This is a genomic window from Acinetobacter sp. TY1, from assembly GCF_048551395.1.
GTDB lineage: Bacteria > Pseudomonadota > Gammaproteobacteria > Pseudomonadales > Moraxellaceae > Acinetobacter.
In genome coordinates this window covers 57,672-143,260 of sequence record NZ_JBLYZK010000007.1, presented here as the reverse complement: position 1 = coordinate 143,260, position 85,589 = coordinate 57,672, and the positions used below count along the sequence as shown (strand labels likewise).

Here is an 85,589-nt window from a genome sequence, read left to right as displayed (position 1 = left end):
AACAAGCCAATCTAACATTAGAGCAGATGGATGTGATTGAACTGAATGAAGCATTTTCAGCTCAAGCTTTGGCGGTTGCTCGTGATCTAGGTCTTGAAGATGGTGCAGCACATGTCAATCCAAATGGTGGTGCTATTGCATTGGGTCATCCGTTGGGTGCTTCGGGTGCACGTCTAGTTACCACAGCACTCAATCAACTTGAAGCAACGGGTGGTACATATGCGCTTTGCTCAATGTGTATTGGGGTCGGTCAAGGTATCGCTTTGATTATTGAACGTGTCTAACCAAGTATCACTAATTTAAGATATTTCTCCTCCCTTTTTTAAAGGGAGGTTGGGAGGGATTTAATGCCAACATTCACATCAAACGACGCACAAATTAATTACCAAACTTTTGGTGAGGCAAACAAGCCTGCAATTATTTTCTCTAATTCTTTAGGGACAAATTTCAGCATGTGGCAAGCTCAAATTGATGCATTCAAAAATGATTTTTTTGTGATTTGCTATGACACTCGTGGTCATGGTCAATCATCTGCCCCACAAGGGCTGTATACTATTGATCAATTGGGTCAAGATGTCATCAATTTACTTGATCATCTCAATGTTGAAAAAACCACTTTCTGTGGTATTTCTATGGGTGGTTTAACAGGTCAATGGTTAGCTATCAACTACTCTGCACGTTTTAATCACGTAATTGTCTGCAACACAGCTGCAAAAATTGGACAAGAACAAGCATGGAAAGACCGTGCGACACTTGTCCGTGAACAAGGTTTACAACCGATTGCATCAACAGCAGCATCACGTTGGTTCACCGAGCACTTTATCCAACGCAACACAGCAATTGTGACTTCTCTGAGTAACGACCTCGGAGCTAGCAGCGCAGAAGGTTATGCAAGCTGTTGTGAAGCGTTGGCTAAAGCAGATTTACGTGAACAACTGAAAAAAATTCAAGTGCCTGTATTGATTATCGCAGGAGCTCAAGATCCTGTAACGACTGTAGCCGATGGTCAGTTTATGGCTGAACATATTGTCGGTAGTCAGTTATTTACAATTGATGCATCCCACATTTCCAATATCGAACAACCTGAAGTATTTAGTAAAGCCGTGCAAAAATTTATTGCTTCATCATGATAAATTAATCTTGATTCATTGATTTTTGCTTTACCCAACATCCTGAAAATGAAGATGATTCAAATCTAAACTTTTAGGGTGTTTTTTATTTTGTTGCTTTCTTATTTGAATGTGCCATATTTTTGCATAATAATTGTATTGTTTTAGCGATATGAATCTGTCTGATCCAAACCTGAAAACTACTCAATAAAACACGGTGAAAATGTGAAGTTATTTCTCGATTGTGAATTTAATGGCTTTGGTGGTGAACTTATTTCGATGGCATTAGTCGATGAAAATGAATGTTATTTCTATGAGGTTTTGCCCTGTGATGCACCTATTGCATGGGTCGCTGAACATGTCATTCCGATTTTGAATCAGCCCGCACTTTCTTTACAGCAATTTCAGTCACAACTGAGAAACTTTTTATTTCATTACGATTCAGTTCATATTATTGCCGATTGGCCCGAAGATCTATCTTTATTTCTAAATAGCTTAATTCTGGGTTTTGGTTCTAGCATGACCACACCGCCCATGACTTTAGAGCTCTATAATAAACAACATGAACTCAATGTCCCATCAGCTCAACCACACAATGCATTACAAGATGCGCTCGCTTTAAAAAGAACACTCTTTATTTAAACTTTCAATAAATCAGCGCATTCTTTTTAAATTAAAGGTCACAACCCCCCATATTTCAAGCTGTTGCCCTTCTTCGATATAAATATTTTGATAATCCGCATTTTCAGCTTTCAACCAAATTTTCGGTGGATTAAATTGCATATCAATCATCAGTCGTTTAACTGTAAAATCGTTATCAATCAGCGCTATAACAATATCACCTGACTTTGCTGAAATGCTTCGATCAACAATAAGCGGATCATCAATATCAATACCTGCATCATACATAGAAAGCGAGTTTGCTTTTACAATAAACGTTGAACCTTCATTACGTATCAAATACTCATTCATATCTAATGATTGTTCAATATGCTCATGTATAAACGCTGGTGATCCTGCGGCAACACGCTCTGTAGCCAAAGGAATTTGGTAAATTTTCTCATTTTTAGCTTCTACAGGTTGCATCTTTAACGAAGAAGACAAATCCGATAGATGCCCTGGATTAATATTATTTAGCAGCCAATTTTTGATAATATGAACTTGCGACTCAGGTACACGAATCACCTTTGTTGGTTCATTGAACTGTGCTTTTCGCCCCGCATTAACACGAGCACCACCATGTTCAAATTCTTGTTTTTTTGTCATTTGTTTTCGCTCTATTTGCAACCGTAGATGCCTTAAAAATAATATAACTTGAAAAAGTTACAAATTCAAGTTGACGTCCTTCTCATTTTCCATAACAATGGCTTCATTGATCAGATTTTAACTTATCTGTTTAACATGGATGTTTTAGATAAATTAAATAACACATTGAATTATAGATAAATTTATTTATTAAAATCTTAAATCACTGATTTTATTTAAATAAAAATGATCAAATATATCACTTATTTATATTGAATGATTTTCTATGCGGAGACATAAAAATGACAACTCAACGTGATGCTATCTTAGGTTATGCCGATGATCAACATGCATATTATATTCGTCTCATTGAAGACAATATTGTATTGGGAAGCCACTACGGATTGGTCTGCGAACAAAATACAGATGAGGCTGAAAGTATTATGACGACCTTATATTTGAAAAAATCTTTTTGGCTCAATGGTTCTGCATTTTCAGATATTGTGAAAGGTTTACAACCGTTATCGCTACAGTGCTGAATAAAATATTTTTCAGCTACTAACTCAATGATGAAATTCCTAACCTAAAAATAATTGAGCAAACAAAATAAAAGCAAGTCGAACATAAATATATACGTTATAAATCAAGGATGATCTACATTGACCGTCCTTGAAAACCACATAATATTTCATTTTCACGTACTAAAATGTACATTATTGAATAAAAATAGATCATTTCTTTTGATCCGAATGCTGTAATGAAGCATTATTCATGCCTGCATTGAGCTTGTTCAAGAAGTGTACAAAGGTTGCTTTATCATCAAACATAAAGCCTTCCATTGCTTGACGATAAAACTCATAAATTTTGAGTTGTAATTGCTCCCAAAATTCAAATCCTAATGGCGTTAATATCACTTTTTTTGCACGGCGATCTGCTTGGTCTGCAAAACGAATCACATAATCATCACGTTCTAAACGTTTAAGTACGCCATCTAAATTTTGTCGACTTACACCTAGATATTCCGTCAGATCGGAAAAAGACATTCCTTCACGTACTTTTTCACGTGATAAAGCACCCAAAACTGCCCAATGTACAGGTGAAACTCCAAGTTCTTTAGCACTTTGTCTGTCTAAAGTATTACCTAGTTGGAATACTCGAAAAAAAAGCCTGTTATGTATTGCATACAAATCTTCATCTTGGGAAGAGTTCTGTTCATTACTCATAGAACATCTGTCCTTTATCAAAAATGTTCAAGCCTACTTCATTCATATCATGTCCTCATGAAATTTCGTTATAGGCTTTAAAGCACTATTTTCATTCAATTTTAAAATAGCATTTAATCCTAAGTATAACAATTACAGCCTGCTCTTTATAAATAAGTTGTTTTGTTTGGTTGTATTTACACATATCCTCCACCGTATTCTCTTATTTTGATAATTACTATAGATTCTCAAAATTATATCAACATATTGTCATATATGTCAGAATATAGAATACTGATCTTTTTTAATTTTAAAAATGATAAAATCATCCTACTTTTCAACAAGTACTCGACTTTAGTATATATATTAAAATATTTATAATAAATATATTAAATAAATACATGTTTTATATTAATATTTTACAAAGATAAAAAATAATATATATCAATATATTGACATTTACTTCGATTCAAATATATTCAATTTGTATATTTAGCATTCGCTTCTAATGGACAAATAAGGAAATTTGTCTGCTTTAATGTCTAATATGTGTAATAACAAATGAAAATATATGTAAATTATTTGACATAAATTATGGTATGGAGATGCCAATGCAGTACATTGACGTACAAAAAACAATAGATGAGGCAAAACTGAATAAGTTTCACCTCCGCGTTCTATTTTGGTGCTTTTTAATTATTATTATTGACGGTTATGATATTGCTGTTGCAGGTGCTGCAATCCCCTCTATTATGGAGGAAATGAAGGTTTCAGCATCGACTGCGGGCTTCATGGCAAGCTCAACCTTGTTCGGTATGATGTTCGGGACCATTGTATTTGGTGGCTTGTCTGAAAAAATTGGACGTCGCTTAACGATTTCAATTTGTGTAGTTTTATTCAGTTTATTCACGGCGGCTGCGGGTCTATGCAAAGATCCCATCAGCTTTAGTATTTTACGCTTTATCGCTGGACTCGGTATTGGTGGTGTGTTGCCCAATATTGTTGCACACATGACTGAATACTCACCAAAAAAAATCCGTAGTCTCATGACCACAGGTATGTTTTCGGGCTATGCTGTTGGTGGGATTGTTGCAGCAGCGATTGGTAAATATTTCATTATGGAATTTGGTTGGCAAATCGTATTTTTTGCTGCGGGTTTTCCTGTATTTTTGGTGCCTTTTATTTACAAGTATTTGCCTGAGTCTTTGGTCTATTTAGAAAAGAAAAATAAAACTAACGAAATTAAAGCGATCATGCAAAAAATTGAGCCCTCTTTACAAATTAATGAACAGACTCAATTACAATTTCCTCCAATGGCACCTCATCAATCTGTACCTGTAACTCAATTGTTCAGTGATGGACGCTTTTTAAGTACTTTAATGCTTTGGGTTGCCTTCTTTACTGGGCTATTCATGATTTATTCGCTCAGTACTTGGCTTGCAAAACTGATGGCTTTGGCAGGTTATAACCTAGGTTCAGCACTTAGTTTTGTCATTGCTCTAAATTTTGGTGCAGTCATTGGCTGTATTGTTGGGGGATGGTTAGCAGATCGTTTTCACATCAAATGGGTCTTGGTCACCATGTATACATTGGGTGGTATTTTCTTATATGCCATGACATTTGATCATTCACAAAATATGCTTTATCTGATTATTGCAGCAGTAGGCGCATGCTCAACAGGCGGTCAGATTGTGGCTTATGCATACTGTGGACAATTCTATCCTGCCAACATTCGTTCAACAGGCATTGGTATGGCAGGTGGCGTTGGTCGTTTAGGTGCAATTCTAGCCCCGTTAATTATTGGTTATATCGTGGCATTGAATTTACCGTTAGAACAAAACTTTATGGTTATTGCAGCCGTTGCCATTTTGGGTGCAGTGGGGATTGCCTTTATTAACCATGAAAAAGCCGCAATTTAATTTTTTATCTGTCGTTCAACCGATTATTGTTAAACTGATGTTATTTTTTAAACTCATAATTTAAAGCTAAAAAAAGCCCTCTCGGGCTTTTTTTATTGGTCAAAATTTCGCAGTAAAATGCTTAACGAATTTCTGCTTTCCAACCATCTTCTTCCAATACGGCAAGTACGGCAGTTTGGTCGAGTGTAGTTTCAAGTTCAACTAATTTTGCAGCAACATCAATATTCACAATCGCTTGCTCATCAGCCGTTTTCAGACTTGCAGTTACACCTTTAGCACAACCGCCACACGTCATATTTTCTACAAATAGTTTCATTATAATCTCCAATTCTATCAATGGTATTGCTTTACTCTAAACCTTTCCATAATGGCAAGGTCAAGTCTTTCTTTACTTACTTTCTGCAATTTAAGTATCAGAAAATACAGCCTTTTAACTTAATGCCCTTTTTCAATATGCTCTAAAATACTGCAATCGGGGCTTTCATTTCCTGCACAACAAGACACGGATTGTTCAAGAGTATTGACCATCTCTTGTAAGGTTTTAATTTTTTGATTCAAATCATCAATATGCTTTAAAGCTAATTGTTTAACTTCAGCACTGCTTCGATCGGTATTTTTCCATAATGAAATCAAACCTTTCATCTGTTCAGCAGAAAAACCTAACTCTCGTGCATGCCGAATAAAATTGAGCGTTTTAACGTCTTGTTCGGTGTAGATCCGATAACCAGCATCGGTACGTTTTGCCGCATCAATCAGCCCAATATCTTCATAATAACGAATCATTTTTGCAGACAAACCTGATTGTTTCGCAGCCTGACCTATATTCATGACTCACCTCTATTTCTGATATATATGGTTAGATTTCAAATTGCCAACTCATATAAATGAGCAATCCTAAATTGAAGCATATTTCACCCTGTTACAGGCTTAAATGTTCTTAAACGTAATGCATTGCCTAAGACAAAGATTGAAGACAACGCCATCGCACCAGCAGCAAAAATAGGTGACATTAAAATACCAAATGTAGGATATAACACACCAGCAGCCACAGGAATGAGCGCAATATTATAAATAAATGCCCAAAATAGATTCTGATGAATATTGTCCATTGTTGCCTTACTCAGTGCAATCGCATTGGGAATACCCTGCAAACTGCCTGAAATTAAGACAACATCAGCCGCTTCAATTGCAACATCAGTTCCTGTGCCAATCGCTACACCAACATCAGCAGCAGCCAAAGCGGGTGCATCGTTAATGCCATCACCAACATAAGCAATATGCCCATAGCTTTGTTTGAGTTTTTGCACAGCTTCCACTTTTTGTGCAGGTAGAACTTCAGCAATAACTTCATCAATACCCAATTGTTTAGCAATCGCTTCAGCCGTATGACGGTTATCACCACTGATCATTGCTACTTTAAGACCTTGAGCATGTAAAGCTTTAATTGCAGGATAAGTACTCGCCTTAATCGGATCAGCCACGGCGATAATCGCAGCAAGTTTTTGATCAATGGCTACATATAAGGGCGTTTTGCCTTCTTGTCCTAAATTCTCAGCTGTCTGTGCAAATTGTTCAACAGATAAACCAAGTTTTTGCATAAGTCGATCTGCACCAATATGCAAATGTAAGCCATCTACACCTGCCTCAATACCATAACCCGTCAACGAGTTAAAGTTTTGAATCTCTCTTAAACTTAATCCTAAATCAAGCGCAGCTTTAACAATGGCTTGCGCAATCGGATGTTCCGACTTATTTTCAATACTTGCTACAGCTGCCAAGACTTGATTTTCATCAAAACCAGATAACACTTCAAAATTGGTTAAAACAGGTTTGCCTTCTGTGAGTGTCCCTGTTTTATCAACAGCGACCACACGTGCTTCTTTTAAAGACTGTAATGCCTCACCTTTACGAAATAACACACCAATTTCTGCACCACGTCCTGTTCCGACCATAATCGAAGTCGGTGTTGCAAGCCCCATGGCACATGGACAAGCAATAATCAGTACAGCAACGGCATTGACTAAGGCAAAACTTAATGCGGGTTCTGGACCAAAAATCACCCAAGCAATAAACGTAAGCAATGCCATTGCCATCACCATAGGGACAAACCACATGGTAATTTTATCGACAACTGCTTGAATAGGAAGTTTAGAACCTTGTGCCTGCTCAACCATTTGAATGATTTGGAACAGTACCGAATCTTGACCTACTGCAGTTGCCTGAATTTTAAGACTGCCTGTTTGATTGACTGTTCCGCCAATAACTTCAGCTCCGACAACTTTTTCGACAGGAATCGGTTCACCGCTCATCATCGATTCATCAATAAAACTTTGCCCTGAAATAATATGACCATCAACAGGCACTCGTTCACCCGGACGAATTTCAACAATCATGCCCGACTTAACATCTTGAATGGCAATTTCTACCATTTGCCCATCTTGCTCAACACGTGCCATTTTAGGTTGCATTCCTAAAAGCTGTTGAATAGCAAGAGAAGTACGCCCTCGTGCTTTAGACTCGAAGAAACGACCAAGTAAAATGAGTGCAACAATAACAGCAGCAGCTTCAAAATAGACATTCACCGTCCCTTTTGGTAATAACTGCGGGAAAAAAGTTGCAACAACAGAAAATACATAAGCCGAGAATGTACCCACAGCAACTAAAGAATTCATATCAGGGGCAAGGCGAAATAATGCAGGAATACCTTTTTGATAAAAACGACGCCCTGGAAAAACTAAAATAAGCGTGGTCAGAACAAATTGGAAATACCAACTGTTTTGAGTACCTATGCTATTTGCAATTAAATGATGAAATGCCGGAACAAGGTGTGAACCCATTTCAAGTAAGAAAACAGGTGTTGCTAAAATAGTGGCAAGAATTAAGTCATGTTTTAAATGATTTAATTCGTCTGCTTTTTTTTCTTGCTGAATTTCGATCTGATCAGCTTGAATGACATGGGCTTCATAACCCGCTTTTGCCACAGCTTGAATGAGTTGCTCAACCGTGGTTGGAGGGTTTGCTACAATCAAAGCTTTTTCAGTGGCTAAATTGACACTTACTGAAGTAACCCCTTCAACTTTTTTTAGGGCTTTCTCAACACGTCCAACACAAGAAGCACAGGTCATTCCATCAATGGCAAGTTCTATAGGTAGCGCCTTCGGTACTTCATAGCCTGCTTTTTCAATGGTTTGAATAATCGCATCATAGTCCAAAGGCTCATGACTTTGAATGGTGGCTTTTTCTGTAGCCAAATTCACGGAGACAGCATCAATATTAGGCAGTTTCTGTAAGGCTTTTTCGACTCTACCAACGCACGAAGCACAAGTCATTCCCTCAATATTGAGCGTTCCACTGTAGCTTTGTGTTACGTTCTTGCTTTGCTTCATTGGATCTGATGTTGTTGTCATTGCAGTATCCTCTTTTTGCTGATCTTTTGATTAGTATTAGCATAAAGATTCCCATCATGGGAAGGTCAAGAGTTAAGTTCCAATAATGCTGATTAAATTTATAGATCTTTAAGTTATATATTTAAATAAAAAGCCTGCTATAGCAGGCTTTAAGTCAATAAATACAGTAAATTTTTTATGTAATTTTAAATGCCAAAGAAATTTCTTGATGACCTTCAATTTGCTCGGGCCATTTTTGTGACATTGTTTTTAACTTAGTATAAAAACGTGCAGCATCTGGTCCATATAAATGGGATTCACCAAATTTTGAACGCCTTAAACCACCAAAATTAAAATAACTTACGGGCAAAGGAACAGGGACATTTATTCCAATCATACCAGACTCAATTTCAGTAAAAAAACGATGCGCTGTTTTGCCATCACGAGTAAATATGACTGAGCCGTTACCAAACTCATGACTATTTGTCACAGCAATGGCTTCATCTAAACTATTCACACGCAATATTCCTCGTGCTGGACCAAACACTTCTTGTTTATAAAAATCCATGTCTGTTGTTACATGGTCAAGTAATGTTGGACCTATATAATAGCCATTTTTATATTCTGGATGTTGATAAGAACGTCCATCCAATAATAGTTCAGCTCCATCTTCAATACACTGATCAATTGCCTTTAATACTGACTGTTTTGATTGCGATGAAATAACTGCACCAAAATCTGCAGATTCATCATTATAAGCCCCCATTTTAAGTGCTTTAGTTTTTGTAATAATTAACTCTCGCAATTTTTCAGCTGTTTCTACACCAACAGGGAGTAACAACGAAACAGCCATACAACGTTGACTCGCTGAACCAAATCCTGCGGAAACAAAAGCATTCGCTGCGGCTTCTAAGTCGGCATCTGGCATTACAACCATATGATTTTTCCCACCAGTAAATGCTGCAACACGCTTATTGTGGGAGGTTCCTTTTTGGTAAACGTACTCACCAATTTGAGTTGAGCCAACGAAACTGATTGCTGAAATTTCAGGATGTTCTAACATAGCGTCTACAACAACTTTGTCACCTTGTACAATATTAAAAATATCATCAGGTAAACCAGCTTCTTTCCATAAATTAGCAAAAAACAATGCTGCTGATGGTACTTTTTCAGAAGGCTTCCAAACAATCGAATTTCCAATTGAAACAGCCATTGCCATCATGACTGCTGGAATCATAATTGGAAAGTTAAAAGGCGTAATACATCCAATGACACCCACTGGAACTCTGACAGAAAAAACATCAATATCACCCGCAACATTTCGAGCATATTCTCCCTTAGTCACTTGTGGTGCATTACAAGCAAATTCAATCCCTTCAATTGCGCGTCCTATTTCACCTTTTGCATCAGCAATAGTTTTACCATGCTCTCTACCAATAATTTCAGCAAGCTCTTCTGTTTTAGCAATCATAAGCTCACGAAGTTTATAGATCACTTGTAAGCGCGATGCATGTGAAGCCTTCGACCATTTTTGAGCATTTAATGATGTTGCAGCCTGAACAGCTTGATTTACAGTGATTACATCGCCGTAAGCACATTGAGCTATCTCTTCCCCTGTGGAAGGATTAAATATAGGTCCGCTTCTTTGCGTCTCTACAATGTGTTTACCCGATATATAATGCCCGATCAATTGAGCCATCTTTAACCTCCATGTATAGTTTTAGATTTGCTACATTGCTAATTTTAGAAAAAAATAAATATTACAAAATTTAAAAACTTTGATTTTTAACAAATATGCATTGCCATATAGTTTTGATAGATAAAGATAAATATAGTTTTATCTTTATCTAAAATATTATTTAAAATAACCGTATTAACGCATTACACATGCATTTCTTTTTTGACAGTTTTGAGTTTTGCAGATTTTCCAAGCTCATCTTTTTTCATAAAGCATGTACAGAAAATTGCAAATATTGCCATTCCCATAATGTACATAATAATCAAATGTGGACTGCCATCACCAACGCTGAGTAACTTTGTCGCAATAAGCGGAGCGATACCACCACCGAGTACACCCGCAAACTGTACTGAAATAGAAATACCGCTATAGCGAATTTCTGCAGGAAATTGACGAGCAAATAACTGTGACTGTGGTGCATACATGATTGGAAAAACTACACCAATAGCCAAAACAATCGCAGTCCAAACGAGTACCGGATCTTTCGTATCAAGCATGCTAAAAAATGGATAACAATAAAGTGCAAGAACCACCAAACCGAACATAAACATATTACGCTGTCCGACCTTATCTGAAAGGTGACCACATAAGGGCGTCATCACCATAATGACGCCTGCTCCACAAATGGTGGCAAATAAAATATCTTGGCGTGGAATGCCTAATTTTGTTGTGGTGTACGCTAAAGCAAAGGTAGATGCAATATAGAACCAAGCATTTTCAGCAGCACGAGCAAAAATAATTGTCCACAATTCACGTGGATGGTTTTTGAAAACTTGTAGCGCAGGTACTTTAATTTCTTGTGCTTGTTCTTTCACTTTTTCAAAGTCTGGAGATTCAGGCACTTTCACACGAATATACCAACCTACACCTAAAAGTATAATGCTCGCGAGGAATGGAATACGCCATCCCCAACTAAATAGACTTGCCTCAGGAAGTAATGAAACCAATGCCAATGCAATCGATGCAAGCATTAAGCCACCACCCGCACTCGCTTGCGGTAAACTCCCCCAAAACCCCTTACCACCTTCAGGAGCATGTTCCACTGCCATTAAAACAGCACCGCCCCATTCTCCGCCCATCGCCATTCCTTGTATAAAACGTAAAACAACAAGGAAAAATGTCGCCCAATAACCAATACTTTCATACGTCGGTAAAAGTCCAATCAAAACTGTTGGAATACCCATCATGACAAGTGTCGTTAAGAGCATAGCTTTACGGCCAATTTTGTCTCCAAAATGTCCGAAAACTATTCCACCTAAGGGACGACCTATAAATCCTACTGCATACGTTGCAAAAGCGGCTAAGACTCCTGTTAAAGGATCAAGATTAGGAAAGAATAATTTATTGAAAATCAGTGCCGCTGCTGCACCGTAGATAAAAAAGTCATACCATTCAATGGTTGTACCGACCATACTAGAGATACCAGCCAAACGGTGAGATGACTTTTTAGGCTGAGCATTTGATCCTTGTATCTGTTCCATAGACACCTCTTGCACTTTTTAATATTTCATTTTGTATACACTTTATGAATAATCAATCCGGACTATTAGTGACATAAAGTATTTTTGATTTTTAAATATTGAATATGCATATTGATGATTCATATTCAATTTGAAAAGCTAAAGAATGAATCACTTTTCATCTTTTTCTAATTTGAATCAGATTAAATTAGAGGTCAACACCCTTAATTACTTAAGTAGTGAGTGTTTTTTCATTATATAGTTAAAATTCAAAAACTTAATAAAAAAAATATTGAAAATAAAACACTAAAAATGTTTTATCTAGTATCTAAAATCGAAACATTATTTATGTTTTTTCAACTATTACTGTATTTAAAAAATAAGTTATTTGGTTGTTTTTATACTTGTTATTTTAGTCTAAATCATATATTCCTTAATCTATTAAGTAAGGATGCTTATGATGAATTATAACAAATTGGCATTTGATTTTTGTCCTGCCCCTATCGTTGTACTCAGTAACAGATGCATGATGGAAATGAATGTTGCATTTACAAATTTATTTGGCTATACACGGGAAGAACTGATTGAGCAATCTATAGTCAAAATTTTTCCAAGTATTGAAGACTACGAAAAAGTTGGAGATGATGCTTTACAAAGTTTAATGCTCAAAAAAAGTCACTTCTATTCCGACCATCGTTTTATGCAGCATAAAAATGGCGAGCTTTTTTGGACACATACGCATGGGCAAACGCTTACACCAGAAGATCCATTTAAACTGATGGTTTGGCATTTTGAGCGTCAAGATCAAGTAGTAACATCAAAATATAAATTAACTAAACGTGAAGCTGAAATTACACAACTCATCGTCAATGGGTTTACTTGTAAAGAGATTGCGAGAAAGCTTGATTTATCACATCGGACAATTGAGGTGCATAAAGCTAATTTAATGAAAAAACTTGGTGTACGAACTAAAGCAGAACTCACTTCAAAGATTATTATTCAAGAAAAAAATTACGCTCATATCTGAATTAAAAATTTAGAGATATACTATTTTATTCATATTTATGAATAAAAAACCACGGAATGACACCGTGGTTTTTTATGACTTATTTTTATTCATTGATACAGCTTATTCGGCAGAAATATCTTCAAATAAAACTGAAGATAAATAACGCTCGCCTGCATCAGGGAAAATCACGACAATCGTTTTTCCTGCATTTTCAGGACGAGCAGCCAACTGTGCGGCTGCGGCAAGTGCTGCACCACTTGAAATCCCAACAAAAATACCTTCTTGGGTTGCAATCTTACGTGCAAAATCAATTGCTTCAGGACTCGTAATTGCAATCACTTCATCGACTAAATCTAAATCCAAATTACCCGGAATGAAGTTTGCGCCTATACCCTGAATTTTATGTGGCGCTGGCGTTAATGTTTCACCACGTTTAGCCTGACCAATAATTGGCGATTCCGCTGGTTCAACAGCGACAGAGTAAATGGGTTGATTTTGTACTTGTTCAAAATAGCGTGAAATACCAGAGATCGTTCCACCTGTACCCACACCTGCAACTAAAATATCTACTTTACCACCTGTTGCAGCCCAAATTTCAGGACCTGTCGTAGTTTCATGAATTTTAGGATTGGCTGGATTTTCAAATTGTTGTGGCAAATAATAAGTTTCAGGCTGTTCTGTGGCTAAACGTACCGCCTCATCGACCGCACCTTTCATGCCTTTCGCAGGTTCAGTCAATACAAGGTTTGCACCCAACGCTTTTAATACTTTGCGGCGCTCAATACTCATACTTGCAGGCATTGTTAATGTAATGTCATAACCTTTTGCTGCTGCAACAAAAGCTAAACCGATACCTGTATTACCACTTGTTGGCTCAACAATTTTCATGCCTTTTTTAAGTAGACCTTTTTCTTCAGCATCTGCAATGAGTGCTGCGCCAATACGATCTTTCACTGAAAAGGCAGGATTACGGCTTTCAATTTTTGCTAAAACTGTTGCTTGACTCTGAATCAATCGATTAATGCGCACTAAAGGCGTATTACCAATCGCTTCAGCGTTGTTGTTATAAACGGCAATCCCTGCATTTTCAATTTTCGGGAAATTTGTTTCTGTAGACATGTGCTTTCCTCAAATTTAGATATAAATGATTCATGTTATCTGCTTTTATCATATCGCTTTTTACATAGAATGTTATATGCATAAAAGAGATTTAATTATTCTATTTTCGAATTTGTTTGCTTTTATAAATCATTTACTTAGAAAAATTAGACAAAATTCAAACGTGAACGGTCAAAATTCGATTGCCATCATCTCATTGTTTTCAAGCATAATAGTCACATTGGAAAAAAATCGGGAAGATTATGGCGAATAACGCTTATCAAAAATTTTATCGTCAATTTACAAAAAAAGTGTTAGATAAAATTGTTAGCCCTCAAGTGCTCGGAAAGCATCAAACACTTGAGCAAATATCGACAAGCCAAGAAGCGACACCATTCCCCGTGTGCTATGTCATTCAAGATGACTCTGTATCGAATAAAGTCTTGATTGATAATGAAACTGAAAAACAAAAATTACAATCTGCATTTATGCCATTACAGCTCAATGAACTCTCTGAGGATGATTCATTTTTAACTTTACACGACAATCACAAAGGCAATGTTTCAGCGTATTACCCTGACAAACTTATTCGGATGATTGAATTTTTGTTACGTCATCCCGAACAAGATATTTTGTTGGTGCCTGTTTCTATTTTATGGGGACGTGCACCTGAAACTGAAGACACATGGTACAAAGCGTTATTTGCTGATGCTTGGACAAAGCCAACGGGCATAAAACAAGCGCTGAATATTGCCCTCTATGGTCGTGAAAATTATATCGAGTTTCATCAAGCCACATCATTGCAAGAGATGATTCGGGTTGCTCAAGAACGTAGTCCAAACTTTTCACCTGCACATTATGTAACAACAACATTAAACCAAGAATTTAATCAGTATAAAGAGGCTGTTTTAGGACCTGACCTTTCTGACCGCCGTAATGTGATCAATACTTTAATGACCACTGAAGCGGTTAGAGATGCTGTCCGCCAAGAAAGCATTCATAAAAAAATTAGTTTAAATGAAGCTGATAAATTGGCACGTAGTTATCTTAATGAAATTGTTTCTGATTTTTCATACTCAACTTTACGTTTTGCCGAAATTGCACTTACGAAATTATGGACACAGCTATATGATGGTATTGAAGTCCATCATTTCGACATGGTTCGTGAACTAGCAAAAGATTATGAGATTGTGTATACGCCGTGTCACCGCAGTCATATCGACTATTTGTTATTGTCTTATGTGATTTATAAACGTGGGTTGATGGTACCACATATTGCTGCAGGGATTAACCTGAACATGCCTGTGGTAGGTCAACTCATGCGTGGCGCAGGTGCATACTTTATTCGTCGTAGTTTCAATGGTAATGCGCTATATACAGCGGTATTTAAAGAATATTTGCACAGTTTACTCAGTCGAAATACCCCACTTGAGTATTTTATTGAAGGTGGCCGTTCTCGCACAGGTTTATTGTTACAGCCAAAAAAAGGCATGTTAGCAATGACCATTCAAAGCTATTTACGAGGCGACAGTAAACCAATTGCCTTCATTCCAACCTATTTTGGCTATGAAAAATTACTTGAAGGTTCATCTTATATTAAAGAGCTTGGTGGGCAGAAAAAACAGTCTGAATCGTTGTTTGGCCTACTCAAATCGATGCAGAAAATTGAAAAAGTCTTTGGCATGGTGCATGTCAATTTTGGTGAACCAGTATTCCTTGAACCTGCTCTACAACGTCATGCGGCACCGACACATTTAGATTTACATGCAGACTTACCCGACTCAGTCAAAGCGACTGTCACAGATGTTGCCAATGAAATTTTGCAAAACATCAATAAAGCAGTAGTCATCAATCCTGTTGATTTACTTGCAATTGTTTTACTCAATGCGCCAACTTATGAACTTGCTGAGCGTGATGTCATATTGCGTTTGGAACAATACCGCCATTTACTACAAACAATACATTATGATGAACGAATGAAAATCACGGCGCTCTCTGCCCATGAAATTATTCAATACGCTATTAAATTGAAGCAAGTTGAATTTATTGAACATGATAATGAGCGTTGGGTCAAAGTCAGTGACAGTCAAGTTGGCTTGCTTAAATATTTCAGCAACAATATTTTACATACCTTTATTTTGCCAGCCTATGTGGCTTATGCCCTTAAACAGCATCAAAGTCTGTCTAAAGCGCAATTATTTACAGATTTTAAACTGGCTTACCCTAACTTTGCTAAGCAGTATTTCTTAAAATGGAATATTGAAAACCTTGAACCCATCTTCCAACAAATTATTGATGTCTTCCTTGCTGAACAAGTTATTAGCATTGAAGGTGATCAACTTCATGTGAATGTAGCTGATGATAAAATGCGTTTCATGTCAACATTGGCACATTTGTATGAATTAAATGTTGAAGCACAAACTGAAGAAAAATCAGAGAAAAAATCGAGTTGATTTATTTTTCAATGCTAATTAGTTAAGCCAATAATGGCTTAAAATCCTAAACTTCTTCTGTAACCCCTCTTTATAAAAGAGGGGAAACTATCAATTTCAATAAGTTTTCAATAATGAAAACGCCCTCCTTTCTTAAAGCTAAAGAACTTGTTCCGCAAGGGGGAAGAATTTAAAAAACTTTTATCTGGCTAACATTAAGTTCATATATTCGATTTTCTAAGCTTTAAAGGCAATAAAACCATAATAAGTAAACATTTGCGTAAATGTGCGTATATTGGTAAAGCCTGATTTTTCATAAATTTGATGCATTTCTGCCACAGAAACCAAATGAAAATCTTGCTCTAAACGTTCAATCATCACCTGACTTTGCTGATCTGACAGCCCTGTAGCTTGCGCCAAATATTTCAAAGTCGTCAAATCTGTTTTCTGTTCAAACTGCATAAGGTCATAACTTAAACAAAAACTTTGTGGCTTTAAGACCTGATAGATATCTTGAAAAAAATGTATCTTGTTCGGTTTATCAATAAAATGTGAAACTAAAATAGACAATGCTGCATCAAATTGCACAGGCTGACAATTAGATTGACTATTCGACTGTATTTCAATCAATACTGACGTATCTCCTAAAATAAAATTGACCCGATCTGCGGCACCTGATTCTTGTAATAATTGTTTGGCTTTATGAAGCATATTTTCTGCAGGATCAATTGCAGTAAAGTGCCACTGTGGAAATTGTTGCGTCAAATAGCGCAACTCATAGCCTGTACCACAACCAACCACCAAAATATTTGCTTGTTCAGGTAAATACGTCTTAAGTAAGGCACTAATTTGTAAATGTACCAACTCATAACCAGGTATCAACTTACGAATATGCTCATCATAACCATCCACAATGAAAGGTTGATTAAAATCTTTTGCCATTTTGATATCCCTATGGTGGAACAGTAGATTTAAAACTATACATTTCTTGTAAAAATCACAACTAAACGTTTTTGATTCTTTAAATTTAAATCTTCTTTCTCCCTTTGGGATGAGTAGCGAAGCTACGCAAGAAAATGAAGTGCTTTCAAATAAACTCTCTCTGAGAAATTTACTGCGTAAATCTCTGCAAGGAGAGAGAACTTATATTTAAAATTTATCTAACTTATAGTTAAAATTTATCTATACCTAATTGCTAATTCATGACTAAGCAATTTCAGATAAATTTAATTCATCACGTATCAATTGTTGTAGTTTAAACTTTTGCGCTTTACCTGAAGCCGTCATTGGAAATTCTGCAAAGAAGCGTACATAACGTGGCACTTTATTATGTGAAATATGCGCTTTACAATATTGGCGAATACTGTCCTCAATTACCTGAAGTTGGTCGCTCGAATGTTCATGTAAAATAATACACGCACACAACTCCTCGCCATAACGTGCATCGGGCAAGCCAATCACTTGTACGTCTGATACATCGGGATGAGTATAGAGGAAATCTTCAATTTCTTTCGGGAAAAGATTTTCACCACCCCGAATCACTACATCTTTGATGCGTCCTTTAATTTTAATAAAACCCTCATCATCCATTTCAGCAATGTCACCCGTATGCATCCATTTGGCAATATCAATCACTTCACGGGTTTTATCCTCATCTTCCCAATAGCCGAGCATGACCGAGTAACCGCGCACACACAGTTCACCAAGCTTTCCACGGGGTACAACCTTACCTTCTTCATCGACAATTTTGATTTCTAAATGTGGATGTACTCGCCCAACTGTACCCACACGACAATCGACAGGGTCTTCTGTTGAACTTTGTGCACTCACAGGCGCTGTTTCGGTCATTCCATAGCAAATGGTAATTTCATGCATATGCATACGATCAATCACACGTTGCATAATTTCTTTTGGACACGGACTGCCCGCCATAATGCCTGTACGTAAACTGCTTAAATCAAAGGAATCAAATTCTTCTTGCTCAAGCATGGCAATAAACATTGTTGGAACACCATAGGCTGCGGTACATTTTTCCTGCTCAATCGCTTTTAAACTCGCTAGAGGATTAAAAACTGCCGCAGGATAAATCATCACTGAACCATGTGTAATGCAGGCTAAATTGCCCATAACCATGCCAAAACAATGAAACAATGGCACAGAAATGCACACTCGGTCTTTCGAGGTTAAGTGCATTGCTTCACCGACAAAATAACCATTATTTAAAATGTTATTGTGCGTCAGCATTGTGCCTTTGGGGCTACCCGTTGTGCCTGAAGTAAATTGGATATTAATGGTTTCATCAAACTGTAAACTTGTAGAAATCCTTTGTAATTCAGCCAATTGTTGTACTGTCGGTGTTGTAAGTAAATCACTAAATCGATGCATGCCATTTTGAACGTGCTCATCAATTTTAATCACACATTTTAAATGCGGCAAACGCACTGAATTGAGTACTTTAGATGAGCTATTTTCAGTAAGTTCGGGGTCAATTTTATAGAGAATTTCTTGATAATCGGTGGTTTTAAAGGTTGATGCAATCACTAAAGCTTTACACGATACTTTATTTAAAACGTATTCAAGTTCATTGCTTTTATAAGCTGGATTTAAATTGACTAAAATAATGCCTGCTTTGAATGCAGCAAATTGGGTGATCGTCCACTCCACACAATTAGGAGACCAAATTGCTAAACGATCTCCTTTTTTCAGACCTAATTTTAATAAGTTACAAGCAAAGGCATTGACCTGTGCCTGTAACTCCCGATAATTCAGTCGTATATTTTGATGCAGACTCACCACTGCATCTTGTTCAGCATATTGCTGACAGGCTTCATCAAATTTTGCGCCAATTGTCATACCAACAAGAGGCTGACTGCTTGCACCATAGGCATAGCTTAACCGTAATTGCGACATTGAATCATACTCCTTGATTCTTTGTAATTCTGATTGTTCACTTCAATATAATTGTTGTTTCACTTTCCGTATTTTTTCGCGATTACTTTGTTTCACTCGTTTATATTTAACGCATCCAAACTGCTAAAACGGTCTTTACTTCATTTAACTAATTATTTTCCCTCCTCAGTTTTGACCGCATTAAGACAAAAATCAGCAATCTGTTTCACAAAATAATCTTTATAAGCCTCATCAAACATTACATTACGTGAGGGATTTAAAGGTTCAATCACAACAAACGTCATAGCACCAACAACACACAATGCCGCTGTATTTAAATCTTCAAAACCAAACTCACCACTTACCTTTCCTTCGGCTAAAATTTCTTTAATGCTTTGTTTAATCAGTTGCTTACTACGAAATCGCTCATGTTCAATCGATGGATCTACAGGTTCAAACATCAGCGAATACGCAAGCTGTGGGCTATTCATTGCACGCTTTACAAAAGTCGTAACCGCCTTATGTAGCTTCTGTACGGGACTGAGCGACCCTGCTGCAATGTGATTTAAAATCTCCACTTCAAGCAAAATTGCCGCAGACAATACTTCAACTAACACCTGACTTTTACTGTCAAAGTACCGATAAACCAAACCACTCGACACACCTGCTCGATCTGCAATGGCTTGGATTTGTGCATCTTTAAAACCACCTTGAGCAATCAGCTCTCGTGCCGATAACAAAATCGTTTGGCGATTTTGTTGCATGCGCTCTTGCATCAAGGTTGATCGTTTATAACTCATATTTGCATTCTCAAACAATTAAAATGAATTGTAAATCAATTTTTGAATTTCTATTCACTTTTTTGAAAAATATCGGTATGGTAGTTTCAAGCACAACAAAAAACGTGCATGAAACAACAAATATAAACTCAAGGATGAAGTATAAATGAATCTACAAAGTATTGATTTTGGACTAGATGATACACTAATTGCACTGCGTGATTCAGTTGCAAATTTTTGTAGTAAAGAAATTTTACCAATTGCACGCCAAGTCGAACAAGACAATTTCTTTCCAAAACAGCTTTGGCAAAAATTTGGCAATATGGGTTTATTAGGCATGACCGTCAGCGAACAGTATGGCGGCACCAATATGGGCTATTTGGCGCATATCATAGTCATGCAAGAAATTTCACGAGCATCTGCTGCCATTGGCTTGTCTTATGGTGCTCATTCAAATTTGTGTGTCAATCAGATTAACCGCAACGGTAACGAAGAACAAAAACAACGTTTTTTACCAAAACTAATTTCAGGTGAATTTATCGGAGCATTGGCAATGTCTGAACCGAACGCAGGCTCAGATGTGGTCAGCATGAAACTTCGTGCCGATGATCACGGCAATCATTTTATTCTCAACGGCTCAAAAATGTGGATTACCAATGGTGGTGATGCAGATGTTCTGGTGGTCTACGCTAAAACTGATTTAACCGCAGGTGCTCAAGGCATGACTGCATTTTTAATTGAAAAAGATATGGCTGGGTTTAGTCATGGCTCTCACCTCGACAAACTCGGTATGCGTGGTTCAAATACCTACCCGTTGTTTTTTGATAACGTAAAAGTACCAAAGGAAAACGTATTAGGTGGTGTAGGCAATGGTACAAAAGTCCTTATGAGTGGACTCGATTATGAACGTGCTGTTTTAAGTGCAGGTCCTTTAGGCATTATGGATGCCTGTTTAGATGTCGTCATTCCTTACATTCATGACCGTAAACAATTTGGACAATCATTGGGTGAATTCCAACTGATGCAAGGCAAAGTTGCAGATATGTATTCGACTTGGTTGGCATGTAAAGCCTTAGTCTATGCCGTAGGTGCAGCCTGTGACAAAGGCAATCATGTACGCAGTTTACGTAAAGATGCAGCGAGCGCCATTTTATATTCTGCAGAAAAAGCAACATGGATGGCAGGTGAAGCCATTCAAGCCCTAGGTGGTAATGGCTATATCAATGAATATGACACAGGGCGTTTTTGGCGTGATGCTAAATTATATGAAATTGGCGCAGGAACTTCAGAGATTCGTCGTATGTTGATTGGTCGTGAACTGTTTAATGAAACTCGATAAATCTAAAATTAATGTAAAAAATAGTGACAAAGCACATCAAAACGCAGAATGACAGGGATGTTTTGTATGAACCAACTACACAGTAAAATCAATATTCGAAGTGAAGACTTCAAAATTAATCAAATAGCGATGCAACAATTGGTCGATGATTTAAAACAAAAAGCACAACATATTGCCCTTGGTGGTGGTGAAAGTGCCCGTCAAAAACACCTCTCACGTGGCAAGCTCTTAGCACGTGATCGAATTGATCAATTGGTCGATGCAGGAACGGCCTTTTTAGAAATTGGACAATTAGCGGCTTATAACGTCTATACAGATGACGTTCCTGCTGCCGGTGTTGTTGCGGGGATTGGTCAGATCAATGGCATTACTTGTATGATCGTAGCGAATGATGCAACGGTCAAAGGTGGAACATACTACCCTTTGACTGTGAAAAAACATTTACGTGCACAAGAAATTGCTGAACAAAACCATTTACCGTGTATTTATATGGTCGATTCAGGCGGTGCTTATTTACCAATGCAAGATGAGGTCTTTCCTGACCGTGACCATTTTGGGCGTATTTTTTACAATCAAGCGCGTATGTCTAGCATGGGCATTGCTCAAATTGCAGTAGTCATGGGTAGCTGTACCGCAGGCGGCGCTTATGTACCTGCTATGTCAGATGAAACCATTATTGTTCGTAATCAAGGGACTATTTTCTTAGGTGGGCCACCCCTTGTTAAAGCGGCTACAGGTGAAGTTGTCACAGCCGAAGACTTGGGTGGTGGTGATGTCCATACTCGCCTTTCAGGTGTAGCCGATCATTTGGCTGAAAATGATGAACATGCAATTGCCATTGCCCGTAATATTGTTGCCAATTTAAATAAGACACCGCATCAAGCGAATCATAATATTGAAGAACCGTTGTTCGATGCACAAGAATTGTATGGCGTTGTGCCAAGCGACTCACGTAAACCCTTTGATATTCGTGAAGTCATTGCCCGTATTGTCGATGGTTCACGCTTTGATGAATTTAAAGCTCGTTTCGGCACAACCCTTATTACAGGTTTTGCCAAACTGTATGGTATGCCTGTCGGTATTATTGCCAATAACGGTATTTTATTTTCAGAATCATCACAAAAAGGCGCACATTTTATTGAACTGTGTGCACAGCGAAATATTCCCCTGCTTTTTCTACAGAATATCACTGGCTTTATGGTCGGTCGTCAGTACGAAAATGAAGGCATTGCTAAAAATGGCGCCAAACTGGTCATGGCAGTTGCCACAGCGAATGTACCCAAATTGACCTTAGTGATTGGCGGTTCTTTTGGCGCAGGTAACTATGGTATGTGTGGTCGTGCATATTCACCACGTTTTTTATGGACTTGGCCGAATTCAAGAATTTCAGTCATGGGTGGTGAACAAGCGGCAAGTGTATTGTCTACATTAAAACGTGATCAAATTGAGGCAAAAGGTGAACAGTGGTCTACGGAACAAGAAGATCAATTTAAACAACCTTTCCGTGATCAATTTGAAAAACAAGGTCATCCTTATTATGCCTCTGCTCGACTTTGGGATGACGGTGTCATTGACCCAGCTCAATCTCGTCAAGTTCTTGGCTTAAGTCTTTCGGCTGCCATGAATGCACCCATCAAAGAAACCAAATTTGGCGTATTCCGTATGTAAGGGGCAAACAATGAGTTATCAAACCATGAACCATCAATTTATTGAAATTGAACAACATGATCAGATTGCAACCGTGTGGATTAATCGTGCCGAATTACATAATGCGTTCAATACTCAAGTCATTGCAGAACTGCATGCAACTTTTGATGCACTCAATGTGCGTGATGATATTCGTGTAGTAATTTTGGCAGGGCGAGGCAAAAGTTTCTCTGCAGGTGCAGACCTCAATTGGATGAAAGCGCAAAGTGAAGCATCAGCGTCAGACAACCAAACAGATGCTTTAAAGCTTGCAAAAATGTTACATGCCCTTGCAACACTGAAACAACCCACCATTGCCCGTGTACACGGTATTGCCTTTGGTGGTGGCATGGGTTTAGCTTCAGCATGTGATATTTGTGTGGCAAGTGAGGAAGCTAAATTTGCCACTTCGGAAGTGCGACTTGGCTTAGCCCCCTCTACTATTAGTCCTTATGTCATTCGTGCGATTGGCACACGTCAAGCTTCACGTTACTTTTTGACCGCAGAACGTATTTCAGCGCAACAAGCCTTAAATATTGGACTTGCACATGAGGTGGTTACGGCAGATCAACTTGATGTAAAAGTTAATGAAATTACACAAGCACTTTTACTGGGTGGGCCACAGGCTCAGGCATCGTCAAAACAACTGATTCAAATGGTTGAGCAGCAAGAACTGAATGAAGATTTGTTACAACAAACGGCTCAGCATATTGCTCATGTTCGTCAAGGCTTAGAAGCCAAAGATGGCCTAAATGCATTTTTAAATAAACACAGCCCGTCATGGATTAAGACATTAGCAACACAAGAATAAGGACAAGAATATGTTTGAAAAGATTTTAATTGCTAACCGTGGTGAAATTGCATGTCGTGTAATTCGTACTGCAAAAAAACTTGGTATTGCGACAGTGGCGGTATATTCAGATGCTGATGCACTATCACAGCATGTCAAGCTTGCCGATGAAGCCATTTATATTGGTGAATCACCTCCAACGCAAAGTTATTTACAAGCAGATCGTATTATTCAGGCTGCACTGTCCACAGGTGCTCAAGCAATTCATCCTGGTTATGGTTTTTTATCTGAAAATGATCAATTCGCTCAAAGCTGTTTAGACAATAACATTACATTTATTGGTCCACCTGTTGCGGCTATTTTAGCAATGGGTTTGAAAGCCACTTCTAAAGCACTAATGGAAAAAGCAGGTGTACCATTAACTCCAGGCTATCATGGTACAAATCAAGACCCTGTATTTTTAAAACAACAGGCCGATTGTATAGGCTACCCTGTTTTAATTAAAGCGAGTGCAGGTGGTGGTGGTAAAGGTATGCGTTTGGTTGAACATACTGATGACTTCTTGAGCCTTTTGGCATCATGTAAAAGTGAAGCAAAATCGAGCTTTGGTAATGATGATGTTTTGGTTGAACGCTACGTAATACAGCCGCGTCATATTGAAGTGCAAGTTTTTGGCGATACACATGGTAACTATGTGCATTTATTTGAACGTGATTGCTCGGTACAACGTCGCCATCAAAAAGTGTTAGAAGAAGCCCCTGCACCACTAATGTTAGAAGTAAAACTTGAGGCAATGCGCCAGGCTGCGATTGATGCGGCGCGAGCAGTTGATTATGTCGGTGCAGGCACCGTCGAATTCATTGTAGAACAAGATGGTACCGCGTATTTCATGGAAATGAATACTCGACTACAAGTTGAACATCCTGTGACGGAAATGATCACTGGGCAAGATTTAGTCGAATGGCAACTTCGTGTCGCATATGGTGAAACTTTACCAAAACAACAACACGAATTAAAAATTCACGGTCATGCCATTGAGGCTCGCGTTTATGCTGAAGAACCTGAAAAAGGCTTTTTACCCGCAATTGGTCAAATCAACTATTTACATTATCCTGAGCAAAATCAATATGTCCGTGTCGATAGTGGCATTATTGAGGGTGATGAAATCACCACCTACTATGACCCAATGATTGCAAAACTGATTGTTTGGGGCGAAAACCGTGAAGCAGCATTGGTGCAAATGCATCATGCACTCGGTCAATTCCACGTAGATGGTTTAGGCAATAATATTGCCTTTTTAGACCGTATTATTTTATGCGATTCCTTTAAAAATGCGCAGTTAGATACCAATCTCATTCAGCGTGAAGAAGCCGTTTTACTCAAACCCAAAATTAAAACAACACCTGAGCTGATTATTTCGGCAACATTCATCGAGCTATTAACCCGCTTTTCAAAAAATCAAATGGCGAATAATCCAGTATGGCAAACGCAGTCTTTATGGCGTTTAAATGTCAACACAAGCTATCCCGTGAAACTTCAACGCAATGAACAGCTACATACGGTCAGCTTTAGTCCAAGAGTCAGCGTGAGTCGTCATCAGGCTAGTTTTACTGCCCATTTAAATGGACAACAATTTTCTGTTTCAGGACAGCTTTTAGACAAAAATACCTTACACATCAATATTGATGGAAAACAAAATAAAATTGCATTCAGCCCGAATGCTACAGCTTTGACGATCTTCCAAAATGGTCAAAGTTTTAAATTTGCTTATCCACAACAAAATTTTAATGCGGATGATCAAGAAAGTAACGATGCCAATTTAATTGCACCAATGCCAGGTGTAATTACTCAAGTTTTGGTCAATGCCAACGCTCAAGTGAAAAAGAATGACGTTTTACTAACACTTGAAGCAATGAAAATGGAATATGCCATTCGCGCACCACAAGATGGTATGGTCATCAGTAGTTACTTCCAAGTCGGTGACCAAGTCAAAGCGGGCGATGAGCTTGTCGAGTTTCAAGCGCTCACGGAGGAAGTGACATGAGTGATCTGAGAACAAATGAGTTTGTCAAAATTGTTGAAGTTGGCCCACGAGATGGTCTGCAAAATGAAAAAACTCCACTCACGCTTAATGATCGCAAAAATCTGATTTTAGATTTAGTCAAAACAGGTCTTAAAAATATTGAAGTCGGCTCATGTGTCTCAGCAAAATGGGTACCGCAAATGGCGCATAGTGATGAACTATTTGCCCAACTCTCAAAAGATACTGATGTGAGTTTTAGTTTATTAGCACCAAATTTGAAAGGTTTTGAGTCTGCACTCGCCGTAGGTTGCAAGGAAGTTGCTGTTTTTACCGCAGCGTCTGAAAGCTTTACGCAAAAAAATATCAATTGCAGTATTGATGAAAGTTTTGAAAAATTTACGGATCTAATGAGCACAGCCAAAGCACACGGCGTAAAAGTACGTGGTTATGTATCGTGTATGGTCGATTGCCCTTATGAGGGTGCAATTGCCCCTAAAAAAGTTGCTATTGTATCCAAACGCTTGCTCGATTTAGGTTGTTATGAAATTTCCTTAGGTGAAACCATTGGAACAGCAACACCTGACCGTGTAAAAGCGGTTTGGGATGCTTGCTTTGCTGAAATGGATGTTTCTGTACTTGCAGGACATTTCCACAATACTTATGGCATGGCGATTGCCAATATTTATCAGTCTTTACAACAAGGCATTCGTATTTTTGATTCTTCCATTGCAGGTCTTGGCGGTTGCCCTTATGCCAAAGGTGCATCTGGGAATATATCAACGGAAGACTTATATTATTTACTATCGAAAATGGGTTATAAAACAGGTATTGATTTATCTGCATTAATGCAAGCGAGCCACAATGTTGGGCAAGTGTTAGAGCGACATAATCCATCAAATTACGCCAATGCGTATTGGCAACAACACAGCGCTTAAATATGACAAAAGATTGATCATTTAGGAGTTAATCCTTCCCCCTCCTCTATATTTTAAGATAAGCGTATCTATTCAGCGTGTTACGATACTCTGAATAGATTTATGTCCATCTCTATCAATATCTTTTTTATCTATCTACATAATATTACAAACAAAACTGTTTATATGGTTCTAATCTCGAGTTGCATTGATCATAATATTAAAAGTGAAACTGTTGGGAATAATGCTTTGCGTGTATTTTTAAATCTGTGTCTATTTTCTATTCTGAGTTTGAATACGTCTGTATTTGCCAATGAAAGCTTTTTACCACCTGATCAGGCTTTTCAATTTTCAGCAGAATCAATCGACGGTCAAAGTGCACAGCTAAAATGGAGCATTGCACCACACTATTATCTGTACCACGATCAATTCAAAGTAACTGTCAATAATACTCCCATAAAACTAAAATTGCCTGCAGGGCATGAAAAAGATGATCCCACTTTTGGCGTGACCAATGTTCACTACAATCAAGTGCTCACTCAAATTGCAGTCAAGCCTAATGCGAACTATAAAGTGTCTTGGCAAGGGTGTTCAGAAGATGGACTTTGCTATCCTTTACAACATAAGACTATTAAAAGTGATGCAGATGGGTTATTTCCACAACAGGCTACTTCACAACGTGGTGGGTTACTGAGCCTAAATCAATCGACTGATAAAAAACTCATCACGGCACCTACAACAGCGCAAGATGATGCTGTCACAGTAACGGAAAAAAAGCCTGATCAAAAGAAGCTATTAAAATCTGAAATACCTGTACAAGACTCAGCAGCATCAGAAGTGAATATAACGACTCAAGTTGATGAAACAGCAGTCAATTCAGGCATGAACGATGCAATACAAAGTTCTACAGTCAATGCTGCAAGCACTGTCATTACAACTGAGTTGAATCCAAAATTCACTCACAATGAGCCTACAACGTCATTACAATTGAATGACGATCAATCGTTTTTAAAGCTTTTATCGCAAGATTCTTTATTTTTAAATTTATTAGTCTTTTTCTTACTCGGTATTTTATTGGCATTTTTACCTTGTTCACTGCCTCTCATTCCAATTCTATCGGGTATTTTAGTACAACGAGCAACAGGTTATAAAACCATTGCCATTGCCCTGAGTTTTGTGATTAGCATGGCATTGGTATACAGCATCATGGGTATTGTTGTTGCTGAAATTGGTTATAGTTTCCAACGCATTTTCCAAAGCCCAATTATCATTTCAATTTTCGCTATTATCTTTGTCGCTTTGGCATTGAATTTATTTGGTTTATATCAAATCAATTTACCGCAAGGTTTAATGAATAAACTTGGCAAACTACAAGATAAACAACAAGGCGGCACGATTATTGGCGCAGGTATTATGGGTGCACTATCTGCACTCATTGTCGGCCCATGTATGAGTGCCCCACTTGCAGGTGCACTCCTGTTTGTTTCTCAATCACACAATGCTTTCCTCGGCGGGCTGTACTTATTTATTTTAGGGTTAGGCATTGGCTTACCTCTGTTTGTTGCTAGTGTTTTTGGTTCTCGTTGGTTGCCTAAACCTGGCATGTGGATGGATCGTGTCAAAGTTGCTTTCGGCTTTTTGATGCTGATGCTCGCGGTCTATTTCATTCGTCCAATGTTGCCATCTACTGCATATTTTGCGCTATTGGCTGTGCTCTGCTTAGCACTTGGTAGTTATTTAATCGTCAATTTACGTCAAGTCATTCAAGCAACTCATAAAACTTTACTTTTAGCTATCGTTGCGATCTGTTTACTTGCTTCAGGATGGAATATCCGAGAAAGTATTCAGGCATACCAAGTTCAACATAGTGATGCAATGCACTTAGAATGGACAAAAGTCACCACTCAAGCCGAGTTAAAACAAGCACTTGTGCATGCTTCTGAACTTAACCGACCGATCATTATTGACACTTATGCCGATTGGTGTGTGGCATGTCAACCTATTGAAAAAGAAGTCTTTCCTCGTACTGATGTACAATCTGCACTCAAGGATTTCACCCTCATCAAACTCGATTTGACCAACTACAACGAGTCACAAGACTTGATTTTAAGAGAATGGGAAATCTTAGGACCTCCAACGTTGCTTATTTTACAAGCCAATGGTACTGAGCAACGTGCTTTACGTTTGACAGGGACATTCAGTGCAACACAATTAATCAAACAGTTACAGTCGGCACAAAAAAATTGATGGTGACTGTACAGGCAATCCATTTAGGACCGATCATGTTTCCTTGGGGACTCGCCATCCCCATCATCGCATTAGTGCTCAGTTTACTGCTTGGGAAATTTTTATTCCCAAAATTTAAAATCACAACTGCACAATGGCAAGAGTTTAAAGATAGCATTTGGAATACTATTTTAATTGCACTTTTGTCAGCAAGAGTTAGTTTTATCTTATTTCATCTCGACAGCTATCTTGCTCATCCAATGGAAATGATCAAAATCCAAGACAAAGGTTTTCATCTCTATACCGGCATGGTTGTAGCTTTTGCATGGATCATTTGGAAAAATAAACCCTTATCCAAAAAATTTCTCGCCATTTTACTGCTCAGTTTCAGCATGCTCAATCTCGGTGGGTTTGCACTTTTAGATCAAGTCCAAATGAAATATCAACAATACCCTGATCTCAATCTACAAACGTTGAATCAGCAGCCGATTGCACTGAGTCAATTTACTGGAAAGCCGACCGTGATTAATTTATGGGCAACATGGTGTCCGCCGTGTCGACGTGAAATACCAGTGCTATTAGAGGCTCAGAAAAATCATCCTGATGTTGGATTTGTCTTGATTAATCAAGGTGAAGATGCAACTACAATCGAAAAATATCTACAACATCATGTACAAGGCTTAAACAATGTCTTACTTGATCCTCAAGGTCAAACTGCCGAAAAAACGGGAATGTTTGGTTTGCCATCAACCTTATTTTTTGATGCTCAAGGCAAACTTATTGCCTCACATATGGGTGAGCTCACGCACGCATCGCTGAATCAAAAGATTAAACAAATCCGAGTGAATATAAAGGAAGAATGACGCTATGTTGATGACCAAAATCAAAATGCTTTGCCTAAGTGCAATGGCATTTTCTGCGGCACAAATGAGCTTTGCTGTTGATGCCAACCCTATTAAAGAACGCCTCACCAAAGAAGGTTATACCTTTGTTAAACAAATAGATGCACCTGAGGGCTTGATTGGTTGGACGGGTTATAAAGATGAATATCCATCGACTGTGTTTATTTCTAAAGATCAAAAATATTATGTAGTCGGCGATCTTTACAATTCTACAGGTAAAAATTTGAGTGAAGAAGCCATCAATACCCATGTCAAAGGTGCAGTTCTTGATGAAATTTGGAAGTCTTTAGAAAAATCGACATGGATTCAAGACGGTCAAGACAATGCAGAAAAAATTGTTTATGTATTTAATGATGCCAACTGTCCGTATTGTCATACTATGTGGCAAAAAGCTCGCCCATTGGTCGAGTCAGGTAAAGTTCAATTACGTCATATCATGGTCGGTGTCATTCGTCCGAGCAGTAAAGGACAAGCGGCGACTTTATTGCAAAGTGCCAATCCTGTTGAAACATTTAAGCTATTTAACCAATCGAATGGTAAAAATAAAATTAAAGAAATGACCAATATTCCGAAAAATTTGTCTGATCAATTGGATGCCAATACTGCCTTACTTGATAAATACGGATTCTATGCAACACCCGCTTTAGTATGGAAAAACAATAAAGGTGAAATTGAAAGCATGCAAGGGCTGCCTAAAGATATCAATAAACTCCTTGAGTAAACTTGGTTTTTTCATCATTCAAACTAAGAGTAGAAGCCCCTTCTCCCAACAAGGAGAAGGCTGGAATGAAAGGATTTTAAATAAAAACGTCTTAATTATATAGAACGATTTAAAAGCAATTATTTAAAATAATTCAATGGCAATTTTAAATAGCGAATCCCATTACTTTCAGCTTCAGGAAATTGCCCTGCATTCATATTGATTTGAATGGCGGGTAAAATTAATTTAGGCATTGATAATGTCGCATCACGTTTTTCACGCATGCTGACAAAATTAGCTTTATTTACTCCCTGATGAATGTGAATATTTTCCAATTTTTGCGTTTGAATATCGGTCTGCTCAATATACTGCTTACGGCTTTCAGGTAAATAGTCGTGACACAGAAATACCCGTGTTTCATTCGGCAGTTCATATAACTTCTGAACTGAATCAAATAATTGCGAAGCGCTCCCTTTTGGGAAATCACAGCGTGCAGTGCCATAATCAGGCATAAATAAGGTATCCCCGACAAATACAGCATCACCGATCACATAGCTCAAACATGCAGGTGTATGACCCGGCGTGGCAATATTATAGGCATCCATTTCACCAATATTAAAATGTTCACCATCTTGAAAAAAATGATCAAAAGCCTGATGGGCATTGATCAACTTCAAATCAAGATGATAAATATCAGCAAATGTTTGTTGAACACCTTTAATTTTGTCACTAATGGCAATTGTTCCACCAAGTTGTTGTTTTAAATATTGCGATGCTGTGAGATGGTCTGCGTGTACATGCGTTTCTAGAATCCATTGCACATTCAGTTGCTGTTGTTGAATATATGCAATTATGGCATCAGCGTGTTGCGTCTTGGTCGTTGCTGAAGCTGCATCATAATCCAATACACTATCAATAATCGCACAATGGTGGCTGATTGGATCAGCCACGACATAACTAAAAGTATGGGTATTTTCATCAAAAAATGACTTAACCTGTGGATTCATGATTGACTCTGCCCTTTACGGTAAATAAGCATACCCATAAACATCGATATAATAAAATACAATCCGTCGTAATGACCTAAACCGATTAAGGTGAATGCAGGTGCAGGACAGATCCCTGCAATACCCCATCCCATTCCAAAAATAAATGCACCTATAACTAGACGACGGTCGATTTGAGTACTGACAGGTAAATCCATTGGCTCATTAAACAATGTTACAGGTTTTTTGATGGCTTTTTGAAATGGAATAAAAGCCACAACAATAGCACCCATCATTACAAAAGCAAGACTTGGATCCCAATGACCAAATAAATCTAAAAAACCCAAGACTTTTTCAGGATTCGACATACCTGAAAGCATTAATCCTACAGAAAAAATCGAACCGAAAATAAAAGCAAATACATTTTTCATGACATTGCTCCTAACACATGGCGCATCACATATACCGTGATAAAGCCTGCAAGCATGAACGTACACGTTGCAACAATTGAGCGTACCGATAAACGACTCATACCACAAATCCCATGCCCACTTGTACAACCTGAACCTAAACGAGTACCAAAACCGACCAATAGCCCTGCAATGATCAGTAACCACGGATTAGAGCTCATAATGATGTCAGGCTGTATAAATAGTCCATAGATAAATGGTGTCACAATCAGCCCTAAAATAAACCAAGTTGCAGGGTTTTGGCTTAACGATTTAAAGCTTAAAATCTGAGCCACCATGCCACTAATACCTGTGATACGACCATTCACAAAAAGATAGCCAATTACAGCCACACCTAAGAGCAATCCACCAAGAAATGCGATTAAAAAATCGTGCATGTTCTACACTCGATACAATATATGTTTTTATAATATATTATTTTAGATATTAAATAAAGCTCATTTAAAACCTGAATATTTCACCTAAACACATGCTATGTTGAGGAAACATTCAGAAATATCAAATCAAGTAAATTCTGTCAGAACCCGATCTACAAACCATTTCGGAAAACGTTCCACGATTGGATTAAGTTTCAAGACTTCTGCATGTTCAATTTCTGCAAGAAATGATGCTTTTTCACCATGACTTGAATTATCAAAAATATATGCGCGGTCTGCATGATCAACAGCTTGCATTAATAAATCTAAACTGCGGTAATATCGCTCTCTAATTTTCTGTTCAGGTACGGGGTGACCACCCATTTTCACACGATAATGTACCCGCCCGATATTAATCTCAGGATCTACTGTCGCAACATAATATAAATAAGTTTTGAATCCGTATCGTTTCGCATCATGCAAAAACTCAACTTTGCTGATATGAGACATCACCGTTTCAAAAGTAAAACTTATTTTTAGCCTTAAAAATTCAAGACGAATGAAATCAATAATTCTTGCTGCAAGATAAGAATCAACTTCTTGCCTTTGAAAGATAATACTCTGCCCTTTGATTGTGGGATTACGTTCTAATAATGGAACAACTTGAAGGTCTTTTTTCTTACTTTTTTGATATAAAAAATCGACAAGTGCAACAGCACATAAATCTGGATGATATTCTTTTAAATCTAAAATATGTGTACGAAATAAAACTTTTTCTAATTCATCAGCATTTAAATATGCACCAATTTGCTGAACTGTCAAATAATCCTTAATTGTACTTTTTCCAGAACCGTTTGGACCTGCAAACATACGTATACGGGGTTGGTGCATGAACTAGACGCCAACCTCATGTTTTTTCTTACGTTTAAATACACTATGCTTTAAATGTGGTACAACATAAGTATCAGATACATTTTTGACAACATGAGTGTGCTGCTTTTGTTGTTCAATCAACATTCCATTTTTAACGTAACAAACCTTTTCACCTGAGTGAATAGCTGTATTAAATGCATCAGAAAATGCTAAAACAGCAGCGTCAGGCACTGCACGACAATTTGGATTAAGCACTTTATCCAAATCCTGTTGTTTTGCATGGCTTGGGGATGTGGTAAATGTCGTCATATTGACTCCATTGTCTAAAGCAACTTTGATTAATAGCATAATTCTAACATATCTAAATATGATGTCTATTTTTCAATCAAAAAGATGAGTTTTCTATCATCAATAGGCTCTAATATAAAAACTCAATACAACAAAACTTAGAATAGCAACCATTTCGACAAGTTCAATACTCGCTCCAACCGTATCTCCAGTAATTCCATCAATTCTACGAATAAATTGCTGTCTTAAATACAGCAGGATGAGAATACTTATCATTATACAGCCCAGACCAAGCCATGAAAAATAAGCAAACAAGCTTAAACTCAAACAAGCAACAATGATTGATATCATTTTTGGAATATAATTGGCAATAGAAGAGCCAAGTCCTTTCTCACGCACATAATCTGTTGTTAAAAATAAGAATAATGGAACAAGACGTCCAAGCATTGGAAATAAAATCAATGCCTGTACATATTGCTTCTCAAGCAATACATAAATTGCTGACCATTTTAAAATACAGACAATAATTAAACTCAGCACACCAATAGGACCACAAGCGGGATCTTTCATGATTTTCAATGTGCGTTCTTTATCACCAAAACCACCAACCCAAGCATCCGCAGTATCGGCTAAACCATCAAGGTGTAAGCCACCTGTCAGCCAAATCCAAATCACCAGAATTAAACTACTGAGTAGCATAGATGGCAAAGCAGACAACCCAATTGCAATTGTATAAAGTACAAGTCCAATGCCTAAACCAATTACAGGATAAAACAATAAAGACTGACCATTTTGTTGTTTCGATGGCATCTGCTTCAACTGAATCGGGAACACCGTTAAAAATTGCATTGCAATCCAAAATGGCATCATTGAAGTTGCTCCTCACTAGCCATTTGCACAAGTTCCGCTTCAATTAATTGTAATTGTAAAGTCTCTACATCAACTTCAAAACAACTAAGTTGTCCAAGTTCTGCGGTCATTTTTAATAAGTCATCTAACGGTTGTTGTAGCGCTAAACATTTCAACAACTTAATTACACCACCATGCGTCACAATTAATGCATGTTCAGCCTGTTGAACTTTCATTTGCTGATAAATTTGTGCTAAACCACTTAAAATACGTGCTTGAAAGTGCGCTAATGTCTCTCCATTGGGTGCATTGTACTGTGTTGGATATTGCCAAAAATTTGCCAAGAGCTCAGGTTCATCTGCATAGATTTGTGCTGTTGATGTACCTTCCCAATCACCAAAATGCATTTCTTGCAAATCTGCATTGAGTGTCATCGATAAATCAAACTGTTCAACTAGAGCCTCTGTGAATTTTGCACAGCGTTGTAAAGGTGATGAAAATAATAGTCGCCAAGGCATAGAGCCTGCACGTTGCACCGCTTGATCGATGGTCTGTTGCATTTGTTGCCATCCCAATGCCGTTAACGCATCATCCGTTGAACCACGTAAAGTATGACTCAAGGTTGTTTCGCCATGTCTGAGCAGATCAATTCGAAGTTTCATGCTGTTTCAATGCCTTTATTGATCAATATGCAAATTAAACTTTTTCACCAATCACAGCCGCTTCCGCAAAAGTTGCCATTTGATTATGTAAACTACATGCCAATTTGATTAAACCTAATGAAGCACCTGCGCCACTACCTTCACCTAAACGTAAATCGAGTTTAAGTAATGGATCTGCATCTAATTCTTGTAATAATCTACGATGACCATACTCTGCAGATTGATGTCCAAACAACATCCATTGGCGCACTTCAGGGTTTAAACGTACTGCAAGTAACGCTGAAACTGTACTAATAAAACCATCGACAATAATTGGCAATCCTAACTGTGCAGAGCGGATATATGCGCCTGTCATTGCTGCAATTTCCAATCCACCGACAGCGCAAAGGGCTTTAAAAGCATTCTGTTGCACATAATCTTGATGAAGCTGAATGGCTTGATTTATGATATTTTTCTTATGAATCAATTGTTCTTCACGGATACCTGTACCCACACCCGTCAACTGCTCAGCAGGTTCGTTTAACAAGAAACATGCGACAGCTGATGCAGAGCAAGTATTTCCAATGCCCATTTCCCCTGCAATATAAACCGATGCTTTTTGTGCAAAGGCTTGATTTGCACTATCAAAGCCTAAAGACATTGCTTGCAGACATTGCGCTTCGGTCATAGCAACTTGTTTTACAAAATTTGCTGTTCCTTCAATAATGCAATGGCGCTCAACACCAACATAATCATAAACTTCACCTACAGAACCACAATCAATCACTTGTAAATTTGCTGCATATTCACGAGCAATCACGCTAATACATGCCCCACCTGTAGCAAAATTTTGTAACATTTGGCGAGTTACTGCTTGCGGATAAGCCGAAATATTTTCCGCCATCACACCATGATCACCTGCAAAAATAGTAATCCAAGGCTGGTCAACATTTGGCTTTGCATTGGCTTGTAAACTTGCAAGCTGCACTGCAACACGTTCCAGAATAGACAGTGAGCCTGTCGGTTTAGTTAATTGTCCTTGTCGATCTTCCGCTTGTTGTTTGATTGTTTGATTTGGTACCGCACAAGCCTCATTCCACCAATATACTGCATTTAACGTTGTCAAAATTTTTCCTTTTACATTGATCGATCATTTTTAAAATTCATTTCATCTTTTAAAGTCATGGGAAATCCTGCAACACAGAAACTGACTTTATTCGCAATTTTTCCAATCTCTTGATGCAAACGCCCTGATTCATCGACAAATTTTCGGGTTAATTCACCGAGCGGTACGACACCGAGTCCTGTTTCATTGCTGACTAAAATCACATCAGATTTTAAGGTCAATAAAACTGCCAATAACTGTTGGCATTGTGCAAACTGTATATTTTTATCTTCATGAATCAATAAATTACTTATCCATAAAGTAAGACAATCGACTAAAAAAAGCTGTCCTTCTTGATCGTATTTCTTTAAACATTCAGCTAAATATAAAGGTTCTTCAATGACCTGCCATTCACTTGGACGTTGTGCCTGATGATGCACGATTCGTTCTTCCATCTCAGCATCACGCGCTTGTGCTGTCGCAATATAGATCACAGACTGTAAAGATGCTTTTGCTGTCTGCTCCGCTAAGCGGCTTTTTCCTGAACGCGCACCGCCCAAAATCAATTGCAACATGACAAATCCCTGTGATAAATGAAGTATTGAGGTTTATTCACGACCTAATTCCAATTGAATATGTTGATTGGGATACAATTCCCCTTGTAAAACTTTTGCCTGATAAGAACCAAAAGTTAAATGTTCAATTTCAATATTAAAACTTTGTTGTGGAATCTGGCTAATTTTTTCGTACAGATATTCGCTTTGAAATTCGCAACGATATAAACCTAAGGTAATATGGGGACAATAATGTAAAGCGGCAGGTTCAAAGGTTTGTTGTGAAAGAAGATGTCTAATATTGCTTAGGCTATTTTCAGTATCTAAAACCTCAACAAAAAGTGCGCTATCGAAACTATTAATTTTGCCAATTTTTAATTGAATCGGCTTTAAATTCAATGCTTTTAATTGCATATACTGTTGCTGAAATTGCTCAATACTAAAATCATCATTGTATATTACTGTATTCTTCTGATGAGATAATATTGTGTCAGCCTCTTTTTTTAAAAAACCGCACACAAACAAAGTAATATGAAACTGACGAATATTGGGTTGAAATAAATCAGGCTCAAAGATTGCTCTGAGTTTATTTAAATATTCAACTAATTCAGGATGTTCAATTTCGATATACCATAAGGCGTAATTTTCCCGCCCCTTATGCCATTCAGGATAATCATGCGCTAAAGTTGGGACTGTCAGACTTTGTGGGCGTAAAAACACGTTATAAACAACATCAAAAGAACAAGCATATTAAAACATGCTTAGAGTATGTAAAATTAAAAAATATCTGATATTTATTCATTATGTATAAATTAATTTCAGATTTTTTATTAAAATATCAATGAACCTAGCAGACAATATTTCAGATAAATTTTGTGGTCTTAACCCAAAATCAAAACCACACTCTCCCCACTCATAAACATCTTAATTTATTGCTTTTAAAGGGGCATCAATCATTGTTTTTAAATGCTTTACTTGACCAATTTGGATTATTACCATCGACATAACCTGTTTAAAGCTCAGCAACCTTTGGATCTGCCATATTGGTGATAAAAAAGTGAATGATGTAACCTCTGCTGATATATTGCATATTGTTAGATCTACAGTGAAACGTGTCAGAAAAACGTGTAAAAATTGCTTACCTGGTGGAAACGGCACAAAATGCCTGAAAAAATAATAACGTGCTCGTATTTTTCTAACCCTTAAATAATTACAATAAAAATGATATGTTACGGTATCAACAATAAATTTAAATATCCAAAATTATTACAGACAGCATTTAAATGGCATAAGAGGTTTACCAATTGAAAACTTGGCAAGAATCACTCACTATTTTAAAAGATGGAAATGGGCGCTTTATTCAAAACAAAATGAATAACGTTTTACACCACGACTTACAAACATTGTCTGAAGCCCAAGATCCGTATGCTGTGATTCTATGCTGCTCAGATTCGAGAGTATCCCCTGATATTATTTTCGATCAAAGTCTTGGAAATTTATTTGTGATTCAAAATGCCGGTAATGTCAGTGATACATCGGTTCTTGGAAGCATTCAATATGCGATACAGCATCTAAAGACACCTTTGATTATTGTACTTGGCCATACTTGCTGTGGAGCTGTAACAGCCGCTCACCAAAACAAGAAAATGAAAGGCCCTTTAAAGGATCTCATCACACAAATTGATGATAATCTTGTACTCAATGGAAACGTAGAGGATTCTATTAAAAATCACACTCTAGCTACAGCAAGATCGCTAAATGCCGCGTTAGAAAAACATCAGGCTAAAATTGAACAAGATGCTCGAGTGATTCCTGCGGTATATGACATTGCCAGTGGTTATATATCTTGGATGGATTTAGAAGAAGATATAATCGCTACACCATACTTATTCTCTCAATAAGCGCTACACGATTTAGCCTATAGAAAACAAATAAAGCACCTCACGGCGCTTCACTTATAAGAAATCCTGAACCAGTTTCTTAATGACGAGTTGCTGAAGTTTAAGTGAGAATTCATACAAACGAGCATTACAGGAGATATAATAAAATGCCTAAACTATCTAGATAATAATTATTTTTCAAAAATATAGTTAATCTGATATTATTAATAATGATTCTCAATAACATTTTATAAAATACAATATGACTGATTTATCAACAAACTTTAACGACAACCGCTTCATCAAATCTTGGTTTGGATTTTTTCTAGGGTTGTTTTGCGTTGGAACTAGCTTGATAGCTTTATTTGAATCTGTGAATTTACAAAGCATCCTACGAACTTTGGGTTTTTTATGCTTTTGGTATCCTTGGTGTCAACTACCCATTAAGAATTACCCGCTGTCAAAAATTTTCAGTAAAGAAAAAGAAGGCGAAAGATTAAATAAACTAGCTAGCTATCTAACAATTATTGCTTTAGTTTTACTCATTAGCTCTACGGTTTTGTTTTTATGAATTTGATTCAGCATTCTTCGTGAAACGTAAATTAATCACAAAGATTAATGATGCGCTGAACCCCATCATGGCTCTCATTTTAAATTCAAATTATTAATATAAATTTCAAGTATTTCGCATAAGGTGTATTATATTTATTTTAGGAAAACTTAATTTATTAATGCGACAGAACCTTAAATCTGCTCCAAATTCAATTCTATGATCATTTTTCTAGCATAACTATGTCTAAACTCTGCAATTATTTTTCTCAACATCAATTTTGTGTACTCGTTGAATATCTTGGCACGAATAATATTTATCCAATGGCAAAAAATATTGCTGGATTTCCTACATTAGCTACTTTTGCAGATCGTGTTCACTCAGATGATGATCTTGCACCATTAGAAGCAGCAGCACTTTACCCAAAAAACGTGGAAAAAGTACTGCATTTTGCTGGTAAAAATCGAGACATTAAAGATTTCGAGAAATTTTTAGATCAAACACAACAACAAGGCATACAAAATTTATTATTACTGACAGGTGATAAATTAAAACTGCATGAAAATGGCATAGCAAAGCATGAGCGAACCCGTTATTTGGAGTCTGTAAATGCGATTATACAAGCTAAGCAGAAAGGTGGATTTTGTATTGGTACGGCATTTAATCCTTTTAAATATAATGAAGCTGAACGTGATGCACAGTATTTCAAATTACATAAAAAACTTCATGCCGGTGCAGATTTTATTATTACCCAATTGGGTTATGACCTTGATGCTTTAAAACAAGTAATACATTTTCTGAGTCAACATCAATACCAGCAAAAAGTTTTAGCCTGTGTAATGCCACTAAGTTTGGCTCGTGCAAAGTATATAGTGAAACATCAAGTGGCAGGAATTGTGATTACACCACATATGCTCAATGTACTTGAGCATGAGAAACAGCATGGATGTACTGAGAACATATATTTGCGCTGTGCTATACAAATTTTGATATGCCAACATTTGGGTTTTGCAGGTATACATCTTTCAGCGTGTCATAAACCAGAAGAGCAAGCTCTCTTAGCGAATTATATTGACCAATATCGAAATTTAGATTTGGAAGCGTGCCTAAAAATTTGGACGGAGTTTTGGGAAATTAAGACAGGTCATGAATTTATCCCTGCATTATCCAATTTTTCAAAACCTGCACAACCCACTGAAATTTTGAAATATCATCATCTACATTTTATGCATGAAGTGATGTTTAAATCTCGTGTAGGATTTGGTGCAGGCAGATGGATATTCCAACATTCTTTTTGGAGTAAAAAACTTGTTTCAAAAGTATTATTAAAAACAGAATTACTCAGTAAGCATTCAGTTTTAGGATGTGAAAGTTGTGGTCAATGTCGCTTAGGTGAAACACTCTATATTTGCCCTGAAACCTGCCCTAAAGGCTTAGCAAATGGCCCATGCGGTGGCACATTTTTAGATCGTTGTGAGTTTGGTGATCGTGAATGTATTCATTCAATAAAAGCTCGTTTGGCTAAAGCTGTAAATCAAACAGAAGTTTTAAAAAATAAGCTGATCCCAACCGTACCTATTGAAGTACGTGGAACCAGTTCTTGGAAAAACTGGTATTTAGCGAATGAGGCTTAGCATTCGTCATCCATGGCATTGGAATAGAACTTAACACCTAATTTGATTCGGTCACGACCTTGGCTCATACGCCAGCGATTAGTATCACGTAATGAATAAACACATCCACAATATTCTTGTTGATAAAACTCTTCATTCTTACTGATTTCAAGCATACGTACTGCACCACCATTTTTACGCCAATTGTAATCCCAGTAAGTGATTCCTTCATAATTTGATGCTGAGCGAAGTCCACAATCATTAATCTGTTTCATATCTTTCCAACGAGAGATACCCAATGAGCTACTGATTAAGTTAAAGCCATTTTCAGCGGCATAAAGGGCTGTACGCTCGAAGCGCATATCGAAGCACATTGTGCAGCGAATGCCTTTTTCAGGTTCATTTTCCATGCCTTTTGCACGTACAAACCAATTATCAGTATCATAATCACAATCAATGAAAGGGATATTATGCTTTTCAGCGAAGCGAATATTTTCTTCTTTACGAATTTCATACTCTTTTACAGGATGGATATTTGGATTATAGAAAAAGATTGAAAAGTCGATATCCGATTCAATTAATGTTTCCATAACTTCACCTGAACATGGCGCACAGCATGAATGTAGAAGAAGTTTGTTATGACCTTCTGGGAGACTTATTTTTTTACGTTCGAGTTTGCTTGACATAATAAAATACAAGAATTCTAAATACGATATTTTATCGAGTTCAATAACCTTTAAATAGTCATAAAAATTGATATTTTTTCAACACAACATGAAATTCATTTATTTATGGTTAAATTACACTCAAAAAATTAAAATAACGAATAGCTGTTCTGTCAAATTAAGAAATATATAACATTCCAAAATTAAGTTTACCTAAAATTTACGACTCAATTTAAAATAATTGAAATTATACAAAAGCACACTCAAGGGCTTTCTCCAACAGCTTTAATTCTGTTGATCAAATCACAAACGTAAATCGTCACAATAAATATTTTAGTCCACTGATCTCAATCATGGTTTCATATAAGATATTGATGATTAATAATTAAGTTCAAGTATTTCGCATAAGTTGTATTATCTTGATTTTAGGGAACGTTAAAGCGTTTTTCTTTTAGCTTTCAATGCTAATTTTATTCACATTGATAATATATACACTAAGCTAAAAAACTCATTATGGAATGATTTACTTTATTAATGAATGAAATTTAGAAAAATCTATATTTTTTACAAAATAAGAAATGACAATACTTAAAATTAACCAACAAATCATTATAAAAAATATTAAATTCATCAATAATAAATAGCTTACTGAAATTACTCACCACAATTGTTAACAATAAAAAAATTTAAAAAACTTTCTATATTCAACGATTGACCACCCTAAAGAATATATCAAACCCCAGGGATAGATATCCTCATACCCACTCCCCCTATTTAATGAAACCCACCCGATTCGGTGGGTTTTACTGTGATTTAAATTTATGGATATATATATTTTTTATAACCTTGCAAAACAATATTTTCTATTTCATTCATCGCTTCACGTAAACGGTTATCACTGACTTGAATATATCCAGCTGTAACATTAGTATCATCATCTTTTTTATGATTCAGAAGTCTCTTAATTGTATAGTGACCATAATCCAAGCTTTCAGCTATCGAACCAAAAGTTCTACGCAAGTCATGAAAAGTGAATTGAATTTCACATAGCTCATTAATTTTTGATCGAACTTTAGAGATATTAACGATATGTCCTAATTTTGATTTTGCAGAAGGAAAAACCCAGGTACTTTGAATATATTTCCTTCTTTTTTTCATCAGTTCAAATAAAAAAATACCCATTGGCAGTCTACGTGGTTCACCATTTTTAGGATCAATTGATGTAATAAACCCATACTTTAAATCAATATCTTCCCAAGATAACGATTCACACGCTTCCCTGCGTAAACCTGTAAGTATTATTGTTAGTAAAAAAATCACGATTGGTCTCAAAATGCTGTCCTCGATCCTTATACTGAAAAATTGCACGCACCCAATCTGGTAGCTGCTCCTCGTTAATATGAGATTTTCTTCTTTTAATCTTATTCCATGCTTTTCTTGCACTTAGTGTTTTAACTGGATTGTAAGCAGACAGAAGTGGCTTATCGTTATAATCAAGATAATGTTCTAAAGAGAAATTATAGACTGCTCTAAATACACGCATCGCTAAGTTTGCTTGTGCTTTTGAATTTTTAGAAAGCTCAAAGTGCTTATCTTGAATCATGCGTCTTGACACATCATCTAGTTTCACCGATTTCCAATCACTTAGATATTTTTCAATCACAATTGTATAGTCACTAATAGTTCTTGATTTTAAATCTCGTATCGATAAATAGTTGTCAAAAGCTTCTTTCATTGTTGACTTAAGTTTTTCAATAGCTAATCGATCATCTTCATCTGAAACTTTCTTTTTCTTTTCATCATTAGGGTTAATACCCTGTGACATCTGCAAAAGTTTTTCACGAGCCAATTCTCGTGCTTGAGCTAACGTTATATTTCCGTGTAGACCCAAAGTAGACCGAACAGATTTACCTAAGACCTTTTTTTCCACTATGTATGTCTTATAACTACTATTTACACGCACAGCAAAACCGATTAATTCACTATCTCTATAAATCGCAGGAACTAATGCTAATTGATCAATAAATGACTTAGTTAGCTTTACTCTTTGTACTGACATATATAGAATCGCAATCATTCGCAGTATTTAACAATATATCACGCTATTTTCTACAGTCTACTATGCGTCTACTTTAAAAAATACTTGATCATTTTGAAAAACATGTTTAATATTGCGCTTGTTCCAAGTTATTGATTTAAAATCAATAAGTTTGATGCAGGGCCTATAGCTCAGTTGGTTAGAGCAGCGGACTCATAATCCGTTGGTCCACAGTTCAAGTCTGTGTGGGCCCACCAAATAAAACAACCACTTAGGTGCATTAATCCTAAGTGGTTTTTTAATATTTGAATCCATGTAAGCCTTATGTAAGCATTCAATAAAGTGAAAGTCAAAATGCCAATGCTTAAACGAATTAAATTGAAATTTCTTTGCATATTTAAGTTTAAGAACTTTTAAAGATTGTTCAAAATCCCCTTCTGCTTCTAAATATTTTTCTTTTACCTTGGGTAATGGTTTAGAGCGGGGGTTTATTTTCAGTGGACGTTTCTTATTTTTCCAAAAGTAGTCGTCTGCATCGATTAAAAAACCCGCAATGTGCGGGATTTTTTATTTATCTTTATCCATGGAGTGTGGAGATGTTGCTTTATCTTGCTGACTAGTATCTGTATCCCGCTTTTGACAAGCAGTTAGACCAAATAATAAGACCAAGCTAAGTATTGTAAAATATTTCATAGCTTCCATCCGTTAAGGTTAGAACTAAAAGTTATCAAATATTTTCTGCGGCAATGTTGTATTTGTGAAAACTATAACTTTTTTAAATAAGGCAATTAGCTATCCGCAGGTAATCATCTAAAACCACAAATACAATCTTTATCACAATTTTTTCAAGCTGATCTTCAGTTGAATCATGGTATTAGCACTTGCTATTAATTCACCATACCACAACTCCATATTATTTTTAAGAATATATCAAATGAAAACATATACATTTATTTAGGTGCAAAACGCCCTATTGAAGGTTTATAAAATCATAATTGACTATTTCTTGCTTCAACTAATAAATCACTAAAATAGTTTTCTGTAAATGAAGGCACATATCTTGTTGTAACTGGCTTACCCTCTATAATTTTCTTCGCCCAACATCCAATATCTTCTATATGGCTTTCTGACCAATTATTTTTAATTGCCCACTGAGTTATCTCTTCAACAATCAAAACTTCATTATGTTGATGTAACCATTTTAAAAGGTACTTGATAAATGATTCATCAGCTGGATGTCCAATAATAACTGAAGTATTCATTCGAAAATTTATTCTTTTTAGGACTACTTTAATCAAAGGTGTCATCTTATAGTTCTCATTATTTTACTAGAACCGCACTTTCTCACAAATTCAATATTTTTACAAAGAAAAAATTAAATTTCTTAAATTAACTTATTATTTTCAATTTTTTAAATTAAACAATATATTATTTTAATATAATAAAAAGCCCATCTTTCGATGAGCTCTAAAATTTACAGTAATTCGATTAAGAGAAATCTAGGCCTTTCTCAAAGCCTCTTAACTCATGACGAGCCATTGCTAAATTCGACTTTGAACGATCTAAAACTACGTATAGAAATAAATTATCATTTGTTTCTAATGGACGAATAATGTGGTACTGCTTACCCAATGTTATTAAAACATCTTCAATTTGATCTTGTAAATTTAATACCTTAACAGTTTTACGTTTAGCACGAATAACTTCCGTATTTCCTGCTGCTGCAAGCTCTAAATCAATACCATTCCCTATTGCTGCTAATGATAAACCACTATCACTATCTACAAGTGCAGCCGCAATAAAACCATCAATATCGTTTAAAGACTCTAGACTAATTCTAGCCATCGTATATTCCCCGCAAAAAATTTCATGAAATATAAAATTATACTTTTATATACATTTTAATTTTACCATGTAGGGGCTTAAATTACATGAATAATCCACTATCATAATAAATAAAGCCTGGCTTTAAGGGCTTCTTTCTGTGTGAAATTTATACTTTTGGAAAAACATGCCACTTCTTATCGTAGTAAATATCGTTTTATCCACAACTTGTTATACCGCAATGCTCCGTGAAACAACACACTAGCCTACAATCGTACAAGAATAATCGCTGTTGTATTATTTACTTTTTTGCATGTCATAAGTACCTTGTATAAAGTTTAAGCATTAAAAAGCCCACCTATTTCTAAGTGGGCTCAACCAAATCATTTGCGCTGATTCAGGTTGCGTTATGCGGCTCGCATTATATATACTTCGATTAAAGATGTATATAAAATATATCTTATAAATACTGCATAAATAAAAACCGCCTTTGGGCGATTTTAGATATGTTTTCTTTCTAAGCCCCCTAATTTAATACCACGAAAATCTTTAAAGTTTTTTCCATGTCATGTTGCTCATAGTATTACTGCTTTTAGCTTTACCTTGAACTTTAAGCTGATCTCCTGATACGCTTAAGCGAGCATCAATATTGTAGACCTGACCATCCTGTGTATTAATCCAAACACCTTTACGAAAGCGCTGTTTATCACTATCAGCAACAAGTCCTCTTAACGTCTCCATTCCAAAAATGGGTTGATCCTTCAGAGCACCTTGGCATTTAACACATGTTTCAGAAATTGATTTACCGAGCAACGGATAATTCTTAGTGACAACAGCACTATACTGCTCTGTTTTCGAATCTTTACGAACTACAATATCTGAAATATAAGATCCAGTCCTGTCATCTATAACCTTCCATGTACCAATTAATGGATCAAAAGGCATGGCATTTAATGGATTGGTAAGTCCCAACAATAGTGCAATCGCACTCAAAAATTTAAAATTCATATAAAAATAATTTACAGTTAAGTTAAAAAGAAGCACAAATGTGCATAAAACGTGAAGGATTATAACAATAATTTTTTAGAATGATAAAAATTGATTAAAATTAAATATATACCTAATATTTTTCTTCTAAAATCTAACCTAGTAACTGCAGTGGATATTTTTTGTCATCTAAATGTTAATACACCTTTATCTATCATTTCAGATAGTTAAGATGCTATTTTCAATATTTAAACCTACAGACTTTTTAATATGAAATATTTTATTGGCGCTTCAATGATTGCATTAGCATTGGCTGGTTGTAATTCATCTCCTACACAAATAGCTATGCCTGTAGAAAATGTACCAAGCATTCCAACTGAAACTCAGGTGATTAACTTTGTTGGTCCAATGGATCTAACTATTCAACTAAAATCTTCTGATAATTTTGAAACAGCTATAATGACTGATAACTCAGACCGAGTTATTCATTTAAAAGCTGCAGTATCTGCAAGTGGAGTTCGTTTAGCAAACAATGACGGTGTATCTATACATTTTAAGAATGGTGAAGGTATTGTTGAGTTTGTAAAAGATAAACCTATAAATATTACTGAATATAAGAAATAAGCATTTTACACATTGTAAAAACCCACCACGTGTGGGTTTTTCTTTTACCTACAGATAGTTATAACTCACTTACAGATAATATTAAAACCAACCATAAAAATATTATTTAGAAAAATAGTGCAATCGACAAACAATAATTAAATTATTCTTAAATAGAATATTATATTTCCGTTCTAAACATCTAAAATCATTAAAAAATATGATCAAAATTTACATCTAAAAAGCAGATATACCTTCAAAAACATGGTAAAAATATTTGTCGTACAAAAAATGACCGATACAGTTTATGAAATATTATTTACGTCTTAAAGAACAAGGGGATAAACATTTTACTACTCCACAACATTAGTAGATTGTCTTAGCCATTAAAGCTTCCCCTTTTTTTTATAATCTAAAAGGGCACGATATGAACTATTTAATAAGTTACGACCACTCAGAAAATTATGATACTGAGGATATTACCAATGCAATTCTTTCTATCTCTAATGGTTGTGTAAAGTTATTAAAATCTACATGGATAATTAAACATAAAGGTAAAGCCTCTGACATTAGAAACTGCCTCAAACCTCACATTGGAATCGGGGTTAAGTTGGTGGTTGTTAAACTACACAGAGAAGCTGCATGGAGCATGTCACTTGATCACGAATGTAGAATTTGGTTAGAGATCTACTTTTAGGGGCATGTTATGAAAAATAAAATTAAATTCTATTTGATATTTATTTTAGCAATTCCAGGTTGTCAAAAAAAATCTGATCCTGTTGATCTATCCGATACCCAAAAGATACAACTTAAGTCAAGTCAAGATATTGAGGAAGTTGATATCCAAATCAATAAATATTTAGATCAATTAGACAATCCTAAAACCCAATTACATATTAAAAAACAAATTTTATGCATTGATTATCCGAATTTGTATATACAAAAATATGTACCAACCCTACTAGAAGCAGCACCCAATGACTTCACTTCTGAGAAGTTATTACGAGATTTAGACTTAGCCCTAGATTACTACACGGATAAATTACATATTCATTGTGAAATGGATTAATTTTTAATGCCCTGTCGCATAATTGGTAATTGAGTGGATAAAAATTATTGCAAATACTAAAACTGCTTTGATCAAATCTTATGAGAGTAAGGCTTCGTCTATATATTTTTGACTTTGATTTAGCACAACAAACTCCATTTAACCCATCCTTGTGATGGGTTTTTTATTATCTACATGACCATTCACTTAATACTCTGCTAAATTTACTTAGTTAACCTATTAATTATTTATTTAGTAAATAGCAAATTACACCTACTGCCATATGTGAAAAATGGCTTAAATAAAAATCACATTTCATGCTCCCCACGACCAATATCATGCCAACACCCAATGTACCTTTTCATTCAATTATTGGTTATAAAACCCAATACAATGAAATTCCACAAAGCTCAGATGGTATTGTGCCTTACAACAGTTCGCATTTAGATGGTGCTGTGTCTGAAACCGTGATAACGGTGGGCAATCAATACATGAAACACCTGAAGCAATTTTAGAATTACGCCGTATATTAAGAGTGCATTTACAGAAATAAAAATTACCTATTTTGAGACTTACATTTCAACGATCTGTCGCTGATATTTAATGATCTAAAAATGTGAATATATATTTATTTAGGTTTTTTATTGCTTATAAATCATGGTACATACAATCACAAAGTTCTGACAATATCGATATTGTTTTTTTAAAATATTCATCGCAAAATGCACATCTTAAATTATTATACATTTGTATAGGCTGAAAATGAAAAAGATGTTGGGTGAACTCACCTTTAAACTTGCAGGATGGACGTATCGAGTTGAACCCAATGTTCTCGAAAAAAAACAAGTTATTATTGGATTTGAGCACACTTCCATGATGGATGCAGTTTTATCGTTGGCTATTTTCCAAATTTTTGATTTGAAAATTCATATTTTGATTAAAAAAGAATTATTCAAAGGTCCTATGAAGCCAATTTTAAATAAACTTGGTGGTATTCCAGTTGATCGTAAATCCAATAAAGATATTGTTTCCCAGATGGTTGAGCTTTTTGAAGCCAATGATAAATTCAACTTAGTTATTGCTCCCGAAGCAACACGTGCTGAACGTGGGCAACCCCGTAAACCTATTCGTACAGGTTTTTGGCATATTGCAAAAGCTGCGGGTGTACCTATTGTGCTGATGTATGCTAATTCGAAGACTAAACAAGGCGGAATCTTTGGAAAAATATATCCTTCCGATTTAGATCAAGACCTTGCTGAAATAAAACGCCTATATAAAGAACATACAGGTCTAGATATTGTCATTCCTGAAGAAAAAAATCATTAATCTGACGCATTTCCAAAAAATAAGCACTTTCTCTGAAAAAAGTGCTTATGGTAGAATTGCATCAATTTGATATGGCATAAAGCCAATCTACAAGGAGCATATTTCGCATGGCGGGTCATTCCAAGTGGGCAAACACAAAGCATCGTAAAGCAAAACAAGATGCGAGCCGCGCAAAAGTATTTACAAAATTTATTCGTGAAATTGTAACCGCTGCTCGCTTAGGCGGTGGTGATGTCGCATCGAATCCACGTTTACGTGCAGTTGTCGAAAAAGCATTAGTTGCAAATATGACACGTGACACCATCAACCGTGCAACTGCACGTGGTGTTGGCGGCGAAGAAAATGCTGATTTAAAAGAAGTCACCTATGAAGGTTATGGTGTCGGCGGTGTTGCTGTCATCATTGAAACCATGACGGATAACCTAAACCGTACAGTTCCTGACGTTCGTCACTGTTTCTCTAAAACAGATGGTAACTTAGGTACCGCAGGTTCTGTTGCTTATATGTTTACTAAACGTGGTGAAATTACTTTTGAAGATGTGTCTTTAGAAGATAAAATCATGGATGTAGCTTTAGAAGCGGGTGCAGAAGATATTGAAGTGAGTGAGGATGAAATCTTAGTCATCACTACCCCTGAATCGTTTGGTGATGTGCAAGATGCTTTAGCTGCTGCAGGTTTGAAATCTGATAATGCGGAAGTAACCATGAACCCTTCAACAAAAGCGTTGATTTCTGATGTTGATCAAGCGAAGAAAATCATAAAAATGATTGATATGTTTGAAGATCTTGATGATGTGCAAAACGTATATACTAACGTTGAGTTCACAGAAGAAGTGATAGCGGAATTAGACGATTAAGTCAAATTGAAGCAAAATAAACGCACCTTTTGGTGCGTTTCTTATTCTAATAAATCAATAACTTATATTTATATGTTGTAGATTTGTTGCACTACACTCAGATTTCTTTATTTAAACTAAATTTGAATAAAGTAAAAATCACTTAATTTGATCAACTCTTAATTTTGGAAAACTAAATACTACTTTGATTTACACGCTTAGATAGCTCTTCAGCACTTTCAACTCTTTCAGAATAGCGATCAGTGAAATATGCAGACTGCCCTCTGGTTAAAAGCGTAAATTTATACAACTCTTCCACCACATAGACAATTCTTGTGTAGTAAGAAGAGGGTTTCATACGTCCATCTTCTTCAAATTCTAGAAGTGCTTTGGGGATAGATGATTGGATTGAAAAGCAATTAGCCCATGCAGATGATAATAAAACAAGAGCCTCATACAATCATGCTCGTTGGCTTGAAGGCCGTAGAAAAATGCTTCAGGATTGGGCGGATATTATTGATAGTTGGAGATGATGATTGTTATAAGTGCTAAGCGTGCATCTAATCAATTTTTTAGTATCTGGTTTGTGCAAGACCTGAATTTTTATGTTTTAAAATAAGAAAAATTCTCATTTCATTTGTCTTCAAATTCTTATTACATATCAACATAGGACATTTTTAAAGTATCCATATTATTTCTCTTGAACTCCCTCATATTGTGTATATTTTATAACTTAAGTTCCTTTTTAGAACTAACAAATATAATTTTACTATCTTTATTTTAAATATTGAATTAATGATTGAAGGAGTTCTTCATGCAAACAGAACGTCATAAAATTTTTGGTAGAAAAGTAGTTTTTGATTTTTCTAAGTCTGATCTAGTGTGGATTCCAAATGACAATTTTTCCTCACATTTAATTAATGGAGTCAACTTACTTTTACCTGCTGGAGAATTTTGGTTTTGTCGTGTCTTTAACAAAGCACTTCCCCACATCACTGATCCTGTTTTAAAAGAGGATGTAATCGGATTTATCCGTCAAGAAGCTATCCATGCAAATGCACATGTCTTAGGTCAAGATTATCTAACATCTCATCAAGTCGATATTGAAAAAATTAAAGAATTAGCCAATACATTGTTTGGAACATTACTTTCAGAAAACCCTTTAGGGATAAAAGCTTTAAAGCGTGAATCAACAGAATATTCTTGGTTGGTATTAAGGGTTGGTGTCATTGCTGCAATTGAACACTTCACTGGAATATTAGGTCAGTGGTGTATGGACAATAAATCCTGGGATGAGTTTAATTCAGATCCCGTAATTGCAGATTTATTCAAATGGCATTTAGCTGAAGAAGTCGAACATCGCACTGTATCATATGATCTATTTGCTCATCTTGTCCCCAATAAATATAGTTTTTATCTATATAGACAAGCATTAATGGCTATCGTATTCCCATTATTTATATTTTTACTCATTGAATCTGGACGTAGTGTTGCTAAACATGATCTAGATATTCAAATGAAAAAATTAGTCAGAAAATCTTTTATTCGTTGGTTAATTGAACTAGAACGCATAGGAAATACAACAAAAAATGTTCCTTCTTTTAGTTTTTTAACAGCCTCAACTTTTCGATGGATGTCACCTTCATTCCATCCCATTCATGAAGGCAATACAGAACAAGCACTTGCATATTTAAATCAATCACCAGCAGTTAAGGCTGCAAAAATTTATGAGCAAAATAAAGTAATGCCATTAAAAAACTAAGATTAATAGTCAATAAAACACCACGAGTAATTAAATTACTCGTGGTGTTTTATTGACTATTTTTGGTATTTCTTTTGATCACTCAGACAACACTTTCCAAATTTAATACTGTTTTTTACGATTCAGTTTTGTAGATACTTTCAATGGATCCCAAGTATCAGACTGTGACTGCAATAAGCTTACATCTGCATAGATTTGTCCTGAATGAATTTCCTTATCCATATCCCTACCGAAAATTGCACTTGCAGCATGTAATCCACTTAGAAAGGCACCTTCAATCGATGGTCCCCAGGTCGTACTTGTTCCTGCTAAATATAATCCTGTGATAAGTGTTTTTGATTTTGGTCTAAATGGGCCATATTGTCGAATATTGCACTCTAAACCATAAGCTGTAGCATCTGTTGAAAGTGTATAACGTTCATGAGATAAAGGAGTTGCTGCTTCTTGCCACACAATATGCTGTTTAATCCCTGGCATTATTTCCTCAACACGTTGAATCATGATTTCAGTCAGTTGTTCTTTCAGATCAAGATAAAAACTATCTTTACTGTAATTCTGTCCTTGTGCTGACTTAGTCCAAAATTCTCGACTTGCTGGTACCATCGTCATGCTTTCTAATGTAGAACATCCTTCTGGTGCATGACGTCTATTATCTGGATCTTTGACAGTAGAGGAATGAATAAAAGCAGGTAATGTTTGACGTGCTCGCTTCACCCATTGATCTGTTGTCAACTGTTTCTGTCCTTCACCACTTAAAATAGCTGCTGTCTTTTCTAATGATTCATTAGTAGGTACTGAAAAATAATTTGTATTTGGCATCCATTCTCTTAAATCTGTATTTAAACCGAGATAAACGTTCACGAATGGATCACTCATTTTATAATTCTTTACTTTACGCACAAATCTAGAAGGTAGCTGTTCTACACCAACCATATTCAGATAAGTCTTCTTAATATCTGCTGCAGAAACAATTGTACTAGTAACAAATTCTTCTCCATCTTCTAAACGTACCCCTTGAACTTTATTATTTTGAATTAAAATTTTATTTACCTTTGTTTGTGTTCGAACTACTCCACCATGTGCTTCAATCACTTCAACAAGGTTGCCTGCTAAAACCTGTCCACCTCCCAATGGATACCAAGCACCACCATTAATATAGTTTTGTAATAAGCCTGCATGAAGAACAACGGGGGCATGTGAAGGAATACAACCATACTGCCCAAATTGTACAGATACAACGGTACGTGCCTGTGTGCTAAGTCGGCAATAATCCAAAAGCTTACTAACAGGCATCATTGCCCATATCGATGCACTGCCTGCATTAAATGCAAATTTTGTTGTTCCCCACAATGATGCAGGTGTACGGCTACGATCGATAGCCATACCTATACGTGAAATAATATCAATGAATTGGCGTAGACCTTTTTCTTCATTTGGAAATGCTTGAATTAGATTATTTAAATAGTTGTCCCAACCATAAGGTATTTTTACCCTATGGTTGGGGGTAATTACTGTGTCATAGCCGGTTGAATCCATTAAAGCGAATTGAATTCGATCTTTTAATCCCAAACTTTTCAACATAGTGGTCAGTTGTCCTTTTTCACCACAATCACCAATATAATGAATACCTACATCAAATTCCCATTGACGCTTACGACGGAAAACATGGCTACAACCACCCACAACATTATATTGCTCTAAAAGTAATACTTTTTGTCCATTCGTCGCTAAAAACGCTGCGGTAGATAGTCCTCCTATCCCACCACCAATCACGATGGCATCCCAATTTTGTTTATGTTGCTGTGAAATTAACTTATTCATTATTCTCTCCATTGGTCTGATACCAATATTTTTGCTATTTAAAAAAAATGATCATTTTTCTTAACAAAGCCATTTCCAGCTCATAAAGCATTATTTTAAATATAAGTTCCAAAAAGGAACTAAGTTAAAAAATAAACACTCTAGACTTTTATGTCAATTGATTCTATAAAGTCGTCCTATAATGATAATATTTTAACTACAGGGATAAATAATGAGGTCTTCACATGAAATGGAATGAATTAGGAGAAATAAACTGTCCAATAGCTCGAACACTTGCTATTTTTCGGTGATCGTTGGACTTTACTGATCATTCGTAATGCATTTATGAGGACTCGTCGTTTTGATGATTTTCAAAAACAATTAGGAATTACTCGTCATTTACTTGCTGAACGGATTAAGCGTTTAGTAGATAGTAAAATTTTTGAAAAAGTTATTTATAATGAGTCGCCTAAACGTTATGAATATAAACTTACTGATAAAGGGAAAGCACTTTATCCAATAATTGTTTCAATCAGTACGTGGGGAAACACCTGGAATAATGAAAAAAAAGAATATAATGAGCTTCATTATTTACATACAAGCTGTAACAGTCAAATCACTCCTAAGTTAATTTGTCCTTGCTGTGAAGAAGAGATAGATTCTCGACTTATGCTTCCCATCTATACAAATATAGATTCATAATTACAGTTAAAAAAGCTCAGTCAAGAATATACTCTCATGAAGCAAAGCTTTAAGATTTAGAAAGAGTACGTATCAGGGCGTATTCCAGCTACTTAAAATATGGTTCTAAAACTTAAAGCCCCCTAAAGGGCTTTCTCAAACAACTCTCATTCTACAACTCCTCTATTTACAAGCCTTGCTTATATAATTCTATTTTGAAGAAATTCAACATACTCTTTTAATTTCAAATATTTAATTACTTCTTTCCTTTAGTGTATAGATACTTATATTTTAATATTTTCTTCTTAAAAAATGACCAAATATGCTATTTTCTAATAGTTAACCATATGGTAAAAATAATAGAAAAAGGAGATTCTATGAAAATTAAAAATTTTATACTTTTTTCAGCTAGCATTCTAATAACCCAAATCGCTACAGCTGAAAGCTTTTCAGAAACCTTTAAGGGTAAGCCAAAGCTCAATGTCAATTTATATGTATTTGCGGCAGATGTTAGTGGTTCAATAAATCAAGGAAATATTAAATACGAAGTGGATCAACCATTTAAAGAAACATTAAAAGAATTAGATGAATCATTTATGGCTCATATCGATTTTAGTAAAGGTAAATGGGGAATATTTTCCGACAAGCAAATTGTAAAAACATCTCAAGAAAAAAATGCAATGAGCATTCCGGTTGCCTTGAATACAAAGCTAGATCAAAGTAGTTATGGTCTTTACTACCAAGCTTATGTTTCCCCATTCTTTGATTTTAAGAGCCATTCAAAATTGATTGTAGAGCCGACTATTGGTGTGCATCGAACTCAAGCCGAAGCAAGCTTAGCGGCATTCAATAAAACAGCGGCAATTGACACTTCATGGAATGAATTCTTTTGGGGCTCTCGCTTTAAATATAATTTTGATACTACTTGGAATTTAGCTTCAGAAGTCACTTTTGGTGTGGAAAATACAATTTCGGCTCAAGCTTATTTGGGTTATCGATTTCCAATTATGAATCGAGATTTAAATTTAAGAGCTGGCTATAAATATTTTGAACAAGACTACAAATCTAATAATTTCCACTGGGAAATTCGCCAACAAGGACCCGTTATTGGCATCAATTTACCAATTTTTTAAGAGGATTTAAGATGAATAATGCACTAAAAAAAGTTATATTCGCAACAGGACTCTTAGTTGTAGCAGAAGTTGCTATGGCATGTACTCGAGTCGTTTATTTGGGGAATAATGATGTCATGACAGCCCGTTCAATGGACTGGAAAAGTGATGTTGGTACGAATTTGTGGATACTACCTAGTAGTGTAAAACGTAGCGGCATGGCTGGACCTAAATCTATTCAATGGACTTCAAAATACGGTAGTGTCGTTGCAACAGGTTATGATATTTCAACGACAGATGGTGTAAATGAAAAAGGATTAGCTGCTAACTTACTTTGGTTAGTTGAATCAGAATATCCGAACATTAAAACAAGTAATAAACCACCACTAAGTATTTCATTATGGGCACAATACGTTTTAGATAACTATGCGACGGTAGATGAAGCAATAAAAGCTTTAGAAAAAGAACCCTTCATTATCATAACAGATCAAGTTCCTGGCGAAAAACGACTTGCAACTCTACATCTCTCAATTTCAGATACTAGTGGAGACAGTGCGGTTATTGAGTACATTGGAGGTAAACAAGTTATTCACCATAATCGCAAATATCAAGTTATGACCAACTCCCCAACCTTTGAACAGCAATTAGCATTAAATACTTACTGGCAACAAATAGGTGGAACCACAATGCTTCCGGGTACGAACCGAGCAGCAGATCGATTTGCTAGAGCCTCATTTTATGTCAATGCAATTCCTAAAAATGCGACTCCAGAACATTCTTTAGCAAGCGTGTTTAGTGTGATTCGTAATGCATCCGTACCTTTTGGCTTAAATACAGAAGAAGAACCAAATATTTCCTCAACACGCTGGCGTACAGTTGTAGATCATAAAAGAGGTTTATATTTCTTTGAATCAGCAGTATCACCAAATGTATTTTGGGTAGATTTAAAAGATATCAACTTTAAAGATGGTCAAGCTAAAAAACTTGAACTAGGACTTGATCAAGCAAAAACTTATGCAGGAAAGGCAAACACTGCATTTAAAGTCACTAAACCATTTGAGTTTCTTGGTATTAAATAATCGAGCCATAGTTTAGTATTTGTAGTTGTAGTTTCTTAAACGTATCAAAACACGGAGGTGTATTTTCAATCGGGTTGGGATATATTTCATGGTGCTTATGCGAAATAGCCCTCTAGAGGGCTTTCTCAAACAACTTCCGCTCTACAATTCATCTATTCACAAGCCCCTGCATCACTCGCCCACCACCTTTATTCCAAACATTGAACTAGACATCTACACCGCATCAAAAATTTTATTATTGCATCCAAAACTACCTTGTAAAATATATTGCACAATACTCCGCAGTGCTGGGTTAGGTTTTGAACATAAAAAACAGTTATATTGTTCTTAGCAATGTATTCAGTTGAATTATGACCATGTGCTCAAATTATCAATTCCCATCAAAGAAAAAGTTACGGCTTCTCGGTGTTGATCCTGATCATTATGATCTCGATTTGAAAGAGCACGTGTACCCTTCTTATCACGCCCCAATCATCATGAAAGGTGCGGATGGTTTTGATCTTGATATTGCCAGGTTTGGATTACTTCCCAAATGGGCTAAAGAATTCAATTTTAGTAATCACACTTACAATGCGCGTACTGAATCTGTCGCTGAGAAACCAAGTTTTAGAAATGCATGGAAATACAGTAAGTTTTGTCTTATACCGGTTCAAGAATTTTACGAACCAAAATACATCAATGGTAAAAGTCACTGGTACACGATCAAGCGCAAAGATGATCAGCCTTTTACTGTTGCAGCAATATATGAGGATGCTGAAATAAGAGACTCAAAAGTACGATCATTTTCAATGCTTACGATCAATTCTGATCATCATCCATTTATGAAGCAATTTCATGCACCTGATGATGAAAAACGCTCAATCATCGTCATACCTGAAGAATACCGAAACGATTGGCTGAATGTAGATCGCGAACATGCTCATGAATATTTCTTTGAAATGCGAAATGAGTTTGTCACCTTTCCACAAAAAAGCCCTGACAAAAGTCAGGACTCCCTATTCTAAGTTAAACTATTTTTGCTGTGGTTTATCTTGCTGATTACCAGACTGTTGCTTTTGATTACCTGATTGCTGATTTTGCTGTTTCTGTTGGTCTGACTGTTGTTGCTGTTGTTTCTGCTGATCCGATTGCTGATTTTGTTGACGTTGATTGTCATTCTGCTGGTTCTGTTGTTGATTAGTCATTTCATATCCTGCCTTTATAACTTGAGATATGCCGTACTAATTACGACTCTTGCCAATCTACGCTAATTAAATTTTTTTCAAAGCTTTCACTTGTTGCAAAACGAGACATTGTTAAGCCTAAAATTTATCTATCTGATATCTAGGAAAAATGAAAAATTGCCTACTCACATGAATTACTAAAGGCTGACTCAATCAAACTCAATGTTACATCTAATATTAAATATTTTTAGGCTGCATTGTTTATCCACAACTTTTAAATTTGAATTTATTTTAAGCAGTCTTTAAAATCTTGATTATGTAACGTATTCAAGTAGTATTCCAATGAAAATCGAAAGTGATAGCACATCAAAGCCCAGGCTCTCAAAGTTAAATGAGACAAGCCTAAGCCAGTATGATCGCTATAAATTGGTTCACCATCTTCGTCACGTTCTACACCAATGTGGTAAAGTTCATGCTCAATCAAAGCGCAGAATTCACGGTCATTTGAGTTTTCACAGAAACTCGCATCAACAGTAATTAAGTACACTGGCACAAATCCAAACCAATCTCGCATCTGCTGTTCTTGACGAGCCTTACGCCATCCACCTTGATTAAACATCACTTTTTCATATTGGCCTAAGACCACACGCTTTTTAGCCATACATGCAGATGATGCCCATGCAAATGCTAAAAAAGTTTCATCATCGTGAAGTAACTCTGCAAGGTGGTCATGATCAGGGTTATGAAGTGCCCCACCAATAGTTAAGAAGTTTTTTAATACCCATTCCTTTAGATCCACGGCGGGTTCTAAGCGTATTGTTTCTTCTTCCTCTGCTCGATCAATTAGATCCGTCGGTGGAAATGGTCTGATCTGTTCCATTGAATATCTGCCTCTTTAATTGTTTGAGCCATCCGCTTGCACGATCAACATCAATCTGTACTGGGCCTAACTCATTAATTTTATATCTCGTAGCAGATTCAATTCGAACCACTGTAAATCCCATTGCTTCAGCATCATCGTAACGATCCAGACTCCAAGCTTTATTCGCCAATTTCCCACCGCGTCCACCAGATCAAGGCCCACCAGAAATTTCAACTAAAATTCTGTACTCAATAAGATGAAAGTCAAAACGCCAATGCTTTGTAGATTTGAATTGGAATTTCTTTTCATATTTAATTTCAAGAATTTTTAATGATTGCTCGAAATCTTCTTCAGCTTCTAAGTATTTTTCTTTAGCTTTGGGTAATGGTTTAGTGCGTGACTTGGTTTTTAGTGGGCATCTCTTTGTTTTAAAGAAATAACGATCAACTTCCATAACCCCTCCCAATAAAAACCTTTAATATATAAATTCATAATCAATCTTAAAGAAAATAATTTATGAGCTCACACCCAATCAAAGAAATTATTGAAGCTTGCGATAAAGCTATTACTGCTAAAGACTACGATTCACTTATGCAGTATTACGCAGAAGATGCTGCACTTGTTGTAAAGCCTGGTATGACCGTAAAAGGTAAAGATAATATCCGTAAGGCCTTTATTGCGATATCAAACTTCTTTCAAGAACAACTTATCGTTGAACAAGGTGAAATTATAGTAATTGAAGGTGCTGATAATGCTTTAGTTATTATGGAAACAGTTCTTCATTCTCTTGATGAGAAGAATCAATCTAGCAAACAGGTTAGACGGGCAACTTATGTATTTCGCCAAGAACCTGACGGACGTTGGTTGTGTACCATCGATAATTCTTATGGTACTTCTTTACTAGACGAAGGTAATGAATAAAACACAGCCTATAAGAAAAACCCCATCAACATCTAGAATCTGATGAGGTTTTATATGCCGTAATACGTTCGAATCACTGCTTGATTTACATTGGGGTCTATCAAATATTCTTCGACAAACCTTTGTTGTTTAGCTGTGAGGTTTGTCATAAATATTAATTCTCCAAATTGCGGGCATTAAAAAACCACCCGGAGGTGGATTTTAGTTATTCAACTATTGGTATACTTTTTCTAGCGCTATTCGGCGGGATTATTATCTGAACTCGTCTTTGACTGTTTCCTTTAGCTTCAATTTCACCACTAGTTAATCCATAAGTTATAATTTGGCTTCTGAAGCTCTTACCAAGATCTGTAGTAATTTCAGCTTCTCCTTCCAAAATAACCAACAGCTTGTTTGCATCATATGTAATCTTTTTAGCTGATCCGCTAACTATTTCACCTGATGAATAATTCTTTTTTTTAAATTTTACTGGATTACCTAAGGCAATAATATTATCAAGCTCTTTATTAGCCTTTTGTTTTACTTTTATCTCATTTCCTTCAAATTTCATTGATCCTTGTTTGGCTATAAAATTACCTTTATAAACCCCACTTCCAGTGTTTAAATTCAAATTTAAAAAATCACCAGATAGCTCTACTGGTTGATTAAAGTCTGGATCTGATTGAGCTATAGCATCAATAGCGATAAAAGCTAATAATAAAAATAATAAAGTGGTTTTCATATTACAAAGGCTTTAATAGTAATGAGTATTATTATCAAATAATATCATATTTTACAGAGGTTAAGTCTAAGTACACTTAAACAGCATTTTTTTGGCTTGCTCTATTACACTTAGTCTTCACTTTTTATTTTGCTTAGGTCTTACAATGCGAGTGAGTTCTGTCATTTCGATTATTGCCTCTTGAGCTACTGAAAAAACTCCACTCATTGCAACTATCATTCCCTAACTAATTCGATTTAATCGCATATTCACCACCTATAATAAAAGAAAAACCCCATCAACTTCTAGAATGCGACAGGGTTTCATGTACCTTATTACGCTCTGCAAATTATTTAATATTTTTCACTTTAAGACAGTTTCGACAAACTTCCATATCCCCATCATTACAATGGTGAGTTTCAGTCACACCATGTAAACCAAATAAACATTTAAAAAATTGAAGCAAATTATTCTCCTTACAGCACAGTTAAACTTTAATTCAATTAGGTGTAAATACACCACTTTGAAGGTATCGAAGTCGAAATTTCTAAAAATGGTAGATTCGTCATAATTAAAATTCAGTTATAAAAAAAGCCTGCGCCTTGGGGAAGGAAGCAGACTATAAAAATTAAATAGACTTAATAGGGAAGCTATTTATATTATTAAAATAACCGATTTTTTAATGTGATGCAATCAACAAAATACCCATAAATAACAAATTAATATCACACTAAAATAATAAAATGGCGAATTCTCCATATTTGAGATAATTACTTTCGTGAGATATCACACGCTTGCTTTAAGCGATCAATAGCATCAGGGGGCATTGGTGCTGTCATCATGCCACGGTAATTCATACATTCAGGTGTTTCTTTAAATTGTTGAGGCTGATTACTCATACAACCCGATAAACATAATGCTGAAAATAAAATGTACTTCATTATCTCATCCTATATTTTTAATGAATTTAAGTTTAAATAATTTTTAGCAAATACTGTGTAGGAATTTGGCACGCAATACAGGCTTCGAACCTGTGACCACGCTACTCCATCCAACCGAGCTAATGGCACATAAAAAAGGATGTGGTGATCTGCCACATCCTTGCCTTAGATTACGATATTAATCAGCTCGGCGACTGATCTACCGCTACTCACAATCACACAAACCTAACATGCACGGTCTGCTTTACTTGCTTTCATTCTCTTTTAAGGTCGGGTTGCCAAACCCTGTTCTAGGTTTTTCTCTCGAAGGCATGTTCTATTGGTCGGCACTCCAATAGGGATAGATTGTCTTTTTACAGACCATAAAAAAGCCCATCATATGATGAGCCTTTTACTTAAATTACGTATTAACGAGGAGCAACCATGTGCACGGGTAAAGCACAAAAACCATTTTTTTTATTGAGGGTTGTATAACATAATCCGTGTTTACCACTTACAGAACTAAAATCCTTTATCTCTTTAAGTGTATCCAGATAACGATCAACGACTTCAATCTTAATTTCTTGCTTATCTTGATATTTACTTAAATATGCAACTCTTTTTTCACCAATTTTCTGACGTACTAAGAAAGTCTCATTATCAAATTTATATTTAGTAAAACTATTTCCCGCTCCGCTCCATCTTTCCGTCAAGCATATTTGCAATTCACTAGGTTTACCATTCACCAATTGAATGCAATTACCTCTTCCCTCAATAACCGGTTCAGCTTGCACCGAATTATTAAAAAATAGGATTGCTAATGAGTATGAAGCCAATCTGAGAAACATTGATGTGCCTTTTTAGGTCTAATAAATAAAAACCCCGCAATGCGAGGTTTATCTAGTGAATCTATATAACTTCGTCCACTATAACAGGAATATGCCATATCCTGTCCGTACATGCAAGTTATTCAAGTCGCAATCTTTTATCGTGTCCTGCTAAATAAAACTTACCTGCATATAGCATCGCATCAAGTGATGTGCGTCCCAAACAAAACTGAGCAGCCATTTGACGCAAAGACATCCCTCTTACATTCTTCTCAATAAAAAGATTTACAGCCGCTTTAGCTGAATCACAAATACGACTTGAGTATTTTAAATCAATGATAAGTTTTCGCACTTCATCTGCTTCAAAATCGTCAATTTTGCAAATCAATTGATTTTTTCTAGATGCCACTCCTTTATTGTTTTCACAAATCAACCAATAAATCTGATTCACGCCTAGAGCGACTTACACCTGCTATTTCAGCTGCAAAACTGAAACCTGAAGATCATCAAGAATTGTTGGCCATCTTTGCTGAGCGTAAAACAACATTGGGACATATGGAGCCTGACTCTGAACATCAAGAGCATTTAGACGCAATCCTTGCCGCAGTAGCTAATGCTCAAACACCAATCGAAGTTAATGCACAAATTCGCTATACAAAATCTTGGAATGAGGAACAGCGGAAACCTGTTATTCAGGCTATGAATAAGCGGTTGATCGAACTGAATGATCAAAAAGAAAAAGTAGCTACAGAACCACCTTCATTAATGGTAAAGATTCAAAATACTCAAAATGAGCATGAGTTAAATGAACTCTTGCCTGAAATTCGTTCTCGTCATGCTGATATTCAGCCAAAGCTGATGGATCTTGTAAAGAAGCGTCGCTTTGAATTGGTAAATCAGGGTTCGCAGGTGGCTTCATGAAATTCAACTATTCCTCTATCACCCGAACACTGACAGTGTTCGGGGTGAAAATGGATCATATTTTTCAGAACGTCAGTGTTGGTGAAATTGAAGAATTAATCATTGATGCGAAATTTAAAGAAGCAAATTGGAGAGTGTGATGACAGTTGTTCAATTAATCACAATTACAGCACCCGAACTAGAAGCAATGATGGATCGGGTGTGTAGAAAGGCGGTGCTTGATGTTATTGCACAAAAAGAAGATGAACTTTTAAATATTGACCAAATTTGTAAAAAGATACCGGGTATGACTCGACATCTCTTTAAAAAATTAGTCGAAGAAACTAAGCTCAAAAACATCCGTGGTAAATATTCTTTTAATGCCGTTAAAGTCGCGATGCAATCTCACTAGCTGTGGGATTGTAATAAGTCATCGCCCTTTTAGGATTGGACCAACCAAACATTTTGCATAAATCTAAAAGTGGTATTTTTAAAGCGATTCTTGTTGCTGCAGTATGTCTTGCATCATGAAATGTAAAGTCAAAAAGTTCAGCATCCATTCTCGCTTTTAAAAAATCTGCACTTGCATACTTTGCAGAATATTTAAATACTTTACCTTTATCTAATTGAATACCCTGCAAGATAGATACCGCTTTTGCACTAAGAGGAACTTCCCGCTGCCTACCATTTTTTGTTGCAGTAAGCTTCAAGTAATTATCCTTTAAAAATATGCGGTTCCAATCGAGATTGCAAATTTCTGATTGTCTCATTCCTGTTTCAAGTGCTAGTAAGAAAATATTCTTCAATTCATCATTTAAGAATGGTAGTAATTTTTCAATTTCAAATTCAGAAATCACTTTCTCTCTGTGCACAGACTCTTTAGGTAACGTAATATCATTAACAGGGTTTTTGCTTAACCATAATTTAGTATCAATACACCATGTAAAAAAACCTTTAAGCATAAGAAGCTCACGACGAACTGTTGCACCTTTAACGGTTTCTAAACGTTGCTCTCTCTAATTGACCAACATTTCTTTATTTACATTTATAAGTGCTTTAGAACAATCCATAGTTTTAAGAAGATAATTTATTCTAGTAATTTCTTGTGTAAAACCTTTTTTATATACTGAGACTGTTTCGCGATATTCGATTAAAGCATCCTTTAATACTACATGGTCAAAATTTTGAATTTTTTCATTTTTCAAAGTGACTTCTAATTCTTGTGCCCACGCTTTAGCATCCCTTACTGTATCAAAAGTTTTTGTTTTAGGTGGATGGGGTTTTATTCTAACAGTAGCTGTAATCCTTCCATTTCTTTTCTGAAACGTAGCCATACTTGTTGCACTCTTGTTGCATTAAATTCTTAAATCAATTGTAATTCAAATGCAATGGAATTAAAAATACAACCTAAGTTATTTATTTTTATAACAGATTTTTTTAGGTTTTTAACGCAAAATAATATAAAACGCACTAAAAGGTGCGTTTCTTAATTAATATCATTGTTAAATTAGATATTTCAAAAAGCATATCAACGTTGACTTAAACTCGACTCAGCAAGCGACTACAATCGAAAACATGATTATATTCTTTAATGACAAAGCTTGAATGCAGTGCCACGACATGCTCAATTTTCCCAATTCTTTTGAGTAAAATTTCACTATAATTTTCCATATCTTTCGCCACAACTTCCACTAAGAAATCAGCCGTTTGCCCTGTCACTAAAAATGCATTGATCACTTCTGGAATGTTTTCTAGTTCCTCCAAAAATTTAGCAAAAGTATCTGTATCATGTTTACTCAAGGAAACTTGTAAAATGATATGTAGTTTAAAACCTAATTTTTCATAGTTGATATCACGTTTTAAATGTGTCATCAGCTTTGTTTCAATCAAGTTTTTAATACGACGATGCACTGAACTGACTGAGAGATTAATACGTTCAGACAATTCATTAAGGTTGATGTCTTCATGAGTCAGAATCTCAAGAATCTGTTTATCATAACGATCAAGTTCCATCACCTACTCCCGTGCAAAGATAAATCATTGAAAATATTTACTTCAATTTAACATTAAAAATTATTTATTTCCCACAATAAAATTATTTATTATTTTTAATTCCCTACTTTTAGAAAAATTAAGAAAAATAATATATAAAAACTTAAACGCCACGCCAATCGACCATTGCATTGCGTTCTGTAGCATAAATACGTTGCACATACTGACCTAGTGGTAAATTCAGTAGTTGTTTTTTATAATCGGCAAACGCATCAGATTGATCTTCATAGTGCTCATTTTCCCACGGCGTGCCTACGAGCTCAAGTAATGGTGCAAGCATTGAACAGACTGCAATATCGGCAAGTCCTAAGCGGCTTCCAACCATATAACGACAACCATTTTCAATGAGCCTTACATTTAAATCATCAATGATTTTATCAAGTGCTTCTTTCGATTCTGCAACCGTCACTTCATCAAGTTGATAATTTTTTGCCACTAGACTTTTCAACAAAGGTTTGGAAAATTTTTCAAAACGGCGCAAATACCCTTTTTCACCAATCATAATTTCAATCGGTTCATCACTAATTGCCAGAGTCACTGCTAACCCCCAACGACGGACATGTGTACCCAAGTCATTACAAATAAGATCAATCTCTAAAATTTTGTCTCTTAAGTTAGTGTCTGTACTCAGTAAGCGATGTTCAGGATAGGTATCATCTAAATACAATGCTATTTGTGTCGAATTTGCAATCCAACGCTCGCCATCTTTTAAAATGGGTAAATTATTTTGCCCTGTTTTGAGTTGAGCAAATGCACGATGTACGCCAGGCATCATATTTTGGGCAATAAAGTCCAACTCCTTATGATCTAGCAACCAACGCGCTTTTTCACAAAAGTGTGATAAAGGAAATTGGTATAAAGTTCTCATAAATACTCCACATTTATTTTTCTATTTCGGCTTTATAAAAACCTACGATTTCAGTTGGATACTTTAGTGAGTGTATTTAAGAATTACAATGTGCTTTTTATCCAAATATTTAATAAATCTCATCAATCAAATTAGCTTAATTTATACATTTTTATGTCTAAAATATCTGAAATGTAGATAAGTCTATCTGAATTGGTTTTTCCACCCCCAAAGCACAGCCCATAAACTAATCTTAATCAATCACTTAGCATATTCATTAAAATGAAAAATATAGCAAAATTTGTTTTTAAATTATATTTATATAAGTTATTCACAATCCATTGCTTAATCTTTCCACTTTTCAAGGTTAGCTTTTAAACATCAAATATAGGTGTTTTTATGTCTCAGTTAATCTTTGAAAATATTCATATTATTGAAAATGATCTCGATGCAATTCAAGCAGCTTATCAAGTCGCAGATTTTGCATTGGAAGGACGTAATGAGCGTGATCAGCAACGACTGCTACCGTTTGCTGAAGTCGATGCCTTTAGTGAAAAGGGATTAGGCGGTATACGTATTCCTAAAAAATTTGGTGGTGCATTTGTTTCAAATAAAACTCTCGCACAAGTTTTCCGCATCATCAATAAAGCAGATTCCAGCCTCGGACAGATTCCTCAAAATCAAATTGCTTTACTTAACATGATTGACATTATGGGTACAGATGAACAGAAACACTTTGTTTTTAATGAAATTTTAAAAGGTAAACGTTTAGCCAACGGTGGCCCTGAACGCCATACTAAAGATACAAAAACGCTCAACACAACATTAATTGAAAAAGATGGTGGTTTATTTATCAATGGAGAAAAATTTTACTCAACAGGTAGCTCTTTCGCACATTGGCTCGCAATTAAAGCCATTCACCCTGATGGTCATGTTGTTCTTACAATTATTGATCGACAAGCTGACGGTGTAGAGGTCATCGATAACTGGAATGGTTTTGGTCAACGAACAACGTCTAGTGGTACAGTCAAACTCACACAAGTAAAAGTCAACCCTCTTCTTATTTTTGATGAGCGTAAACTTTCCAATCAAACGAATTATCGTGGTGCATTCTCACAGCTCATTCAAGTTGCAATTGATGTAGGAATTGCGGAAGCTGCTCTTGAAGATACACTTTCAGCAGTCAAAAAAGCTCGCCCAATTGTCGATGCACAAGTCGAAAAAGCCAGTTTTGAGCATTACACATTACAAGAAGTTGGCAAGTCAGTTGTCTTATTAGATGCTGCAATATTATTGCTTGATGAAGCAGCTGAATATTTAGATGAACTTGATGCTCTAGATATTGTTTCCAATGAACAAGCAGCGAAAGCCTCTATTTTAGTCGCTGAAGCCAAAGTCTATGCCAATGATGCAGCCTTACACATCTCAGAAAAATTATTTGAACTTGGTGGTAGTCGTTCAAGTCTCAGTATCCATAATTTAGATCAACATTGGCGTAATGCCCGTGTTCATACCTTACATGATCCTGTCCGTTGGAAATTACATGCCTTGGGTGATTATTACCTCAATCATACACTGCCTGCTCGACATGCTTGGATTTAAGGAGAAGCCACATGACCTCATTTCAAAATATTGTTTCATTTCAACCCAAGCTAGTTTCACATGCACATATCATTCAATCTGATGTGGAAGCTTTAGAAATTGCACAGCATTTGGCAGAACAATTTAAAACCCATGCTGTACAACGTGATGCTGAACGAATTTTACCTTTTGATGAAATTGAAGCCTATAGTCAATCTGGACTATGGGCAATTACAGTACCTACAGAGTTTGGTGGAGCAGATGTTTCAAGTTATACCCTCGCGCAAATCATTGCACTCATGAGCGGTGTAGATGGTTCGATTGGACAAATTCCACAAAATCATTTTTATGCCCTTGAGGTTTTGCGTAATACAGGTACGTTCGAACAAAAAAAGAAACTGTATGCCGAAGTTTTACAAGGTGCACGTTTTGGTAATGCCTTAGCTGAATTTAAAACTAAAAATTCAGCCCAAAAACAAACCTCAATTAAACAAATGGCACAAGACTTCGAAATCAATGGTGAAAAATTTTATTGCACAGGAAGCTTATTTGCACAGCGGATTCCAACCTTGGTAAAAGATGAAAATCAACGTGAATTCTTGGCGTTTGTCCCCCGTAACAGTCAAGGACTTGAGCTGATTGATGATTGGTCGGGATTTGGACAAAGAACTACTGGTAGTGGCACTGTAAAATTCAATCAAGTGCCAGTACTTGCTGAAGACATCATTCCGTTTGATAACGCATTTACTAAACCTACACTCGTTGGACCAATTGCGCAAATTATGCATGCAGCCATTGAAACAGGTATTGCACGTGCGGCATTTGAAGAAACGCTTGTACGTGTTCGCCAAGCTCGTCCATGGATCGATTCAGGTGTGGCAACTGCAATAGAAGACCCATTAACACGATATGAATTGGGTCGCATTATTGCCGATGTTCGTGCAAGTGAGGTTTTACTCAAACAAGCAGCTCGTTCAATTGATGCTGCCCGTCCACATCCAACGATTGAAAATATTGCCAAAGCCTCTTTAGATGTCGCCAAAGCACGTGCACATAGCACTGAAACAGCATTAAAAACATCATCTAAACTGATTGAGCTCGCAGGTAGTCGTGGTAGTCAACGTGAGGATGGGCTTGACCGTTTTTGGCGTAATGCCCGTGTTCATACACTACATGATGCCTCACGCTGGAAATATTACTTTATTGCCAATCATGTGTTAAACGGCATTTCTCCCCCACGCAGAGGGACATTGTAATGACAAATATTACTAACAGATCTAAATCTAAAAAAATCTTGTTAAATGCATTTGATATGAATTCTGTCGGTCACATAAATCATGGACTTTGGACACATCCTCGTGATCAATCAAATCGTTTTAATGAGTTAAGTTATTGGACTGAACTAGCAGAAACCTTAGAAAAGGGTTTATTTGATGGCCTATTTATTGCTGATATCACAGGCGTTTATGATGTTTATCAACATAATATTGATTTAACCTTAAAAGAATCGATTCAATTGCCAAGTCATGACCCAAGTACACTTGTTTCAGCGATGGCAGCAGTCACTCAGCATCTTGGTTTTGGCATTACAGTCAATTTAAGCTATGAATCTCCTTACCAATTTGCACGGCGTTTTGCCAGTCTTGATCATCTCACTCAAGGTCGTATTGGGTGGAATATCGTTACAGGATATCTCGATAGTGCTGAACGGCTGATTGGACATAAAGGTCTGAAAGATCATGATTTACGCTATGAACAAGCCGAAGAATTTTTAGAACTTTGCTACAAATTTTGGGAAGGTTCTTGGGAAAATGATGCAATTCAAAAGGATAAGATCAATCGCATTTTTACAGACCCAAATAAAGTTCATGAGATTCAACATCAAGGTAAGTTTTATCAAAGTCAGGGCGTTTTTCAAGTTTCACCATCAAAACAAAGAACACCTGTTCTTTATCAGGCAGGCGCATCAGCTAAAGGTTTATCTTTTGCAACGCAACACGCTGAAGCTATGTTTATTGGTGCAGATAGTCCTGAAAAACTAAAAATACAAGTGGACAAAATTCGGGCGCAAACCCAACAGCAAGGTCGAAATCCTGACGAAATTAAGCTCTTTGTCGGGATTACTGTAGTAACGGCTGAAACTGATGAATTGGCGCAGAAAAAGCTCACTGAGTACATTCACTATGCAAGTCCTGAAGCTGGTCTTGCCCATTTTTCAAGCTCTGTCGGTATTGATCTTTCTCAGTTTGCAGCAAATGAAGCGATTCCCTACAAACCAACCAATAGTATTGCCTCAGTAAACAAAAAATTTAAAGAACAAAAAACCACCATTAATGATTTAAAAGCCCAACATATTTTGGGCGGTCGTTATCCCCTCATTGTCGGTAGCGGTGCAACTGTCGCTGAAAAATTGATTCAGTTTTTGGATGAAACGGGTATCGATGGTTTCAATCTTACGCGAACCGTTGCACCTGAATCGCATCAAGATTTTATTCGCTTGGTCATTCCTGAATTACAGCAACGCGGACGTTATAAAACAGCGTATGAAGATGGAAGTTTGCGTCACAAGCTGTTTCAGCAAGGTGATCATTTATCAGAAACACACCCAGTTCAGCAGTTCCGATGTAAAAGCACGTCAAAGAATAAAGATTCTGTGCAACATCATCTAAGCACGCAACAAAAGCATACTGCGTAAAGTAATCCACATTTTTAAAACATTTTCGATGATGACGATGACATTAATGGTAATCACATTATCGACTTAAAATTATAGAGGTAAATCATGGGACAAGCTTCAAAATCTAAACTTTCGCTCATTGGCGTAGTCATTGCCACATTAGTCATAGGGCTTTTGGTATGGACTTATAATAAAAAAACGACATCAAATGAACTCGTGATTGGTATCAGTCCATCTTTTGCTAAACCGTTACAAGTGGCTGCAGATGAAGCCAAAAATCAAGGTATTAATGTCAAATTGGTGGAATTTTCCGATTGGAACACACCCAATATTACCCTCAATCACGGTGATATTGATGCCAATTTCTTTCAACATCAACCCTTTCTTGATAATGCAAAAAAAGAAACAGATTTTAAAATCAAAGGCTTTGCAGTCGGTGCAGCAACGCATGTTGGTTTATATTCCAAAAAATATAATAGCTTTGATGCTCTACCTCAAAATGCCACAGTGGTCATTCCCAATGATCCTGTCAATCAGGGACGTGCATTACAGTTATTACAACAAGCCAAACTGATTACGCTTAAACAACCTGATAATTTTTTAGCAAGTTTGAATGATATTGCAACAAATCCCAAAAACTTGAAATTTACAGAAGTTGAAGGTCCTCAAACAGCACGTGCTATTGATGATGTCGATCTTGCATTTGGTTATCCACATTATTTACGCATGGCGAAAACCGCTGATCCTGAAAAAGCCTTACTTTTTGATTCCAATACAGATAAACGCTTTGCCATTTTATTTGCAGTGCGTGATGACTATGTTGACAAAGACGATAAGCTCAAAAAATTCGTTGAGATTTATCAAAACTCACCAAAAGTAAAACAGGCATTAGATGCAGATTTTGGTCCTACACTTTGGTTCCCTGGTTGGAAGTAACTTCCCAGAATATCATCCATAGCATAAGGAAAGAATTATGGTTAGTTTTGGTTCACAGGTCGACTTCACAGTCCCACACATTAAAATTCGAAATTTAGATAAATATTATGATATTCAAAACACCCAAATACATGCACTTAAAAATATCAACTTAGATATTCCGCAGGGTAAAATTTTCGGTATTATTGGTAAAAGTGGTGCGGGAAAATCATCTTTAATACGTACATTAAATGGACTTGAATCAATCAGTAAAGGGCAAATTTTAATCCACCAGCAAGATTTAGCTCAATTAGAACACGCCGAACTCATTCAACTTCGACAAAAAATAGGCATGATTTTTCAACATTTCAATCTTATGTCTGCAAAAACAGTATATGAAAATGTTGCATTGCCATTAAAAATTGCAGGTTATTCAAAATCTGAAATTGAGCCTCGTGTAAAAGAAGTGCTTAATCTTGTTGGGCTGAGTGAAAAAATAGAAAATTATCCTTCACAACTCTCTGGTGGACAAAAACAACGTGTGGGTATTGCGCGCGCACTCGTTCATCATCCTGAAATTTTACTTTGTGATGAAGCGACATCGGCACTTGATCCTGAAAGTACTGCCGTCGTGCTCTCACTTTTAAAAGAAATCAATCAGAAATTAGGTATTACCATTGTTTTAATTACCCATGAAATGCAAGTCATTCGAGAGATTTGTGATCAGGTAGTTGTAATTGAACAAGGTGAAATTGTAGAAGCTGGACAAGTGTGGTCGGTATTTTCTGAACCACAACAAGCCATTACCCAAGAATTACTGAGCTTTGAACAATTAGATCTTCCTGTGGTATTACACAAAGATATTACACCAGAGCGTACTCAGACCATTTTAAAACTAAGTTATTCCACAACACTTTTAGAGTGTCCTGATTTTAAAATTATTTTTGAACAATTTAATGTGCCTGTACATTTATATCAAAGTCATATCGATACCATTCAAGGACATTTTATTGGTTCGCTCATCATTGCAGTATCAAATACAACACTCAATCTCTTTGCATTAAAAAAAGTATTAGCTCCAGCAATAACAGATTTAGAGGTACTCGGTTATGTCTAATCAACTCATTGATTTATTAATTAGCGGTACAACTGATACCGTCTTAATGGTGGGTATATCGGCATTTTTTGCATTTTTAATGGGCTTGCCTTTGGCAGTCATTTTGGTCAATACAAGCCAACACGGCATTTACCCATCAAAAGGGATAAATAAAGTTTTAGGCAGTGTGGTCAATATTACACGTTCTGTTCCCTTTTTAATTTTAATGGTTGCCTTAATTCCATTCACGCGATGGATTGTTGGTACAAGTTATGGCGTATGGGCTGCTGTCGTTCCACTAACGCTCGCAGCAACTCCCTTTTTTGCACGAATTGCCGAAGTAAGTTTAAGAGAAGTTGATCGTGGTCTAATTGAAGCTGCTCAAGCAATGGGTTGTAATCGTAAGCAAATTATATGGCATGTATTATTGCCTGAAGCTTTACCTGGTATTGTGGCTGGCTTTACTGTCACAATCGTCACTATGATTAACTCTTCTGCTATTGCAGGTGCAATTGGTGCAGGTGGTTTAGGTGACATTGCCTACAGGTATGGCTATCAACGCTTTGATATGCAGATCATGCTTGCCGTTATTGTCGTATTGGTAATTCTAGTCATTTGTGTTCAAGCGATTGGTGATACCTTATCTCACCAATTAGATAAACGTAAAATTTAAACATAAAATATTGATCTTTAAATGGTCTTGTCTTTGATTTTTTCGAATCAACAAGACCTCTTTTTATTCATCCAATGCTTTACTTAACTATTAAAAAAAGATCAAACAAAGTCACTTGTATTTCTTTCATTATTCACACTATATTAAAGTATTGATTAGTCATTTAAATCTCTCCTATGAGCTACAAACATAATAACCTCTTGGCAATGCGCCAAAATTGGTGGAATGATCAACACTCCAACATTGTTCATATTGAAAAACAATTTCTTCAACATGTACTAACCGAGCAAGGCATCTATAGTCCTGCAACGCTTGAAGATGCTCACTATCTGTTTTTTAGCCTGCCAAGTATTATCATTGTCAAAGGCTATGCTTCAGGATTTCAACATCCTGCTGTGACAGAACTGATGACGCAATATATTCAGCTAAATAAAACTCAGTTAATGAAGCGTGAAACAATTAAAATTCAATATCATATGTAATTTTTTTTGTAATTACCTATTGGCTAAAATCCTGACTAAAATGAACTATTTTTTATAATTTGTAGCATTGTCATATTCAAAAAATGCCGTATGATGAGGCGGATTGTAAAGCATCATGTCTATCTCATTAAACTAGTTTAATACATTCAGAACAGGTAAGATTCACTATAATTTACCTGTGTGCATCTCTCAAAGGATTTCATCTTCATGTCAGATCAGAACGATAAGCTTAAAGAGTTAAAGACCTCCTCTATGGATCGTCGCTTATCTATTGCCAAAGCATCATTACTCGCGGGAAGCCGTTGGGCTGCTTCTAGTGCAGGTTCTATTTTTTCAAGTGAAGAAGAAAAAGAGAGAAAGCGTAAAAAAGTTATGAAGGAACAAGCCGAATATTTGGTATCAGAAATCGGTAAACTCAAAGGCTCGATCGTGAAAATCGGGCAAATGATGGCACTATATGGCGAACATTTTTTACCTGAAGAAATCACTCAAGCACTCAATACACTGAATAATCAAACGATTGCATTAGCATGGCCTGCTATTCATGAACAATTGAAAGCTCAATTAGGTTCAAAATTAAACGATTTGACTATCGATCACGAACCGATTGGTACAGCATCACTCGCACAAGTACACCGCGCAACACGTAATTCTGATGGTTTAGAAATTGTCCTTAAAGTTCAATATCCGGGTGTGGCAGATGCCATTGACTCAGATATGAGCTTATTTAAAAACATGCTGAAACTGACACGCATGGTGCCACAAACACGTGAATTTGATCAATGGTTCGATGAAGTCCGTGAAATGATGCATCGTGAAGTCAACTATCAGGTCGAAGCAGCAACCACGCAACGCTTTGCTGATCGCCTTAAAGATGATGCGCGTTACGTCGTGCCACACATCATTGATAAATATTGCACTAATCAAATTTTGTGTATGACCTTTGAACGTGGCGTACCCATTAATAGTCCCGTTATGCTCTCTTTACCTCAAGAACGCCGTAACTTATTGGGTGAAGCCTCACTTGAAATTGCCGTTCGTGAACTGTTTGAATGGGGTGAAATGCAAACCGATCCAAACTTTGGTAACTATTTGGTTCGTTTAGGTAATGGTGCAGATATTCAAGATAAAATTATTTTGCTTGATTTTGGTGCCATTCGTCAGTTTGATACACAATTACTTTCTGTTGCGCGCAACCTGATTAAAGCGGGCTATCATCATAATGCTGAAGATATGGTCAGTTCAATGTCAGGTTATGAATTCTTTGACAATATGCCTCAAAGCATAAAACCTGATATGGCAAAAGTATTTTTACTTGCTACTGAAGCTTTTAGTACACCATTGAATAATCCTGATTTACCTACAGGTGTAATGGATGAACATCACCGTTATGATTGGAAAAAAAGCCAACTACATAGCCGTGTGATGCAACGTGCATCTAAATCAATGACATCACGTTATTTCAGCATTCCACCGAAAGAATTTATGTTTATTAGTCGTAAATTTATTGGTGCATATACTTTTATGACCGTCATTGAAGCCAAGACCAATGTCCGTAAAATGGTTACACCATTTGTCCAAGCTAAAAAATAAAATTCATTCATATTGTTTAGACCGAAATGACAATCTTTATTTTTTGTCATTTTGGTCAATTTAACTTAATTTAGCACTTTACAAGTAAATAAATAAATAATAAAAATTAGATATTTAAATCAATAAAACACACACCTACTACCATTTATCTTAGGTCAACTCCCATGTCAAATGCGACATAGTTTTTTATATTTTTGCGTGGCACGATACTGAACATACCAATACAAGAACAGGCACTACGGAATGACCAACATGGTAAATAAAGCTCAGGGGTTGGGCTTAAATATATTGACTAAAATTGCAGGTAGCGATCTACTTGATCAACTTAAATTGCGTAAATTTGTCGAAAAATCACTGTATCAAGGCTCAAAAGCAGGTTTTAAAACACTATCAGCAACACAAAAAGCATTTAAATCGGATGCTAAAGTCACAAAACAGCGCCTTCCTAATCAACAAAAAGGTTTATTTGATCTCAGTCTGACAGAAGAACAGCAAATGACTGTGGATGCCATGCAACAGTTTGCATCTGAAGTTTTATATCCTTTAGCACACAATGCCGATCACAATGAGTCATTCCCACAAGAACTATGGCAACATAGTATTGATTTAGGACTGAACTTTTATGCTCTGCCTGAAGCACTTGGTGGTGTTGCAACTGAAAAAAACATTCTTAGCAATATTCTAATCGCTGAAACCTTAGCCACAGGTGATTTCACATTAACAGCAGGTTTACTTTCAACTTTTAGTGCAATTAACGCCATTACCCAATGGGGTTCTGTACAAGTGCAGTCGACTTATCTGCCTGCTTTTGCTAATGACCCAGAACTTAAAGCAAGTTTTGCCATTCAAGAGGCGACACCTGCATTTAATCCCTACAAACTTCAAACTAGAGCGACTGCAAGCAACGGTGCTTATACCATTACAGGTGAAAAAACTTTAGTCATTTTAGGTGAAACAGCCGATCTTTTTATTGTCAGTGCTGAATTAAATGATCAAGCTGATGTCTTTATTGTTCAACGCCATGACAGCATTACTGTACGTAAATCTTCAGCAATGGGTTTAAAAGCAGCGGAAACCGTCACTTTAAAATTTGACAATACTCCTGCTGTACGTTTGGGTGATGATGATTTTAATTACACTGCTTTTTTAGATTTAGGTAATTTAATGTGGTGTGCACTTGCAATTGGCACCTGTGAAACCGTGAAAAACTATTGCGTCAAATATGCCAATGAACGTACAGCCTTTGGCGAGCCTATTTCTCATCGTCAAAGTGTGGCATTTATGATTGCCGATATGGCAATTGAAATTGATGCGATGCGTATGCTCGTTCTCAATGCAGCAAGCCTTGCTGAAGCAGGTCAACCTTTCCACCGTGAAGCGTATCTAGCACGCTTACTGTGCGCTGAAAAATCAATGAAAATTGGTACAGATGGTGTACAACTTCTAGGCGGTCATGGTTTTACCAAAGAACACCCTGTCGAGCGTTGGTATCGCGACTTACGTGCAACAGCGATTATAAAATCAGCATTACATGCTTAATCCATAAGAACAATAGAAATACGAAAGGAATAATCACATGAATTTACAGAATCCTAAAAAATTTCAAATGCTTTTGGATCAAGCACACGAAACAGCACTGAATGTTTTACGTCCAATTTCACGAAAATATGATAAAGCTGAGCATGCCTACCCCAAAGAACTCGATATGCTCGCTTCACTACTTGATGGTATGAATGATGGTGGTGATGGCATGAATGCTGGCGCAGCAGTCAATAAACGTGGTGATACCGATTCAAGTAATAAAAATGGCGTGAATATGTCAACTGCACTTGGTGTCATTGAAATGTGTTATGGCGATACAGGCTTACTTCTTTCAATGCCACGTCAAGGTTTAGGGAATTCTGCTATTGCAGCCGTTGCTAATGATGAACAACTTGAACGCTTTAAAGGTACTTGGGCGGCAATGGCAATTACTGAGCCAGGTTGTGGTTCTGACTCTGCTGCAATTCGTACCACAGCCACCAAAGATGGCGATGATTATATTTTAAATGGTGAAAAAATATTTGTGACTTCAGGTGAACGTGCCGATTCAGTCGTGGTTTGGGCAACACTCGATAAAAAGCTTGGACGTGCCGCAATCAAATCCTTTGTTGTTAAAAAAGGTACACCGGGTATGAAGGTTGAACGCCTAGAGCACAAGCTTGGCATTAAAGCATCAGATACTGCCGTAATTAGTTTCATTGATTGCCGTGTTGCAGGTGAAAATTTACTCGGCAATGCTGAAATTGATGTAGCAAAAGGCTTTGCAGGGGTTATGGAAACCTTTGACAATACTCGCCCTTTAGTTGCAGCAATGGCTGTCGGTTGTGCAAAAGCATCTCTTGAACGCATTAAGGAAATTTTTAAAGACCAAATTGATGCCAATTACGCAACGCCATATTTACAGTCAAGCAATATCGCCGCACAAATTTACCATATGGAAGCAGAATGGGAAGCATCTCGCCTACTCACTATGCGCGCAACGTGGATGGCAGACAATCGCAAACCAAACTCAAAAGAAGCTTCCATTGCCAAAGCCAAAGCAGGTCGAATCTGTAATGAAATCACACTGAAATGTGTAGAACTTGCAGCGAGTGTAGGCTACAACGAAGATGAATTATTGGAAAAATGGGCACGTGACTCGAAAATTCTTGATATTTTTGAAGGCACTCAGCAGATTCAGCAATTGATAATTGCCCGCCGTGAGCTAGGTAAATCATCAAGTGAACTGAAATAATATAAATTATTGAATGAATTAAAGCGCTAGATTTCACCTTAATCGATGGATTTTTGTTATAAAAGTCCATCTTTTTTTATTTTCATATTTCACATGTATACATTACGCCCTATTCAAGCAACCGATAATGTCGCATTAGCCCAGATTATTCGTCAAGTATCAGCCGAATTTGGACTTGCTGCTGAATCAGGCTTTGCTGTTGCTGACCCAATCCTTGATGATCTGTATGCCGTTTATACTCAGTCCAACGCTATGTATTGGGTTGTTGAAAATCAACACGGCGAAATTTTGGGTGGTGGTGGTCTATCACCGCTCATGGGTGCGGCTGATATTTTAGAAATTCAGAAGATGTATTTTCTTTCCGAAGTCCGTGGTTTAGGTTTTGCTAAGAGAATTTTACAATTGGGCTTCGATTTCGCCCAACAACACGGCTTCAATGCATGCTATTTGGAAACGACAAAAGACTTATGGCAAGCTGTAAAACTTTATGAAAAATTAGGCTTCAAACACCTATCTCAGCCCATGGGTCACACTGGTCATAGCCATGCTTGTGAAATTTGGATGAAAAAAGAACTTAATCACTAATTTTCAAATATATTGATATTACTACATTATATTTACCCTTTTCAGCTACTTAAAAAACATCAAAGAAAGTAAGCTGAAAAGGAATGTGTAACACAATAAAATAATGATCAGCATCACATGATAAAAATTAAAAAATTATCTTTGTCGAATATATGAATATATTAGCCAAACTATTACAAACCAAGCGACTGACTGAAATTATTGACATTGGTACCAATCCGATTGATGGTGATCCACTTAAAAATTGATATTCAAGGTGCTGAACTTTTGATTTTTAAATCAGGACTTAAAAAAGTAGTGGTCATTCAAACTAAAATATCCTTTATGACCTTATATAAAGATCAGCTAGCGTGGGGTGAAATTGAGTTACGAGTGCAAGGTTTTGTTCCGCATTGTTTTACTGCCGTTAAACAATGACCTATTTCACCCTTTAGCTATCTCGATCAACCCAATCGTCCCGTAAATCAATTGCTCGAAGCCGATTTAGTCTATGTTCGAGATTTTACCCACCCCGAACTGATGGATGATGAGCAACTCAAACATCTCGCCCTTATTGCTCATCATTGTTATCAATCTTTGACCTAACTTTATGTTGCTTCATGATTCTCGAACAACAAGGTACGGTGGCTGAACATCCTCAATAAAATTATATTAATTTTCCCAATCAGAAAATCTAATCATAGAAAATGCACCTAAAAATCTGATAAAAACACATCAACAATAAAGGGAAACTGATAATGAATCAGCTTCCCTTTTAGCTAAAATTCCTCTATTTCAAATCAATTTTTATTTAAAAGGCGATCAATCACACCAAATTTTTTAAATAATGCTGCACGGCGTTTTGGATAGATATTGGCTTGATTTAAATCACCTTTATAATGATCAAATACACGTTTATCCATCATTTTGAACCACACTGATGGAATCAATGCAGGCAACAACATACTCGCATAACCACTTGGCAGTTCAGGTGCTTCATCAAAATGACGCAGTGCTTGGAATGGACGAGTGGGATAAGCATGATGATCGGAATGACGTTGTAATTGATACAAAAATAGATTGGTCACAATATTGTTATTGTTCCAACTATGCTCAGGCATAGTACGTTCATATTTACCATTTTCATTTTTCTGACGTAACAAACCATAATGTTCAATATAATTAATGACTTCAAACAAACCAATACTATAAATTGCTTGTGTGAGTTGATAAGGTAAAATTTTACCTCCAAAAGCTTTCAGCATAGCGCCGTGAAATCCTGCAGCCATGCCCCAACCCTGCAACAATTCATTGTCTTTTGACCAAAAAGATAAGCCTTTACGTTTTAAACGTTGTTTTTCAATTTCAATTGCTGACTTAAAAGAACCAATTACCGTACGAGGGAAAAATTCATAAAATGTTTCTCCCATTTTAGACGATGCAGGATCTTCTGGCGTTGCTGCACGTTTATGATGTCCGTAAGGATGCTCAATGCGGAAATGGTTATATCCCGAAGGCACCAAAGCCAAATGTGACAATAGATGATCAATACGCTCAGATTTATGACTCAGCTCATGTGCGGTATTAATTGCGATACCATTGATTGCTCCCATCGAAACACCCAATAATATTTTATCAAGTAAAGAGGTACTCTCACGACTCGCTAACCAACAAGCATAGACATTGGCAACATATTGCAAAGGAATAAAGGTTTTCACCAAACGTGCATAATAAGGATCTTGCTCTAACAGCTTAATATCTTCATTCGATGGATTATTATTGTCTTTGCCTACTAGCGTATCAATTGCAGGTATAATGATATGTAAAACAATTGGTCCACCCAAAGCAAAAACTTTTTTCAATGGTCTTGGTGCAAATTGGTATCCTGCTAAAATTCCAATCCCTATGACAGGTAAAGATGGACTAATTGCCCATAAATAACGTTTTTTATCTAACGCAAATCCTGACTTAACCACGATTTCACTGACTTGCTGCTCAGGTATTTTCACGGGTGCGTTCATATGTGCTTCTTTCCTTGATTTTTTCTTATCTCTATATTTAACGATAACGTATAATCAAAACAGTTCTAAGCGTCCATAAAAGCTATGTAGAAGTCCTTGTCACTTTCTGCATGGCAAATGACCTTATCGAACATGTAAAATGATAAAAATATGTTTAACTACATATAGAAGATGTAATTTTAAATAGTAAGCTTGACCAAAATGATACGAAACCCATGGATGCACTAAGTAAAATTTTTGAGGATATTCATTTAAATCATTCTGAATATCTATATTTGCAAGCCACAGGACATTGGGCATTTCATAGTCCTGCACAGCCTGTACTCATGGCGCACATTGTGTTGTTTGGTGAAGCTCATCTACAATTTAACAATGGTACGCATTTCAGCCTAAATACTGGGGATATGTTTCTCATTCCCGCAGGTTTAGCACATCAAGTTCGTCACCAAAAAGACAGTTTTTTGGTTGAAACTCTCAATATTGCTCCATTATTTGATGGCTTAAAGCAAGAAGCCATTGAATTTGGTGAAGGCCCATCAAACAACAAAACGCTTATTTTATCTGTGCGTTGTCAGCTCAATGCCATTATGGCAAAACCGCTCGTCAATGCTTTACCCCCCTTTATTCATATTCAAAATGCACTCAGTGATCAAGCTCCTGAATGGCTACGTATTGGTTTATATTTTGTCGCATCTGATACACAACGCACACTTGCAGGTAAAAATAAAATCATGGATCATCTGCTGAGTATTATGATGATTGAATGCGTTCGTGATTATATTGGGCAACTCAACCATGAAAACAATTGGCTCAGTGCACTCGTTCATCCTGAACTTGCCAATGCACTCGCTGCCATTCATGGACAACCAGAACACTCATGGACTGTTGAGAGTTTGGCAGAACAATGCTGTATGTCACGTTCCAAATTTGCAGGGCTGTTTCATCAAATTGTGGGAGAAACACCACTTGCCTATTTACAACAACATCGCTTGCGCCTCGCAAGCCAGCACTTAATCAAAGGGCAACTTTCAATTCAACAAATTGCACATACAATTGGCTATTCTTCTGAAACAGCATTTAGCCAAGCCTTTAAAAAGCAGTTTGAATTAACTCCAAGCCAATATAGACAAAATGCACAAATATCCATGCGCTAAATAAGACCATTCTAAAATGTACTCACCCGAAACGTAAAAAAAGCGCCGAAGCGCTTTTTTTTGTGCATGTAAAATCAAAAATTATTTAATTTTGGCATGACTTTTTAAATATTGCGAATAATCATCAAGCATTTGCTGACCACGTAACTGTTGATACAATTTAGTCAACTCCTGTGCTTGCTGTGGTGCTAAAGCATCTACAGGTGGTTTGATGACATTTGCAACAGCAACCACAACCATTTCACCAGGTAAACTTGCAGTCGTCACAGACCACTGACCTGCTTTCGGTGCAGGAACACTAAATGCAGCACGTTCAACTTCACGTTTTAAACCTTGAGAGCGCATGAACTCACCAGCATGTTCAAAACTAAAATGATTCTTTGCAAGTACTTGCTCAGCAGGTTGAGTTTTAAACTCAGCTAACATCGTTGCAATTTTAGCTTTTGCGACTTCATATGCTTTTTGTTCAATCAACTTAGCTTTAACTTGCGTTGTTACTTGAGCAAGTGGTTGTACACCCGCTGGATGATAATTACGTACTTTCAACCAAACAGTATCACCATTAGTGAGCTGAATATTGCTTGATGCATTGCGATCACCATTTTTCACATCATCATTAAACAACTTCACTTTTACCGCAGGATCAGATAACACAGGATGCTGTGTACTTAATGCAACGGATTTAACAGATTCAATTTTTGCTGTTTTAATTTCTTGTGTCACAGGATCAAGCGCATCGCTGCTCACAATCATTTCATTTAAGCTATTTACAGTATCTGAATACGCATTCGCAGATTTAGCTTTTAAAACTTCTGCTGTCAATTCAGCTTTTTTCTGCTCAAATGTCGGTATCTCTGTTTTTGCCGAAGTAGACTCAATCAGATGATAACCATACTGTGTTTTTACAGGTTGAGATACTTGACCATTTTTTCCGCTATTTACAGCTTTATCAAACTCATCACCAAAAGCGCCTTCAACATAAGATTCAAGTAAACCACCCTTGCTTTTTGAAGATGGATCTTCTGAATATTGTGCAGCTGCTTGAGCAAAGGTCATACCACCTTGAATTTTAGCGTATACATCTGCTGCAATTTTTTGTGCTTCTTCTACGGTGCGCGTATCTGTACCAATTAAAATATGATGTACATCACGCTTGACATCTTTATTGGCTTTTTCAACAAAAGCTGCATATGCCTGCTCAAGCTCTGTACCCGATACTTCCGCATTTGGACCTGCAACCATAGCAGGTGTCAATACAACATAATCGACATCAACAGAAGCTGTTTGCTTAAACTTACTTTGATGTTTGTTATAGTAATCTGCTATTTCTTGATTACTGACTTTAACATTTTTCTTGTAATCGTCTAGTTTTACACTTGCAAGAAATAAATCACGTTTTTCAGTCTGTAAATTGGAAATCTGTTGCAAATCTAATTTGCTCACCAACGCACTATCAGTGATCATTCCCATCAACATTTTCAATGCATGATCTTGACGTAAATTATCAAGCAATCCTTGATTGGTCATGCCAATAGAACGCAAATAATTGCCATATAATGTATTTGAAAATTTACCATTTTCTTGAAAACTTGGTTGTTGGGCAATCATCTGCTCAAGCTGTGCATCACTCAAACTCATACCCAGTTTTTCAGCTTGCTGAACCAGTAAAGCACGAGAAACCAAACTATCCAAAGCACTCTCTTGAATAAACGCTTGATTCAATAAAGATTCGTCGCCATTAACCATAGAGAGGTATTGATCTTTAAAACTTTTTGTCTGTGCTTCCAGATCTTTTTTTGAAATTGCCTGACCATTTACAGTTTTGGCAACATCTGCATTATTTCCACCACTGAAATAACCCTCAATCCCAACCAGCGCCAACGGGGTCAAAAACAATATGAGCAAGACTTTGCCCAACCAACCCCTTATGACTTTACGAAACGATTCCATAAGTATTCCAATATTTTATTTCACAGGGATTCTAACTGATATTCAAATATGAATGAATGCGCAATGTATTAATATTTTGGATTATTCATAAAAAACGCGCCAAATGGCGCGTTTGTAGATTTCTGAGCAAATTATGCAACAGAATCTTTTAAGCCTTTACCCGCTTTAAAGCTTGGAACTTTACTTGCTTTAATTTGAAGCTCTTCGCCAGTTTTTGGATTACGACCAGTACGTGCAGCACGTTCTTTAACGCTAAAAGTACCAAAACCAACCAAAGTTACTGTGTCGCCATTTTTAAGCGCTTCACCGATCGAAGCAATAGTCGCATCCAATGCTTTCCCAGCATCAGACTTAGACAATCCCCCTTTCTCTGCAATCGCATCGATTAATTCTGATTTATTCATGAAGATTACGTCCTCTTATATCGTTTGTTTAAAATCTAAGGCTGTAGTTAAAAAGGCCATGCGGTCTTTATAGCAATGCTTTGGGGGATAAAGCAAGACTGCCTGAACGCATTTTATAAAAAAAATCATCAAAACCCCCATGAGATCGTATTTTGTTCGTTATTTTTCTATTTTTTGTAATTGCATTGTCAATTTTCTATTTTCTTCAACCAAATCGTCAACTTTAGTATGTAGTTGTAAAATCAATGATTCAAGATGCTGTAAATCTTTAGCTGTCACCAAACCAATACGATTCAACGAATGATTCACCCCTTGATCTAGTAATTTTTCGACCTTATCCTTAGTTTCTGTAACGGATTCTCGAGTTTTATCTGCGACCTTATTGACCGCATGATCTGTTGCATCTACGGTTCTAGATTCAAGCTCTTGTCCAACTTCGACTAATGAATCAAAAAGTTTATTACCCTCTTCTTCCGCACGTGAAAATGCACCTAAACCTGCAAGCCAAATTTGTTTGGTATATTTTCTAAAATCGAGTGCTGACTTCCTTGAAGCTTTGCTACGTTTGGGCTGATCTTGAATTTGGTCATCCTCTTGTTCTTGTTTTACCTGAGCAATGTTTTCCGCATTACTATCCTGCTCCGCCATTCGAAATTCCCCTTCATTTATTACGACTGTGATCAATCAGTCAACTATCTCATAAAATATACGCATCATAACAAATAAAATACTTGAACGTTTTGCAAAACTGTTCTACAAAGCAAAGTTATTGTTTCATTTATTGTGGGTCAACTCACATTAAATCACAATTTTTTAAATAATATGAGAGTGGATGCTCCAGATCTGTATAGGAAATTCGTATGAGTGAATCGCAACAGAAAAGCCGACAAAGCCGTTTGTTGCTCAATGTTGTCATGATTGTTTTAGAGACAATATATTCTTTCGTCCTCAAACACGATCGTGTTGTTCGCTTACAAGCAAAGAAATTTGTAGATCAGCAAACGACCATAAAAATAAATAGCTACATTCCCTACTTTGATTTTTATGTTCAATTTACAGACAAAGGGATTCTGTTTGACTTAAAAGAACCTGAACAAGCACCTGAGCTCTCCGTGAGTAGTACGTTATTGGACTTGGTTCAAATTCTTGCCTTTGCAAACAAGCGTAGTATGAAAAAATTACGCATAGAAGGTGATCAACTCTTAAAAGATGAGTTTAAAGACTTACTGGTTCATTTGACTGCACCAAAGCTATTATCTGATTGGAAAAAATGGCTCACCAATCCAGATGATGATCAACTTACAACTGCATCAAGCAAACGTATTGCACCTTTACTTGAAAAAATTGATACACAACGCTCTAAAATTAACACTTTACAAGTTGAAGTGAAGCAATATCAAAATCGCATAAAAAAATTACAGGCACGACAAAAAAGGATTAATTCAGCTTTTTGTGTAATAGGCATTCTATTTTTTATGTTAATTGTGTATAATTTATCGCAATTATTTTAATAAAAAATTTTCCTCGCCTATTTTCCCAACTTAGCAATAAATCCTGACAAATTTAGTAGGAATTATCTTCAAAATACTTGACTATTTTAGTCAGGATTCATAAAATTCATACATCTAGTCTAAACACGTGTATCGGATCATGCGCTTAACCACTCGCGGTCGCTACGCAGTGACTGCTCTTCTAGACCTAGCTTTGCAGCCAACTGAACAAACGATTACGCTTGCAGA

The 85,589-nt window shown here is 36.4% G+C and carries 84 protein-coding genes, 1 tRNA gene and 7 pseudogenes (1 of these 92 only partly in view); 48 read left to right on the top strand and 44 right to left on the bottom strand.

The genetic code is table 11. The features are described 5' to 3' along the window. The 3 genes and pseudogenes from ACK2M2_RS06790 to ACK2M2_RS06780 form a co-directional block, all read left to right on the top strand. Positions 1-284, top strand: a pseudogene (locus ACK2M2_RS06790) (acetyl-CoA C-acyltransferase); the annotation flags it as partial. 63 nt (positions 285-347) lie between these two features. Further along, on the top strand, positions 348-1,130 hold the full coding sequence (gene pcaD, locus ACK2M2_RS06785) for a 3-oxoadipate enol-lactonase (protein WP_419346889.1): 783 nt from the start codon (positions 348-350) through the stop codon (positions 1,128-1,130). A gap of 204 nt (positions 1,131-1,334) precedes the next feature. Next, complete coding sequence (locus tag ACK2M2_RS06780) at positions 1,335-1,751, top strand: hypothetical protein (RefSeq protein WP_419346887.1); 417 nt, start codon at positions 1,335-1,337, stop codon at positions 1,749-1,751. Positions 1,752-1,763: 12 nt separating this feature from the next. On the opposite strand, the gene ACK2M2_RS06775 is transcribed toward ACK2M2_RS06780, so the two are convergent. Further along, a complete protein-coding gene (locus tag ACK2M2_RS06775; RefSeq protein WP_409510398.1) occupies positions 1,764-2,375 on the bottom strand; it encodes a LexA family protein in 612 nt (203 codons plus the stop codon). 281 nt (positions 2,376-2,656) lie between these two features. Between ACK2M2_RS06775 and ACK2M2_RS06770 the strand changes: the two genes are divergently transcribed. Then, positions 2,657-2,893, top strand: a complete 237-nt coding sequence (locus ACK2M2_RS06770) for a hypothetical protein (RefSeq protein ID WP_409510399.1) — start codon at positions 2,657-2,659, stop codon at positions 2,891-2,893. 192 nt (positions 2,894-3,085) lie between these two features. Here the strand turns inward: ACK2M2_RS06770 and ACK2M2_RS06765 are convergent, their stop codons facing one another. Further along, on the bottom strand, positions 3,086-3,577 hold the full coding sequence (locus ACK2M2_RS06765) for a MarR family winged helix-turn-helix transcriptional regulator (protein ID WP_419346883.1): 492 nt from the start codon (positions 3,575-3,577) through the stop codon (positions 3,086-3,088). Positions 3,578-4,167: 590 nt separating this feature from the next. On the opposite strand from ACK2M2_RS06765, the gene ACK2M2_RS06760 reads away from it, so the two are divergent. Continuing rightward, positions 4,168-5,475, top strand: a complete 1,308-nt coding sequence (locus ACK2M2_RS06760) for an MFS transporter (RefSeq protein WP_419346880.1) — start codon at positions 4,168-4,170, stop codon at positions 5,473-5,475. 121 nt (positions 5,476-5,596) lie between these two features. Here the strand turns inward: ACK2M2_RS06760 and ACK2M2_RS06755 are convergent, their stop codons facing one another. The 5 genes from ACK2M2_RS06755 to ACK2M2_RS06735 form a co-directional block, all read right to left on the bottom strand. Next, complete coding sequence (locus ACK2M2_RS06755) at positions 5,597-5,791, bottom strand: heavy-metal-associated domain-containing protein (RefSeq protein WP_419346878.1); 195 nt, start codon at positions 5,789-5,791, stop codon at positions 5,597-5,599. 119 nt (positions 5,792-5,910) lie between these two features. Beyond that, on the bottom strand, positions 5,911-6,303 hold the full coding sequence (cueR, locus tag ACK2M2_RS06750) for a Cu(I)-responsive transcriptional regulator (RefSeq protein ID WP_419346875.1): 393 nt from the start codon (positions 6,301-6,303) through the stop codon (positions 5,911-5,913). A gap of 83 nt (positions 6,304-6,386) precedes the next feature. Then, entirely contained in the window at positions 6,387-8,861 is a 2,475-nt protein-coding gene (locus ACK2M2_RS06745) for a heavy metal translocating P-type ATPase (RefSeq protein ID WP_419346901.1), read from the bottom strand. Between the two features lie 196 nt (positions 8,862-9,057). Next, entirely contained in the window at positions 9,058-10,560 is a 1,503-nt protein-coding gene (locus tag ACK2M2_RS06740) for a CoA-acylating methylmalonate-semialdehyde dehydrogenase (RefSeq protein WP_419346873.1), read from the bottom strand. 182 nt (positions 10,561-10,742) lie between these two features. Then, a complete protein-coding gene (locus ACK2M2_RS06735) occupies positions 10,743-12,080 on the bottom strand; it encodes an MFS transporter (RefSeq protein WP_419346870.1) in 1,338 nt (445 codons plus the stop codon). Positions 12,081-12,516: 436 nt separating this feature from the next. On the opposite strand from ACK2M2_RS06735, the gene ACK2M2_RS06730 reads away from it, so the two are divergent. Next, entirely contained in the window at positions 12,517-13,086 is a 570-nt protein-coding gene (locus ACK2M2_RS06730) for a LuxR C-terminal-related transcriptional regulator (RefSeq protein ID WP_419346867.1), read from the top strand. A 102-nt stretch (positions 13,087-13,188) separates the two neighbouring features. On the opposite strand, the gene cysK is transcribed toward ACK2M2_RS06730, so the two are convergent. Then, positions 13,189-14,187, bottom strand: a complete 999-nt coding sequence (gene cysK, locus ACK2M2_RS06725) for a cysteine synthase A (protein ID WP_419346866.1) — start codon at positions 14,185-14,187, stop codon at positions 13,189-13,191. Between the two features lie 242 nt (positions 14,188-14,429). Between cysK and plsB the strand changes: the two genes are divergently transcribed. Beyond that, a complete protein-coding gene (plsB, locus tag ACK2M2_RS06720; RefSeq protein WP_419346863.1) occupies positions 14,430-16,619 on the top strand; it encodes a glycerol-3-phosphate 1-O-acyltransferase PlsB in 2,190 nt (729 codons plus the stop codon). 216 nt (positions 16,620-16,835) lie between these two features. Here plsB and ACK2M2_RS06715 read toward each other — a convergent pair whose 3' ends face one another. From ACK2M2_RS06715 to ACK2M2_RS06705, 3 genes are all read right to left on the bottom strand, one after another. Beyond that, positions 16,836-17,540 (bottom strand): class I SAM-dependent methyltransferase, encoded by a 705-nt coding sequence (locus ACK2M2_RS06715; protein ID WP_419346860.1) that lies wholly within the window; start codon positions 17,538-17,540, stop codon positions 16,836-16,838. Positions 17,541-17,804: 264 nt separating this feature from the next. Next, positions 17,805-19,508, bottom strand: coding sequence for an AMP-binding protein (locus ACK2M2_RS06710; protein WP_419346857.1), 1,704 nt, complete (start codon positions 19,506-19,508; stop codon positions 17,805-17,807). A gap of 152 nt (positions 19,509-19,660) precedes the next feature. Then, positions 19,661-20,287 carry a TetR/AcrR family transcriptional regulator gene (locus ACK2M2_RS06705; protein ID WP_409510411.1) on the bottom strand — a complete coding sequence of 209 codons (627 nt, stop codon included), beginning with the start codon at positions 20,285-20,287 and terminating at the stop codon, positions 19,661-19,663. Positions 20,288-20,432: 145 nt separating this feature from the next. Here ACK2M2_RS06705 and ACK2M2_RS06700 point away from each other — a divergent pair, with 145 nt between their 5' ends. The 8 genes from ACK2M2_RS06700 to dsbG all read left to right on the top strand — a co-directional run bounded on the left by ACK2M2_RS06700 (position 20,433) and on the right by dsbG (position 30,867). After that, positions 20,433-21,605, top strand: coding sequence for an isovaleryl-CoA dehydrogenase (locus tag ACK2M2_RS06700; RefSeq protein WP_419346854.1), 1,173 nt, complete (start codon positions 20,433-20,435; stop codon positions 21,603-21,605). Between the two features lie 66 nt (positions 21,606-21,671). Then, positions 21,672-23,273 (top strand): carboxyl transferase domain-containing protein, encoded by a 1,602-nt coding sequence (locus ACK2M2_RS06695; RefSeq protein ID WP_409510413.1) that lies wholly within the window; start codon positions 21,672-21,674, stop codon positions 23,271-23,273. A 25-nt stretch (positions 23,274-23,298) separates the two neighbouring features. After that, entirely contained in the window at positions 23,299-24,102 is an 804-nt protein-coding gene (locus tag ACK2M2_RS06690) for an enoyl-CoA hydratase/isomerase family protein (RefSeq protein ID WP_419346898.1), read from the top strand. Between the two features lie 10 nt (positions 24,103-24,112). Further along, positions 24,113-26,125 (top strand): acetyl/propionyl/methylcrotonyl-CoA carboxylase subunit alpha, encoded by a 2,013-nt coding sequence (locus tag ACK2M2_RS06685; RefSeq protein ID WP_419346850.1) that lies wholly within the window; start codon positions 24,113-24,115, stop codon positions 26,123-26,125. Beyond that, positions 26,122-27,039 (top strand): hydroxymethylglutaryl-CoA lyase, encoded by a 918-nt coding sequence (locus ACK2M2_RS06680; RefSeq protein ID WP_419346848.1) that lies wholly within the window; start codon positions 26,122-26,124, stop codon positions 27,037-27,039. The genes ACK2M2_RS06685 and ACK2M2_RS06680 overlap by 4 nt, the downstream gene beginning before the upstream one ends. 165 nt (positions 27,040-27,204) lie before the next feature. Next, positions 27,205-29,265, top strand: coding sequence for a protein-disulfide reductase DsbD (gene dsbD / locus ACK2M2_RS06675; protein WP_419346845.1), 2,061 nt, complete (start codon positions 27,205-27,207; stop codon positions 29,263-29,265). Further along, positions 29,265-30,107, top strand: a complete 843-nt coding sequence (locus ACK2M2_RS06670) for a prolipoprotein diacylglyceryl transferase family protein (RefSeq protein ID WP_419346842.1) — start codon at positions 29,265-29,267, stop codon at positions 30,105-30,107. Before dsbD ends, ACK2M2_RS06670 begins: the two co-directional genes overlap by 1 nt. Positions 30,108-30,117: 10 nt before the next feature. Continuing rightward, complete coding sequence (gene dsbG, locus ACK2M2_RS06665; RefSeq protein ID WP_419346895.1) at positions 30,118-30,867, top strand: thiol:disulfide interchange protein DsbG; 750 nt, start codon at positions 30,118-30,120, stop codon at positions 30,865-30,867. 119 nt (positions 30,868-30,986) lie between these two features. Here dsbG and ACK2M2_RS06660 read toward each other — a convergent pair whose 3' ends face one another. From ACK2M2_RS06660 to ACK2M2_RS06615, 10 genes are all read right to left on the bottom strand, one after another. Then, positions 30,987-31,853 carry an MBL fold metallo-hydrolase gene (locus ACK2M2_RS06660; protein ID WP_419346839.1) on the bottom strand — a complete coding sequence of 289 codons (867 nt, stop codon included), beginning with the start codon at positions 31,851-31,853 and terminating at the stop codon, positions 30,987-30,989. Next, positions 31,850-32,263 carry a DUF6691 family protein gene (locus ACK2M2_RS06655; RefSeq protein ID WP_409510419.1) on the bottom strand — a complete coding sequence of 138 codons (414 nt, stop codon included), beginning with the start codon at positions 32,261-32,263 and terminating at the stop codon, positions 31,850-31,852. Before ACK2M2_RS06655 ends, ACK2M2_RS06660 begins: the two co-directional genes overlap by 4 nt. Next, positions 32,260-32,679, bottom strand: coding sequence for a YeeE/YedE family protein (locus ACK2M2_RS06650; protein WP_409510420.1), 420 nt, complete (start codon positions 32,677-32,679; stop codon positions 32,260-32,262). Before ACK2M2_RS06650 ends, ACK2M2_RS06655 begins: the two co-directional genes overlap by 4 nt. Before the next feature lie 126 nt (positions 32,680-32,805). Beyond that, the gene (locus ACK2M2_RS06645) at positions 32,806-33,549 is read right to left on the bottom strand and encodes a zeta toxin (RefSeq protein ID WP_419346835.1); all 744 of its coding nucleotides are present in this window, start codon (positions 33,547-33,549) and stop codon (positions 32,806-32,808) included. 3 nt (positions 33,550-33,552) lie between these two features. Next, positions 33,553-33,840, bottom strand: a complete 288-nt coding sequence (locus ACK2M2_RS06640) for a hypothetical protein (protein WP_419346832.1) — start codon at positions 33,838-33,840, stop codon at positions 33,553-33,555. A 99-nt stretch (positions 33,841-33,939) separates the two neighbouring features. Then, entirely contained in the window at positions 33,940-34,689 is a 750-nt protein-coding gene (locus tag ACK2M2_RS06635; RefSeq protein ID WP_419346829.1) for an adenosylcobinamide-GDP ribazoletransferase, read from the bottom strand. Further along, positions 34,686-35,330, bottom strand: coding sequence for a histidine phosphatase family protein (locus ACK2M2_RS06630; RefSeq protein WP_409510424.1), 645 nt, complete (start codon positions 35,328-35,330; stop codon positions 34,686-34,688). The genes ACK2M2_RS06635 and ACK2M2_RS06630 overlap by 4 nt, the downstream gene beginning before the upstream one ends. Before the next feature lie 34 nt (positions 35,331-35,364). After that, the gene (gene cobT / locus ACK2M2_RS06625) at positions 35,365-36,435 is read right to left on the bottom strand and encodes a nicotinate-nucleotide--dimethylbenzimidazole phosphoribosyltransferase (protein ID WP_419346826.1); all 1,071 of its coding nucleotides are present in this window, start codon (positions 36,433-36,435) and stop codon (positions 35,365-35,367) included. Positions 36,436-36,446: 11 nt separating this feature from the next. Further along, positions 36,447-36,989: a bifunctional adenosylcobinamide kinase/adenosylcobinamide-phosphate guanylyltransferase gene (cobU, locus tag ACK2M2_RS06620; RefSeq protein WP_409510426.1), complete on the bottom strand. Its 543-nt coding sequence runs from the start codon at positions 36,987-36,989 to the stop codon at positions 36,447-36,449. A 33-nt stretch (positions 36,990-37,022) separates the two neighbouring features. Continuing rightward, the gene (locus ACK2M2_RS06615; protein ID WP_419346823.1) at positions 37,023-37,688 is read right to left on the bottom strand and encodes a 2'-5' RNA ligase family protein; all 666 of its coding nucleotides are present in this window, start codon (positions 37,686-37,688) and stop codon (positions 37,023-37,025) included. A gap of 584 nt (positions 37,689-38,272) precedes the next feature. Between ACK2M2_RS06615 and ACK2M2_RS06610 the strand changes: the two genes are divergently transcribed. Both ACK2M2_RS06610 and ACK2M2_RS06605 read left to right on the top strand, forming a co-directional pair. Further along, positions 38,273-38,869, top strand: coding sequence for a carbonic anhydrase (locus tag ACK2M2_RS06610; protein ID WP_409510428.1), 597 nt, complete (start codon positions 38,273-38,275; stop codon positions 38,867-38,869). 771 nt (positions 38,870-39,640) lie between these two features. Continuing rightward, positions 39,641-41,032 carry a methylenetetrahydrofolate reductase C-terminal domain-containing protein gene (locus tag ACK2M2_RS06605; protein ID WP_419346820.1) on the top strand — a complete coding sequence of 464 codons (1,392 nt, stop codon included), beginning with the start codon at positions 39,641-39,643 and terminating at the stop codon, positions 41,030-41,032. Here the strand turns inward: ACK2M2_RS06605 and ACK2M2_RS06600 are convergent. Continuing rightward, positions 41,029-41,697: an epoxyqueuosine reductase QueH gene (locus tag ACK2M2_RS06600; protein WP_419346817.1), complete on the bottom strand. Its 669-nt coding sequence runs from the start codon at positions 41,695-41,697 to the stop codon at positions 41,029-41,031. The genes ACK2M2_RS06605 and ACK2M2_RS06600 overlap by 4 nt on opposite strands. Positions 41,698-42,495: 798 nt before the next feature. Beyond that, a pseudogene (locus ACK2M2_RS06595) lies at positions 42,496-43,735 on the bottom strand (tyrosine-type recombinase/integrase). 159 nt (positions 43,736-43,894) lie between these two features. Between ACK2M2_RS06595 and ACK2M2_RS06590 the strand changes: the two are divergent. Further along, positions 43,895-43,971 (top strand) — tRNA-Ile (locus ACK2M2_RS06590). 310 nt (positions 43,972-44,281) lie between these two features. Here ACK2M2_RS06590 and ACK2M2_RS06585 read toward each other — a convergent pair. The 4 genes from ACK2M2_RS06585 to ACK2M2_RS06570 all read right to left on the bottom strand — a co-directional run bounded on the left by ACK2M2_RS06585 (position 44,282) and on the right by ACK2M2_RS06570 (position 46,546). Next, the gene (locus ACK2M2_RS06585) at positions 44,282-44,407 is read right to left on the bottom strand and encodes a hypothetical protein (protein WP_409510449.1); all 126 of its coding nucleotides are present in this window, start codon (positions 44,405-44,407) and stop codon (positions 44,282-44,284) included. 296 nt (positions 44,408-44,703) lie between these two features. After that, positions 44,704-45,021, bottom strand: coding sequence for a DUF1889 family protein (locus ACK2M2_RS06580; protein WP_409510450.1), 318 nt, complete (start codon positions 45,019-45,021; stop codon positions 44,704-44,706). Positions 45,022-45,202: 181 nt separating this feature from the next. Further along, a complete protein-coding gene (locus ACK2M2_RS06575; protein WP_409510451.1) occupies positions 45,203-45,559 on the bottom strand; it encodes a roadblock/LC7 domain-containing protein in 357 nt (118 codons plus the stop codon). A 528-nt stretch (positions 45,560-46,087) separates the two neighbouring features. Further along, the gene (locus ACK2M2_RS06570; protein WP_409510452.1) at positions 46,088-46,546 is read right to left on the bottom strand and encodes a DUF2147 domain-containing protein; all 459 of its coding nucleotides are present in this window, start codon (positions 46,544-46,546) and stop codon (positions 46,088-46,090) included. A gap of 249 nt (positions 46,547-46,795) precedes the next feature. Between ACK2M2_RS06570 and ACK2M2_RS06565 the strand changes: the two genes are divergently transcribed. The 5 genes from ACK2M2_RS06565 to ACK2M2_RS06545 all read left to right on the top strand — a co-directional run bounded on the left by ACK2M2_RS06565 (position 46,796) and on the right by ACK2M2_RS06545 (position 50,359). Further along, the gene (locus ACK2M2_RS06565; protein WP_419346813.1) at positions 46,796-47,149 is read left to right on the top strand and encodes a hypothetical protein; all 354 of its coding nucleotides are present in this window, start codon (positions 46,796-46,798) and stop codon (positions 47,147-47,149) included. A 685-nt stretch (positions 47,150-47,834) separates the two neighbouring features. Further along, positions 47,835-48,197 (top strand): hypothetical protein, encoded by a 363-nt coding sequence (locus ACK2M2_RS06560; RefSeq protein WP_409510454.1) that lies wholly within the window; start codon positions 47,835-47,837, stop codon positions 48,195-48,197. A gap of 317 nt (positions 48,198-48,514) precedes the next feature. After that, positions 48,515-48,691, top strand: a complete 177-nt coding sequence (locus ACK2M2_RS06555; protein ID WP_419346811.1) for a hypothetical protein — start codon at positions 48,515-48,517, stop codon at positions 48,689-48,691. Between the two features lie 247 nt (positions 48,692-48,938). Next, positions 48,939-49,502, top strand: coding sequence for a 1-acyl-sn-glycerol-3-phosphate acyltransferase (locus ACK2M2_RS06550; RefSeq protein WP_409510455.1), 564 nt, complete (start codon positions 48,939-48,941; stop codon positions 49,500-49,502). A gap of 107 nt (positions 49,503-49,609) precedes the next feature. Beyond that, complete coding sequence (locus ACK2M2_RS06545) at positions 49,610-50,359, top strand: YebC/PmpR family DNA-binding transcriptional regulator (protein WP_419346808.1); 750 nt, start codon at positions 49,610-49,612, stop codon at positions 50,357-50,359. 172 nt (positions 50,360-50,531) lie between these two features. On the opposite strand, the pseudogene ACK2M2_RS06540 reads toward ACK2M2_RS06545, so the two are convergent. Continuing rightward, positions 50,532-50,747, bottom strand: a pseudogene (locus ACK2M2_RS06540) (arsenical resistance protein ArsH); the annotation flags it as partial. On the opposite strand from ACK2M2_RS06540, the pseudogene ACK2M2_RS06535 reads away from it, so the two are divergent. Together ACK2M2_RS06535 and ACK2M2_RS06530 are read left to right on the top strand one after the other, a co-directional pair. Next, positions 50,737-50,871 (top strand): annotated as a pseudogene (locus tag ACK2M2_RS06535) (integrase); the annotation flags it as partial. The pseudogenes ACK2M2_RS06540 and ACK2M2_RS06535 sit on opposite strands and share 11 nt — an antisense overlap. Positions 50,872-51,152: 281 nt before the next feature. Further along, positions 51,153-52,100 (top strand): metal-dependent hydrolase, encoded by a 948-nt coding sequence (locus tag ACK2M2_RS06530; RefSeq protein WP_419346806.1) that lies wholly within the window; start codon positions 51,153-51,155, stop codon positions 52,098-52,100. 102 nt (positions 52,101-52,202) lie between these two features. On the opposite strand, the gene ACK2M2_RS06525 is transcribed toward ACK2M2_RS06530, so the two are convergent. Beyond that, the gene (locus ACK2M2_RS06525) at positions 52,203-53,921 is read right to left on the bottom strand and encodes a phytoene desaturase family protein (RefSeq protein WP_419346804.1); all 1,719 of its coding nucleotides are present in this window, start codon (positions 53,919-53,921) and stop codon (positions 52,203-52,205) included. A 224-nt stretch (positions 53,922-54,145) separates the two neighbouring features. On the opposite strand from ACK2M2_RS06525, the pseudogene ACK2M2_RS06520 reads away from it, so the two are divergent. From ACK2M2_RS06520 to ACK2M2_RS06505, 4 genes and pseudogenes are all read left to right on the top strand, one after another. Then, positions 54,146-54,602, top strand: a pseudogene (locus ACK2M2_RS06520) (winged helix-turn-helix transcriptional regulator). Between the two features lie 356 nt (positions 54,603-54,958). Beyond that, on the top strand, positions 54,959-55,714 hold the full coding sequence (locus tag ACK2M2_RS06515) for a hypothetical protein (RefSeq protein WP_419346801.1): 756 nt from the start codon (positions 54,959-54,961) through the stop codon (positions 55,712-55,714). An 11-nt stretch (positions 55,715-55,725) separates the two neighbouring features. Continuing rightward, the gene (locus ACK2M2_RS06510) at positions 55,726-56,772 is read left to right on the top strand and encodes a linear amide C-N hydrolase (RefSeq protein ID WP_419346798.1); all 1,047 of its coding nucleotides are present in this window, start codon (positions 55,726-55,728) and stop codon (positions 56,770-56,772) included. Between the two features lie 356 nt (positions 56,773-57,128). Next, positions 57,129-57,776, top strand: a complete 648-nt coding sequence (locus ACK2M2_RS06505) for an SOS response-associated peptidase (RefSeq protein ID WP_419346795.1) — start codon at positions 57,129-57,131, stop codon at positions 57,774-57,776. A gap of 6 nt (positions 57,777-57,782) precedes the next feature. On the opposite strand, the gene ACK2M2_RS06500 is transcribed toward ACK2M2_RS06505, so the two are convergent. The 3 genes and pseudogenes from ACK2M2_RS06500 to ACK2M2_RS06490 all read right to left on the bottom strand — a co-directional run bounded on the left by ACK2M2_RS06500 (position 57,783) and on the right by ACK2M2_RS06490 (position 59,251). Further along, entirely contained in the window at positions 57,783-57,956 is a 174-nt protein-coding gene (locus ACK2M2_RS06500; protein WP_419346793.1) for a hypothetical protein, read from the bottom strand. A gap of 265 nt (positions 57,957-58,221) precedes the next feature. After that, entirely contained in the window at positions 58,222-58,815 is a 594-nt protein-coding gene (locus ACK2M2_RS06495; RefSeq protein WP_419346792.1) for a putative metallopeptidase, read from the bottom strand. After that, positions 58,775-59,251 (bottom strand): annotated as a pseudogene (locus ACK2M2_RS06490) (hypothetical protein). The gene ACK2M2_RS06495 and the pseudogene ACK2M2_RS06490 overlap by 41 nt, the downstream one beginning before the upstream one ends. Positions 59,252-59,313: 62 nt before the next feature. On the opposite strand from ACK2M2_RS06490, the gene ACK2M2_RS06485 reads away from it, so the two are divergent. Beyond that, entirely contained in the window at positions 59,314-59,718 is a 405-nt protein-coding gene (locus ACK2M2_RS06485) for a YybH family protein (RefSeq protein WP_419346790.1), read from the top strand. Between the two features lie 50 nt (positions 59,719-59,768). Here ACK2M2_RS06485 and ACK2M2_RS06480 read toward each other — a convergent pair whose 3' ends face one another. The 5 genes from ACK2M2_RS06480 to ACK2M2_RS06460 form a co-directional block, all read right to left on the bottom strand. Further along, complete coding sequence (locus ACK2M2_RS06480; protein ID WP_419346788.1) at positions 59,769-59,867, bottom strand: terminase small subunit; 99 nt, start codon at positions 59,865-59,867, stop codon at positions 59,769-59,771. 56 nt (positions 59,868-59,923) lie between these two features. Then, the gene (gene lptA, locus ACK2M2_RS06475; RefSeq protein WP_419346786.1) at positions 59,924-60,439 is read right to left on the bottom strand and encodes a lipopolysaccharide transport periplasmic protein LptA; all 516 of its coding nucleotides are present in this window, start codon (positions 60,437-60,439) and stop codon (positions 59,924-59,926) included. 749 nt (positions 60,440-61,188) lie between these two features. Continuing rightward, the gene (locus tag ACK2M2_RS06470; RefSeq protein WP_419346783.1) at positions 61,189-61,359 is read right to left on the bottom strand and encodes a hypothetical protein; all 171 of its coding nucleotides are present in this window, start codon (positions 61,357-61,359) and stop codon (positions 61,189-61,191) included. 407 nt (positions 61,360-61,766) lie between these two features. Continuing rightward, a complete protein-coding gene (locus ACK2M2_RS06465; RefSeq protein ID WP_419346780.1) occupies positions 61,767-62,186 on the bottom strand; it encodes a hypothetical protein in 420 nt (139 codons plus the stop codon). A gap of 118 nt (positions 62,187-62,304) precedes the next feature. Next, positions 62,305-62,517, bottom strand: a complete 213-nt coding sequence (locus tag ACK2M2_RS06460; protein ID WP_419346777.1) for a hypothetical protein — start codon at positions 62,515-62,517, stop codon at positions 62,305-62,307. Positions 62,518-62,567: 50 nt separating this feature from the next. Between ACK2M2_RS06460 and ACK2M2_RS06455 the strand changes: the two genes are divergently transcribed. From ACK2M2_RS06455 to ACK2M2_RS06445, 3 genes are read left to right on the top strand one after another with little or no spacing between them, the layout of a single operon-like run. Continuing rightward, entirely contained in the window at positions 62,568-63,086 is a 519-nt protein-coding gene (locus tag ACK2M2_RS06455; protein WP_419346774.1) for a hypothetical protein, read from the top strand. After that, positions 63,083-63,226 carry a hypothetical protein gene (locus tag ACK2M2_RS06450; RefSeq protein WP_409512170.1) on the top strand — a complete coding sequence of 48 codons (144 nt, stop codon included), beginning with the start codon at positions 63,083-63,085 and terminating at the stop codon, positions 63,224-63,226. Before ACK2M2_RS06455 ends, ACK2M2_RS06450 begins: the two co-directional genes overlap by 4 nt. After that, complete coding sequence (locus tag ACK2M2_RS06445) at positions 63,226-63,477, top strand: hypothetical protein (protein ID WP_419346771.1); 252 nt, start codon at positions 63,226-63,228, stop codon at positions 63,475-63,477. Before ACK2M2_RS06450 ends, ACK2M2_RS06445 begins: the two co-directional genes overlap by 1 nt. Here ACK2M2_RS06445 and ACK2M2_RS06440 read toward each other — a convergent pair. The 3 genes and pseudogenes from ACK2M2_RS06440 to ACK2M2_RS06430 all read right to left on the bottom strand — a co-directional run bounded on the left by ACK2M2_RS06440 (position 63,452) and on the right by ACK2M2_RS06430 (position 65,985). Continuing rightward, positions 63,452-64,399, bottom strand: a pseudogene (locus ACK2M2_RS06440) (tyrosine-type recombinase/integrase). The gene ACK2M2_RS06445 and the pseudogene ACK2M2_RS06440 sit on opposite strands and share 26 nt — an antisense overlap. Before the next feature lie 205 nt (positions 64,400-64,604). After that, complete coding sequence (locus ACK2M2_RS06435; protein WP_419346768.1) at positions 64,605-65,078, bottom strand: Lrp/AsnC family transcriptional regulator; 474 nt, start codon at positions 65,076-65,078, stop codon at positions 64,605-64,607. Between the two features lie 142 nt (positions 65,079-65,220). Beyond that, positions 65,221-65,985, bottom strand: a complete 765-nt coding sequence (locus ACK2M2_RS06430; RefSeq protein WP_409510458.1) for a glutathione S-transferase family protein — start codon at positions 65,983-65,985, stop codon at positions 65,221-65,223. Positions 65,986-66,363: 378 nt separating this feature from the next. On the opposite strand from ACK2M2_RS06430, the gene ACK2M2_RS06425 reads away from it, so the two are divergent. From ACK2M2_RS06425 to ACK2M2_RS06370, 12 genes are all read left to right on the top strand, one after another. Beyond that, a complete protein-coding gene (locus tag ACK2M2_RS06425) occupies positions 66,364-67,566 on the top strand; it encodes an SfnB family sulfur acquisition oxidoreductase (protein ID WP_419346765.1) in 1,203 nt (400 codons plus the stop codon). A gap of 11 nt (positions 67,567-67,577) precedes the next feature. Beyond that, positions 67,578-68,801, top strand: coding sequence for an SfnB family sulfur acquisition oxidoreductase (locus ACK2M2_RS06420; protein WP_419346762.1), 1,224 nt, complete (start codon positions 67,578-67,580; stop codon positions 68,799-68,801). Further along, positions 68,801-70,240, top strand: a complete 1,440-nt coding sequence (locus ACK2M2_RS06415; RefSeq protein WP_419346759.1) for an LLM class flavin-dependent oxidoreductase — start codon at positions 68,801-68,803, stop codon at positions 70,238-70,240. Before ACK2M2_RS06420 ends, ACK2M2_RS06415 begins: the two co-directional genes overlap by 1 nt. A gap of 87 nt (positions 70,241-70,327) precedes the next feature. Further along, positions 70,328-71,158 (top strand): MetQ/NlpA family ABC transporter substrate-binding protein, encoded by an 831-nt coding sequence (locus tag ACK2M2_RS06410; protein ID WP_409510462.1) that lies wholly within the window; start codon positions 70,328-70,330, stop codon positions 71,156-71,158. A 37-nt stretch (positions 71,159-71,195) separates the two neighbouring features. After that, positions 71,196-72,254, top strand: a complete 1,059-nt coding sequence (locus ACK2M2_RS06405) for a methionine ABC transporter ATP-binding protein (protein ID WP_419346757.1) — start codon at positions 71,196-71,198, stop codon at positions 72,252-72,254. Then, complete coding sequence (locus ACK2M2_RS06400; protein ID WP_419346754.1) at positions 72,247-72,906, top strand: methionine ABC transporter permease; 660 nt, start codon at positions 72,247-72,249, stop codon at positions 72,904-72,906. The genes ACK2M2_RS06405 and ACK2M2_RS06400 overlap by 8 nt, the downstream gene beginning before the upstream one ends. A gap of 176 nt (positions 72,907-73,082) precedes the next feature. Then, complete coding sequence (locus ACK2M2_RS06395; protein ID WP_409510464.1) at positions 73,083-73,388, top strand: hypothetical protein; 306 nt, start codon at positions 73,083-73,085, stop codon at positions 73,386-73,388. Between the two features lie 207 nt (positions 73,389-73,595). Next, positions 73,596-74,981 carry an ABC1 kinase family protein gene (locus tag ACK2M2_RS06390; RefSeq protein WP_409510465.1) on the top strand — a complete coding sequence of 462 codons (1,386 nt, stop codon included), beginning with the start codon at positions 73,596-73,598 and terminating at the stop codon, positions 74,979-74,981. Between the two features lie 243 nt (positions 74,982-75,224). Beyond that, the gene (locus ACK2M2_RS06385) at positions 75,225-76,520 is read left to right on the top strand and encodes an acyl-CoA dehydrogenase family protein (protein ID WP_419346751.1); all 1,296 of its coding nucleotides are present in this window, start codon (positions 75,225-75,227) and stop codon (positions 76,518-76,520) included. Positions 76,521-76,557: 37 nt separating this feature from the next. Beyond that, positions 76,558-77,757: an acyl-CoA dehydrogenase family protein gene (locus ACK2M2_RS06380; protein ID WP_419346749.1), complete on the top strand. Its 1,200-nt coding sequence runs from the start codon at positions 76,558-76,560 to the stop codon at positions 77,755-77,757. 93 nt (positions 77,758-77,850) lie between these two features. Next, positions 77,851-78,342 (top strand): GNAT family N-acetyltransferase, encoded by a 492-nt coding sequence (locus ACK2M2_RS06375; protein WP_419346747.1) that lies wholly within the window; start codon positions 77,851-77,853, stop codon positions 78,340-78,342. A gap of 225 nt (positions 78,343-78,567) precedes the next feature. Next, positions 78,568-78,759, top strand: coding sequence for a hypothetical protein (locus tag ACK2M2_RS06370; RefSeq protein WP_419346744.1), 192 nt, complete (start codon positions 78,568-78,570; stop codon positions 78,757-78,759). Positions 78,760-79,121: 362 nt separating this feature from the next. Here ACK2M2_RS06370 and ACK2M2_RS06365 read toward each other — a convergent pair whose 3' ends face one another. Then, on the bottom strand, positions 79,122-80,342 hold the full coding sequence (locus tag ACK2M2_RS06365; protein ID WP_419346742.1) for an alkane 1-monooxygenase: 1,221 nt from the start codon (positions 80,340-80,342) through the stop codon (positions 79,122-79,124). 215 nt (positions 80,343-80,557) lie between these two features. On the opposite strand from ACK2M2_RS06365, the gene ACK2M2_RS06360 reads away from it, so the two are divergent. Then, on the top strand, positions 80,558-81,496 hold the full coding sequence (locus ACK2M2_RS06360) for an AraC family transcriptional regulator (RefSeq protein WP_419346739.1): 939 nt from the start codon (positions 80,558-80,560) through the stop codon (positions 81,494-81,496). An 81-nt stretch (positions 81,497-81,577) separates the two neighbouring features. On the opposite strand, the gene ACK2M2_RS06355 is transcribed toward ACK2M2_RS06360, so the two are convergent. The 3 genes from ACK2M2_RS06355 to ACK2M2_RS06345 form a co-directional block, all read right to left on the bottom strand. Then, the gene (locus ACK2M2_RS06355) at positions 81,578-83,446 is read right to left on the bottom strand and encodes a SurA N-terminal domain-containing protein (RefSeq protein WP_419346737.1); all 1,869 of its coding nucleotides are present in this window, start codon (positions 83,444-83,446) and stop codon (positions 81,578-81,580) included. 131 nt (positions 83,447-83,577) lie between these two features. Beyond that, complete coding sequence (locus ACK2M2_RS06350; RefSeq protein ID WP_409510473.1) at positions 83,578-83,850, bottom strand: HU family DNA-binding protein; 273 nt, start codon at positions 83,848-83,850, stop codon at positions 83,578-83,580. Positions 83,851-84,009: 159 nt separating this feature from the next. Beyond that, positions 84,010-84,498, bottom strand: coding sequence for a phasin family protein (locus tag ACK2M2_RS06345; protein ID WP_419346735.1), 489 nt, complete (start codon positions 84,496-84,498; stop codon positions 84,010-84,012). Between the two features lie 212 nt (positions 84,499-84,710). Between ACK2M2_RS06345 and ACK2M2_RS06340 the strand changes: the two genes are divergently transcribed. Both ACK2M2_RS06340 and ACK2M2_RS06335 read left to right on the top strand, forming a co-directional pair. Further along, positions 84,711-85,361, top strand: coding sequence for a hypothetical protein (locus tag ACK2M2_RS06340; protein ID WP_419346733.1), 651 nt, complete (start codon positions 84,711-84,713; stop codon positions 85,359-85,361). Positions 85,362-85,500: 139 nt separating this feature from the next. After that, on the top strand, positions 85,501-85,589 hold the 5' portion of the coding sequence (locus tag ACK2M2_RS06335; protein ID WP_409510476.1) for an Rrf2 family transcriptional regulator. 388 nt of this gene lie beyond the right edge of the window; the window shows 89 of its 477 coding nt (coding positions 1-89); the start codon lies at positions 85,501-85,503; the stop codon falls past the right edge of the window.

Bases quoted from the DNA above. Each gene is read 5' to 3' on its own strand.
- pcaD (WP_419346889.1), top strand. From the start codon at position 348: ATGCCAACATTCACATCAAACGACGCACAAATTAATTACCAAACTTTT.
- ACK2M2_RS06775 (WP_409510398.1), bottom strand. From the start codon at position 2,375: ATGACAAAAAAACAAGAATTTGAACATGGTGGTGCTCGTGTTAATGCG.
- ACK2M2_RS06770 (WP_409510399.1), top strand. From the start codon at position 2,657: ATGACAACTCAACGTGATGCTATCTTAGGTTATGCCGATGATCAACAT.
- ACK2M2_RS06765 (WP_419346883.1), bottom strand. From the start codon at position 3,577: ATGAGTAATGAACAGAACTCTTCCCAAGATGAAGATTTGTATGCAATA.
- ACK2M2_RS06760 (WP_419346880.1), top strand. From the start codon at position 4,168: ATGCAGTACATTGACGTACAAAAAACAATAGATGAGGCAAAACTGAAT.
- ACK2M2_RS06755 (WP_419346878.1), bottom strand. From the start codon at position 5,791: ATGAAACTATTTGTAGAAAATATGACGTGTGGCGGTTGTGCTAAAGGT.
- cueR (WP_419346875.1), bottom strand. From the start codon at position 6,303: ATGAATATAGGTCAGGCTGCGAAACAATCAGGTTTGTCTGCAAAAATG.
- ACK2M2_RS06745 (WP_419346901.1), bottom strand. From the start codon at position 8,861: ATGAAGCAAAGCAAGAACGTAACACAAAGCTACAGTGGAACGCTCAAT.
- ACK2M2_RS06740 (WP_419346873.1), bottom strand. From the start codon at position 10,560: ATGGCTCAATTGATCGGGCATTATATATCGGGTAAACACATTGTAGAG.
- ACK2M2_RS06735 (WP_419346870.1), bottom strand. From the start codon at position 12,080: ATGGAACAGATACAAGGATCAAATGCTCAGCCTAAAAAGTCATCTCAC.
- ACK2M2_RS06730 (WP_419346867.1), top strand. From the start codon at position 12,517: ATGATGAATTATAACAAATTGGCATTTGATTTTTGTCCTGCCCCTATC.
- cysK (WP_419346866.1), bottom strand. From the start codon at position 14,187: ATGTCTACAGAAACAAATTTCCCGAAAATTGAAAATGCAGGGATTGCC.
- plsB (WP_419346863.1), top strand. From the start codon at position 14,430: ATGGCGAATAACGCTTATCAAAAATTTTATCGTCAATTTACAAAAAAA.
- ACK2M2_RS06715 (WP_419346860.1), bottom strand. From the start codon at position 17,540: ATGGCAAAAGATTTTAATCAACCTTTCATTGTGGATGGTTATGATGAG.
- ACK2M2_RS06710 (WP_419346857.1), bottom strand. From the start codon at position 19,508: ATGTCGCAATTACGGTTAAGCTATGCCTATGGTGCAAGCAGTCAGCCT.
- ACK2M2_RS06705 (WP_409510411.1), bottom strand. From the start codon at position 20,287: ATGAGTTATAAACGATCAACCTTGATGCAAGAGCGCATGCAACAAAAT.
- ACK2M2_RS06700 (WP_419346854.1), top strand. From the start codon at position 20,433: ATGAATCTACAAAGTATTGATTTTGGACTAGATGATACACTAATTGCA.
- ACK2M2_RS06695 (WP_409510413.1), top strand. From the start codon at position 21,672: ATGAACCAACTACACAGTAAAATCAATATTCGAAGTGAAGACTTCAAA.
- ACK2M2_RS06690 (WP_419346898.1), top strand. From the start codon at position 23,299: ATGAACCATCAATTTATTGAAATTGAACAACATGATCAGATTGCAACC.
- ACK2M2_RS06685 (WP_419346850.1), top strand. From the start codon at position 24,113: ATGTTTGAAAAGATTTTAATTGCTAACCGTGGTGAAATTGCATGTCGT.
- ACK2M2_RS06680 (WP_419346848.1), top strand. From the start codon at position 26,122: ATGAGTGATCTGAGAACAAATGAGTTTGTCAAAATTGTTGAAGTTGGC.
- dsbD (WP_419346845.1), top strand. From the start codon at position 27,205: ATGGTTCTAATCTCGAGTTGCATTGATCATAATATTAAAAGTGAAACT.
- ACK2M2_RS06670 (WP_419346842.1), top strand. From the start codon at position 29,265: ATGGTGACTGTACAGGCAATCCATTTAGGACCGATCATGTTTCCTTGG.
- dsbG (WP_419346895.1), top strand. From the start codon at position 30,118: ATGACCAAAATCAAAATGCTTTGCCTAAGTGCAATGGCATTTTCTGCG.
- ACK2M2_RS06660 (WP_419346839.1), bottom strand. From the start codon at position 31,853: ATGAATCCACAGGTTAAGTCATTTTTTGATGAAAATACCCATACTTTT.
- ACK2M2_RS06655 (WP_409510419.1), bottom strand. From the start codon at position 32,263: ATGAAAAATGTATTTGCTTTTATTTTCGGTTCGATTTTTTCTGTAGGA.
- ACK2M2_RS06650 (WP_409510420.1), bottom strand. From the start codon at position 32,679: ATGCACGATTTTTTAATCGCATTTCTTGGTGGATTGCTCTTAGGTGTG.
- ACK2M2_RS06645 (WP_419346835.1), bottom strand. From the start codon at position 33,549: ATGCACCAACCCCGTATACGTATGTTTGCAGGTCCAAACGGTTCTGGA.
- ACK2M2_RS06640 (WP_419346832.1), bottom strand. From the start codon at position 33,840: ATGACGACATTTACCACATCCCCAAGCCATGCAAAACAACAGGATTTG.
- ACK2M2_RS06635 (WP_419346829.1), bottom strand. From the start codon at position 34,689: ATGATGCCATTTTGGATTGCAATGCAATTTTTAACGGTGTTCCCGATT.
- ACK2M2_RS06630 (WP_409510424.1), bottom strand. From the start codon at position 35,330: ATGAAACTTCGAATTGATCTGCTCAGACATGGCGAAACAACCTTGAGT.
- cobU (WP_409510426.1), bottom strand. From the start codon at position 36,989: ATGTTGCAATTGATTTTGGGCGGTGCGCGTTCAGGAAAAAGCCGCTTA.
- ACK2M2_RS06605 (WP_419346820.1), top strand. From the start codon at position 39,641: ATGTCTAAACTCTGCAATTATTTTTCTCAACATCAATTTTGTGTACTC.
- ACK2M2_RS06600 (WP_419346817.1), bottom strand. From the start codon at position 41,697: ATGTCAAGCAAACTCGAACGTAAAAAAATAAGTCTCCCAGAAGGTCAT.
- ACK2M2_RS06585 (WP_409510449.1), bottom strand. From the start codon at position 44,407: ATGAAATATTTTACAATACTTAGCTTGGTCTTATTATTTGGTCTAACT.
- ACK2M2_RS06580 (WP_409510450.1), bottom strand. From the start codon at position 45,021: ATGACACCTTTGATTAAAGTAGTCCTAAAAAGAATAAATTTTCGAATG.
- ACK2M2_RS06575 (WP_409510451.1), bottom strand. From the start codon at position 45,559: ATGGCTAGAATTAGTCTAGAGTCTTTAAACGATATTGATGGTTTTATT.
- ACK2M2_RS06570 (WP_409510452.1), bottom strand. From the start codon at position 46,546: ATGAATTTTAAATTTTTGAGTGCGATTGCACTATTGTTGGGACTTACC.
- ACK2M2_RS06565 (WP_419346813.1), top strand. From the start codon at position 46,796: ATGAAATATTTTATTGGCGCTTCAATGATTGCATTAGCATTGGCTGGT.
- ACK2M2_RS06560 (WP_409510454.1), top strand. From the start codon at position 47,835: ATGAAAAATAAAATTAAATTCTATTTGATATTTATTTTAGCAATTCCA.
- ACK2M2_RS06555 (WP_419346811.1), top strand. From the start codon at position 48,515: ATGCCAACACCCAATGTACCTTTTCATTCAATTATTGGTTATAAAACC.
- ACK2M2_RS06550 (WP_409510455.1), top strand. From the start codon at position 48,939: ATGAAAAAGATGTTGGGTGAACTCACCTTTAAACTTGCAGGATGGACG.
- ACK2M2_RS06545 (WP_419346808.1), top strand. From the start codon at position 49,610: ATGGCGGGTCATTCCAAGTGGGCAAACACAAAGCATCGTAAAGCAAAA.
- ACK2M2_RS06530 (WP_419346806.1), top strand. From the start codon at position 51,153: ATGCAAACAGAACGTCATAAAATTTTTGGTAGAAAAGTAGTTTTTGAT.
- ACK2M2_RS06525 (WP_419346804.1), bottom strand. From the start codon at position 53,921: ATGAATAAGTTAATTTCACAGCAACATAAACAAAATTGGGATGCCATC.
- ACK2M2_RS06515 (WP_419346801.1), top strand. From the start codon at position 54,959: ATGAAAATTAAAAATTTTATACTTTTTTCAGCTAGCATTCTAATAACC.
- ACK2M2_RS06510 (WP_419346798.1), top strand. From the start codon at position 55,726: ATGAATAATGCACTAAAAAAAGTTATATTCGCAACAGGACTCTTAGTT.
- ACK2M2_RS06505 (WP_419346795.1), top strand. From the start codon at position 57,129: ATGTGCTCAAATTATCAATTCCCATCAAAGAAAAAGTTACGGCTTCTC.
- ACK2M2_RS06500 (WP_419346793.1), bottom strand. From the start codon at position 57,956: ATGACTAATCAACAACAGAACCAGCAGAATGACAATCAACGTCAACAA.
- ACK2M2_RS06495 (WP_419346792.1), bottom strand. From the start codon at position 58,815: ATGGAACAGATCAGACCATTTCCACCGACGGATCTAATTGATCGAGCA.
- ACK2M2_RS06485 (WP_419346790.1), top strand. From the start codon at position 59,314: ATGAGCTCACACCCAATCAAAGAAATTATTGAAGCTTGCGATAAAGCT.
- ACK2M2_RS06480 (WP_419346788.1), bottom strand. From the start codon at position 59,867: ATGACAAACCTCACAGCTAAACAACAAAGGTTTGTCGAAGAATATTTG.
- lptA (WP_419346786.1), bottom strand. From the start codon at position 60,439: ATGAAAACCACTTTATTATTTTTATTATTAGCTTTTATCGCTATTGAT.
- ACK2M2_RS06470 (WP_419346783.1), bottom strand. From the start codon at position 61,359: ATGAAGTACATTTTATTTTCAGCATTATGTTTATCGGGTTGTATGAGT.
- ACK2M2_RS06465 (WP_419346780.1), bottom strand. From the start codon at position 62,186: ATGTTTCTCAGATTGGCTTCATACTCATTAGCAATCCTATTTTTTAAT.
- ACK2M2_RS06455 (WP_419346774.1), top strand. From the start codon at position 62,568: ATGCCACTCCTTTATTGTTTTCACAAATCAACCAATAAATCTGATTCA.
- ACK2M2_RS06450 (WP_409512170.1), top strand. From the start codon at position 63,083: ATGAAATTCAACTATTCCTCTATCACCCGAACACTGACAGTGTTCGGG.
- ACK2M2_RS06445 (WP_419346771.1), top strand. From the start codon at position 63,226: ATGACAGTTGTTCAATTAATCACAATTACAGCACCCGAACTAGAAGCA.
- ACK2M2_RS06435 (WP_419346768.1), bottom strand. From the start codon at position 65,078: ATGGAACTTGATCGTTATGATAAACAGATTCTTGAGATTCTGACTCAT.
- ACK2M2_RS06430 (WP_409510458.1), bottom strand. From the start codon at position 65,985: ATGAGAACTTTATACCAATTTCCTTTATCACACTTTTGTGAAAAAGCG.
- ACK2M2_RS06425 (WP_419346765.1), top strand. From the start codon at position 66,364: ATGTCTCAGTTAATCTTTGAAAATATTCATATTATTGAAAATGATCTC.
- ACK2M2_RS06420 (WP_419346762.1), top strand. From the start codon at position 67,578: ATGACCTCATTTCAAAATATTGTTTCATTTCAACCCAAGCTAGTTTCA.
- ACK2M2_RS06415 (WP_419346759.1), top strand. From the start codon at position 68,801: ATGACAAATATTACTAACAGATCTAAATCTAAAAAAATCTTGTTAAAT.
- ACK2M2_RS06410 (WP_409510462.1), top strand. From the start codon at position 70,328: ATGGGACAAGCTTCAAAATCTAAACTTTCGCTCATTGGCGTAGTCATT.
- ACK2M2_RS06405 (WP_419346757.1), top strand. From the start codon at position 71,196: ATGGTTAGTTTTGGTTCACAGGTCGACTTCACAGTCCCACACATTAAA.
- ACK2M2_RS06400 (WP_419346754.1), top strand. From the start codon at position 72,247: ATGTCTAATCAACTCATTGATTTATTAATTAGCGGTACAACTGATACC.
- ACK2M2_RS06395 (WP_409510464.1), top strand. From the start codon at position 73,083: ATGAGCTACAAACATAATAACCTCTTGGCAATGCGCCAAAATTGGTGG.
- ACK2M2_RS06390 (WP_409510465.1), top strand. From the start codon at position 73,596: ATGTCAGATCAGAACGATAAGCTTAAAGAGTTAAAGACCTCCTCTATG.
- ACK2M2_RS06385 (WP_419346751.1), top strand. From the start codon at position 75,225: ATGACCAACATGGTAAATAAAGCTCAGGGGTTGGGCTTAAATATATTG.
- ACK2M2_RS06380 (WP_419346749.1), top strand. From the start codon at position 76,558: ATGAATTTACAGAATCCTAAAAAATTTCAAATGCTTTTGGATCAAGCA.
- ACK2M2_RS06375 (WP_419346747.1), top strand. From the start codon at position 77,851: ATGTATACATTACGCCCTATTCAAGCAACCGATAATGTCGCATTAGCC.
- ACK2M2_RS06370 (WP_419346744.1), top strand. From the start codon at position 78,568: ATGGTGATCCACTTAAAAATTGATATTCAAGGTGCTGAACTTTTGATT.
- ACK2M2_RS06365 (WP_419346742.1), bottom strand. From the start codon at position 80,342: ATGAACGCACCCGTGAAAATACCTGAGCAGCAAGTCAGTGAAATCGTG.
- ACK2M2_RS06360 (WP_419346739.1), top strand. From the start codon at position 80,558: ATGGATGCACTAAGTAAAATTTTTGAGGATATTCATTTAAATCATTCT.
- ACK2M2_RS06355 (WP_419346737.1), bottom strand. From the start codon at position 83,446: ATGGAATCGTTTCGTAAAGTCATAAGGGGTTGGTTGGGCAAAGTCTTG.
- ACK2M2_RS06350 (WP_409510473.1), bottom strand. From the start codon at position 83,850: ATGAATAAATCAGAATTAATCGATGCGATTGCAGAGAAAGGGGGATTG.
- ACK2M2_RS06345 (WP_419346735.1), bottom strand. From the start codon at position 84,498: ATGGCGGAGCAGGATAGTAATGCGGAAAACATTGCTCAGGTAAAACAA.
- ACK2M2_RS06340 (WP_419346733.1), top strand. From the start codon at position 84,711: ATGAGTGAATCGCAACAGAAAAGCCGACAAAGCCGTTTGTTGCTCAAT.